Annotated in this window: 86 protein-coding genes, 2 pseudogenes and 1 riboswitch; of the genes and pseudogenes, 47 read left to right on the top strand and 41 right to left on the bottom strand. The window is 64.8% G+C overall.

Annotation, left to right across the window (positions count from 1 at the left end; translation table 11 throughout):
• Nucleotides 1-305 (top strand): hypothetical protein (locus tag A9K66_RS30765; RefSeq protein WP_197507476.1); only part of this gene is annotated, 305 nt, incomplete at its 5' end.
• On the opposite strand, the gene A9K66_RS30290 is transcribed toward A9K66_RS30765, so the two are convergent.
• On the bottom strand, nt 302-451 hold the full coding sequence (locus tag A9K66_RS30290; protein ID WP_156751072.1) for a hypothetical protein: 150 nt from the start codon (nt 449-451) through the stop codon (nt 302-304). The genes A9K66_RS30765 and A9K66_RS30290 overlap by 4 nt on opposite strands.
• 98 nt (nt 452-549) lie before the next feature.
• Nucleotides 550-708 (bottom strand): hypothetical protein, encoded by a 159-nt coding sequence (locus A9K66_RS30285; protein WP_156751071.1) that lies wholly within the window; start codon nt 706-708, stop codon nt 550-552.
• A gap of 152 nt (nt 709-860) precedes the next feature.
• On the opposite strand from A9K66_RS30285, the gene A9K66_RS15300 reads away from it, so the two are divergent.
• Complete coding sequence (locus A9K66_RS15300; RefSeq protein WP_067324886.1) at nt 861-1,745, top strand: RNA ligase family protein; 885 nt, start codon at nt 861-863, stop codon at nt 1,743-1,745.
• Between the two features lie 17 nt (nt 1,746-1,762).
• Here the strand turns inward: A9K66_RS15300 and A9K66_RS15295 are convergent, their stop codons facing one another.
• A complete protein-coding gene (locus A9K66_RS15295; RefSeq protein WP_067324884.1) occupies nt 1,763-1,960 on the bottom strand; it encodes a hypothetical protein in 198 nt (65 codons plus the stop codon).
• A 195-nt stretch (nt 1,961-2,155) separates the two neighbouring features.
• On the opposite strand from A9K66_RS15295, the gene A9K66_RS15290 reads away from it, so the two are divergent.
• Entirely contained in the window at nt 2,156-2,407 is a 252-nt protein-coding gene (locus A9K66_RS15290) for a hypothetical protein (protein ID WP_067324882.1), read from the top strand.
• An 8-nt stretch (nt 2,408-2,415) separates the two neighbouring features.
• Here A9K66_RS15290 and A9K66_RS30280 read toward each other — a convergent pair whose 3' ends face one another.
• A complete protein-coding gene (locus tag A9K66_RS30280; protein WP_156751070.1) occupies nt 2,416-2,616 on the bottom strand; it encodes a hypothetical protein in 201 nt (66 codons plus the stop codon).
• Between the two features lie 64 nt (nt 2,617-2,680).
• On the bottom strand, nt 2,681-2,980 hold the full coding sequence (locus A9K66_RS30760) for a helix-turn-helix transcriptional regulator (protein WP_245307535.1): 300 nt from the start codon (nt 2,978-2,980) through the stop codon (nt 2,681-2,683).
• Here A9K66_RS30760 and A9K66_RS15280 point away from each other — a divergent pair.
• From A9K66_RS15280 to A9K66_RS15270, 3 genes and pseudogenes are all read left to right on the top strand, one after another.
• Nucleotides 2,970-3,632 carry a hypothetical protein gene (locus A9K66_RS15280; protein WP_067324878.1) on the top strand — a complete coding sequence of 221 codons (663 nt, stop codon included), beginning with the start codon at nt 2,970-2,972 and terminating at the stop codon, nt 3,630-3,632. The genes A9K66_RS30760 and A9K66_RS15280 overlap by 11 nt on opposite strands.
• Nucleotides 3,629-4,267, top strand: a complete 639-nt coding sequence (locus A9K66_RS15275; protein ID WP_067324876.1) for a hypothetical protein — start codon at nt 3,629-3,631, stop codon at nt 4,265-4,267. The genes A9K66_RS15280 and A9K66_RS15275 overlap by 4 nt, the downstream gene beginning before the upstream one ends.
• A 450-nt stretch (nt 4,268-4,717) precedes the next feature.
• A pseudogene (locus tag A9K66_RS15270) lies at nt 4,718-5,272 on the top strand (LysE family translocator); the annotation flags it as partial.
• A gap of 25 nt (nt 5,273-5,297) precedes the next feature.
• On the opposite strand, the gene A9K66_RS15265 reads toward A9K66_RS15270, so the two are convergent.
• Both A9K66_RS15265 and A9K66_RS15260 read right to left on the bottom strand, forming a co-directional pair.
• A complete protein-coding gene (locus tag A9K66_RS15265) occupies nt 5,298-6,179 on the bottom strand; it encodes a dienelactone hydrolase family protein (RefSeq protein WP_245307533.1) in 882 nt (293 codons plus the stop codon).
• Between the two features lie 55 nt (nt 6,180-6,234).
• Complete coding sequence (locus A9K66_RS15260; RefSeq protein WP_067324874.1) at nt 6,235-7,059, bottom strand: DUF2189 domain-containing protein; 825 nt, start codon at nt 7,057-7,059, stop codon at nt 6,235-6,237.
• Nucleotides 7,060-7,227: 168 nt separating this feature from the next.
• Here A9K66_RS15260 and A9K66_RS15255 point away from each other — a divergent pair, with 168 nt between their 5' ends.
• Nucleotides 7,228-7,734, top strand: coding sequence for a CAP domain-containing protein (locus A9K66_RS15255; protein ID WP_067324910.1), 507 nt, complete (start codon nt 7,228-7,230; stop codon nt 7,732-7,734).
• Nucleotides 7,735-8,059: 325 nt separating this feature from the next.
• On the opposite strand, the gene A9K66_RS15250 is transcribed toward A9K66_RS15255, so the two are convergent.
• From A9K66_RS15250 to A9K66_RS15240, 3 genes are all read right to left on the bottom strand, one after another.
• Entirely contained in the window at nt 8,060-9,592 is a 1,533-nt protein-coding gene (locus A9K66_RS15250; protein WP_067324872.1) for a DHA2 family efflux MFS transporter permease subunit, read from the bottom strand.
• A gap of 296 nt (nt 9,593-9,888) precedes the next feature.
• Nucleotides 9,889-11,073 carry an HlyD family secretion protein gene (locus tag A9K66_RS15245; protein ID WP_067324871.1) on the bottom strand — a complete coding sequence of 395 codons (1,185 nt, stop codon included), beginning with the start codon at nt 11,071-11,073 and terminating at the stop codon, nt 9,889-9,891.
• The gene (locus A9K66_RS15240) at nt 11,070-11,549 is read right to left on the bottom strand and encodes a MarR family transcriptional regulator (protein WP_067324908.1); all 480 of its coding nucleotides are present in this window, start codon (nt 11,547-11,549) and stop codon (nt 11,070-11,072) included. Before A9K66_RS15240 ends, A9K66_RS15245 begins: the two co-directional genes overlap by 4 nt.
• A 273-nt stretch (nt 11,550-11,822) precedes the next feature.
• On the opposite strand from A9K66_RS15240, the gene A9K66_RS15235 reads away from it, so the two are divergent.
• The 11 genes from A9K66_RS15235 to A9K66_RS15185 all read left to right on the top strand — a co-directional run bounded on the left by A9K66_RS15235 (nt 11,823) and on the right by A9K66_RS15185 (nt 24,648).
• The gene (locus tag A9K66_RS15235; RefSeq protein ID WP_067324869.1) at nt 11,823-12,431 is read left to right on the top strand and encodes a CDP-alcohol phosphatidyltransferase family protein; all 609 of its coding nucleotides are present in this window, start codon (nt 11,823-11,825) and stop codon (nt 12,429-12,431) included.
• A gap of 36 nt (nt 12,432-12,467) precedes the next feature.
• The gene (locus A9K66_RS15230; RefSeq protein WP_067324867.1) at nt 12,468-14,255 is read left to right on the top strand and encodes a bifunctional alpha/beta hydrolase/class I SAM-dependent methyltransferase; all 1,788 of its coding nucleotides are present in this window, start codon (nt 12,468-12,470) and stop codon (nt 14,253-14,255) included.
• A gap of 12 nt (nt 14,256-14,267) precedes the next feature.
• On the top strand, nt 14,268-15,599 hold the full coding sequence (locus tag A9K66_RS15225) for a phosphatase PAP2/dual specificity phosphatase family protein (protein ID WP_067324865.1): 1,332 nt from the start codon (nt 14,268-14,270) through the stop codon (nt 15,597-15,599).
• On the top strand, nt 15,596-16,039 hold the full coding sequence (locus tag A9K66_RS15220; RefSeq protein WP_067324864.1) for a hypothetical protein: 444 nt from the start codon (nt 15,596-15,598) through the stop codon (nt 16,037-16,039). The genes A9K66_RS15225 and A9K66_RS15220 overlap by 4 nt, the downstream gene beginning before the upstream one ends.
• Complete coding sequence (locus tag A9K66_RS15215) at nt 16,036-16,695, top strand: lysophospholipid acyltransferase family protein (protein WP_067324862.1); 660 nt, start codon at nt 16,036-16,038, stop codon at nt 16,693-16,695. The genes A9K66_RS15220 and A9K66_RS15215 overlap by 4 nt, the downstream gene beginning before the upstream one ends.
• Nucleotides 16,695-17,630, top strand: coding sequence for a phosphatidate cytidylyltransferase (locus tag A9K66_RS15210; protein WP_066996678.1), 936 nt, complete (start codon nt 16,695-16,697; stop codon nt 17,628-17,630). The genes A9K66_RS15215 and A9K66_RS15210 overlap by 1 nt, the downstream gene beginning before the upstream one ends.
• A 218-nt stretch (nt 17,631-17,848) precedes the next feature.
• Entirely contained in the window at nt 17,849-18,985 is a 1,137-nt protein-coding gene (locus tag A9K66_RS15205; RefSeq protein WP_067324860.1) for an efflux RND transporter periplasmic adaptor subunit, read from the top strand.
• 2 nt (nt 18,986-18,987) lie between these two features.
• Entirely contained in the window at nt 18,988-20,568 is a 1,581-nt protein-coding gene (locus A9K66_RS15200) for an FAD-dependent monooxygenase (RefSeq protein WP_197507475.1), read from the top strand.
• A gap of 120 nt (nt 20,569-20,688) precedes the next feature.
• Nucleotides 20,689-23,793 (top strand): efflux RND transporter permease subunit, encoded by a 3,105-nt coding sequence (locus A9K66_RS15195; protein WP_067324857.1) that lies wholly within the window; start codon nt 20,689-20,691, stop codon nt 23,791-23,793.
• Between the two features lie 78 nt (nt 23,794-23,871).
• On the top strand, nt 23,872-24,285 hold the full coding sequence (locus A9K66_RS15190; RefSeq protein WP_067324856.1) for a hypothetical protein: 414 nt from the start codon (nt 23,872-23,874) through the stop codon (nt 24,283-24,285).
• Nucleotides 24,286-24,315: 30 nt separating this feature from the next.
• Nucleotides 24,316-24,648, top strand: a complete 333-nt coding sequence (locus tag A9K66_RS15185) for a hypothetical protein (RefSeq protein ID WP_066996527.1) — start codon at nt 24,316-24,318, stop codon at nt 24,646-24,648.
• 113 nt (nt 24,649-24,761) lie between these two features.
• Here the strand turns inward: A9K66_RS15185 and A9K66_RS15180 are convergent, their stop codons facing one another.
• The gene (locus tag A9K66_RS15180) at nt 24,762-26,255 is read right to left on the bottom strand and encodes a winged helix-turn-helix domain-containing protein (RefSeq protein ID WP_067324854.1); all 1,494 of its coding nucleotides are present in this window, start codon (nt 26,253-26,255) and stop codon (nt 24,762-24,764) included.
• A gap of 148 nt (nt 26,256-26,403) precedes the next feature.
• On the opposite strand from A9K66_RS15180, the gene A9K66_RS15175 reads away from it, so the two are divergent.
• The gene (locus A9K66_RS15175; protein ID WP_067324853.1) at nt 26,404-27,237 is read left to right on the top strand and encodes an AraC family transcriptional regulator; all 834 of its coding nucleotides are present in this window, start codon (nt 26,404-26,406) and stop codon (nt 27,235-27,237) included.
• Between the two features lie 163 nt (nt 27,238-27,400).
• Here A9K66_RS15175 and A9K66_RS15170 read toward each other — a convergent pair whose 3' ends face one another.
• The 4 genes from A9K66_RS15170 to A9K66_RS15155 form a co-directional block, all read right to left on the bottom strand.
• Nucleotides 27,401-28,336: a bifunctional helix-turn-helix transcriptional regulator/GNAT family N-acetyltransferase gene (locus A9K66_RS15170; RefSeq protein WP_067324852.1), complete on the bottom strand. Its 936-nt coding sequence runs from the start codon at nt 28,334-28,336 to the stop codon at nt 27,401-27,403.
• A gap of 117 nt (nt 28,337-28,453) precedes the next feature.
• Nucleotides 28,454-29,590, bottom strand: a complete 1,137-nt coding sequence (locus A9K66_RS15165) for an alanine racemase (RefSeq protein ID WP_067324850.1) — start codon at nt 29,588-29,590, stop codon at nt 28,454-28,456.
• Complete coding sequence (locus A9K66_RS15160) at nt 29,587-30,867, bottom strand: D-arabinono-1,4-lactone oxidase (protein ID WP_067324906.1); 1,281 nt, start codon at nt 30,865-30,867, stop codon at nt 29,587-29,589. The genes A9K66_RS15165 and A9K66_RS15160 overlap by 4 nt, the downstream gene beginning before the upstream one ends.
• Nucleotides 30,868-30,880: 13 nt before the next feature.
• On the bottom strand, nt 30,881-32,065 hold the full coding sequence (locus A9K66_RS15155) for an MFS transporter (protein ID WP_067324848.1): 1,185 nt from the start codon (nt 32,063-32,065) through the stop codon (nt 30,881-30,883).
• 111 nt (nt 32,066-32,176) lie between these two features.
• Here A9K66_RS15155 and A9K66_RS15150 point away from each other — a divergent pair, with 111 nt between their 5' ends.
• Nucleotides 32,177-32,803, top strand: a complete 627-nt coding sequence (locus A9K66_RS15150; RefSeq protein ID WP_067324846.1) for a TetR/AcrR family transcriptional regulator — start codon at nt 32,177-32,179, stop codon at nt 32,801-32,803.
• A 204-nt stretch (nt 32,804-33,007) separates the two neighbouring features.
• On the opposite strand, the gene A9K66_RS15145 is transcribed toward A9K66_RS15150, so the two are convergent.
• Nucleotides 33,008-33,907 carry a LysR family transcriptional regulator gene (locus tag A9K66_RS15145; protein WP_067324844.1) on the bottom strand — a complete coding sequence of 300 codons (900 nt, stop codon included), beginning with the start codon at nt 33,905-33,907 and terminating at the stop codon, nt 33,008-33,010.
• Between the two features lie 106 nt (nt 33,908-34,013).
• Here A9K66_RS15145 and A9K66_RS15140 point away from each other — a divergent pair, with 106 nt between their 5' ends.
• Nucleotides 34,014-34,775: an SDR family oxidoreductase gene (locus tag A9K66_RS15140; RefSeq protein WP_067324842.1), complete on the top strand. Its 762-nt coding sequence runs from the start codon at nt 34,014-34,016 to the stop codon at nt 34,773-34,775.
• On the opposite strand, the gene A9K66_RS15135 is transcribed toward A9K66_RS15140, so the two are convergent.
• Entirely contained in the window at nt 34,772-35,623 is an 852-nt protein-coding gene (locus A9K66_RS15135; RefSeq protein WP_067324840.1) for a hypothetical protein, read from the bottom strand. The two genes, A9K66_RS15140 and A9K66_RS15135, sit on opposite strands and share 4 nt — an antisense overlap.
• 73 nt (nt 35,624-35,696) lie before the next feature.
• Here A9K66_RS15135 and A9K66_RS15130 point away from each other — a divergent pair, with 73 nt between their 5' ends.
• From A9K66_RS15130 to groL, 3 genes are all read left to right on the top strand, one after another.
• On the top strand, nt 35,697-36,497 hold the full coding sequence (locus A9K66_RS15130) for a methyltransferase domain-containing protein (protein ID WP_067324838.1): 801 nt from the start codon (nt 35,697-35,699) through the stop codon (nt 36,495-36,497).
• Nucleotides 36,498-36,721: 224 nt separating this feature from the next.
• Nucleotides 36,722-37,018: a co-chaperone GroES gene (groES, locus tag A9K66_RS15125; RefSeq protein WP_010915433.1), complete on the top strand. Its 297-nt coding sequence runs from the start codon at nt 36,722-36,724 to the stop codon at nt 37,016-37,018.
• Between the two features lie 69 nt (nt 37,019-37,087).
• A complete protein-coding gene (gene groL / locus A9K66_RS15120) occupies nt 37,088-38,740 on the top strand; it encodes a chaperonin GroEL (protein WP_067324836.1) in 1,653 nt (550 codons plus the stop codon).
• Between the two features lie 479 nt (nt 38,741-39,219).
• On the opposite strand, the gene A9K66_RS15115 is transcribed toward groL, so the two are convergent.
• The 4 genes and pseudogenes from A9K66_RS15115 to A9K66_RS15100 all read right to left on the bottom strand — a co-directional run bounded on the left by A9K66_RS15115 (nt 39,220) and on the right by A9K66_RS15100 (nt 41,713).
• The gene (locus A9K66_RS15115; RefSeq protein ID WP_067324904.1) at nt 39,220-39,831 is read right to left on the bottom strand and encodes a LysE family translocator; all 612 of its coding nucleotides are present in this window, start codon (nt 39,829-39,831) and stop codon (nt 39,220-39,222) included.
• Between the two features lie 267 nt (nt 39,832-40,098).
• Nucleotides 40,099-40,416: pseudogene (locus A9K66_RS15110) on the bottom strand (YkgJ family cysteine cluster protein); the annotation flags it as partial.
• 197 nt (nt 40,417-40,613) lie between these two features.
• Nucleotides 40,614-41,396 carry an SRPBCC domain-containing protein gene (locus A9K66_RS29505; protein ID WP_245307530.1) on the bottom strand — a complete coding sequence of 261 codons (783 nt, stop codon included), beginning with the start codon at nt 41,394-41,396 and terminating at the stop codon, nt 40,614-40,616.
• The gene (locus A9K66_RS15100; protein WP_067324834.1) at nt 41,393-41,713 is read right to left on the bottom strand and encodes a metalloregulator ArsR/SmtB family transcription factor; all 321 of its coding nucleotides are present in this window, start codon (nt 41,711-41,713) and stop codon (nt 41,393-41,395) included. Before A9K66_RS15100 ends, A9K66_RS29505 begins: the two co-directional genes overlap by 4 nt.
• Before the next feature lie 141 nt (nt 41,714-41,854).
• Between A9K66_RS15100 and A9K66_RS15095 the strand changes: the two genes are divergently transcribed.
• Both A9K66_RS15095 and A9K66_RS15090 read left to right on the top strand, forming a co-directional pair.
• Nucleotides 41,855-42,034, top strand: coding sequence for a CsbD family protein (locus A9K66_RS15095; RefSeq protein ID WP_082953881.1), 180 nt, complete (start codon nt 41,855-41,857; stop codon nt 42,032-42,034).
• Between the two features lie 166 nt (nt 42,035-42,200).
• Nucleotides 42,201-42,380, top strand: a complete 180-nt coding sequence (locus tag A9K66_RS15090) for a CsbD family protein (RefSeq protein WP_082953880.1) — start codon at nt 42,201-42,203, stop codon at nt 42,378-42,380.
• 131 nt (nt 42,381-42,511) lie between these two features.
• Here A9K66_RS15090 and A9K66_RS15085 read toward each other — a convergent pair whose 3' ends face one another.
• On the bottom strand, nt 42,512-43,645 hold the full coding sequence (locus A9K66_RS15085) for a metallophosphoesterase (protein ID WP_067324832.1): 1,134 nt from the start codon (nt 43,643-43,645) through the stop codon (nt 42,512-42,514).
• Between the two features lie 145 nt (nt 43,646-43,790).
• Between A9K66_RS15085 and A9K66_RS15080 the strand changes: the two genes are divergently transcribed.
• Nucleotides 43,791-44,384, top strand: coding sequence for a hypothetical protein (locus A9K66_RS15080; protein WP_067324830.1), 594 nt, complete (start codon nt 43,791-43,793; stop codon nt 44,382-44,384).
• A 45-nt stretch (nt 44,385-44,429) separates the two neighbouring features.
• Here A9K66_RS15080 and A9K66_RS15075 read toward each other — a convergent pair whose 3' ends face one another.
• On the bottom strand, nt 44,430-45,089 hold the full coding sequence (locus A9K66_RS15075) for a TetR/AcrR family transcriptional regulator (protein ID WP_082953879.1): 660 nt from the start codon (nt 45,087-45,089) through the stop codon (nt 44,430-44,432).
• On the opposite strand from A9K66_RS15075, the gene A9K66_RS15070 reads away from it, so the two are divergent.
• Entirely contained in the window at nt 45,082-45,963 is an 882-nt protein-coding gene (locus A9K66_RS15070; protein ID WP_348626444.1) for an NIPSNAP family protein, read from the top strand. The two genes, A9K66_RS15075 and A9K66_RS15070, sit on opposite strands and share 8 nt — an antisense overlap.
• On the opposite strand, the gene A9K66_RS15065 is transcribed toward A9K66_RS15070, so the two are convergent.
• Both A9K66_RS15065 and choX read right to left on the bottom strand, forming a co-directional pair.
• Entirely contained in the window at nt 45,964-46,800 is an 837-nt protein-coding gene (locus A9K66_RS15065; RefSeq protein ID WP_067324826.1) for an alpha/beta hydrolase, read from the bottom strand. It lies immediately after the preceding gene.
• Nucleotides 46,797-47,735 carry a choline ABC transporter substrate-binding protein gene (gene choX / locus A9K66_RS15060; protein ID WP_067324824.1) on the bottom strand — a complete coding sequence of 313 codons (939 nt, stop codon included), beginning with the start codon at nt 47,733-47,735 and terminating at the stop codon, nt 46,797-46,799. The genes A9K66_RS15065 and choX overlap by 4 nt, the downstream gene beginning before the upstream one ends.
• Nucleotides 47,736-47,843: 108 nt before the next feature.
• On the opposite strand from choX, the gene betI reads away from it, so the two are divergent.
• Entirely contained in the window at nt 47,844-48,455 is a 612-nt protein-coding gene (betI, locus tag A9K66_RS15055) for a transcriptional regulator BetI (RefSeq protein ID WP_067001160.1), read from the top strand.
• Here betI and A9K66_RS15050 read toward each other — a convergent pair.
• Nucleotides 48,388-49,422 carry a LysR family transcriptional regulator gene (locus A9K66_RS15050; protein WP_082953878.1) on the bottom strand — a complete coding sequence of 345 codons (1,035 nt, stop codon included), beginning with the start codon at nt 49,420-49,422 and terminating at the stop codon, nt 48,388-48,390. The two genes, betI and A9K66_RS15050, sit on opposite strands and share 68 nt — an antisense overlap.
• A 105-nt stretch (nt 49,423-49,527) precedes the next feature.
• On the opposite strand from A9K66_RS15050, the gene A9K66_RS15045 reads away from it, so the two are divergent.
• The 4 genes from A9K66_RS15045 (at nt 49,528) to A9K66_RS15030 (ending at nt 52,967) form a co-directional block, all read left to right on the top strand.
• Complete coding sequence (locus A9K66_RS15045; protein ID WP_067324822.1) at nt 49,528-50,010, top strand: cupin domain-containing protein; 483 nt, start codon at nt 49,528-49,530, stop codon at nt 50,008-50,010.
• 132 nt (nt 50,011-50,142) lie between these two features.
• Nucleotides 50,143-51,540: a class II fumarate hydratase gene (gene fumC, locus A9K66_RS15040; protein WP_067324820.1), complete on the top strand. Its 1,398-nt coding sequence runs from the start codon at nt 50,143-50,145 to the stop codon at nt 51,538-51,540.
• 450 nt (nt 51,541-51,990) lie between these two features.
• On the top strand, nt 51,991-52,413 hold the full coding sequence (locus tag A9K66_RS15035; RefSeq protein WP_067001137.1) for a DoxX family protein: 423 nt from the start codon (nt 51,991-51,993) through the stop codon (nt 52,411-52,413).
• Nucleotides 52,414-52,544: 131 nt separating this feature from the next.
• Nucleotides 52,545-52,967, top strand: coding sequence for a DoxX family protein (locus A9K66_RS15030; RefSeq protein ID WP_067324818.1), 423 nt, complete (start codon nt 52,545-52,547; stop codon nt 52,965-52,967).
• 4 nt (nt 52,968-52,971) lie between these two features.
• On the opposite strand, the gene ppx is transcribed toward A9K66_RS15030, so the two are convergent.
• Nucleotides 52,972-54,507, bottom strand: a complete 1,536-nt coding sequence (gene ppx / locus A9K66_RS15025) for an exopolyphosphatase (protein ID WP_067324816.1) — start codon at nt 54,505-54,507, stop codon at nt 52,972-52,974.
• Nucleotides 54,504-56,699, bottom strand: coding sequence for an RNA degradosome polyphosphate kinase (locus A9K66_RS15020; RefSeq protein WP_067324814.1), 2,196 nt, complete (start codon nt 56,697-56,699; stop codon nt 54,504-54,506). The genes ppx and A9K66_RS15020 overlap by 4 nt, the downstream gene beginning before the upstream one ends.
• 238 nt (nt 56,700-56,937) lie before the next feature.
• Between A9K66_RS15020 and A9K66_RS15015 the strand changes: the two genes are divergently transcribed.
• Both A9K66_RS15015 and A9K66_RS15010 read left to right on the top strand, forming a co-directional pair.
• Nucleotides 56,938-57,183 carry a zinc-finger domain-containing protein gene (locus A9K66_RS15015; RefSeq protein ID WP_066997164.1) on the top strand — a complete coding sequence of 82 codons (246 nt, stop codon included), beginning with the start codon at nt 56,938-56,940 and terminating at the stop codon, nt 57,181-57,183.
• Nucleotides 57,184-57,209: 26 nt separating this feature from the next.
• On the top strand, nt 57,210-58,439 hold the full coding sequence (locus A9K66_RS15010) for an FAD-dependent monooxygenase (protein ID WP_067324812.1): 1,230 nt from the start codon (nt 57,210-57,212) through the stop codon (nt 58,437-58,439).
• Between the two features lie 148 nt (nt 58,440-58,587).
• On the opposite strand, the gene A9K66_RS15005 is transcribed toward A9K66_RS15010, so the two are convergent.
• The 4 genes from A9K66_RS15005 to A9K66_RS14990 all read right to left on the bottom strand — a co-directional run bounded on the left by A9K66_RS15005 (nt 58,588) and on the right by A9K66_RS14990 (nt 62,847).
• On the bottom strand, nt 58,588-59,391 hold the full coding sequence (locus A9K66_RS15005) for an amino acid ABC transporter ATP-binding protein (protein ID WP_066997155.1): 804 nt from the start codon (nt 59,389-59,391) through the stop codon (nt 58,588-58,590).
• Nucleotides 59,392-59,406: 15 nt separating this feature from the next.
• The gene (locus tag A9K66_RS15000; protein ID WP_067324810.1) at nt 59,407-60,564 is read right to left on the bottom strand and encodes an amino acid ABC transporter permease; all 1,158 of its coding nucleotides are present in this window, start codon (nt 60,562-60,564) and stop codon (nt 59,407-59,409) included.
• A gap of 4 nt (nt 60,565-60,568) precedes the next feature.
• Entirely contained in the window at nt 60,569-61,756 is a 1,188-nt protein-coding gene (locus A9K66_RS14995) for an amino acid ABC transporter permease (protein ID WP_067324808.1), read from the bottom strand.
• Nucleotides 61,757-61,818: 62 nt separating this feature from the next.
• A complete protein-coding gene (locus tag A9K66_RS14990; protein WP_066997146.1) occupies nt 61,819-62,847 on the bottom strand; it encodes an amino acid ABC transporter substrate-binding protein in 1,029 nt (342 codons plus the stop codon).
• A gap of 600 nt (nt 62,848-63,447) precedes the next feature.
• On the opposite strand from A9K66_RS14990, the gene A9K66_RS14985 reads away from it, so the two are divergent.
• The 5 genes from A9K66_RS14985 (at nt 63,448) to A9K66_RS14965 (ending at nt 67,743) form a co-directional block, all read left to right on the top strand.
• Nucleotides 63,448-64,617 (top strand): cystathionine beta-lyase, encoded by a 1,170-nt coding sequence (locus tag A9K66_RS14985; protein ID WP_067324806.1) that lies wholly within the window; start codon nt 63,448-63,450, stop codon nt 64,615-64,617.
• Nucleotides 64,618-64,850: 233 nt separating this feature from the next.
• The gene (locus A9K66_RS14980) at nt 64,851-65,936 is read left to right on the top strand and encodes an HPP family protein (protein ID WP_067324804.1); all 1,086 of its coding nucleotides are present in this window, start codon (nt 64,851-64,853) and stop codon (nt 65,934-65,936) included.
• A gap of 94 nt (nt 65,937-66,030) precedes the next feature.
• A complete protein-coding gene (locus A9K66_RS14975; RefSeq protein ID WP_067324895.1) occupies nt 66,031-66,714 on the top strand; it encodes an RNA polymerase sigma factor in 684 nt (227 codons plus the stop codon).
• A 193-nt stretch (nt 66,715-66,907) separates the two neighbouring features.
• On the top strand, nt 66,908-67,432 hold the full coding sequence (locus tag A9K66_RS14970; RefSeq protein ID WP_067324894.1) for a DUF4142 domain-containing protein: 525 nt from the start codon (nt 66,908-66,910) through the stop codon (nt 67,430-67,432).
• Entirely contained in the window at nt 67,429-67,743 is a 315-nt protein-coding gene (locus A9K66_RS14965; protein WP_067324802.1) for a cupredoxin family copper-binding protein, read from the top strand. The genes A9K66_RS14970 and A9K66_RS14965 overlap by 4 nt, the downstream gene beginning before the upstream one ends.
• Here A9K66_RS14965 and A9K66_RS14960 read toward each other — a convergent pair.
• Entirely contained in the window at nt 67,740-68,597 is an 858-nt protein-coding gene (locus A9K66_RS14960; protein WP_067324799.1) for a crotonase/enoyl-CoA hydratase family protein, read from the bottom strand. The genes A9K66_RS14965 and A9K66_RS14960 overlap by 4 nt on opposite strands.
• A gap of 141 nt (nt 68,598-68,738) precedes the next feature.
• On the opposite strand from A9K66_RS14960, the gene A9K66_RS14955 reads away from it, so the two are divergent.
• Nucleotides 68,739-69,320 carry a TetR/AcrR family transcriptional regulator gene (locus A9K66_RS14955; protein WP_067324797.1) on the top strand — a complete coding sequence of 194 codons (582 nt, stop codon included), beginning with the start codon at nt 68,739-68,741 and terminating at the stop codon, nt 69,318-69,320.
• Nucleotides 69,321-69,372: 52 nt separating this feature from the next.
• Here the strand turns inward: A9K66_RS14955 and A9K66_RS14950 are convergent, their stop codons facing one another.
• The 3 genes from A9K66_RS14950 to A9K66_RS14940 form a co-directional block, all read right to left on the bottom strand.
• Entirely contained in the window at nt 69,373-70,266 is an 894-nt protein-coding gene (locus A9K66_RS14950; RefSeq protein WP_067324892.1) for a LysR family transcriptional regulator, read from the bottom strand.
• Between the two features lie 99 nt (nt 70,267-70,365).
• Complete coding sequence (locus A9K66_RS14945) at nt 70,366-71,484, bottom strand: branched-chain amino acid ABC transporter substrate-binding protein (RefSeq protein ID WP_082953877.1); 1,119 nt, start codon at nt 71,482-71,484, stop codon at nt 70,366-70,368.
• A gap of 83 nt (nt 71,485-71,567) precedes the next feature.
• Nucleotides 71,568-72,890 carry an aminotransferase class I/II-fold pyridoxal phosphate-dependent enzyme gene (locus tag A9K66_RS14940; protein WP_067324795.1) on the bottom strand — a complete coding sequence of 441 codons (1,323 nt, stop codon included), beginning with the start codon at nt 72,888-72,890 and terminating at the stop codon, nt 71,568-71,570.
• Nucleotides 72,891-73,114: 224 nt separating this feature from the next.
• On the opposite strand from A9K66_RS14940, the gene A9K66_RS14935 reads away from it, so the two are divergent.
• From A9K66_RS14935 to A9K66_RS14920, 4 genes are all read left to right on the top strand, one after another.
• Nucleotides 73,115-73,975 (top strand): xanthine dehydrogenase family protein subunit M, encoded by an 861-nt coding sequence (locus tag A9K66_RS14935; protein ID WP_067324793.1) that lies wholly within the window; start codon nt 73,115-73,117, stop codon nt 73,973-73,975.
• Entirely contained in the window at nt 73,975-74,451 is a 477-nt protein-coding gene (locus tag A9K66_RS14930) for a (2Fe-2S)-binding protein (protein ID WP_066997187.1), read from the top strand. The genes A9K66_RS14935 and A9K66_RS14930 overlap by 1 nt, the downstream gene beginning before the upstream one ends.
• A gap of 1 nt (nt 74,452) precedes the next feature.
• Nucleotides 74,453-76,717, top strand: a complete 2,265-nt coding sequence (locus A9K66_RS14925) for a xanthine dehydrogenase family protein molybdopterin-binding subunit (protein WP_066997120.1) — start codon at nt 74,453-74,455, stop codon at nt 76,715-76,717.
• Nucleotides 76,718-76,779: 62 nt separating this feature from the next.
• On the top strand, nt 76,780-77,025 hold the full coding sequence (locus tag A9K66_RS14920; RefSeq protein ID WP_066997117.1) for a MoaD/ThiS family protein: 246 nt from the start codon (nt 76,780-76,782) through the stop codon (nt 77,023-77,025).
• A 47-nt stretch (nt 77,026-77,072) separates the two neighbouring features.
• Here A9K66_RS14920 and A9K66_RS14915 read toward each other — a convergent pair whose 3' ends face one another.
• Nucleotides 77,073-77,576 (bottom strand): group 1 truncated hemoglobin, encoded by a 504-nt coding sequence (locus tag A9K66_RS14915; protein WP_245307528.1) that lies wholly within the window; start codon nt 77,574-77,576, stop codon nt 77,073-77,075.
• A 316-nt stretch (nt 77,577-77,892) separates the two neighbouring features.
• Here A9K66_RS14915 and A9K66_RS14910 point away from each other — a divergent pair, with 316 nt between their 5' ends.
• Nucleotides 77,893-79,362 carry an HWE histidine kinase domain-containing protein gene (locus tag A9K66_RS14910; RefSeq protein ID WP_164893851.1) on the top strand — a complete coding sequence of 490 codons (1,470 nt, stop codon included), beginning with the start codon at nt 77,893-77,895 and terminating at the stop codon, nt 79,360-79,362.
• A 511-nt stretch (nt 79,363-79,873) separates the two neighbouring features.
• Here the strand turns inward: A9K66_RS14910 and A9K66_RS14905 are convergent.
• The 3 genes from A9K66_RS14905 to A9K66_RS14895 form a co-directional block, all read right to left on the bottom strand.
• Nucleotides 79,874-80,941 carry a HoxN/HupN/NixA family nickel/cobalt transporter gene (locus tag A9K66_RS14905; protein WP_067324888.1) on the bottom strand — a complete coding sequence of 356 codons (1,068 nt, stop codon included), beginning with the start codon at nt 80,939-80,941 and terminating at the stop codon, nt 79,874-79,876.
• 89 nt (nt 80,942-81,030) lie between these two features.
• A riboswitch (cobalamin riboswitch) is annotated at nt 81,031-81,222 on the bottom strand.
• Nucleotides 81,223-81,303: 81 nt separating this feature from the next.
• Nucleotides 81,304-81,711: a DOPA 4,5-dioxygenase family protein gene (locus tag A9K66_RS14900; protein WP_067324787.1), complete on the bottom strand. Its 408-nt coding sequence runs from the start codon at nt 81,709-81,711 to the stop codon at nt 81,304-81,306.
• A 238-nt stretch (nt 81,712-81,949) separates the two neighbouring features.
• Entirely contained in the window at nt 81,950-82,675 is a 726-nt protein-coding gene (locus tag A9K66_RS14895) for a hypothetical protein (RefSeq protein WP_067324785.1), read from the bottom strand.
• A 523-nt stretch (nt 82,676-83,198) separates the two neighbouring features.
• Between A9K66_RS14895 and A9K66_RS30275 the strand changes: the two genes are divergently transcribed.
• On the top strand, nt 83,199-83,342 hold the full coding sequence (locus A9K66_RS30275) for a hypothetical protein (protein WP_156751069.1): 144 nt from the start codon (nt 83,199-83,201) through the stop codon (nt 83,340-83,342).
• A gap of 30 nt (nt 83,343-83,372) precedes the next feature.
• Here the strand turns inward: A9K66_RS30275 and A9K66_RS14890 are convergent, their stop codons facing one another.
• The gene (locus tag A9K66_RS14890; RefSeq protein WP_067324783.1) at nt 83,373-84,347 is read right to left on the bottom strand and encodes a nucleoside hydrolase; all 975 of its coding nucleotides are present in this window, start codon (nt 84,345-84,347) and stop codon (nt 83,373-83,375) included.
• Between the last annotated feature and the right edge of the window lie 136 nt (nt 84,348-84,483).

Genomic DNA, 84,483 nt, shown 5'->3' with positions numbered 1-84,483 from the left:
CCTGCTTCTTCAGCAGCGGTCAATCATCGAAGGAGGTAAAATTTGACCTCGGGTCGGGCAAGATCATCACTGCATTTACCTGGCTGCAGGACACCGACAACTCGCATGGAACGTGGGTTCTCGAAGGTTCCAACGACGACTCCAGCTATACCGGCATCGGCAGCAGCTTCACGCTTGGTGGACTGTGCGTCGAGACGGTGACCTTCAGCAATTCAACGAGCTATAGGTACTACAAGCTGCGCCAGACATCCGGCACGACCAGTTCTACGCCTTGGCTGATGGAGATTGAGTTTAGGATCGCCTAGGCGCGTCGTCCGTACCACGGGCTGATTGGCTGCTCTTTGGTGAAGGCATTAGCCCTCGCCCGGTAATCGTGGATGATCGCGACGCCTAGCGCGCCGACGATGGCGCCGACCAGAAGCATGAACAGAAGTTCCCGGGTGTGGCTCATCGGCTGATGATGCCCGGGAACGGTAAAGTTTCTCCAAAGTCCGGGGAGCTAGATGTGCCAAGACACCCTGAAAGGCGCACGGCAGCCGATGGCAATTGTCAGCCCGCGACAGCGTGAACGATCGCGAAGCCAACCCCGATAGCAATGCCGGTAAAGAACTTGCCGGCAGCATCTAGGGCGATAGCGCGGGGCCTGGCCCAAACGTCGCTTTGGGGCTTCCTGAGGGCGATTGCAAGGTCATCGAAGATCGCGTCCATGGGTTGAATCCTAGATCGAAACCGCGAATCTGTGAATCCCCCTTTTGTTCTCCTCTCAAACCTCCATTAGCAATCTCTCATACAATTTGGCTAAAATACGAGGAACTCTAAGGCGTTCAACGGCTTGAGTCCCGGTTTCGGAGTTCGAGTGCATGAGTGAACATAGAGAGCGGCTGAAATTCATCCGGCCGCTTGAGCCTTTCCAGGTTGAAACGCCACCGATCAGCGACGACTGGCTGCACGAGATCAAATACGACGGCTTTCGAACCCAAATGATCCTCGATTGGGCCGGCGCCCGTGCCTTCTCCCGAAATGGGCACGATTGGTCACAGCGATACTGGCCCATTGTTCAGGCGGCCGAGAAGCTGCCAGCGAAGTCCTTCATCCTAGATGGCGAGATGATCGCGCCCGAGCCGGACGGCCGGCCGAACTTTCACCAGATGCATTCGCGGATGGTGTGGAATGCCGAACAACTCGCATTCGTCGCCTTTGACCTTCTCTACCTCGACGGCGAGCACATCCGTGTTCTCCCGCTGATCGAGCGCAAGGCGAGGCTCTGGAACCTGATCAAGCCGGCCACAGGCATCATCCAGTATTCCGACCATGTCGAGGGCAACGGCGCCGCCTTCTTCGAAGCCGTCGAGAAGATGGGCCTCGAAGGCATGGTCTCGAAGCGGCGCACCAGCAGCTATCGCAGCGGCAAGCAGGATTTCTGGGTCAAATGCAAATGTTGGGATGTCGGCGACTTCGAGCTTCTAGGCATCAGGCGCGAGCCGGGCAAACCCGCTGCGGCGATCATGGCGCGCGGTGGAAGATATGCCGGCACGGCGTTCATAACGCTGCCCCAGGGTATCAGAGAGCGATTGTGGAAGCGTGTCGAGGAGGCCAGGGCATCGAAGCCTTCCCAGCGTGTCCCCAGCGCGTTCGCCGATGATGTCGAATGGCTGAAGCCAGGCCTCACCGGCCGGGTAAGATTCCTTCGCGGCGAGCACACGCTTCGCCATGCGACACTGCTGGATTTCGAGGAGGGAACCTAAGGCAGCCCTTGAAGGCCCTAGGCGGACGCAAATTCCGACTTCACGCGGATGTGGCAGTTCGGAAACGACTCCTCGACTGCCTCACGTAGCGTCGAACCGTTGCGAATTGACAGGTTGTCAGTCGTGATCGGACCAGTCGAACCGTCCTGATAGACGACCTCAAAGTCAGTCATCATCTCGACTGCTTCCCGAAGCACTTCGCCGTACGGTCTCATCTGCTTTCTCCAGAAAGTGGCAGTCTATCACAAGGATCGGAACATTCCACCAGCCGGCAGGTTAGGTTTCACGGCGCGACTCGTTGCCGAGACCCGCGCCGTAGGGTCCACCCCCCGGAGCCCGCTCGTCCCCCCTCAAAGCGAGTGGGCTCTGCCTTTCTGGCGTTCTCTCATTTCGCTGCCTATATCGGCGACATGAGCGACTGGACACTCCAAGCGCTGATCGACGCGGGCATGTCCGTCACAGGCGGCTGCCTCGATTGCCATCGCCATCAGAAGCTCGATCTGCCGGCGCTACGCGACCGCTTTGGCGCCGATGCTCCGGCAATGGAGTGGGATCTTCGGCCGAAAATGAAATGCGCGGTGTGCGGCGGCAAGCGTATCACGCTGACCTATTCCCCAGACACCAGCCCGAAGGATCTCAACCGTAAGACGGCTGGTTCGTGATCTGGCCCTTAGTTCGCAGATCCCCGTGCCCGGTCTCGAAGCTCTTGCCACGATATAGGCTGGCCATCTTCGGAAATAGTGACGCGCTCGTCGCTTTTCATCAGCGCATCAACGGCGATCCACGCATCGCGGGCCGATTCTTTTTCGACCATTTGTGGCTGAACACCGGCAATCCGGTTCAAAGGCTCATAGGTGATTTTGAAGGACACGCCCTTTCTCCTCAGTTCCGACCGCGCCCGGCGGGGCGGGATCACTCAAAACGAAAGGCTGCCTTCATTGCTTCCTGAGCCTCACGCCAGCGCCGCCGCCGTTCTCGGGGATGAACTCCACGCCGGCCGATTCGAGGGCGGTGCGGATCGCCTCGATTGCCTCTGGCGACCCGGCAAACTTACCAGTCTCGAAATTGGAAATGGTGTTTCGGTGAACGCCAGCAGCCTTTGAGAGATCAGCCAGAGACCAGTTCAGGGCCGCCCTGGCCATTCTCACTTGTGCAGACTTCACAACTGAATTTCCTTGTGCTAATTTCACAAGTGTAAATATCACAACTGACTGGAGAAATCCAATGCCGAACACCCATGTTCCGGCAGCCGGCGAAGCTATGCCCGCTGCCATCATCACCGGACGCTTTTCCCGCCGCGCCATGCTCGTCGGCGCAGTAGCCTCTATTCCGGCCATAGCGGGCGCTGTAGCGGCGCCAGCCGTGCATCCCGATGCCTTACTCTTCCGGCTCGACGCGGAAATGGCAGAAGCCAACGCGTGGAAGGAAGCGGCCTGCAAGCTTGAAAAGGAGACTTACGACAGGTGCGCCGAACTGCATCCGCCTCATCCTGGGGAATGGAAGGACAATTCGGAAATGCCAGACGACGTACTGGCCTATATCATCGCCCATCCCTTTAACCGGCCGAAGGACGATCCTCCGGAAGTCCGCGCATACTTCGACGCGATCAAGGAGAGCAAGGCGGCCCATAACGCTTTGCGGGATGCCTGGCTCGAAGAGGTTCAGGCCATAAACCGCCGGGGCGGCTTCTGCGATGCAGAACGGGCCTACGAAGCGCGCCTCGACGAGGTATGGGAGATCGGCAAGCGAATCTTCGACACACCGGCCAACATCCTGGCCGGCATGATGATCAAGCTGCGCGCGGGCGATCGGTTGGAAGACCATGACGATGCGTTCGCCTCGGTAGCAGACGACATCAGGCGGATGGTGGAAGGCGGTGCAGCATGAACGCCCTCATCACAAGCCTGCAGCCCTTCGGTATTCCGGATGGCCTAGATCCTCGCGAATGGCGGATTGCCGTTCAGCAGCGGGTGGACGAGTTGCTGGACCAGTCCATGGCGCTGATCACCGCGCTCGACATCATGGAGGCCGACAGGGAAGACCTGGAAGACGGCGCCGACGCCGAGCCGTGGCTGGGCTGGACCGATCGCGGGCCGCAAGCCAGCAGCAACATGTTCATGGATGGACGTGGTAGCGCCTACGAAGATCGAGAGGCCGAGGACGAGCACGGCGGCGACATCAACGACGAGCCGCAGGCCGATGGTAGCGACGACGAGCACTCGCTCGGCTGGACGGAAGTCGCCTCGCAAACCGGCAACCTGGGCTGCTACGGCAGCGAAGGGGATCTAGAGGAAGACATTCAGGACATGCCTCACGATGACGACGAGCGGGAGCCGACAGGTGAAGACGATCCCATCACCTACGGTGACGGCTCCGGCCGCGCCATCGCTGAAAAGCTGCTTAAGAAGGCGCGGGCGCCCGCCGCGCCGGAGAGGCTGAAATTGCACCCGTCGTCGGTCCCGCCGCTCGATCCCGACGCAATGGACCTCCGGGCGCATTACTGGGCGGCGAAGGGGTTCTGAGCTTCTTCCACCTTGGAAGAAGCCTTAGCAATCGCGAATGTGTGATGACGCTCGAACCGGATTCCGGGCTAGAGTGCGCATCGCACTCACTTTCTCTAACTGGTCCGGTGGCTTCGGCTTCCGGACCTTTTCTTTGCCATCTATGCGGCGGCGCCGTTTTCGGCTGTCGGGATGGCAACCTCACGTTTGTGGCGCTCAACCGGATCCCAGGATACAGTTGAAATACGTCACACCTGAGCTTTCTTTGGGGCTCTCTCTTGGCCCGGCGGCCTTCTTCGGCTTCCGGGCCATTTTCATGTCGCATTCCATGTTGCATGGAGTTGCCGCAAGCGGTTTGTAATCGTTGGAAATCAACGAGATTGGCTCGCAACACGGTGCAACATGAAAACAGGGCAGATTCTCACCTACCCTATTGAAATCTCTATACTTTCCTGAAAATTGAAAGCGAGATATCTGATCTCCCGCTCGCTGTCGCAAGGGCCGAGGGCCGGGCTGATCTCGCTGGGCGGCGTGGCGCTGGGCTTCCTGTTCTATGTGGTGTCCGCGGCCTTTGGCATCACCGCGCTCATCTTCGCCGTGCCTTATGCCTATGACGCGCTGCGCTTTGCCGGCGCGCTTTATTTGCTGTGGCTCGCCTGGCAGGCGCTAAGGCCCGGCGGCCGCTCGCCATTCCAGGTGCGCGAGCTGCCGAAGGACAGGCCGCGCAAGCTGTTCGTCATGGGGCTGATGACCAACCTGCTCAATCCGAAGGTGGCGGTGCTCTATCTGTCGCTCTTGCCGCAGTTCATCAACCCGGCCACGGGCCATGTGCTGTCGCAGCTTCTGGTACTCGGCGTGACGCAGATCTCGATCAGCCTGACCGTCAACGCCATGATCGCGGTGACGGCGGGCTCGATCGCCACCTTCCTCGCCGGACGGCCGTTCTGGCTGGTCGTCCAGCGCTGGATGATGGGCACGGTGCTGACGGCGCTGGCTTTGAAGATGGCGACCGAGGCGCAGCGCTGAGATCGGATGATCAGGGCCATGGCTGTTATCCGATGAAGGCCTGCTTCAAAAACGTGTGGACGTCGCTTGCCGATTTTTCGGCCGCAGCTGCGTTGTACTCCACCCGGTGGCCGTACTGCTCGGTGCCCGTCTTGAATGACGGGGAGGCAAAGGCGTGGCGAGCGCCCTTGAAGACATCAAGCTGCACGGCGCTGCCCTTGCCGCTGCGCTCCGCCATCATTTCCCGGCAATTTTTGGCAGGGGTCCAATCGTCGAGCTCGCCGATCAGGATCAAGGTCGGCACCGCCACGTCGCCATTCGTAGCCGAACAATTCGGATAGTAAGCGACAGCCGCCTTGAACTTGCGATCCATCAGCCGCTCGGCGCCGCCAAGTTGCACGGCCTCGAGCGTTGCGATCCCACCGGCGGAGAACCCCATCAACGCTGTGCGCTGCGGGTCGACGAAACTCAATTTGGACAGGAACTCCAAGGCGCCGTAGGCGTCATAAACGCGATCAGCAAACAGGCTGCCATCAGCGAGCAGGCCGTGATCACACGTCTCGCGAATACCGCGCGTGCTGAAGCTGTCGACAACGAGTACGACGTAACCCCAGGAAGACAGCCGCTGCGACCAGGTTTTCTCTACAGTTGGGAATAGGCCCGAACATCCATGGAGAACGACGACCGCCGGGAACGGCCCCTCACCCGGCGGTCGCGTCAGATACCCATTCAATGGCGTGCCAGGAATGGCCTGGAGCGCTCGCCCGTTTTGTTGCGCAATGCGCTGCTGAAACGGCGTCGGCTTCACGGCCGCGCTTTCAAAGTGCACCAACTCGTCAGCGTTGGCACGCATAGTATCAATGCAGCCGACAGCCCAAAGCCCGGCCACGAATGCCGCCCCCTTGAGCGACCTCAAGAACATCTTCATGAACCAGGCTCGGCAAACCGCTTCGGGCCGTCTGCTTTGTTCGAGCCGGCGCGGCCTACATCGGCCGGCGGATGGGCCGGATATCCTGCGGCTCCACCACCTTGCGATAGAGATGCCAGGTCGCGTGGCCGAGGACCGGCATGACGACGGCCAGGCCGGCAAACAGCGGGATCGAGCCGATCACCAGCAGCACCGCGACCGTCAGGCCCCAGAGCGCCATCTGCAGCGGGTTGACTATTACGGCGCGCGCCGAAGTCTCGATCGCCGAGACGGCGCCGACATCGCGGTCGAGCAGCAGCGGGAAGGCAATCACGGTGGTGGCGAGCACCACGATCGCGAAGACGAGGCCGGCAGCGTTGCCGAGCATGATCAGCGTCCAGCCCTTGCCGGTCGTCAGCACGTCGCGCAGGAAGGTTCCGACGGAGGCCGGCGGCTCCGCGCCGAACAGGCTGCTGTAGATCGACTGCGCGGTGAACAGCCACAGAAGGAAGAGCGCGAAAAGCAGGACGCCGATCGCCGCGATCGAGGGCAGCGCCGGCGAACGGCGCACGTCGAGCGCGTGGTGCCAGCGGCTGCTCATGCCGAGCTCGCGCCGGCGGCTGATCTCGTAGAGGCCGATCGCCGCAAAGGGCCCGATCAATGCAAAGCCCGACATCAGCGGATAGACGAGCTGGATTGCACTCGAGCCGGAGGTCCACCGCGTCAGGATAAGGCCGACGACCGGATAGATCAGGCACAGGAACACGTAGTGCGAAGGCTTGGCCCAGAAATCCTCGGCGCCGAGCCTTAGCGCGTCCCATAGATCCGACGTGGTGATGTGGCGCACCGTGGGCTGCACATGCAGCCCTTGCGCGTCCGCCATGACATGAAAACCAGCCATAACCGTCCTCCGTATCGCTCGGGGGGCGGTCACCGCCTGGGTGGCCCGCCCGTGGCTGCCACTTCTAGAACGCCGGGATGATAACCGATCTCCCGGACGATGTCGCCGCATAACGCGATTTTCATCGGCTGCCCGGCAAAAGCCACGATCGCCGGTATCAGAGGCCGGATGACCAGCCTGACCACCGATTCCCCCCATCTCGACAGACGCACATTGCTCAAGACCGTCGGCCTTGCGGCGCTCGGCGGCATTGCCGCCTGCAACAGCGTCCAGCTGCCGACCGGCGAAGCCGCCGTCGTGTCGTCCTCCGCCACAGGCACGTTGAGGACAATCCGCACATCGGCCGGACTGCCGGCGCTCATCCCGGACACGCAGCTCGAACAGGCGGCGCTGCAGCAGGCCGGCTATATGGCGTCGCGCGCCCGTATGAGCCACACGACCGGCTGGGGCAAGGATTTCGCCTCGCGCATGAAGGGCAACGGCGTGCGCGGCGCCGCGGGCGAAAACATCGCCGAGGGACGTTTCGACCTGCAAAAGCTGTTCGACATCTGGATGCATTCGGACGGCCACCGGCGCAACATGCTCGACCCGGACTTCAGCCGCTTCGGGTTGGCTTACGTGCGCGACGGCCGCGATCCCAGCCTGCGCTACTGGGCACTGGTGCTGGGCCGTTAAACTGAAGCGCCGCCTTCGGAAAAGCCCGCGTGCTCTTTGCATCCAGGGACACTGATCCGCAGGCCGGACGTTACCCCGGCGGCTATCCATTCTGACCAGCCGGCGCGCGTCGCCGGGCGATCGTTGGCGTGGCCTCAGAGCGGCTTCACCAGGAGCGGAACGCTCCTCTGCGGACCGCAATGCATGTAGCGATTGCACACTCAGCGACAACCAGTTGCGTTCGCCGCCGCCCGCTTAGCGGTCAATTCGGCGGACATAACCGAGCTGCATTTATGGCCGCAATGTCAGCGTGATTGGGACTGGCACGGAGACCGCCACCAAAACATCAATCCATATGAGCGGCCGGCGCGCCGCCCGCGGGCGCGGCCTTCGGCTTGCGCAGCAGGATGACGAACGGGACGGCAAGCAGCGTCATCACCATCAGGAGTTTGAAGTCGTTGATGTAGGAGATCATCATCGCCTGGACGTTGACCAGCCTGTCGACTTGCGAAAGCGCCATGGGATCACCGCTCGCCGCCGCGGGCGAGGTTGCCCACAGGTTGGGGTTGTAGGGGTTGATGAACGCCCCGAGCTCGCTGTGGTTGACCTGCGTGTTCTGCACCATCAGCGCCGCAACCACCGAGACGCCGATCGATGAGCCGAGATTGCGCACAAGGCTGAACAGCGAGGTGGCGTCGGTGCGGTAGCGCGCGTCGAGCGTGGCGAAGGCCACCGCCGAGAGCGGCACGAACACCATGCCCATGCCGAGGCCCTGGATGACGCCCGAAGAGATGATCAGCCAGTTGTCCATCTGCGGCGTGAAGCTCGCCATGGTGTAAAGCGACTGCGCGGTGAGCAGGAAGCCGATCGCGACCAGAATACGCGCGTCGATCCTGTGCATGATGCGGCCGACGAACAGCATCGAAATCATCGTGCCGATACCGCGCGGGCCGAGCACGACACCGATGGTGACGGTCGGGTAGCCGAAGATGTTGGCAAGCATCGGCGGCAGCAGCGACATCGAAGCCAGGATCAGCACGCCCATGACGAAGATGAAACCGAGCCCGGTCACGAAATTGCGGTCGAGGAAGATTTTCGGATCGATGAAGGGACGTTCGGACGTCACCGTGTGGATGATGAACACCCAGAAGCCGGTGATCGACAGCGCAAGCTCGATCCAGATCTCTGTCGAGGAGAACCAGTCGACCTCGCCGCCGCGGTCGAGCATCAGCTGCAGCGCGCCGACGCCGAGCGAGATCATGGCGAAGCCGAAGAAATCGAAGCTGCGCACGCGCTTGGCGACGACAGGCAGGTAGGCGGCCATGCCGATGAAGGCGAGGATGCCGACCGGCAGGTTGATGAAGAACACCCAGCGCCAGTTGAAATTCTCGGTCAGCCAGCCGCCGAGCGTCGGGCCGAGGATCGGCCCCAGCATGATGCCGGCGCCCCAGATGGCCATGGCCTGGCCATGGCGTTCGCGGGGATTGATATCGAGCAGGAAGGTCTGCGACAGCGGCACGATCGCCGCGCCGAACACACCCTGCAGCAGGCGGAAGAGCACCATCGTCTCGAGGCTCCACGCCATGCCGCAAAGCATGGAGAAGATGGTGAAGCCGACGACGGACGCCAGGAACAGCTCCTTGCGGCCGAGGCGGTCGGCGAGCCAGCCGGTGACCGGCGTCATGATGGCGGCGGCGACGATATAGGAGGTCAGCACCCAGTTGATGTTGTCGGGCGAGGCGCCGAGGTCGCCGGTCATGGTCGGCAGCGCGACATTGGCGATCGTGGTGTCGAGCGCCTGCATGACCGTCGCCAGCATCAGCGCGACCGTGATCAGGCCGCGGTGCGGTACTTCCTTGAAGGGTTCGGGCGTGCTCATGGTGCTGAACTTCCAGCAGGTAATAAAAACGGGTACATTGGGTTTCCGGGCGGCGAGGCCTTCCTTTGAGACCCTCGTCGCGGTGGGACGCGAGGACCGATGTGGGGGTTACATCGACCGGAAGTCTCTGTTGGAGCGGATGCCTGCCGCCCGGAAACCTGAGGACCGACAGGTCGGTGTCGAAAGCTTCAACTTCGATCAAAGCCGCGACGCGGCTCGCCTCAAACGCTTGGCTTTCCCTCCAACCCTTCAGACCATTCCCTTGCGGAGGCTCATGCCTCGGGCTTCACTTTGCTTTATTGCGCGTGCTCGCCGGCCGTGGCGTGACCGAAGATCGACGGCAGGCCGCGCGCGACGCCGGTATCGACGGTGACCGTCGCGCTCATGCCGGTGCGCAGCGCCATCTTGGCGTCGGGGTCGGTCAGTTCCAGGCGCACGGGAATGCGCTGGGTGACCTTGACCCAGTTGCCGGTGGCGTTCTGGGCGGGCAGCAGCGAGAACTCGGCGCCGGTGCCGGCGCCGATCGCCTTGACGGTCGCCTCGAAGGTCCGGCCCGGATAGGTGTCGACCACGATCTCGGCCTTCTGGCCCGGCTTCATATGGGTCAGCTGGGTTTCCTTGAAATTGGCGTCGATCCAGGTGTCATCCGTCTCGACCAGCGCGAACAGCGGCGTGCCGACGGAGACATACTGGCCGACCTTGAAGGACGAGGCCTGGTAGACGATGCCATCGGACGGCGCCTTCACCGTGGTCTGCGAGAGGTTGTAGGCGGCCTTGTCGCGCGCGGCGAGCGCCGACATCACACTCGGATGCTTGTCGGTCTCGATGTCGGGGTTGCCGCCAAGCGCCGCCTTGGCGCTGATGATGCCCTGCTCGGCGACCGCAAGCTGCTGCTTGGCCTTGTCGAGGTCGTTGCGGGCCTCGTCCAGCGACGACTTGGCATTGATGCCTTTCTCAGCGAGATCGGCGGCGCGGTCATATTGCGACTGCGCATAGTCGACCTCGCTCTTGGCCGACTTCTGCTGCGCCATCGCCTGGCTGTAGGCGGCGCGCAGTTGCTCGACATTGAGCCGCGCGGCGGCGACAGCCGCGTCGGCCTGGGCCAGCGCGATCTTGTAAGGCTCGGGGTCGATGACGAAGAGAAGGTCGCCCGCGTTGACCGTCTGGTTGTCGGCAATGCCGACCTGGACGATGCGGCCGGCCGTATCCGAGGCAATCGAAATCCTGGCCTGCTGCAGGTTGGCGTTCTCGGTCTCCTGGTAGCGACCGCCGGTGACCCAGACATAGGCGCCGCCGGCGAGCAGCGCCAGCGGCAGGGCGACCATCAAAAGGAAGCGGCCGGTGCGGCGCTTCTTCCTCGGTGCTGCCGGTGCGGGCTGCGGCTCCGCTGCCGCGGAGACCGGCGCAGCCTCCGGCTTCGCCGGCGCCTCGATCTCGAGCTTGGTGACGTTGTCGTCTGCTTTCTTGGCTGCCGCGTTCATGCTGCCCGCCCTTCCGTATTCTTGATCTTTTCGAGGGACGACGTCTCGCCGTCGGTCAAATTCTGCACGATGGTGTCGAGCACCCGGATCAGGATGCGACGGTCCTCCAGCGATACGCCGGTGAGCGATTCCTCATAGACCTCGCCGGCGAGGCTTTTGACATCGGCGTAGGCCGCGTTGGCCTTTTCGGTCGGGAAGATCATGCGCACACGCCGGTCGGCCGCATCGGCGCGACGCTCGATCCAGCCGCCCTCCTCCATCCGGTCGCAGAGGCGAGAAACGCTGATCGGCTCGATCTCGAGCAGCTCGGCGAGCCGCGCCTGCGCGACACCGGCCTCCTTGGCGACGCGGACGAGAAGCCGCCACTGCGCCGAGGAAAGGCCCAACCCGCTGGCGCGCGCCTCGAAGCGCTTGCGCATGAGGCGCTGCACGTCGTGGATCAAAAATCCCAATCTGTCGATGCCGTCTGAAACCATGAGCGGCATATATAATAAGCGTGCTTACTATTCAAGTGGCATGCGTTGTTCCAGAAGCCGGCAACCGCATGCGGCCATGCCAGGGCTGCATGGTCGAAGCTCGCCAAGGCGGGCATGAGAGCGCCACAGAGCGCCGGTTCCGGCGTCGTCTTCAGGCGATGGGTGCATGGCAGGGTGCCAACTGTCTGGGATTCACAGTGTTTTAGCAGCTGTGCTGGTGCCGTTCGGCATGTTTGTGATACATCTGGCGGCGAGGATCGGGGGATCATCGCAATGCCGACGCTCTATGCGCTGAAGCCGGCTTTCCAGGACAGGCTGCGGCCGCTGGTCAACAGGCTGGCGGCGATGGGTGTGATGGCCAACGGCATAACGGTCGCGGCTGCGCTGCTGTCCATCGCAGCTGGATCGGCGATCGCGATCCTCCCCGATTGGAGCCCGCTGCTCTTCCTCATCCCCCTGGGGCTTTTCCTGCGCATGGCGCTCAACGCCATTGACGGCATGCTGGCGCGGGAACATGGCCAGGCCTCGACGCTCGGCATGTACCTCAACGAGATCTGCGATGTCGTCTCCGACCTTGCGCTGATCCTGCCGTTTGCCGCCCTCCCCCAATTCGGCGCCTGGGGCGTCGTCGCCTTTGCCATCGCCGCGGCGCTCACCGAGTTCGCCGGCGTGCTCGGCATCGCCGCCGGGATCGGGCGAAACTATGCCGGGCCGTTCGGAAAGAGCGACAGGGCGCTGGCGCTCGGCGTGGTCGCCGTGCTCGCCGCGGCCGGGCTCTGGCCGGAGGCAATCGCGCCGTTTGTGTTTCCGGCCATGGCTACGCTTTCGCTGCTGACCGCCATAAACCGGATACGCGCCGGTCTTATTGGCAGCACCGGCTGAGCACCGAGACTCGCCATGCCGCCCGGGGGAACCACCATGCTTCACGAACAGGTCGCCAGCGCGCCGGCGCAAAGCCTTGCGCGGCAGGCGCAGGAACGCACCTTCCGCAGCCATGACGGCACGCAGATCTTTTACCGCTACTGGCCGGCGATGCAGGCCACGGCCAAGGGCGCGGTCGTGCTCTTCCATCGCGGACACGAGCATGGCGGCCGCATGGCGCATCTCGTCGACGAACTCAGCCTGCCCGACTACGCCTTCTATGCCTGGGATGCGCGCGGCAACGGCCGCTCCGCCGGCGAGCGCGGCTATGCTCCGTCTTTCGCCGCGCTGGTGCGCGATATCGACTGTTTCATTCGCGAGATCGCCGCCAGGGACGGCTTTGCCGCGCAGGACATCGCGTTGATCGCGCAGTCCTTCGGCGCGGTGCTGGCGGCCGCGTGGGTGCACGACTATGCGCCCAAGCTGCGCGCCATGGTGCTCGCCTCGCCCGCCTTCTCGGTGAAACTCTATGTCCCTTTCGCCAAGGAAGGCATCGCGCTGTGGCAGAAGATCAAGGGGCGCTTCTTCGTCAATTCCTACGTCAAGGCGAACCTTCTCACTCATGACCCTGTGCGCATTGCTTCCTTCGAAAACGACAAGCTGATCACAAGGCCGATCGCCTCGAACATCCTGGTCGAGCTCTATCAGCACGCGGCGCGCATCGTTGCCGATGCGCGCGCCATCACCGTGCCGACGCAGCTTCTTCTGTCGGGCAGCGACTGGGTGGTGCGGCACGCGCCGCAGCACGAGTTCTTCGTCAATCTCGGCAGCCGCGCGAAGGAGCGCCACGTGCTGCCGGGCTTCTTCCACGATACGCTGGGCGAGCGCGACCGCGCCAAGGCGCTCGACCTGATCCGGCCGTTCCTCGAAGCGCAGTTCGCGGCACCCGCGGAAGCTGTAGACCTGAAGCAGGCGGACATCGCCGGCTACACGCGCGACGAGGCCGACCGCCTCGCCTCGCCGCTCGATCTGCTTTCGCCCAGGGGCCTCTACTGGGCGACGAGCCGCGCCTTCATCCGCATCGGCAGTTGGTTCTCGCAAGGCATGAAGGTCGGCGTTACCACCGGCTTCGATTCCGGTTCGACGCTCGACTATGTCTATGAGAACGAGCCGCGCGGCCTGGGGCCGATCGGCCGCATGGTCGACCGGACCTTCCTCGACGCCATCGGCTGGCGCGGCATCCGCCAGCGCAAGCTTCACATCGAAGAGCTGATCGGCTCGGCGCTGGCAATGCTGAAGGCCACTGGGCGGCACACCAACATCGTGGACATTGCATCTGGTCACGGCCGCTACGTCCTCGATGCGATCGACATGAGCCGGGAGCAACCGACCAGCGTTCGGCTGCGCGACTATTCCGACCTCAATGTCGAGCTCGGCCGCAAGCTGATCGCCGAGCGGCAATTGCCGGCCAGCGTGTCGTTCCAGCGCGCCGACGCCTTCGACGGCGATGGGCTCGCCGCGCTCGATCCGGCGCCGGACCTCGCCATCGTCTCCGGCCTTTACGAGCTCTTCTCCGACAATGCGCTGATTGCGCGCTCGCTCGGCGGCCTTGCCCGCGCCATGCAGCCGGGCAGCCTGCTCGTTTACACCAACCAGCCCTGGCACCCGCAGCTCGAAATGATCGCGCGCAGCCTGACCTCGCATCGCGGCGGCCAGGCCTGGGTGATGCGGCGGCGCACGCAAGGCGAGATGGATCAGCTGGTCGAGGCGGCAGGCTTCGAGAAGCTCGACCAGCGCATCGACCAATGGGGCATCTTCACCGTCTCGCTGGCAAGGCGGCTTTAGGACCACCGCCGCATGCCTTCCAGTGCCGAGCCCCCGCCACTTTCACCCAGCGCCGAGCCCTATGGGCGTGTCGTCCTGCGCGCAGCGCTGTGGCTCGCTTTCCTCGCGCCTTTCTTCTATTCGACCTACGGCTTCGCCAATTGGCTCGCCTCGACGCGCGACCATGTCGGCAGCATCGTGTTCTCCTGGGAACACCATGTTCCGTTCGTCGCCTGGACCATCGTGCCCTACTGGTCGATCAACCTGTTCTACGGACTGTCGCTCCTGCTCAACGACAGCCGCCAGGGCGTCGACCGGCTGGCCGGCCGATACCTCACCGCGCAGATCGTCGCCGTCGCCTGCTTCATCCTGTTTCCGCTGACCGCCACATTCGTGCGGCCGGAAACGAGCGGCCTGCCGGGTTTCCTGTTTGCGGTCCTCGGCGGCTTCGACAAGCCGTTCAACCAGGCGCCGTCGCTGCATATCGCGCTGTTGGTGATCATCTGGGATCATTGGCGCCAGCGCCTCGCCGGTCCTTTGCTGGGGCTCTGGCACGGCTGGTGCTTTCTGATCGGCGCCTCGGTGCTGACCACCTGGCAGCATCATTTCATCGACATCCCGACCGGCGCGCTGCTCGGCTTCTTTGCCCTGTGGCTCTTTCCGGCACGGGGCGAGCTGCCGTTCGCCGGTTTCCGCCCGGCTGCCGACGGCAGGGCATGGCGGCTTGCGCTATGCTACGCGCTGGGCGCCGCTCTGGCGCTAACGGGCGCTGTGGTCGGCGCCTTCTTCTCCGCCCTCGCCTTGTTGCTTCTATGGCCTTCGCTGGCGCTGGCCATCGTCGCCTTGGCCTATGCCGGGGCCGGCGCGAAAGTGTTCCAGAAGGCGGCGGATGGCCGTGTGTCGCTGGCGAGCCGCATCCTGCTTTGGCCTTATCGTCTAGGCGCCAGGGTCAATGTCTGGACCTGGACGCGCAAGCTGCCGCCGGTCGTGCCGGTCAGCGACGGCATCTTCCTTGGGCGGTTCCCGAACGCCGCCGAGGCTGACGGCTTCGGCACGGTGATCGATCTCGCCGCCGAGCTTGAGCGGCCGCGCGACGCGCCGGGCCGCTGGCAAAGCTTCGGCGTGCTCGATCTGCTGCCGCCGCCGGCGGACACGCTCGACCAAGCGGTGGCGGCGATCGAGCCGGCGCGCCGGCAAGGCACGGTGCTGGTCTGCTGCGCGCTCGGCTTCCAGCGCAGCGCCACCGTCATCGCCGGATGGCTCGTCGCGACCGGCCGCTCGCAAACGCCGTCCCACGCGCGCAAGCAGCTCGCCGCGTCCGGACGACCAGTGCATCTTCAGATCGGACTGGACGAGCCGGCATGACGGACGAAGCCTATCAGCAGCGGACAGCCGCCTTTGCCGCGATGCTGATCAAGCACGCCGCATGGCCGGCCGCGATCGTGCTCGTCTGCGACGGCTTCGCGCCTTTGGTGGCTTCGGCGCGCGGCGCGCTCCAGGCGCCGATCGCGGTGCTGGCGCTGCTGGTCGCCGCGGTAAGCGCCGTCGTGGTGCTTGGGTTTTCGGCGCTTCTCGCCTTCGACGCGCTGTTGTTCCGGCTGATGGCGAGCCATGACAATGAGCGTTCGGGATGCGCCGCGGTCGACGACGTGCTGGCGCGCATGCGGCTCAAGCCTGTCTCCTCGTCTCCGCGCCCGCTCGAGGACCGCATCGCCGGAACGCGCCGCCTGCTTGCCCGGCAGCGCATCGCCTTCGCGATCTTCGTCATCGCGTTCCTGACAGCCGGATTCTGGATGCCGGGATGAACAAGCTGTCGCTCCGGACCTTCACGCTGCTGCAGACGGCGACTTCGGTCGGCCTGTCGGCGCTGGCCCGGGCGGTGACCGGCGTGCGTCCGATCTGGAGCGGCTGCCAGCCATCGGACCGGCAGCGCATCTATTTCGCCAACCACACCAGCCATGGCGATTTCATCCTTTTGTCGGCCTGCCTCAGCGAAAGAGAACGCGCCACCACACATGCGATCGCCGCCGCCGAATATTGGCGAAAGTCGCGGCTGCGCCGCTTCATCGCCGAGGACATGCTGTCCTCCGTGCTGATCAGCCGGCAATGGACGAGCCCGGAAGAGAACCCGATCTCCGTCATGCTTTCCGTCCTCGACCGGGGTCATTCGTTGATCATCTTCCCGGAAGGCACGCGCAACATGAGCGACGAGCTGCTGCCGTTCCGCTCCGGGCTCTACAATCTGTCGATGGCGCGGCCGGAAGTGGAGCTGATCCCGTGCTGGATCGAGAACATGTCGCGCGTGTTGCCCAAGGGCCAGTTCCTGCCGGTGCCGCTGCTTTGCCGCGTGGTCTTCGGCGCGCCGGTGGCGGTAGCGCCGGGCGAGGAACGCCGCGCCTTCCTAGAACGCGCCCGGGCCGAACTTCTGGCGCTCAATCCCCGACCTGATCGAGACGAATGATGCGCCACGAAATCAGCATCCTGATCATCGGCCTTTTCGTGGTGCTGACCACCGCCAGCGCCACCGCCGCCGTGCTGTCGGCGCGCGCGCCGAAGCCGCTCAGCGCGACGCTCACCAACCTCACCCAGCGCATCAATGCCTGGTGGGTGATGGTGGCGCTGATGACGGTCGCCTTCTTCTTCGGCCGCTACGGCATGACTATCCTGTTCGCGCTGATCTCGTTCGCGGCGCTGCGCGAGTTCGTGACCTTGACGCACAGCCGCCGCAGCGACCATTGGGTTCTGCTCGGCATGTTCGGCATCGTCATTCCGTTCCAGTACTGGCTGGTGTGGACGGCCTGGTACGGGCTGTTCGTGATCTTCATCCCGGTCTACTGCTTCCTGCTGATGCCGGCGATCACGGCGCTGCACGGCGATACCGAGCGCTTCCTGGAGCGCGTGTCGGCGCAGCAATGGGCTATCATGATCGCGGTCTATTGCGTCAGCCACGTCCCTGCTCTGCTGACGCTGAACGTGCCCGGCTTCGAGGGCCGCAACCTGCTGCTCGTCGCCTTCCTGATCATCGTCGTGCAGGGCAGCGACGTGCTGCAGTACATCTTCGGCAAGCTGTTCGGAAAGCACCGCTTCTCGCCAAAGGTCTCGCCGTCGAAGACCTGGGAGGGGCTGATCGGCGGGCTCGTCGCCTCGAGCCTGCTCGGCGCGCTGCTCGCCTTCATCACGCCCTTCTCGCCATTGCAGGCCTCGGCCGTCGCCTTCGTCGCCTGCACGATGGGGTTCCTCGGCGGGTTGGTCGCTTCCGCCATCAAGCGCGACCAGGGCGTGAAGGATTGGGGGCATCTGATCGAGGGCCATGGCGGCATGCTCGACCGCACCGACAGCCTGGTCTTCGCCGCGCCGATCTTCTTCCACCTGGTGCGCTATTTCTGGACGGTTTGAGCGTCGGCATCGGCGTCTCCCTGCGCAATTCCAAGGCCGCCTCACCCAAACATCGGAAAATTTTCAGAAACCGTTCGGGATTTCCGGAGCCGGAAGCGCCAAAAAGATCGGGCTGGCGAAAAGACAGGCCGCAAAGCCCGATCTCCCTCTCCAGCCAACTGATTTCCCGGTCGCCGCATCCTCCCCCGCGCGGCCGCAACCTTGGTCATGGAGACAACATGATTGCACTTTTTCATAACAGGCCGCTGCGGCGCCGCCTTGTCGCCGGATCGATCGCCGTTCTTGCCTGCGGCGGCGCCATGGTCTGGCACGGCGCCAGAAGCGAGGCCTCGAACGTGAAGCCCGCCGCAGCCGAGACAAAGCTTGTCAAGGCCATCGCGGCCGTCCCGATGCTCAGCGCGGATACCCGTATCGCCATCGGCGAGATACGGCCGAGGCTCGAAAGCGACCTCAGCTTCCGCGTATCGGGCAAGCTGCTCGAACGCGTCGCCGAGATCGGTTCGACGGTGAAGAAAGGCGAGGTGCTGGCCCGCATCGAAGACCAGGACTATCGCAACCGGCTCGCCAGCGCCGAGGCCGATGTCGCGGCGGCACAGGCCGTGCTTGTCGAAGCAAAAGCTGCGGAGGCCCGGATCGGTGCGCTGCTCGGCAAGGGTTTTACCACCCGAGCCAATTATGACGCGACACTGAAGAATCTGCGTTCGGCGCAGGCCAAGCTCAAGTCGGCGAACATCGCCTTCGAGATGGCCAAGGACCAACTCGGCTATACCGAGCTGCATGCGGAATTCGACGGCATCGTCACCGCCACCGGTGCCGAAGCCGGCCAGTCCGTCAATGTCGGACAGATGGTGGTGCGGGTTGCCGATCCGGAGAGCCGCGACGCGGTGTTCTCGATCGCCGAAGCTGTCTTCGCCAACGCGCCCGATACGAAGCACCCGCCAAAAGTGACTGTCTCGCTGCTCAGCAATCCGGCGATCACCGCGGTCGGCAGCATCCGCGAGATCGCGCCTATGGCCGACGCCGCGACCCGCACCTTCCAGGTAAAGGTCTCGATCGAGAATGCGCCCAACGAGATGCGCTTCGGCGCAAGTGTTTCCGGCCGCGCCGAGATGGGCGGCGCGCCGGTCATGGTGCTGCCGGGCAGCGCGCTGTTCGACAAGGACGGCAAGCCGGCCGTGTGGGTCGTGTCCGCCTCGTCGGCGGTGGAGCTCAAGCCGGTCACGGTTGCCCGCTACGAGACCGACCGTGTCGTGGTCAGCGGCGGCCTCGCCAAGGGCGATCTGGTCGTCACCGCCGGCGTGAACCGGCTGCGGGAACGCGAAAAAGTGCGTATCGTTGAAGGAGAGGAAAAATGACCATGTCCAAGACAAAGGTCCTGATCGCCGGCGCCGGCCCGACCGGGCTGACGCTCGCTCTCTGGCTGACCAGGCTCGGGGTCCCGGTCCGCATCTTCGACAAGGCCACCGGTCCGGGCGAAACCTCGCGCGCGCTCGCCGTCCAGGCGCGCACGCTGGAGTTCCATCGCCAGATCGGCATCGTCGAGGACATCCTTGCCGAGGGCATCCGGCTGGAACGGCTTACGTTACATACGCCGGCCGGCGTCGCAGCGCGGCTGCCGCTTTCCGATTTCGGCCGCGGCATCAGCCCCTACTCCTTCGCCTTCGCGCTGCCGCAGGATATCCATGAACGCGTGCTGATCACGCATCTGGAACGCGCCGGCGTCGAGGTCGAGCGCGGTACGGAGCTCGTTGCTTTCCAGGACAAGGGTGACGCGGTCATCGCGACTCTTTCGCGGAACGGCAAGACGGAGACCGTCAGCGCAGCCTATCTCGCCGGCTGCGACGGCGCCCGCAGCACGGTACGCCATGGGCTGAACATCGGTTTCCCGGGCGGTACCTACGAGCAGGCCTTCTACGTCGCCGACGTGAAGGGCACGGGCAACGTCACCCGCAATGGCATGGACACGACCATCAGCACCTATGGCTTCGCTATCGTGATGCCCGTCCGGCAGTCGGGCTCGCTGCGCCTCATTGGCATCGTGCCGAAGGCGCATGAGGCCGACGAGACGATCAGCTTCGAGGCGATCCGCGCCGATGTCGAGCGCGACACCGGCGTCACGGTCGAGGAGGTCAACTGGTTCTCGACGTATCGCGTCCATCATCGCGTCGCCGAGCGCTTCCGCGCCGGCCGCGTGTTCCTCGTCGGCGATGCCGGACACATCCATAGCCCGGCCGGCGGCCAGGGCATGAACACCGGCATGGGCGATGCTGTGAACCTCGCCTGGAAGCTAGGCGCCGTGGTGCAGGGCCGAGCCGATCCTCGCCTGCTCGACAGCTACGAGCCGGAGCGCATCGCCTTTGCCCACAAGCTGATCGAAAGCACCGACAAGGTGTTCCGCTTCATCACCAACCGCTCGCGGCTGGTCGGCCTGTTCCGGCGTTACGTGATGCCGAAGGTCATGAACATCGGGCTCCACACATCGTTCGGGTCGCGCGCATTCTTCGGCGTGATCTCGCAGACGGCGATCGAGTACCGCGCCGGGCCGATCAGCTCGGGCATGGCGGGCAGGGTCAGCGGCGGCGACCGCCTGCCCTATGTCGCCGGCAACGTCATGGGCGCGGGCGGCGACAATTTCGAGCCGCTGCGGTCGCTCGACTGGCAGGTCCATGTCTATGGCGAGGTCAATTGCGATTTCCGGGCGATGCTCGCACCGACAGGAATTGCAGTGCATGGCTTCGCCTGGACAGACGCAGCCGGGAGGGCCGGCCTGCAGCGCGACGCAGCCTATCTGGTGAGGCCGGACGGCCATGTCGCGCTCGCCTCGCCGGTCCAGGAGGCAGCCGCCTTCCAGCGCTATCTCGCGGGCCTCGCCATCAGGCCGAGAACCGCCGAGCGCGCGCCTTACCGTGTGCCGGGCACCATGCACAGCCTGGCCTGAATTGCTATGGCGCGCCCGCCAAGCGGCGGGCGCTGACCGAACCCAAACCGTCATTTGTTTTGGCCAGCCGGCAGGCGCCGGCGGAGCGCGCTTGCGCGCGCCCTGAAAAGGAACCGCATCATGACCAGCTTCAATCTTTCCGAGTGGGCGCTGCGGCACCGCAGCTTCATCGTCTACCTGATGATCGCGGCCGCACTTGCCGGCCTCTACGCCTATGGCGGTCTCGGCCGCGAGGAGGACCCGCCCTTCACCATCAAGACCATGGTGGTGAAGACGATGTGGCCGGGCGCCAGCACCAGCGACACGGTGGAGCAGATCACCGATCGCATCGAGAAGAAGCTCGAAGAGCTGCCGGACCTCGACTACGTCAAGAGCTACACCAAGCCCGGCGAATCCGTCGTCTTCGTCAACCTCAAGGACACGGTGGCCGCCGACCAGGTGCAGCCGCTCTGGTACCAGGTGCGCAAGAAGCTCGACGACATCAAGCCGACGCTGCCGTCCGGCGTGCAGGGCCCGTTCTACAATGACGAGTTCGGCGACACCTATTCGCTCATCTACGCGCTCACCTCCGACAGCCTCAGCCATCGCGAGTTGAAGGATCTCGGCACCAGCCTGCGCGCCGGGCTGCTGACGGTGAAGGACGTCGCCAAGGTCGACCTCATCGGCCAGCAGGACGAGAAGATCTATCTCGAATTCTCGACGCAGAAGGTGGCGGCGCTCGGCCTCGATGTCGGCACGCTGTCGCAGGCGCTGCAGGCGCAGAACGCGCTGACGCCGAGCGGCACGGTCGATGCCGGTCCCGAGCGCATCGCCATCCGCGTCTCCGGCAGCTTCACCTCCGAGGAAAGCCTCAAGGAGATCAACTTCTACGCCAACGGCCATTACTTCCGGCTGGGCGACGTCGCCGAGGTCAAGCGCGCCTATTCCGACCCGCCGCAGCCGATGTTCCGCTTCAACGGCAAGCCTGCGGTCGGCATCGCCATCTCGATGACTTCGGGCGGCGACGCGCTGGCGCTGGGCGAGACCGTCAAGGAGAAGATGCATGAGATGCAGGCCGAGCTGCCGCTCGGCGCCGAGCTCGGCCTGGTCGCCGACCAGTCGCATGTGGTGGAAGAATCCGTCGGCGAGTTCACCAAGAGCCTCGGCGAGGCGATCGCCATCGTGCTCGCCGTCTCGCTGCTGGCGCTCGGCTGGCGTCCCGGCGTCGTCGTGGCGGTCGCCATCCCGCTGGTGCTGGCGATCACCTTCGTCACCATGGAGTATTTCGGCATCTCGCTGCAGCGCATCTCGCTCGGCGCGCTGATCATCGCGCTCGGCCTGCTGGTCGACGATGCCATGATCGCGGTCGAGATGATGATCTCGCGCATGGAGGAAGGCTACGACAAGATCTCGGCCGCCACTTATGCATATACCTCCACCGCCTTCCCGATGCTCACCGGCACGCTGGTGACGATCGCCGGCTTCGTGCCGGTCGGCTTCGCCAAGAGCGGCGCCGGGGAATACTGCTTCTCGCTGTTCGCTGTCGTGGCGATCGCGCTCGTCGTCTCCTGGGTGGTCGCGGTGCTGTTCACGCCGCTCACCGGCGTCTTCCTGCTGCCCGATCGCATCAAGGGGCATGGCGGCAGCCATCAGCCCTCGCGCGTCGGCCGCGGTTTCCAGGCGCTGCTCGAGATGGCGATGCGGGCGAAGTGGCTGGTGCTGTCGGCGACGGCCGGACTGTTCGCGCTCTCCGTCGTGGCGATGGGCTTCGTCGGCCAGGAGTTCTTCCCGAAGTCCGACCGGCCCGAGGTCATGCTCGACCTCACCTTGCCGCGCACCGCTTCGATCAAGTCGACGGACGCCGTGGTCGAGCGCGTCGAGAAGCTGCTCGCCGCCGATCCTGATATCGACCACTGGAGCTTCTATGTCGGCCAGGGCGCGGTGCGCTTCTACCTGCCGCTCGACGCGCAGCTCGCCAACGACTTCTTCGCCCAGGCGGTGGTCGTGACCAAGGGCCACGCCGTGCGCCAGGCGGTGATCGACCGGCTGGAGAAGCAGCTGTCGACCGGCTTCGACGACGTCATGGCCCGCGTCACGCCGCTGGAGCTCGGCCCGCCGGTCGGCTGGCCGCTGAAGTTCCGCGTCAGCGGTCCGGATCCGGACAAGACGCGGAGCCTCGCGCAGCAGTTCGCGCAGGTGCTGGGCAGCGACGCCTCGGTGCGCAACATCAACTACGACTGGAACGAGCCGGCCAAGGTCATCAAGGTCGATGTCGACCAGGACCGGGCGCGCGCGCTGGGCATCTCCTCGCAGCAGCTGTCGGAGACGATCAACGCGGTGCTCTCCGGCTCGAAGATCACGCAGATGCGCGACGACATCTACCTCGTCGACATCGTTGCCCGCGCGGTGGAAACCGAACGCGCCAGCATCGACACGCTGCGCGGCCTGACGATCAGCGCGTCCGGCGGACGGCGGGTGCCGCTGGAACAGGTGGCGAAGCTCACCTACCAGACCGAGCCGCCGCTGATCTGGCGCCGCGGCCGGCTGCCGACCGTGACCGTGCAGGCCGATGTCGCGCCCGGCGAAAATGCCACGCTGGTCACGCGGCGGCTGGAGAGCGCCATCGCCGCGTTCAAGGCGGAACTGCCGGCGCGCTACAGCGTCGAACAGGGCGGCGTGATCGAGGACAGCGCCAAGGCGCAGGCCAGCATCTTCGTGGTGTTCCCGCTGATGCTGTTCATCATGGCCACCGTGCTGATGGTGCAGCTGATGAGCTTCCAGCGCCTGGTGCTGGTGCTGCTCACCGCTCCGCTTGCGATCATCGGCGTCGCCGGCGCGCTGCTCCTCTCGGGGGCGCCGATGGGCTTCGTCGCGATCCTCGGCGTGATGTCGCTGATCGGCATGGTGATCCGCAACTCGGTGATCCTGATCGCGCAGATCGACCAGCACATCGCCGCCGGCGAGGAACCATGGGCCGCGGTGATCAGCGCCACCACGCATCGGTTGCGGCCGATCCTGCTGACGGCGGCGGCCGCCATCCTCGGCATGATCCCGATCGCGCCGACGGTGTTCTGGGGGCCGATGGCCTATGCGGTGATGGGCGGCCTCTTGGTCGCGACCGTGCTGACGCTGGTCTTCCTGCCGACGCTCTACGTCACCTGGTTCGGGATCAAGGCGCCGGCTGAGAGCACCCCCGCGGCAGAACCGACCGCGGCCGCAGCCGAGCCCCGGCCGCTGGTGGCCTGAGCGTTGCCTCCTCCCAGCAGCCACGGCGGCCAACGCCGCCGTGGCGACCTTTATCACCCAAAACGGAAAGGAACGATCATGACACCCTTCTTTGGAAATCTTCTCGTTCGCGTGAATGCCGGCTTCCTGGTCCTTGCTTCCGCAGGCGGGCTCGCCACCGACATTGCCGGCTCGTTCTTCGGGCGCGGGGCTGAAGCCGTGCTGCTCAACAACGCACCCGGCACCGGCATCGGCTTCATCGAGGCGCACGGGCTGGCCCTGATCATCGGCGTGACGCTCTGGCGCATCGCCTACTCCCGCAACTGGCACGCCGTGCTGGCTGCCGTGCATGTGCTGCTCGGAACGGCCAACCTTCTGTTCTGGCAGTTCTTCATCGCCGCCGACGTGCTTGTCGTCGGCTACGTAACAACCGCGGCGCACTGGCTGTTCGTGGTTGCTCACCTGGCGGCGCTGACGGGTTCGACCCGGCTGGCCGCTTCATCCTCCCACTAGAACTGAACACCAACCTCAGGAGAAACGAAAATGCCTGTGAAATCTTTCAGGAAAATGCGCTCGGCCGCTGCGTTGCTCGCCATCGGCCTCGCCGCCGTCGAGATTGTCGGCATGGCCGTGCCGGCCCTGTCGCTGGTCGGTACCGCCGAAGCCCGCATCGGGGCGCCCTGGACACCGCACAGCGCCGCGGGCGTCGCTCGGCGCGCCACGACATGGCGTGTGCTGAGGCACACCACCGCCTGGGTCGCCACGCTGCCGGCAGGCTGCGTTCGCACCAAGGTCAACGGCTTCGACGTCTGGCGCTGCGGCCGGACCTACTACCGGCCCTATCAAGGCCGCTACATCGTGGTCGTCGTCGATTGAGGCGGCTCGGGCACAGCCCAAAGCGCGTCGCGCTGAAACGGATTCGGGCGACGCGCTTTAAGTTTTTGTTTTGATATCCCAGAACCGCTGCACACTTCCGGGGCGACATGCATTTAGCCGAGGGCAAGCCTGACGCCTTCGCAGAGATGCTCGGCATCGGCCGGATTTTCGAACGGCACGCCGTGCAGCGCATAGTCGAGCGGCGAGAAGGACGGGCCGTCCTCGATGAGGGCGATCTGCCGCCGCGCCTTTTCCCTGTCGCCCATCTGGGCATAGCAGGCGGCCAGCCTCGTCCTGATCCAGGGCGCCGGCCGCGTCGCGAGCTCCAGCGCTTCCGCCGCCTGCCGATATTCGCCCATCATGTAGAGCGCCAGGGCGCGGTCGAACTGGTACCAGTGCGGATGCAGCGGATCGATGCGAATGCCGCGCGCCAGCCAGGTCAGCGCTTCGAGCGGCCGGCCGCGCATGGTGAGCAGCATGCCCATCTGCTCGATGCTGTCGGCGTCGTACGGGTTGAGCTGCAAGGCGATGCGCATGTGATGCTCGGCCGCCTCGTGATCGCGCATATAGAGGCGGATCAGCGACTGCACGCGGTGGCCGGTCGGCTGGTCGGGCGACAGGGCCAGCCCTTTGTCGGCAAGGTCGCGCGCATTTTCCAGGACAGCATCGCTGGCGCGCCCGAACTCGCCGTCCAGGGAGCGCGCCAAAGCGAGATAAGAATAGGCAAGCCCGTAATTCGGATCTTTTGCGATCGCCGCCTCGAACAAGGCCTCGGCGCCGCGCTGGTCGGTCTGAGCGGGATCGCGCAGCAGCGCGAAGCCGCGCAGCAGGAGCTCGTACGCGGCAAGGCTGGTCACCGGCTTGCGCGAGGCCTGCTCGAGGCCGGCGTTGGTGACCCGCGTGACCAGGCGGCTGACGATCTGCTCGACGATGTCGCGCTCGATCGCGAACAGGCCGGCGCCCTGTGACTGGTAGCGGTCGCCCCAGAGCTGGCTGGCGCTCGCGATGTCGACGAGGCTGACGGCCACTACGACATGCTCGCCCTGGCGGCGCAGCGAGCCCTCCACCAGATAATCGGCGCCGATGCGAGCGCGGATCTGCGGCCACTCCGCGCGGCCGAAAGAGGCGAAGGAAAAACTTGAATTGCGCGCCAGCACCGTCACGGTGCCAAAGCGCGCCACGCCGTTGATGAGATCCTCGGCAAAGCCGTCGACCATCGCCTCGTCGGCCGGATCGCCGCTCTCGTTGCGGAAGCGCACCACCGCCACGATCGGCTGGCTGCTGATCTCGGGCGCCGCTTCGGCTTCCGCGGCAAGCATATAGCCGCGCTTGGAGACGGTGCGCACCATGTCCTCGCCCAGCACCTTGCGGATCTCGCGCACCGACTGGGTGAGCGAATCCTCGGTGACATAGACGCCGGGCCAGACGACATCCATCAGCTCCGACTTCGGCACGACGCGGCCCATATTGCGGGCGAGATGCGAAAGCAGCGCGTAGGCTTTCGGCCGCAGGAACAGCGGCTCGTTGATGCCGCGCAGCGTTCCCTTGGCGAGGTCGAGCGTGAACCCGCCAAATCGGAACACCTGATCGGCCGTCGCCGTCGTCATCGGGACACCCCTTCGCGCGTGCCGTTAATGCCAAGTCGATTCCACTCGACCCGGCATGCGCGTCGCTATTATTGCTCACTGCGCAATTTCGATCAAACTGCCTGTCGGAGCGCCGACTAGTGTGGCCGCGCCAAATGCGAGGAGCCGTATGAACCCGACCGAGAAAGCGCTGTGGTTTGTCGAAAGCCATCTGCCGGATGCGATTTCGCTCGACGATGTCGCGGCAAGCAGCGGCGTGTCGCGCTTCCATGTGACGCGCGCCTTCGGCGCCGCCACCGGGCGGTCGGTCATGGGCTATATGCGGGCGCGGCGGCTCAGCGAAGCGGCGCGCAAGCTCGCGGGCGGCGCGAGCGATATCCTGGCGGTCGCGCTCGATGCCGGCTACGGCTCGCATGAGGCTTTCACGCGGGCCTTCCGCGACCAGTTCGGCACCACGCCGGAACTGGTGCGCGCTGGAGGCTCGACCCAAAACCTCGACCTCGTGGAGCCCATCCTCATGGACAGTTCGCTTCTCACCGCGCTCGAGCCGCCGCTCTTCGAGACCAGCCGGGCGTTTCTCATCGCCGGGCTCGGCGAGCGCTACAGCTGCGAGACCAGCGCCGGCATCCCAATGCTGTGGCAGCGCTTCGGACCCTATATCGGCAACATTCCCGGCGAGGTGCCCGGCGTCGCCTACGGCGTTTGCACCAATGCCGACGATGCCGGCAATTTCGACTATGTCGCCGGCGTCGAGGTGTCGGAGTTCTCCGATCTGCCGAAGGATTTTTGCCGGGTTCGAGTGCCGGCGCAGAAATACGCCGTGTTTGCGCATCGCGAGCACATCTCGACCATCCGACGCACGGTCAATACCATCTGGAACAGGTGGCTGCCTGCATCCGGGCATGAGATCGCCGACGCCCCGGACTTCGAGCGTTACGGCCCCGAATTCGATCCGCGCAGCGGCAATGGCGGGCTGGAGATCTGGGTGCCGATCAAAGGTTGAGACGCCTTCCTCCTTCTCCCCTTGCGGGAGAAGGTCTCGCCGAAGGCGATGGATGAGGAGTGTTCCAGCGGAGTGAGACGCCGGCGTTCCCTGGAACACCCCTCATCCGTCTCGGCGCTGCGCGCCGATCCACCTTCTCCCACAAGGGGAGAAGGAAAAGGCGCTACAGTTCCAAATTCCACGTCTGGCCGACCAAATCCTTGCCGAAGGAATGGTGGCGCTCTTCCTCGGCCAGCTTGAAGCCCGCCGCCTGGTAGATGCGGCGGGCCGAGCCAAGAATGTCGTTCGTCCACAGCGTCAGCGTCTTGTAGCCCTTGGCGCGCGAGAACGCGATGCACTCGTCTACCAGCCGTCGGCCGATGCCGAGGCCGCGCGCCGACGGCTCGACATAGAGCAGCCTGAGCTTCGCCACCTTGGGCGACTTGCGCATGACGAAAACCGAGCCGACCACCTCGCCTTCGCGCTCGGCGATCCAGCTGCTCTCCCATTGCGGAACGAAGTTCTTGACGAACTCGCCGAGGATCTCGGCAACCAGCGCCTCATAGGTTTCGTCCCAGCCATAGTCCTGCGCGTAGATGAGGCCCTGGCGATGCGTGATCCAGCCGATGTCGCCGACCTGCAGCGGCCGCAGGATATAAGGCACTTTGGGTTGGGGTTTGTCGCCGAGCAGGTCCTGCACCGTGCGCATCGCCTTGACCAGCCGCTCCTGATCGGTCGGCGCCAGGCGATCGAGCAGCGCGCGCACCTGGTCGTGCGAATCCTGGTTGAGTGGCGCGAACGCCTCCCTGCCCGCGGGCGTCAGCGCGATCGAGGACCGCCGCGCGTCGGCCTCCGTGGCGGCGCGCTCGACCAGGCCGCGCTCCTCGAATTTTTTCAGCAGCCGGCTGACATAGCCGGGGTCGAGATCGAGGTCGCGCACCAGGTCGCTGGCGACCAGCCCGTCGCGATGGGCAAGCTCGTAAAGCACGCGCGCCTCGGTCAGCGAGAACGGGCTCTTCAGGAGGCCTTCGTCGAGCAGGCCGATCTGGCGGGTGTAGAAGCGGTTGAAGGCGCGCACGGCATCGATGCGCTTGTTGCCGGGGTGATCGTGGATGGTCATGGGGAGTTCCTCCTGTCGCGGACAGGATCGACCAATTAGTTGACTTAGTCAAATAAATTTAGGCCGACGGGACAGAGGGGGCGCGAAGGATCGCGTCGAAGACAGTTGGGGCGCCCGTTACCCCCTCGGCAGTACCGGCCAGAACTCGACGATGCGCCCACCGGCAAACACCGCGAGCGAGCCGAAATGCTGCAGCACCGCCTCGCTCTGCGTCGGCCGCAGGAAGGCGTAGTCACCGGGCTTCACCTCCGCGCCCGCCGGCAGCCCCATGAATTGCTGGTTGGACGACAGCCCGATCAGGCCGTTCGGCTTCATGCCTTCGGGGAACACCGGTTCGGCCATCCACTTGCCGCCATAGAGATAGCAGGCCTTCTTCGGGAAGAGGCCGAGCGCCTGCAGCGTGCGGGAGATAGCCGCCGGGCCGGGGAGCACCGGATCGAGCGCCTTCAGAATCGGCGTCGCAATGAGAGCGGCCGGCCGGAAGCCGTCGAGGCCGGGCGTATCGAAATCGCTGGGCAGCACGAAGGCCGAGCCGATCGACACTTCGTTGGCCACGCCGCCGCCATGCAGCAGCGCCGTCTTGGAACCGCCGATGTTGAGGATGCGGCGCTGGTCCGCATCGAGGGCCGCGACGAACTCGGCAGCCTTCGCCGCGGCCTTTTTCAGCGCGCCGGCCGCGCCGCCGAACAGCCCGGGAATTTCCGGCGCATGCGCTTCATAGGCCATGATGCCTTCGCAGCGCAGGTCCTTCGGTATGGCCAGCGCCCTGATCTCGGCAGGACCGGAAAAGCCGCCGCGATGCAGGCCGACATCGACCTCGAAGGCGAAGCGGAGTTCGGTGCCGAACGCTGCGGCGAGCGCACCGTATTCGGACAGGCGCTCCGGCGTGTCGATCAGCCAGCAGACGCGCGACCACCCGCCGGCGTCGCCTCTAGCCAGCGCCGCTTTCGCCGCACCTACCGGCATCGGCTTGCCATAGAGGAGATCGCCCGCGGGAAAGGCGTCGAGCACCGCCTGCGTCACCGGCGGATGGAAGGTCATGAAGCGGCCGGTTTCGAGCGACTTGGAGATATGCGAAAGCAGCGGCAGGCAAGGCAGCGACTTGTCGACGAGGCGCACGGCAAGACCCGGCGCCAGCCTCTGCTTCACCAGCGCGATGTTGGCGTCCAGCCGGTCGCGGTCGAGCACCAGGCAGGGCCGAAAGATTTCGGCGGCCTTGAGCGCCTTCGACAGCTCGGCGAAATAGGCGCTCATTGTTGGATGCCGAACAGGCCGGCCATATAGGGCGACACGAAGCGGTTCCCAGGATCGATGTCGCGGCGCACCGCCATTGCGTCATCCCAGCGCGGATAGAGTTTCTTGAAATCCGCCGCCGTCAAGCTGTGCATCTTCCCCCAATGCGGCCGCCCGCCATATTTGCGGAAGATCGGCTCGGCCGCGCGCATGAAGGGCAGCGGATCGTTCGCCGCGTCGTGATGGATGGCGATCGAGCAGGTCAGCCTCCTGTGGAAGGGCGAGAGCCAGAATTCGTCCGGGGCGACCGAACGCACCTCCATCGGGAAATAGACTTCCGGGAAATGCTTTTCGGTCAGCGCGATGATCTCGGCCAGCGCCCGGGGACCGTCCTCGTAAGGCAGGTGGTACTCCATCTCGTTGAATTTGGTGCGACGGTCGCTGGCGTAGACGTTGAGCCAGTCCTGCACATAGTCCTCGGCCGGCACCTTCTTGACCGCACCCTTGATCAGCGCCCGGCGGAGCGCCGGCAGCCGGCGCAGCACGGTGCGCAGCTTGCGCAACGTCGCCAGGCCCTCCTCGTCATCCTCGGTCGGCCGCGACGCCGGCGTTGCGTCGCTGAGATCGCTGGCGATGAACTGCGCATAGCCGGAAAACGGGATGTAATAGAACTCTGCCGAACGGTGTGCGCCCATCATCGTCTCGAAGTCGCGCAGCATTTCGCCGATCGGCAACACCCATTTGCGGCGCCGCAGCCGGTAGGTCGGGATGTTGTTCATCGTCACTTCGGTGAGCACGCCGAAAGCGCCGAGCGCGACGCCGGTGGCATGGATCATATCCTGGTCGCCCGCCCGGCGGTATTCGCGCAGCTTGCCTTGCCCGTCGACGAACTGCACCGTCTCGAGCTGCGTATGATAGGCGCCGAGCGTCGGGCCGGAACCATGCGTCGCGGTGCCCAGCGCGCCGCCGATCGCTTGCTTGTCGATGTCGCCCATATTGGGCAGGCCCTGGCCGATGTCCTGCAGGATGTGCATCAGCGCGCCAAGCCTTGTCCCCGCCCTCAGGCGTGCCCGATTGGCTGCGGCGTCATGCGAAACCAGCCCCTCGATCTTCGCCAGCGAGATGATGGTGCCGTCGGACTGCACCAGCGGCGTGAAGGAATGGCCGGCGCCGGCGACGCGCAGCGGACCGGGCGCGGAACGCACCAGATCGGCCAGTTCGCCGACATCGGCTGGCGTGGCGATCAGCTTCGGCGCGGCGTTCACGAAACCCGACCAGTTGCTCCAGGCGTTTGCCATCGTCACCTCCCGCTCAGGCTGGAACGCGGCGGCGCGCAACCAACACGAAGACGCCGAGCAGCGCCACGCTGGCCAACGCGCTTGCCGCGGCGAATTCCGGCACCGGCCGGAAATTTTGGCCGTCGATCAGCAGCGAGGCGGCCACCGGGCCGATGGCGAGGCCGAAGAGCTGCGCCGCCGGCACAAGCAGTACCGCGTTGCGCGTCTCGTCGGCGGCGATCGCCAGCCGGATCTGGTAGGGCACGATGAAGAGCAGGATGAAGCCCATCACCAGCGCCACCGACCAGAAGACCGAAAGCCCAGGGCCGGAAGCGAGCAGCACCGAGCTGATCGTCGCGATGGCGCCGATGACGGTGATGGCGAAGCGGTAGTCGATGCGCGCTTCGAAGACGGTGGCGGTCATGGCGCCCATGACCTGCGCGGCGAGGCTTGCCGAGACCATCAGGCCGACGGTGCGGCCGTCTATGCCGAACTCGGCGCCGAGCGGCTCCAGAAATGCCCAGACGGCGCCGAAGAACATGAAGTAGCAGAAGATCGACAGCAGCGCCGTGATCGCCGGCAAGGTGAGCACATTGGCAAAATGCTCGTCCTTCGGCAGGTCGGCGTAGTCGTCCGGCACGATCCACGCGACGACGAGCGACAACAGGCAGACAACGCCAAGCGCGACGAAGCCGCCGGCCGCGCCCGCGGCAGGCACCGCATAAAGCGCGAGCAGCAGCGCCAGCGCGCATTGCGCCAAGGTCTGCAGCGTGACGAAATAGCCGCCGATGCGCTCGGCCCGGCGCGAGCGGGCGATCAATTCGGTCGCCACGGCGACCAAGCCACCCTCAGCAAGCCCGGCGAGCGTGCGCGCCCCGATCAGCGCATTGGAACTCATCGCATAGGCGGTCCGGAAATTGGCGAGCGCCAGCAGCACCAAAAGCGCGGCGCTCTTCCAGCGCATGTTGCGCGCCGGGAGGAGCATCGCCACGATCGCCGAGCCGATGGCGATCGCGATCATCTCGGCGGTGGCGACCAGTGCCAGCTCGTCACCGGTGACATGACCTTCGCTGTAGAGCGCGCCGAGCAGCACCGGCTGCAAGCCCAGGATGAGCAGGCCGACCGAGCCGATCCAGAGCGCCGCGGCGAGTTGCAGGCCGGTCGGGTTGCCGACCAGCCAGTCGCCATTTTCCGCATGCGCGGCATCGGTTGCAGTCACGAGGCGCCCTCCCTTGCAGCCCGGTGAAAAAGCTGACAAGTTGTCAGCATTCACGAAACTGATACTTGATCGGTTTCCTGTCAACCGAGAATCAACGACTGCCCGCGCGAGATGAGGCAAACTAGGCAAACGGCGACGGAACCCAGACGCAGGCCCAAGCAGGAGCGCAGCCGCGAGCGCATCGACGCGATCCTCGCTACGACCATGCGGCTGATCGGCGAGAAGGGCATAGACGCGGTCACGATGAAGGAAGTCGGCGCGCTGGCGGGCGGGCCGATCGCCACGGTCTATCATTATTTTCCAAGCAAGTCGGCGATCTTGGCGATGCTCTACGAGCGTTTCTCGGAGGAGAGCCGGGCTCGCTTCGGCGCGATCATCGCCGATATCCGGGGAGTGGATGACGTGACCGCTGCAGCCGATCGGCTGCTCGACGATTACTACGGCCGTGTCGCGGCGGATCCGGCGATCCAGGATCTGCAGAACGCGATCCAGGCCGACAAGGCGCTGCAGCATCTCGACATCGCCGAGACGCGGCATCAGGCGCAGATGTTCTGCGACCGTGTGGCGCCGATGCTGAAGCCTAAACAGCGCGAGGCGTTCGGGCGCGTGGTGTTCCTGATCTTCCAGCTCGCCGGCGGCGTCGTGCGGCTGGCGCTGACGCAGGACGAGGCGGAAGGCCGGCGCACGGTCGAGGATTACCGGTCGATCATCCACGCGCAGTTGCGGCTGTTTTTGTAGGCATGCCTAACGGTGGTCATCCTCGGGCTTGACCCGAGGATCCATGCCGCGACTCCGTCATAGAGCGCAACGGCGGAGAATTCTGCAATCCTTGCAACGCCTTAGCGTCACGGCATGGATCCTAGGGTCTGCGCGCGTCGCTTCGCTCCTTGCTCCGCCCTAGGATGACGACCGCTGGATACGATCCCCTCCGCGATTGCCAACTTACCCCGCATCCAGCTTCGGCCCCAGGATCTCCACCAGCCAATCGACAAACACCCTGACCCGTGGCGACAACTGCCGGCTCGGCGGATAGAGCACCGAGATCGGCGTGGGCGTCGGCGGAAAATCGGGAAGCACTTCGACCAGCCGGCCTGCCTCGAGGTCGTCCGCATATCGGAGCCTTGGCGCCTGGAACAGCCCGAAGCCCAGCCGGACCAGCGCAGCACTCGTGTCCGAATTGGCGACCGTGACCCGCGACGGCAGGACGATCTCGCGAACCATGCCGTCGACGGTGAATTCCAGCGGCATCACCTGCCTCGTGCGCGACGACACGAAGCCGATCATCATGTGCCCAGCCAAGTCGTCCGGCGTGCGCGGCACGCCGTGGCGTTCGAGATAGGCGGGGCTGGCCACGGTGATTTCGCGCGCGATGCCGAGACGCCGCACGATCATGTCGCTGTCGGGAAGCGTGCCGGCCCGGATGACGCAATCGACGCCTTCACGCACGAGGTCGACGAGGCGGTCGCCTTCGCCGATATGCACGGTCAGGCCCGGATATCGGGCGAGCAGCGCCGGCAGTTCCGGCAGCAGGAAGGTGCGCGCCATATGGCCGTTGACGTCGACGCTGAGGCGCCCACGCACCTCATGCGCGCCGAAGCCGCCCTCGGCATCCTCGATGTCGGCGAGGATGCCGATGCAACGCTGGTAATAGGCTTCACCGTCGAGCGTGGTGGTGACGTGGCGCGTGGTGCGACGCAGCAACTGCACGCCCAACCGCTCCTCCAACTGCTTGATCGCGGCGGTGGCGCTGGAGCGCGGCAGGCCGAGATCGGCAGCCGCCGCCGTGAAGCTGCGCCGTTCCACGACGCGGGTGAAGAGCCGCATGCTGTCGAACCTGTCCATCGCTGATTGTTCGCAAATCTTGAATAGAGCTGGCAATCCATGCCAGATTATATCGGTCATTCGCGCGAGTATATGGATCACCATCGCCAAGACGGAGATTTTCACCATGACCACTCGCGCCATTGCCCTCATCACCGGCGGCAGCCGCGGCCTCGGCCGTAACACAGCGCTCAACCTCGCCCGCAAGGGCGTCGACGTCATCCTCACCTACCGCTCGCGCGCCGACGAGGCGAAGGCGGCGATCGCCGAGATCGAGGCCGCAGGCGGCCGCGCCGCCGCGCTCGAGCTCGACGCCGGCGACGTTGCCACCTTCCCGGCTTTCGTCGCGGCATTGAGAAAGACGCTTCAGGGAACCTGGCAGCGCGACCGCTTCGATTATCTCGTCAACAATGCCGGGACCGGCCTGCGCAAGCCGATCGCCGAGACCACGGAAGAGGAATTCGACACGCTGATGAACATCCATCTCAAAGGCGTGTTCTTCCTAACCCAGGCGCTGCTGCCGCTGATCAACGATGGCGGCCGCATCGTCAACGTGTCGAGCGGGCTGGCGCGCTTCTCGGTTCCGGGCTCGGCCGCCTATGCGATGATGAAGGGCGGCATCGAGGTGTTCACGCGCTACCTCGCCAAGGAGCTCAGCCAGCGCCGGATCACCGCCAACACCGTGGCGCCCGGCGCCATCGCCACCGACTTCAACGGCGGCCATGTGCGCGACGACGCCGAGATCAACCGCGTCGTGGCTGGCATGACGGCGCTCGGCCGCGCCGGCGTCGCCGACGATATCGGGCCGATGATCGCCTCGCTGCTGTCGGAGGACAATCGCTGGGTCAACGCCCAGCGCATCGAGGTCTCGGGCGGCATGAATATCTAAGCGTGTTGGCGGATCAACCCTTCGAAGCCGTCGGCAAGATTGGCATTGCCGGCGGCGATGAAGCTCGACAGATTGCGGGCGCGTCCAGGCGTTTTGTTGGCATCGAGCAGCACCGCCCTGCCCTCATGCATGACGAAATCGAACTTTCCGTAGTCGAAGCCGAGCTTGCGCCTTAGCGCGCGAAGCTCGTCCGGCACCGGAACCGCCTCGCGACGGATCGTGTCGTCGCCCTTGACCAGGCTCTGCGGCGAGACATGGCGTGTACAGCGCTCGCGCTCACCGCAGAACAGCCAGAAACGGGCGGCAAAGCCATCCGGCTCAGGCTCGGGAATGAATCTTTCCACAATGAGGTCCTCGCGTCCGAACAGCTCCGCCGGAACGTCGGCGAGCGAGGCATGGATCTCGTATTTGTCGAAAGACTGGACGCCGGGAAACGGCATCGGCTTGCCGGCGCGCCGCGCGCGCCGATTCAGTTGCTGTTCCGGCGTTCCCCGATGGTTGAGGCTGCTCTTGACGATAACCTGCCCCTTCCAGCCGTCGTCCTTGCCGACGACGGCGCCGCTGATGCGGCGCTTGGAAATATCGGCGGCGCCGAGATTGAGGCAGAAGCGAAAGGCGCGGGCATACTCGACATAATCGGGCGACGTTACGGTCGCATCGACATGCAGCACCGCGATATCGGCGGCCGGCTTCGCCGACGTGCCGCTGAGGACCTGCACCGAATGGCCGCGGCGCTTCAGTTCCTCCAGCAGATCGAAGAGCATGTACGGGCTGTCCCGGCGCCATAGCAGCCCGCGCCGGCTTTGGAAGCGGTCGAACTCATGCGTGATGACGGCGATGCGTGCCATTGTTCCCCACTTGGACTATCAAGCGTCGTCCACTATTCGATCGGATACAACGCGCTACCGGGCTGGGGTTTGCATGACCGAGCATTGGAATGCAATTCGCAAACATTGGCAGTTGCTCGGCTCACCCCTGCGGCCGCCGGCGGAGGTTATCGAAACCTACGATCGCGAGCTCGGCCTTGCCCCGTCGGATGTCGTGATGCTCGGCGTGACACCCGAGCTCGCCGGGCTCGGCGCCACGCTGACGGCAGTCGACGAGTCCTCGGACATGATTGCCGGCATCTGGCCGGGGGACACCGATACTCGCAAGGCGGTGCAGGGCGACTGGTTCGATCTGCCGTTCGCCGATGCAAGCGTCGAGGCGCTGATCGGCGACGGATGTCTCTCGGTCATCGGCGCCGCCGGCCTCAGGCGCACCCTATTTGCGACGATCGCGCGCGCGCTCAGGTCCGACGGCCGCGCCGGCATCAGGCTTTACGCCTCTCCCGAAACACCGGACGACCCGAAGGATGTCCGCGCTCTGGCACTAAGCGGCGGCGTCTCGACTTTCCATGAGCTCAAATGGCGCGTGGCCATGACCGCGATCGGCGACGCGCCGGATTACACGATCCCGGTCAAAGCCATCCTCGAACACTTCGACAGGGCGTTTCCCGATCGCGAGGAGCTGTCGGCCCGAACCGGATGGGAACTGCCGGTCATCGGAACCATAGATGTCTACCGGGACTCGTCCGCCGTCTACAGTTTCGCCCCCGCGGCAGCGCTCATCGAGGAAGCCCGGACCTTCTTCGACGATCTCCGGCTGGCCTCTAGCGGCACATACGGTCTGGCCGAACGCTGCCCGTTGCTGGTGTTGCGCTCGCCGAAGCGCCCGGACTAAACGGGCTGGATTGCTCGCCCACGCTTCGCGCAGCGACCGCATTTCCGCCCAGGGCTCCGCCTGAGAAAAATTGCGCTGTTGCCCCTCCCCGCGCGCCTTGACTCTCGCAAGCCACCAGCCTATCTCAGCGCCACGTTAGCACTCGCCCTAAGTGAGTGCTAACTTATATCCGGCCTCGCCGGATGGAGGAACAGTTCTCACCGTTCTCATTCGAGGAAGACAACATGGCAAAGTCCAAGTTCCGCCCGCTTCATGACCGCGTGGTCGTTCGCCGGGTCGAATCCGAATCCAAGACCGCCGGCGGGATCATCATCCCGGATACGGCGAAGGAGAAGCCGCAGGAAGGCGAGATCATCGCCGTTGGCTCCGGCGCTCGCGACGAAAGCGGCAAGCTCGTGCCGCTGGACGTCAAGGCCGGCGACCGCATCCTGTTCGGCAAGTGGTCCGGCACCGAAGTCAAGCTCAATGGCGAGGACCTTCTGATCATGAAGGAATCCGACATCATGGGCATCATCGGCTGATCATCGGCCTCACCGTCAACTGAATCTTGAATCTGCGGGTTCGACCCGAACCCCTGCCAGGAGCTTACAATGGCTGCAAAAGACGTAAAGTTTTCCCGTGATGCCCGCGAGCGCATGCTGCGCGGCGTCAACATCCTCGCCGACGCGGTGAAGGTCACCCTCGGTCCGAAGGGCCGCAACGTCGTCATCGACAAGTCGTTCGGCGCCCCGCGCATCACCAAGGACGGCGTCACCGTCGCCAAGGAGATCGAGCTCGAGGACAAGTTCGAGAACATGGGCGCGCAGATGGTGCGTGAGGTCGCTTCGAAGACCAACGACATCGCCGGCGACGGCACGACCACCGCGACCGTTCTCGCCCAGGCCATCGTCCAGGAAGGCAACAAGGCCGTTGCCGCCGGCATGAACCCGATGGATCTGAAGCGCGGCATCGACCTCGCCGTCACGGAAGTCGTTACCGCTCTCGGCAAGGCTGCCAAGAAGATCAAGACCTCCGAGGAAGTCGCCCAGGTCGGCACGATCTCGGCCAATGGCGACGAGTCGGTCGGCAAGATGATCGCGGAAGCGATGCAGAAGGTCGGCAACGAAGGCGTCATCACCGTCGAGGAAGCCAAGACCGCCGAGACCGAGCTGGAAGTCGTCGAAGGCATGCAGTTCGACCGCGGCTACCTCTCGCCCTACTTCGTCACCAACGCCGACAAGATGGTCGCCGATCTGGAAGACGCCTACATCCTGCTGCACGAGAAGAAGCTCTCCAACCTGCAGGCCATGCTGCCGGTCCTGGAAGCCGTCGTTCAGACCTCGAAGCCGCTGCTCATCATCTCGGAAGACGTCGAAGGCGAGGCTCTGGCCACGCTGGTCGTCAACAAGCTGCGCGGCGGCCTGAAGATCGCCGCCGTCAAGGCTCCGGGCTTCGGCGACCGCCGCAAGGCCATGCTGGAAGACATCGCCATCCTGACCGGTGGCCAGGTCATCTCGGAAGACCTCGGCATCAAGCTCGAGAATGTCGGCCTCAACATGCTCGGCCGCGCCAAGAAGGTGTCGATCTCCAAGGAGAACACCACCATCGTCGACGGCGCCGGCAAGAAGGCCGAGATCCAGGGCCGCGTTGCCCAGATCAAGCAGCAGATCGAGGAGACCACCTCGGACTACGACAAGGAGAAGCTGCAGGAGCGTCTGGCCAAGCTCGCGGGCGGCGTCGCGGTGATCCGCGTCGGCGGCGCGACCGAGGTCGAGGTCAAGGAAAAGAAGGACCGCGTTGACGACGCTCTGAACGCGACCCGCGCGGCCGTTGAAGAAGGCATCGTCCCCGGCGGCGGCGTCGCGCTGCTGCGCGCTTCGCACGCCGTCAAGGCGACCGGCGTCAATGCTGACCAGGCCGCGGGCATCGCCATCGTTCGTCGCGCGCTGCAGGCTCCGGCCCGCCAGATCGCGGCCAACGCCGGTGCCGAGGCTTCGATCGTTGCCGGCAAGATCCTCGAGAACAAGGCTGCGACCTACGGCTTCAACGCCCAGACCGGCGAGTATGGCGACATGATTGGCATGGGCATCGTCGACCCAGTTAAGGTCGTTCGCACCGCTCTCCAGGACGCGGCCTCGGTCGCCGGCCTGCTGGTCACCACCGAAGCCATGATCGCCGAGGCTCCGAAGAAGGAAGCCGCCGGCGGTATGCCGGGCGGTATGCCTGGCGGCGGCATGGGCGGCATGGGCGGCATGGACTTCTAAGAAGTCCATAAAGCACGCCCTTGACTAACATTGCTCAAGCCCGCAAGCGGGCTTGAGTGGCGGCATGACTTCTAAAAAGTCCGGTCCCACAGAGAATATGGAAAGGGCGGCAGACATGTCGCCCTTTTTGTTTGGCATGCGGGCAGCCGGTCCAAAGGCGGGCTTCTATACTGTTGCGAACTGTTGCGATTGGCGAAGGCCCGCGCAACAGCCGATCTCCCCTCTTGAGGGGGAGATGCCCGGCAGGGCAGAGGGGGTCGCCGCGCGTAAGGCTCCGGCGACGACTCCCTTGCAACGGGAGGCGCTGGCGCTCCACGCGCGGCGATCCTCTCTGTCGCCTTCGGCGACATCTCCCCCTCAAGGAGGGAGATCAGCAGCGACAGCGCCAGCGCTCGGCCATCCCTGCGCCAACCTGATTCGCGCCGCGGACGGGCGATAGTCGAGGCGATGGGCTATGTGAAGGGATACACCAGTTCGCTTTATCTATCCGCCAGCGCCAGCTTGGCCCCCATCATGACGAAGGCGCCGGCGAAGGTGCGGCGCATCCAGGTCAGCACCATCGGCCGCGACACGACATGGCTGCGCACCGAAGCCGCGAACACGCCGTAGACGACGAAGACAAGGAAGGTCATCAGCATGAAGACGCCGGACAGTTCCAGCATCCTGGCGAAAGCGTGCGGCTCCGTGGTGCTGACGAATTGCGGCAGGAAGGCGAAGAAGAAGATCGACAGTTTTGGGTTCAAGATGTTGACCAGGATGCCGGAGGTGATCACCTTTCGGGCAGAGCGTGGCGCGGCGTTCTGATCGAGAGCAAGGCCGCCCTTCTCCTTCAGCGTGTTCCAGGCCATGTAGAGCAGATAGGCGACGCCCAGATATTTCAGAGTCTCGAAGGCGACGGCGCTTGTGTGCAGCACCGCCGCAAGGCCGGTGATGGCCGCCGCCATGTGCGGGATGATGCCCAGCGTGCAGCCGAAAGCGGCGATGATCGCGGCGCGAGCGCCGCGCGAGAGGCCGGCGCTCAGCGTGTAGAGAACGCCAGTGCCGGGCGAAGCGACGATAATCAGCGACGTCAACAGGAATTCGATGCTCACGGTTTGCTCCATGGCCTGCACGGCGCGGAAGGTATCGGGAGGTCCGAGCGTGGGCAAGCGGGGAAGAAAGTAATCTCCCCCTTGTGGTCCCCTCGCGAGGAGATGTCGCCGAAGGCGACAGAGGGGGCTCGCCTCGTGTAGAGCGCGGCCTTTTCCGCGACGCGATCACGTTGGCGATTTATGTGAGACGACCCCCTCTGACCGCTTCGCGGCCATCTCCCCCTCGAGGGGGGAGATCACGCTCTCCGCCGCCAGCCCATGGGCGGCCCTTGCCATTAGGCAGTCGTCGCCGCCGGGCATGCAGGCGCGGCAGACATGCGGGCGGGCTTCGTAAATCGCGCAGGCCGTCTGCTTGCCCACCTCGCCGCGAAGCGCGGTGCAGCGGCCGTCCTCGCAGCGCATGCCTGACAGGTCGGTCGCGACCAGCTCATCGGGGATGCGGTCGAGCTCGGCATCCTCTTCGGTCGAAAAGCGCGGCCAGTCCGCCGAATAGGCGCAGCAGGCGCCGCAGCTCTGGCAGTCGAAGGCGGCTGATGCGTCAAGCAGGGTCAGGAAGGGTCGGTCGTGCGGCAAGGCTATCCTCATGCTGCCAGTGCCCTTAGCACGGAGCCGGGAGATGCGCCGCATCCGGCCGAGCAAAAAATTTTTGTTTTGCCGGGAACCTTTTTCCTGCCTGGCAGTTTTGGGCCTGTCGTCAGCAATTCATGAGCAATCGAGAAAAACTGATGACAAAAGACGCCTCCCGCGCCCTGAAAAAGCGCGAGAGGCGTTTTCTATTGGCCTTACATGATTGTGCCCATCATCGGCAGGATTTCATAGCGGAAGCCGCGGCCGGAACGCGCCACAGGGTCGCCCTCGGTCACGGCCCTGGCCTCGGCTTCGGTGCTGACCTGCAGGATCAGAAGCCCCCACGGTCCGACTGGATCGGCGACTGGGCCGGCAATCATCATTCTGCCTTCACGAAGCAGGCCGCGCAGATAGTCGGCATGCGCATTCATCAGCGCCCTCTCCTCCTCCGTCAGGGTGAAGGCGAAATCCGGACGCGGCGGAATCAGCCGGCAATGGAAGACCGAAGGCGACCTGGCAGCCGTCTCCTTGGCAAGGAATTCGTCCAACCAGCCCAGCACGCGCTCCCAACCGGAACCGTGATCGCGGCAGGAGTCCCGTCGCGACCCGAAGCCGTCATGGCGCAGCGTCAGCCGGGTGCCGTTCTCGACGGCTTCGAGCGTATAGGTGACGGTGGTGAGGTTATCGGCGTCCCAGGGCGCCTTCCAGGTCATCACCAGACGATGCGGCGGCTCGACCTCGAGATACTCGCCGGCGACATGGAAGTCCTGCCCGTCCGCGCCCTTGCCTTCCGAGCGCCAGGCGCCGCCCGGCCGGACATCGGCCGTGTGCTTCGTCGTCCGGTACATGTTGTCGGCGCCCCACCAGAGCGGGATCTGGTCCTCAGCGGTAATGGCGCGGAAGACGCGCTCTGGCGGCACGGCGATCGTCACCGTGGCAAGGATGGTACCGGCGGAAATGTCGGCGATCGCGCGCGGCTTGTCTTGGATGGCCATCATTCATTCTCCAGGTAGGATTTGAGATTGCCGAGGCTGTGCTGCCAGAAGTCTCGGTAAGGCAGGATCCAGTCGGCGACATCCTTCAATTCCGCCGGCTCCAGCCGGTAGACTCGCTCGCGGCCCTGCCGCTGCTCGGAAACGACGTTGAGCTCGCGCAGTATCCTCAGATGCTTGGAAATGGCCGGCCGACTCTGCGAGAAGGCGGACGCCAGTTCGTTGACCGGCGCGGGGCCCTGCCGCAGCCGGTCGAGGATGGCGCGCCGCGTCGGATCGGCGATGGCGTGGAAGACGGAACGGTCGTGCTCAGCCTGCGGCATAATGCGTATCCATTTGGTTACACATTATGCCGAATTCGGTCGCCGGTCAATTATCCTCGACCGGTGTGCTTTGGCGCAACGGAACCGCGAAGCACTCCGGCCCGTTTCTCCTCGCGAATTGGATCTCCGGGAGATGCGGAGATGGTGAACATGGACCAAATAGTGGGCTTGGCGAAGCAGATCAAAGGTTCGATCCGGCAAGCCATAGGCAAGGCCACCGGCAACCGGCCGATGGAAATCAGGGGCATGGCGGACAAGTCGGCAGGCCAGGTGCAGAAGGCCTGTGGCGACATGAAAGCCATGCTCAAAAAGGCGATGTGACCACCGGGCCCCGCGGTCAGATCTCGAACGCCCGGCACGGGCTGTCCGTCATGCCGACAGCGGCGTGATGCGGCAGGCCGCACGGAACTCAAACATTGCCCGTTCGTTGTCGTGGCGGATGCGGTTGGCGCATCCCGCTCCTATTCCAGGCCCAGGAGATGCGGATATGGTGAACAGGCATCAAGTTGCCGGCATCGCCAAGCAGGTAAAAGGCAGGCTGAAGCAGGCGGCCGGCAACGCCACCGGCAGCCGGCGCCTGCAGGTGGAAGGCATGTCCGAAAGAATTGCCGGCAGGGTTCGCAAGGCCTATGGCGACGTGAAGGACAAGGCTCGCAAGGCGCTCTGACCCATAGCCGCGAGGGCAATGGCCGACCCGCGCGCCGGCCTGTTCGTCGTTTTAGCGCCGACCGCGCCAAGACCGCAGAACAGCTCGAACAACGGGCCTGGCGCAACTCTACCTGGCGGCGCTTTCTCCGTTCAGGTGGACCAGCTTTTGGCGAAGGCGTTGGTGAAGACGACCTCGCCATGGTCGCCGGCCGCCTCACCCAAGACCACGTCCATGTGGTCATCGGTCACCCGCGCCAGCGCGAAGCCGCCCATGAAAGCCGCCTTCGGCTTGACGAGATCGAGCCCGTCGCGCCGGTAGATCATCGGCACTGCGTGCTGATGGCCGTGGAAAATGGCGATCACATTATACCCCTTCAGCGTGGCGACAAGCGCCTGGCGGTCGGCGTCGCCCCACCAATGCGGGCGGCCGGCGCCGTCGTCGCCATAGGTGCGCTTCACTGGATCCCAGCGCTCGACCGAGAAGGTGTCCCAACCATAGTGCTGGAAGAGAATCACCGGACGGCCGTCGCCGGCATAGGTCGCCAGATCCTGCTTCAGCCATGGCAGGCTGCCTATCGCGTCATGGCCGGTGTCGCCGGCGAAGCGATGCGTCTGGACGAGGTGCAGGCCGCCCCAGTCCCAGGAATAGCAGTCGGTGTCGACATCGTAATTGGTCGCCGGCACCGGCGGCTTGAAGAAGACGCCGGGGCGATGGTTGACCTCGACATAGTCGCGCATCTCGCGACGGTACCAGTCGACATGGCGCTTCGGCCCATTCTGGTCGAGGTCGTGATTGCCGAGCCCGACATAGACCGGAACATGCACGCGATCGGGGCCGATGCCTTGCTGGTAGCGCTGGCTGAACTGCAGAAGCTGCGTGCCTTCGCTCGGCTCAGTGATCTGGCCGCCGCCGTCATCGGTGATGTCACCGCCGGTGACGAGGCCGAGCGGCGTGGCGATGCGTGTGCCGGCCGAGCGCAGGCCGGTGGCAGCGCCGCTGATCTCGGCCGGCCACTCTTTGTCGTCGATTGCGTTGAGCACGGCCACATTGCGCAGCAATGCCGCGTCGGTCTTGCCCTCCTGCTCGCAATGCGGGCTGAGCCCGGTCGCCATGCGGCAGGCATGGATATCGGCGATGAACAGGAAGGTGGCGTCAATCGGCTGGATAGGCTGGCCGGTCTGGGCGAAAGTGGTGTCCGGCAGGGCGCAGGTCGCGGCAAGGCCGGCCACCCGGGCCAGGAAATCGCGCCGGGACAAGAATGCTGAGGATAAGCGATTCATCATCGCGCCATTGGAACATTTTCAGCGCCGGATCGTCCAGATTGGCGGCTCTTTTCAAGCATTGGTTGAATTCGTGAAGGGCACTTTGGGTCGACAGCGCAGAGAGGGTCTGTCATTCCTTCCAGAACACATTTCCAGGAGAGAAGGCATGAAACCCGTGACGACCTGTGTGGCCCTCTCCATGCTGGCCCTCACCGGCACCGCCGAGGCGGCCGACTGCGTGGACGCCAAATCCGCCAAGGCCGGCTTCGTGCTGGAGAAGCCCGGCATCCGCAGCGAGTTCCGGCCGGCGCCGGGCGGCATGGTCGCGGTCGCCAACAACTACCAGTCGCAATCGCCGCAGACGCAATATCTCTACGCCGGGCTGATCGAGATTTTCCGCGATAGCGACACGGGCCGGCTGTCAATGATCCCGCTCGGCGACCTCAAAAAGCTCTTCCCGCTGAAGGCCGGTGCCAAGAGCAAGACCGAGTTCGTACGGCTTTCGGCGAAGAAGGCGCCGAAGGGCACCGAAACACTGGCTTTAAGCGTCAAGGGCAAGGACACCTACAAGCTGGGCGACTGCAAATACACGGTGCTGACGGTGAAAGAGACGCTGACCGGCGATTCCGGCACGGTGATCGACAGCTTCACCGCGCTCTATTCGCCCGACCTGCAAGCGGTGCTGGCGCGGCGCTACGACGAGGGGACGAGCGCGCAGAGCGAAGTGGGGTTCGAGACGATCAAGCCGCTGAGGGAGTGAAGGCTGCCTTTCAGTCAGGGACTTACGATGATCCTCATACCGGCATCAGCGGATTGCCTGCTGCCGCACCACCCTGCGGCGTCGTCTGGCGGGCGAACCGTTCTGTGATGGCGGGGGCTCGACCCGCTCCAAACCCTCCAGGCACTGCCGCAACACACCGGCATCCTGCTCGGCCTTGGCCATCGACATGGCGCCGGAGTAAGCCGCCACCGTCAGCGCGGCAAAGCGGTCGGGATCGGTCCCACCTTCCCGGCCGGCCTCCTGATCGGCGCGCACCTTGTCGGAGATCGCCCGCCGCCAACCGGCGAAGATATCGGCCAACGCAATCCGGAAATCGGGATCGGCGAGCGACAGCTCATGGGCCAGATTGTTGAGCGGGCAGCCGCGCACATAGCCCTGCTGCTCGAGCGCGGCCGCCACCGCCTCAAACACGGCGCGCACGCCCTTGCGCGCCGAAGGCGCCGCCCGCACCGGCTCGATCCAGGTCTCCTCAACCGCGGCCGCCACCCGCTCCTCGATCACCGCCAGCGCCAGCGCCTTCTTGGTCGGGAAATGATGGTGCAGCGCGCCGCCGGTGACGCCGGCCGCCGCCATCAGGTCGCCGAGGCTCGAGGCGTGATAGCCGCGCGCCTGGAAGCAATCTTCCGCCACGTCGAGCACGCGCCGCCGCATGCCCTGCGGATCGTTAGTGCGCTTCTTGCGCATCGCCACCTCCACCTTTCCCCGTGGGAGAGAAGGGGAAGAACGTAGCATATTGACAAAACAGGACAACCGGTCTGTTTATAAACAGGATGAACACCCTGTTTTCGAGATTCTAGCCATGAACAGACCTTCCCGCCTTGCGTCGCCGATCGTGGAGCTCAGGCAATACACATTGAAACCCGGCCAGCGCGAAACGCTTATCGCGCTGTTCGACCGGGAGTTCATCGAGAGCCAGGAAGCCGCGGGCATGACCATCATCGGCCAGTTCCGCAACCTCGACCGTCCCGACATGTTCGTCTGGCTGCGCGGCTTCGCCGACATGGAGGCCAGGAGGAAAGCGCTCACCGCTTTCTATGGCGGCCCGGTGTGGTCCGAGCATCGCAACGCCGCCAATGCGACGATGATCGATTCCGACGACGTGCTGTTGCTGAAGCCCGCGTGGCCGGACGCCGGCTTCGACCTGTCGAGGCGCGAGCGGTCGACCGTGAGCGAAGGCGAAAACAAAAGTGCGCAGCCTCACTTAGACGGTATTGTTGAGATTTCGATTCATCATTTGCGCCACGGCATGGAAACCGGCTTTGCCGAGCGTTTCCGGGCGGAAATGGTTCCGCAACTGACGGCCAGCGGGGGCCGGCTGCTCGGCGCCTTCGTCAGCGAGCATGCCGAAAACACTTTTTCGCGGCTGCCGGTGCGAGCCGGCGAAAATGTCTTCATCGCAGTCATCGGTTTCGACGATGGCGACGCCCATGCGAACTATCGGAACGACCTTGGCGCTTCCCCGGCATGGCAGGCGGTTCGCCAAACCATGCAGGCTGCTTCGACGAAGCCGGCAGAGATGTTGCGCCTCACGCCTACGGCCCGATCGCTGTTGCGGTAGTCACTCGGCTGGCAGCACGTCGGCTATTGCCTTGGCGACGAAGGCCGGGTCTTCCCAATGCGGGTTGTGGCCGCAGTCCTGCGCCCAGACGAGACGCGATCCGGCAAGCGCCTCGGCCAAAGCCTCCTGGTGCGCTTGGCCGAAGAGCGGATCGCAGGCGCCGGCAATGATCAACGTCCGGACCCGCACGGCCCGCGCCGCCGCGGTCAGATCCGTCCGGCGGATTTCTTCGAGAATGGCGCGCCAGCGCGCCGCCGGCATCGCCGAAGCGTCCGCCGCCAGGCCGGCAAGAAGGGCCCGCGGCACGCCGGACCCGCAGGCGTGCCACCAGTCGTAGAACGGATCAGTCGGCGAGATCGGGTCGCGCAGTTCCGCCACGCCGTCAACCAACGGATGGTCCGGCGCGAAATCTGCCTTCAGCGCCCCGGCCAGGATGACCAGCCCGCCGACCAGTTCCGGATGCCGCGCGGCCACCTGCATGGCGACCATGCCACCCAGCGAATGGCCGAGAACGACCGGCCGGGCGAGCCGCAGGTTGCGGATCAGCCCGGCGACATCGTCGGCGAAATCGGCGATGCCAAAGCCCCTGCCCGCCTGCGAGGCGCCATGGCCGCGCAGGTCCGGCATGACCAGCCGCCGCGCGGAAAGATGCGGCGCCAGCAACGAGAAACTGCGGCTGGTGTCGGTGAAGCCGTGCACCAGGACGAGCGGCGGTTCCGAGCCGGCGACCTCGACATAGGCGAGGTCGAGGCCACCGACATCGACGAATCGCTTGCGGCCGGCCCAGGCGTCCTGCTCGCCCCCCTGTCCCGACAGATCCAATGCCGCGGGCCTCACAGTCCAAGCTTTTCCTTGACCGCGGCGAGGCCCGGCTTGCCGTCGAAGGTGGTGACGCCGGCGAGCCAGGCGTCGACCCGATCCTTGTTGAGCGTGATCGACTTAAGCGCCGCTTCCTCCGGCTTCATGCCGTCATTGATGAGGTAGCCCATGCCGACACTTTCCAGATCGATGTCGAAGGCAAGGTTCTTCAGGAACTGCGCCACGTTTGGGCACTCCTGCAGGAATCCCTTGCGCACCTGCGTCGTCACGGTCGCAGCGCCGAAATTCGGGCCGAAGAACTTGTCGCCGCCGGTCAGGTACTTGAAGTCGTACATCGTGTTCATCGGATGCGGCGCCCAGCCCTGGAAGACGATGAACTGCTTCTCCTTGATCTCGTAGCCGACCTCCGAGAGCATGCCGGCTTCGCTCGATTCGACCACCTGCCAGCCGTCGAGCTGAAACTGAGGATCGGCGATGGCATCCATCATCAGCTGGTTCGAGCCGGGCTCGATGCCGTACATCTTCTTCCCGAACTTGTCGGCGAATTTGTGCAGGTCGGAGAGGTCCTTGACGCCGGCTTCCCAGACATAGGTCGGCACGGCGAAGGTGTATTTGGCGCCGACCAGATTGACCCGTACATTCTCGATCGAGCCGTCCTTCTTGTAAGGCTCGTAATAAGTGACCATGGCCGGGTCCCAGTAGCCGAGGAACAGGTCGAGGTCTTTGTTCTTCATGCCTTCGTAGATCACGTTGATGCCAAGCACGTCGCTCTGCGGCTCATAGCCGAGCGCCTGGAGCAGGACCTTGGCCACGCCGGTCGTGAAGGCGAGATCGTTCCAGCCGGGCTCGGCCATTCGCACCACCTTGCATTCCTCCACTTCGGCCGCCTGAACGGTTTGAGCGGCCACCATCAAGGCAGCGAGACAGACGCCATTCGCAAGCAAGCGCACCATTCCGGTTCTCCTCTGTTGACCATTTGGTCATGTTATTGTCCCAGTGGTCAATGATTGATCTGAGCGGGCGAAAATGTCAACATGGATTCGCAAACATGGATCGATCCGGTGAAGCTCACACGTCTCAGCGACATACGCCGCAAGGAGTTGCGGCAAGCGGCCTTTGCGGTGCTCGAGCGCGAGGGCATTGCCGGCGCCACCTTGGAAAAGGTCGCGGCCCAGGCCGGCGCCTCGAAGGGCATCGTGCTGCACTATTTCCGCAACAAGCAGGAATTGTTCGAGCACGCGATGCGCGAGGCCAATGCCGTGCTGTGCAACGCGGTGGTGGCGCGGCTCAAGCGCGCGCGAACGCCGATGGAGCGGCTGGACGCGGTGATCGAGGGCAATTTCGAGGAGCATTTGTTCCTGCCGCCGCTCTGTCACGCCTGGCTGTCGCTGTGCGCCGAGGTGCCGCGCGACGAGAAGCTGGCGCGCATCCAGCGAGTGATCCACGCGCGCATGCGCTCGAACCTGTTGTCCGGCCTGCGCGGCCTCGCATCGCCGGAGTTGGCCGCGGAGATCGTACTCGGCGTCACCGCTCTGATCGACGGGCTGTGGCTCAGGCTTGGCCTGCAGCCGGGCAGCGTGTCGCGCGCGCAGGCGGTCCGCCAGGTCAAGGACTATGTCGCGGGGCGGCTCGCGCTGCGCCAGCCCGCTGCCATCGGCCTGGCGGTCGGATAACAGAGTCTACTCCCCCGACCTCATCCTCCAAGTTGCGGAAACCGAGCGCCTCGACCTCCACCAGGATCTGCTCGCGGATCCAGCGATGCGGCGCCTCGTCGTCATGGCGGGCGTGCCAGTACATCCTGACCGCCGGCGAGGGAATCGAGATCGGCGCCCGGTAGATGCCGAGCGGCAAGGATTTCGCCGCCACCGCCGCGAACTGCATTGGAACGGCCGCCAGATAGGGTCCGCTCGCCACGGCCAGCGCGACCGCCTGGAAATGCGGCAAGGCAAGCGTGACCCGGCGCGTCCGGCCCATCTTCCCCAGCGCGTCATCGGTGAAGCCCGACATCGAGCCGTCGATGGAGCGCAGCGCGTGCGGCAGCTCGCAGAAGAGATCGAGCGGCACCTGCTCGCCTTCGGCGATGCCGGCCCGATTGAGCTCTGCATTCCCCTTCGCCGCGATGACGGCGAAGGGCGAGCCGAACAGCGGTACGCTGGAAACCCATTCGGCGACTTCCAGGGGACGCTCCAGCGCCACGTCGATTTGGTCCTCCTGCAACAGTTTCGAGACGTCGCCGATGGCGCTATCGAGGAAGCGGAATGACACTGATGGCGCCACCGCCGCGATGCGCGCGGCAAAGGGCGGCATCAGGAGCATGGAAAAGAAATCCGCGCCCATGAAGGTGAAGGTCCGCTCCAGCCTGGCCGGATCGAAGTCCTTCGCCGGCTGGAAAGGACGCTCGATCTCGCGCAGCGCGGCACGCACAGTCCCGGCCAGGCTTTCGGCGCGTGGCGTCGGCACCATGTCGTTGCCGCGCCGCACGAAGAGCTGGTCGTTGAGCGTATGCCGCAGGCGGTTGAGCGCGGCACTCACCGCAGGCTGGCTGAGGCCGATCTGCTCGCCGGCGCGCGTCACGCTTTTCTCGCGCAAAAGCGCGTCGAGCACCCTCACCAGGTTGAGATCGAGCGCGTTCAAATTCATCGCATCAATTCAGCCCATATGATCATTCGATTTCCATCGCCCACGCGTCGCTGGTTAGTTCGCCGTCGACGCCGCTTCGCCGGCCCAACACAAAGCAGAGACACCATGACAATGATCAACCGGACCATCGCAGGCAAGGAACTCCTTTGGTTCAACAACACGCTCGTCGCCATCCAGGTCTCTTCGGCCGACGGAGAGGACGGCATCTGCGTCATCGAGCATCGCCTGCCCTATGGCGATTCCCCGCCGCTGCATATGCACCGCAACGAAGACGAGGTATTTCACATCCTCGAAGGACAAATGCGTTTCCAGATCAACGGCCATGAGCGGGTCGTGGGCGCGGGCGAAACCGTCATCGCGCCGAAGGGCCTGCCGCATACATACAGGGTCGAATCTCCGCAAGGCGCGCATACGCTCACCGCCACGCGCGGCTCGGATTTCGAGACGATGGTGCGCCTGGCGAGCCGCCCCGCCGAACGGCCGGACCTGCCGCAGCCGGGGGCGCCGACGCCCGAGATGATGGCGACGCTGACGAGACTCTGCGCCGAGAACGGCATCGACATTGTTGGACCGCCGATGGAGGGCTGATCTGGCCCACAAGGGGGGGGAGATCGGCAGCCCCCTTCAACCGATTTGCACTTCCTCGGCCGCAATCTCCGCTTGAAGGGTTTTGTGCAACGCGATACGCCCTTGCGCAAATCGACAGACCGGAGATTTCCCGTGAGCGCTGAGAAGACCAGAACCGAAACCGATACATTCGGTCCCATCGAGGTCGCGGCCGACCGCTACTGGGGCGCGCAGGCGCAGCGTTCGCTCGGCAATTTCAAGATCGGTTGGGAAAAGCAGCCGGCCTCGATCGTGCGCGCGCTGGGCATCGTCAAGCGCGCCGCGGCCGAAGTGAACATGGAGATGAAACGGCTGGACCCAGCCATCGGCAAGGCAATCGTGGACGCCGCGCAGGAAGTGATCGACGGCAAGCTCGACGACCATTTCCCGCTCGTGGTCTGGCAGACCGGTTCGGGCACGCAGTCCAACATGAATGCCAATGAAGTGATCTCCAACCGGGCCATCGAGATGCTCGGCGGCGTGATGGGCTCCAAGAAGCCCGTGCACCCGAATGACCACGTCAATATGAGCCAGTCGTCAAACGACACCTATCCGACGGCCATGCATGTCGCCTGCGCCGAGCGGGTCGCGCATCACCTGATCCCAGCGCTCCACCATCTGCACAAAGCGCTCGACGCCAAGGCCCGCGCCTTCAACCACATCATCAAGATCGGCCGCACCCACACGCAGGACGCCACACCCCTTACGCTCGGCCAGGAATTCTCCGGCTACGCCGCGCAGGTCGCGTCGTCGATCAAGCGCATCGAGCAGACGCTGCCCGGCCTGCAGGAACTGGCGCAGGGCGGCACCGCGGTCGGCACCGGGCTCAACGCGCCGGTTGGCTTTGCGGAAAAGGTGGCGGACCGGATCGCCGCCATCACCGGCATCGCCTTCGTCACGGCGCCGAACAAGTTCGAGGCGCTCGCAGCACACGATTCCATGGTGTTCTCGCATGGCGCGATCAGCGCGGCGGCCGCCGCGCTGTTCAAGATCGCCAACGACATCCGCCTGCTCGGTTCAGGCCCGCGCTCGGGCCTCGGCGAGCTGTCGCTGCCGGAGAACGAGCCGGGCTCGTCGATCATGCCGGGCAAAGTCAACCCGACGCAGTGCGAGGCGCTGACGCAGGTCTGCGTGCAGGTGTTCGGCAACAATGCCGCGCTAACCTTCGCCGGCAGCCAGGGCCATTTCGAGCTCAACGTCTACAACCCGCTGATGGCCTATAATTTCCTGCAGTCGGTGCAGCTGCTTGCCGACGCTTCCGTATCCTTCACCGACAATTGCGTCGTCGGCATCGAGGCGCGGGAAGACAACATCAAGGCGGCGCTGGAGCGCTCGCTGATGCTGGTGACGGCGCTCGCCCCCACCATCGGCTACGACAACGCCGCCAAGATTGCCAAGACCGCGCACAAGAACGGCACCACGCTGCGCGAGGAAGCTCTCGCCACCGGGCTGGTCAGCGAGGCCGACTACGACCGGCTGGTGCGGCCCGAGGACATGACGCATCCGGGGTAGTTCTCGCGGCGCGGACAGTCCCAAGAGGTCGTCATTCGAGGGCGAAGCAGGAGCTAAGCTCCGTCGCGGAGACCCTAAAAACCATGCCGTAGCCTCGATCGAAGGGGCAGCGACGCAAGATCTGCACCGCAGCGGCTGTTCTGACGTCACGGAATGGAGCCTCGGGTCTGCGCGCGTCGCTTCGCTCCTTGCTCCGCCCGTACCTGACGACCCGATCGGGCGTTTCGGCTAGCCTCCGAGGTCTGCGACTGCAGCCCCACCGATGGCTTGGCTATTTTGCGGGGGCACAATTTACTCGTTAATCCCAGTCCGCCGACACGATTTTCGCGCGCATCCGCCGGTCACCGAAACATACTGCCTGTGAACAATGTGTCGCCGCATCGGCGGCTTTGGTGAACAGTCTTCGTCGTCTATCTGACTGGGCATCCAACACGATTCGGAGACTCGCCAATGTCCATCAACACTTCCGCCGCCGGTACCAGCATCGCGTCCAACAGTGCCACCACCATCCTGCTCGGCCGTATCCTGCTCGCCGTCATCTTCCTGCTTTCCGGCTTCGGCAAGCTTACCGCCATTTCCGGCACCGCCGGCTATTTCGGCGCCCTCGGCCTGCCGCTTCCGACCGTGACGGCCGTCGTGGTCGGCCTCATCGAGCTGCTCGGCGGCCTTGCCATTCTTGTCGGGTTCCAGACGCGGATCGCCGCCTGGTTGCTCGCCATCTTCACGATCGCTACCGGCCTGGTTGCTCACACCGGCTGGGCCGACCAGATGCAGATGATCCAGTTTCTCAAGAACCTCGCCATCACCGGCGGCTTCATCCTGCTCGCCTCCTCCGGCGCCGGCGCCTATTCGATCGACGCCAAGCGCGGCTGATCTCCTTCCCCTCCCAAGCTGAAACTTTGGCGGCGCGGAATTTTCCGCGCCGCTTTTTCGTTTTCTCGAGTGCAGGCGTACACTGCACCGAGAGCCGGTGCATTCCCGGGTACCGGCAAGGGAGGTGGGCCATGAACCGCAACGCGTTGCTTCTCGCCTCGCGGCTCCTGCTTGCCGCGCTGTTCGTGCCCTCGGGCTTCCAGGTGCTGACCAATATATCCGGCGCGATCAATTATTTCGCCGGCCTCGGCCTGCCGCTACCGACCCTGGCGGCCTGGGGCACCGGCCTGTTCGAGCTGATCGCCGGACTTTTGATCCTGGTCGGTTTTCAGACGCGGATCGCGGCGCTGCTGCTTGCCGCCTTCACTATCGTGGCCGGCTTCATCGGCCATTTCGGCCAGGGCGGCGAGGATGCGACCTTAGCCTTCATGCACCGGCAGATGCTGATGAAGGACATTGCCATTGCCGGGGGCTTCCTGGCGCTCGCCATGGCCGGCGCCGGCGCATGGTCGGCCGACGGCCGCCCCTTCGGCGTCGGTGCCGAGATCACCTGAGCCGTCACTTGACGGAAATGCTTGGCCCGCCTTCGACCGCCAGCACCAACCGGCGGTTGGTGATGCGCGCCAGCTGCGCCAGACGCCCGGCGGGTCGTTCGCCATAGAGGTCGGCAAGCGACGCAGGCAGCACCAGCGCAAGCGCACCGTTGCCGCGGCTTTCCCATTTCAGCCGCGGCATGACCCCGGGCATCGCCGCCGTCAGCAGGTAGACGACACGCATCATTGCCGCCAGCACGCGGGCGCGCTCGAGCATGCGCGGCGGCGCCAGGGTCTTGATCTCGGGCGCGATCGCATCGTTGAAGATGCCGTCATGGCGATAGGCGTTGGTCAGGGCCAGATAGGCGCGGCCAGGATGGTCGACGCCGATAAAGGACGCATGCGCGATGATGTTGAGCGACTGCCGGCCGCGATATTCGGGATGCGCCCGCCAGCCGATATCGGCAAGCAGGCAGGCGGCGTGGCGGTAGCGCGCCTCATCCACCGTCTCGTCGATGCCGAAGGCCTTGAAAGCCTTGTCCGTCCAGTCGACGAGGTCATGCGCGTGATGGACCGAGCGCGAGCGCAGCAGCGCCAGTTCCTCCGCCGCGGAGATCAGCGGATCGGCCTTCTGCTCGGCGGCGTCGAGCAGCGAATAGAGGAAGCCTTCGCGCACGCCCTGCGCCGAGACGACGATCTTCGAGGGCTGCATTGCCGCCATGATTTCCTGCAGCACGACCGCACCGTAAGGCAGCAGCGAGCGGCGGTTCTTGGAGACGCCTTCGATGCCCTTGACCTTTTCGACCTCGCCCTTGGCCACCTGCCTGAGGAAGTTCAGGGCGCTGTCGGCGGCGATCTCGTAATGATGCATGACGCCGAGCGGGTAGTTGGTCATTTCCATATGGAGCCGGGCGAGGTTTCGCCAGGTTCCGCCGACGGCGTAGAACACGCTGCCCTGCCCGCCCTTCAAAAGCTTCGCCCGCGCCAGTTCCTGGCGCGCGATCTTCTGCGCCTGGACGAGAGAGTTCTTCGCCATGTCCTGCAGGCGCAGGCCGCCGAGCGGCAGCGTGATACCGTCGCCGATCGCCTCGCCATTGATGTCGACGAGTTCCAGGCTGCCGCCGCCAAGGTCGCCGGCGATGCCGTTGGCCGGATAGAAGCCGGAAATGATGCCAAGCGCCGAATAATGCGCTTCCTGGCGGCCTGAAAGCACGCGGATCTCGGTCTTCAGCACATCCTCGGCGCGGTGGATGAAGTCCGGGCCGTTGACCGCCTCGCGCGCGGCCGCGGTCGCCAGCACATAGATGTTCTCGGCGCCGGCTTGATCGGAAAGCGCGCGAAAACGGCGGAACTCCTCCATCGAGCGCGTCACCGCCTCGGGATCGAGCTTGCCCGTCGAAACGATGCCGCGGCCGAGGCCGGCCAGCATCTTTTCGTTGAACAGCATCGTCGGCGAGCGGGCCAGCCCTTCATAGACGACGAGGCGGATCGAGTTCGATCCGATGTCGATGATCGACAGCGGCCGCCGGTCCTGGAGCCGGCCCTGGGAGACTGAAATCACGCGGCGGCGTTCTTCTTGCGGCGCTTAAACTGTGCAATGCGCCTTGGCGCATGCGATTTCAGCGCGTCACCCCGTCCGGAAAGACTCGGATTGGTCATGAAATATTCCTGCGCGTTGAACGGTTCCTCGCCCTCCTCGAGCGCAGCGCGCCGGGAGGTGCCGTCAGCCAATACGTCGAAACTTTGCTGATTGTCCATGATGTTGCCGAGCATGATCTGGCCAAGCACCTGTTCATGCACAGTCGGATTGGTGATCGGCACCAGGGTCTCGACGCGGCGGTCGAGATTGCGCGGCATGATATCGGCCGAGGAGATGTAGACGATCGCTTCGTCGGACGGCAGACCGTGGCCGTTGCCGAAGCAGTAGATGCGGCTGTGCTCGAGGAAGCGGCCGACAATCGACTTCACCCTGATGTTCTCGGAAAGACCCGGCACCTGCGGCCTCAGGCAGCAGATGCCGCGCACGACGAGATCGATCTCGACGCCGGCGCGGCTGGCGTTATAGAGAGCATCGATGACGGTCGGATCGACGAGCGCGTTCATCTTCATCCAGATACGGGCCGGCCTGCCTTCGAGCGCATGGGCGATCTCCTCGGCGATGTGCCTCAGGATGCGGTCGCGCAGCGTGAACGGCGACACCGCAAGACGCATCTCCTCGGCAGGCTCGGCGTAGCCGGTGATGAAGTTGAAGATCTGCGCGACATCGCGCGCGATCGTCGGGTCGGTGGTGAAGAAGGACAGGTCGGTGTAGATGCGGGCGGTGACCGGATGGTAGTTGCCGGTGCCGAGATGCACGTAATTGCGCAGCCGACCGTCCTCGCGGCGGACCACCAGCGACATCTTGGCGTGGGTCTTCAACTCCAGGAAGCCGAAGACGACCTGGACGCCGGCGCGCTCGAGGTCGCGCGCCCAGCGGATATTGGCCTCTTCATCGAAGCGCGCCTTGAGCTCGACGAGCGCCGTCACCGACTTGCCGGCCTCCGCCGCGTCGATCAACGCCCGCACGATCGGGCTGTCGTTCGAGGTTCGGTAGAGCGTCTGCTTGATGGCGACGACTTCCGGATCGGCCGCCGCCTGGCGCAGGAACTGCACCACGACGTCGAAGGATTCGTAGGGGTGGTGGACGATGATGTCCTTCTCGCGGATCGCGGCCAGGCAGTCGCCGCCATGCTCGCGGATGCGCTCGGGAAAGCGCGGGTTGTAGGGCGTGAACTTGAGGTCGTCGCGCGGGATGGCGACGATCTCGGAGATCTGGTTGAGCGCCAGCGGCCCGGTGAGCACGCTGATGCGGCTCGACGATACTCCGAGCTCGCCGGCGACGAAGTCGCGCAACTCGGCCGGCATCAGCGTGTCGAATTCGATGCGGATGACGGAGCCGCGGCGGCGGCGCTTCAGCGCCGTCTCGAACAGGCGAACGAGGTCTTCCGATTCCTCCTCCACCTCGATATCGCTGTCGCGGATGATGCGGAACGTGCCCGAGCCCTTGACCTCATATCCAGGGAAGAGCTTGCCGATATAGAGGCCGACCGCTTCTTCCAGCGGGATGAAGCGGACATGATGCTTGCGGTCGGGCAGACGGATGAAACGCCGCAGCGCCACCGGCAAGCGCAAGAGCGCGCTCATCTCCTCGCCGTTCTTGCGGTGGCGCAGCTGCAGCGCCATCGAGAAACCGAGATTGGGGATGAACGGAAACGGGTGCGCCGGGTCGATCGACAGCGGCGTCAGCACCGGGAAAACCTGATCCTGGAAATGCTCCTCCAGCCACGCCTTCTCGTCCTTGGTCAGGCCGTCGCGGGGGATGCTTTCGATGCCTTCCTTGTTGAGCAGCTCCATCAAGACCGACAGGCTCTTCTGCTGGTCTTCCTGCAGGCGCTCGACCTCGCGCAGCAATTGCTCCAACTGCTGCTCAGGCGTGCGGCCGTCCGGGCTCTTCAACGCGATGCCCTCGCGCACCTGACCGGCGAGGCCGGCGACGCGCACCATGAAGAACTCGTCGAGGTTTGCGGCCGAGATCGACAGGAAGCGGACGCGCTCGAGCAGCGGGTGATGCTCGTTCAGCGATTCCTCGAGCACCCGGCGGTTGAACTGCAGCCAGGAAAACTCGCGGTTGACGAAACGGTCTGGATTGCCGCCGTCCGGGCTCGCCGCCTCGACGGTGATGAACTCGCTCTGCACCGGCTTCAGTTCGTTCATGGTTCCTGCTCTTGGCCACAAGGTCGTTCTGAGCGCCATACGCCGCCGGACGCGCTATGCACGCTCTAACACGCTTTTATGACGCATGATGTCACGGAATCGCTTCGTTTCCGGCCTCATGCGCTTAACCGGCTCAACTTATCCTCTGCCAGCCTTTTGCGACAGTTTCATTTCATCGATCTTGCAAACCGGCCGGTTATGATCCAGATGCAAACGGGCCGAACTGAAGGAGACGACGATGGCAGGCGGTACCATTCCCCATTTCCAGAACGACGCGGGCCATCCGGCGATCGATATCGGCGTCAAGGAATTCATGTGCACCGGCGCCAACCCGCCTTTCGACCACCCGCATGTATTCCTCGACATGGGCGACGACAATGAAAAGGTCTGCCCTTACTGCTCGACGCTCTACCGCTATTCGCCGAAGCTGAAGGCGACGGAAACCGAGCCTGCCGGCTGCCTCTATATCGACCAGGCCGCCTGATCGCGGATCTGGGTGACCGCTAGACCATGGAGGAGGCGCGGTCCCGGCAGGTCGTCATCGCCGGGGCCGGTATCGCCGGACTGACGGCAGCTCTTGCCTTTGCCGAACACGGCCATGCCGTCACGGTGCTGGAACAGGCCAGCCAGCTCGAAGCGGTGGGCGCGGGCATCCAGCTTTCCCCCAACGCCACCCGTATGCTCAGTCGGCTCGGCGCGCTCGACCGGTTGCGGCTGAGCGCGATCCGCCCGGAAGCGGTGGTGCTGAAGGGCGCTGCCACCTTGCGCGAACTGGCGCGCGTGCCGCTCGGCCAGGCCGGCGAAGAGCGTTGGGGCGCGCCCTATCTGGTGGCGCACCGCGCCGACCTGCAGGCGGCGCTGACGGCGCGGATGGCGGAGCATCCTGAAATCCAACTCGTCACCGGCGCGCGGGTAACGGACGTCGCTGTTCACCCGCAAGACATCGCCGTCGCCGCCGAAACGGATGGCGGCAGCATCGAGGCCGCCGGCGGCCTGCTGATCGGCGCGGACGGCGTCTGGTCGTCGGTTCGCAGGCTGCTTGCGGGTCGAGAGCCGGCCTTCGGGAAGAACCGCTTCTCGGGCGAGCTGGCCTGGCGCGCAACGGTTGCAGCGACAAGCGTCGCCGGCCAGGCTTTTGCAGCAATCGCCGCCGGCGACTGCATCACCGCCTTCCTCCATCCCGGCTTCCATATGGTCGCGTATCCGGTGAGCAAGGGCAGCGCCTTCAACCTGGCCGCTTTCACCAGAGGCGATCGCATCGCCGAAGGCTGGTCCGGCCATGCGGACCCCGCCATCCTCGCCAGCGCCATGCGCGGTACGTCGCCCGCGCTGGCAAGGCTTGCCGGGCTTGCCGGGCCATGGACGGCGTTTCCGATCCACACCGTCGAGCAACGTCGCTGGACGATGCCGAAGGGCGTAGCCCTGATCGGAGACGCGGCGCACGCCATGACCCCGTTCGCGGCGCAGGGCGCGGCGATGGCGATCGAGGATGCCGCGATGCTCGCCGATCTGGTCGCCGAATTCGACGGCGATCCGCGGCAGAGCCTCACCACATGGGAAAATCTCAGGCGCCCGCGCATCGAGAAGGTGCTCAGACGCGGCGCGCTCAACCGCATGGCCTGGCACGCCTGGGGCCCGGTTGCAATCGCGCGCAACCTGGTGCTGGCGACGCGCCCGGCGGAGAAGCTCGCGGGAGATTTGGACTGGCTCTATGGCTGGGAGGAGCGGAACAGGCGGTGAGGCGTTCGCTGCAGCGGTGTCCTGCACGACCGCCAATGCTACCGCGCCTCGACAACTATGGAAGGCGAGACCGGCAGCGCGCTTCACCAACCGGTCGCTCAAAAGCCCGGCCGTTGGCGGCCGGGCTTCTCGAATTGGCGTCAGAAGCTCAGTGCAGGATCTGCGACAAGAACAGTTTCGTCCGCTCATGGCGCGGATTATCGAAGAACTCGGCCGGCGTGTTCTGCTCGACGATCTGGCCCTGATCCATGAAGATCACCCGGTTGGCGACCTTGCGGGCAAAGCCCATCTCGTGGGTGACGCAAAGCATGGTCATGCCTTCTTCGGCAAGGCCAACCATCGTCTCCAGCACTTCCTTGATCATTTCAGGGTCGAGCGCCGAGGTCGGCTCGTCGAACAGCATGATGCGCGGGTTCATGCAGAGCGAGCGGGCGATCGCCACGCGCTGCTGCTGGCCCCCGGAGAGCTGTCCAGGATATTTGTTGGCCTGCTCCGGGATCTTGACGCGCTTCAGGAAATGCATGGCGATTTCCTCGGCCTGCTTCTTCGGCGTCTTGCGCACCCAGATCGGCGCCAGCGTGCAATTCTCCAGAATGGTGAGATGCGGGAACAGGTTGAAGTGCTGGAACACCATGCCGACCTCGCGGCGCACCTCGTCGATCTTCTTCAGATCGTTGGTGAGTTCCTTGCCGTCGACGATGATCTTGCCCTTCTGGTGCTCTTCCAGGCGGTTGATGCAGCGGATCATGGTTGACTTGCCGGAGCCGGACGGGCCGCAGATGACAATGCGCTCGCCGCGCATCACCTTTAGGTTGATGTCTTTCAGCACATGGAACTCGCCATACCATTTGTGCATGCCGACGATGTCGATGGCGACATCTGTCGTCGAGATGTGCATCTTCTTGGCATCGACCTTGAGGTCTTCCGCGCTGACGGCGTTTTCGGTGGCCATGGCCAATTCCCCTTTTTATCGTTTGTAGCCGGTGTCCAGCCGGCGCTCGGTATACATTGAATAGCGCGACATGCCGAAGCAGAACAGCCAGAACACGAAGGCGGCGAAGATCAAGCCGGACTTCGGGGTCTGCGGCGTCGCCCAGTTGGGATCGGAGAAATTCTGCTTCACCACGCCGAGCAGGTCGAACATCGAGATGATGAGCACCAGGCTGGTGTCCTTGAACATGCCGATGAAGGTATTGACGATGCCGGGAATGACCAGCTTCAAGGCCTGCGGCAGCACGATCAGGCCCATCTTCTGCCAATAGCCGAGGCCGAGCGAATCGGCGCCCTCATACTGGCCCTTCGGGATCGCCTGCAGGCCGCCGCGTACCACTTCCGCCATATAGGCGGCGGCAAACAGCGACACGCCGATCAGCGCCCTGAGGTACTTGTCGAAGGTGACGCCCTCGGGAAGGAAAAGCGGCAGCATGACGCTGGCGAAGAACAGCACGGTGATCAGCGGAATGCCGCGCACCGTCTCGATGAAGACGACGCACAGCCATTTGACGATCGGCATTTGGGAGCGACGGCCGAGCGCCAGAGCGATGCCCAGGGGCAGCGACACGGCCATACCAACGAACGAGAGACTGAGCGTCACCAGCAGCCCACCCCAGCGCGAGGTCTCGACATGCGGCAGGCCGAACACGCCGCCGACCAAAAGGAAGTGGGCGACGACCGGCAGCACGAGGAAGAGCAGGATGGCGTTCAGCCCCTTGCGCGGCACGCGCGGGATCAGCATCGGCACCAGCAACACCACGAACAGGATGGCGACCAGGATAGGCCGCCAGCGTTCCTCGATGTGATAGGTGCCGAACATGAACTGGCCGAACTTGGCGTTGACGAAAGCCCAGCAGGCGCCGGTCCAGCCGTCGGGCTGGATACCGCCTTGCGAGACGGTGGCGCAGACCGTGCGGTCCGGCCCGGTCCACACTGCGTTTATGAAGGCCCAGTTGATGACCTGCGGCAGGATCCAGGCGACTAGGGCGATGCCAAGGATGGTCAGGATAGTGTCGCCAACCGATGCGGTCAGGTTCTTGCGCACCCAGGCATAGGCGCCGCGCTCGCCAGGAGGCGCCGGCTGCGCCAGCGTCATCTCGGTGCGCACCCAGGACATGTCGTGTTCCTGCATGGCTCTACCTCTCCACCAGCGCCATTCTGGCGTTCACCACGTTCATCACCGCAGAGGTGACGAGGCTCAGCACCAGATAGGCGATCATCATGAGGAACACGCCCTCGACCGCTTGGCCGGTCTGGTTGAGCACCGTGCCGGCGGTGGCCGTCAGATCGGGGTAGCCGATGGCGATCGCCAGCGAAGAGTTCTTGGTGAGGTTCAGATACTGGCTGGTAAGCGGCGGGATGACGATGCGCATCGCCTGCGGGATCACCACCAGGCGCAGGATCGGCCCGGAGCGTAGGCCGAGTGCAGCCGCCGCTTCGCTCTGGCCTTTGCTGACGCCCTTGATGCCGGCGCGCACGATCTCGGCGATGAAGGCGGCCGTGTAGAAGGAAAGCGCCAGCAGGAGCGACAGGAACTCAGGCTTGATCTGAAATCCGCCTGTCAGATTGAAGGTCGACTGCTTCGGGAAGTCGAACGTAAGCGGCATGCCGGCGAGCAGGAAGGCGAGCACGGGCAGCCCCGCGATCAGGCCGACCGAGGTCCAGAACACCGGAAATTGCTGGCCGGTGGCCATCTGCCGCTGGCGCGCCCGGTGCGCGACAAACCACGCCATGGCGAGCGCCACGACGAAAGCGACCAGAACCAGCCAGGAGCCGTCGCCCCAGACACCGCGCGGAAAATAGAAGCCGCGCTGGTTGAGGAAGGAGCCGAACGGCAAGTGATAGCTCTCGCGCGGCGGCGGCAGCACCGCGAGCACGCCCGAATACCAGAAGAAGATGACCAGCAGCGGCGGGATGTTGCGGAAGATCTCGACATAGACCGTGCAGATCTTACGGATCAGCCAATTTTGCGATAGCCGGCCGATGCCAATGATGAAGCCGACTATGGTGGCGAGGACGATGCCGGCGGCGGCAACGATGATTGTGTTGAGCAGGCCGACGATGAGCGCACGGCCATAGGTTGCGTCCGACGTGTAGGCAATCGGCGTGTCGGAGATATCGAAACCGGCCCTGTTCCTGAGGAACTGGAAGCCTGAGGCGATGTGAAGGCGCTGGAGGTTCTCGATGACGTTGTTGACGATCCACCAGATCGAAACGAACAGAAGAATTACGACCAGCGTCTGAAAGAACAGGGCGCGTATTTTCGGGTCATTGATGAAGGAGCCGCGACCCGGCTCCTGCCGAAGGATTTCCTGCGAAGCCATAGACGATCCCCTGAAAAGAGAAACCGGGAGGCAGACGACCTGCCTCCCGGATCACATTTCCATCAGCGAACCGGCGGACCATATTGCAGGCCGCCCTTCGTCCACAGAGCGTTGATGCCGCGCGCGATCTTGAGCGGGCTGCCCGAGCCGACATTGCGCTCGAACATTTCGCCGTAGTTGCCGACCGCCTTGATGATGTTGACAACCCAGTCGTTGGAGAGGCCGAGATCGGCGCCGTACTTGCCATCGGGCTCAGTGCCAAGGAGGCGCTGTATGTTCGGATCGGTCGACGACTTCATCTCCTCGACATTGGCCTGCGTGATGCCGGCTTCCTCGGCATTGAGCAGCGCGAAATACGTCCACCGCGCGATATGGGCCCATTGATCGTCGCCCTGGCGCACAGCCGGGCCGAGCGGTTCCTTGGAGATGATCTCGGGCAGCACGACGTGGTCGGCGGGCGAGGAGAGCGTCAGGCGGATGCCGTAGAGGCCGGACTGGTCGGTGGTGTAGGCGTCGCAGCGGCCGGAATCATAGGCGGCGTTGACCTCTTCCAGCTTCTCGAACACGACGGGGTTGTACTCCATCTTGTTCTTCTTGAAGTAGTCGGCGAGGTTGAGCTCCGTGGTGGTGCCGCTCTGCACGCAGACCGCGGCGCCCGAAAGCTGCAGCGCGGAGTTCACACCCGGCAGCTTCTTGGCGTTGATCATGAAGCCCTGGCCGTCATAATAGGTGACGCCGACAAAATCGAGGCCGAGCGCGCTGTCGCGGTTGCTCGTCCAGGTGGTGTTGCGCGAGAGGATATCGATCTCGCCCGACTGCAGGGCGGTGAAACGCTCCTTGGCGCTGAGCGGCGTGAACTTGACCTTGGAGCCGTCACCGAAGACGGCGGCCGCGACGGCGCGGCAGAAATCCGCATCGATGCCCTTCCAGTCGCCCTTGTCGTCCGGCGCCGAGAAGCCGGCGAGGCCGGTCGAGACGCCGCACTGGATGAAGCCCTTCTGCTTGACGGTGTCGAGCGTGCCGGCCGAAGCGGCGGACGCCATGAGCCCGAGCGCGGCGGCGCCAAGCATGCCCAATGCAATGTGTTTCATGACCCACAGACCCTTTTCTGTTACAGGCGCCCCTAATTGCAGGCGACGCTTGATCTTTTTTCGTTTGTGAATGCAGCTCCCACTTGGGCCCGCTCCCGGACCCGCATCGTTTCGCCGATGCACTGCCTCCCATTCACGAAACGCATCGAAGGCGATTATTCCTGTGAGGTCAAGGGAAATGACCGAATTGCGACACGTTTGAAAACCGATTGCCGCAAATCACCGAATTGCAGCCAAAAGCGCTCGCAAATTGGTCAAGAGCTGCAGCCGGGACCGGCAAGTCCGGCGCCATCGAAATTTTGGCCGTTACCTGAACTCCCGCCTCTTACTACTTGTTGGCGCCAATGGAAGGACTGGCGTGATTCGTAGCGAAGAAAGGCGCGCCGGGCTGCCTCCGGCGCATCGTCGCCGGAGGCCTGCAAAGGGCACGAAAGGTGAGCAGGCGACCTCTCATTTGGCCCATCCAAACACCATCGCTTGGCGGGTTCGCAGCGGTTGCGCGACCAGTTCCATCGCTCTATGGCTGAGCCCCTGACACACTGCGACGAGCGACGAACTATGGGCGACGAGCGACGAACTATGGGCGACGAGCGACGAACTATGGCGACAGACGGCAGCAACATCGGCATCAACACGCGGCTTGCCCATTCCGGCAACAACCCGCGCGACTATTTCGGCTTCGTCAATCCGCCGGTCGTGCATGCCTCGACGGTGCTTTACCCCGACGCCGCCTCGATGGCCTCGCGCAGCCAGAAATACACCTACGGGACGCGCGGCACGCCGACGATGGATGCGCTCACGCTCGCCGTCGATGCGCTGGAAGGGTCGGCCGGCACGATCGCCGTGCCGTCGGGACTGGCTGCGGTGACGATTCCCCTGCTCACCTTCGTCTCGGCCGGCGATCATGTTTTGATCGTCGATTCGGTCTATCACCCGACGCGGAATTTCGCCGATACGATGCTGAAGCGGCTCGGCATCGAAGTCGAATATTACGATCCGCGGATCGGCGCCGGAATTGCATCGCTGATCAAGCCCAACACCAAGGTGGTGTTCACCGAGTCGCCGGGATCGAATACCTATGAGGTGCAGGACATTCCGGCGATCGCCAAGGCGGCGCATGCGGCAAACGCCATCGTCATGATGGACAACACCTGGGCGACGCCGCTCTACTTCAAGCCGCTCGACCACGGCGTCGACATCTCGATCCATGCGGCAACCAAATACCCGGCCGGCCATTCGGACGTGCTGCTCGGCCTGGTCTCGGCCAATGAGGCTTGCTGGAAGCAGCTCTATGAAGGGTTCTGCACGCTGGGCTGCTGTTCGGGCCCGGACGACATCTATCAGACGCTGCGCGGCCTGCGCACCATGGGGGTGAGGCTGGAGCAGCACCAGAAGAGCGCGCTCGAAATCGCGCGCTGGCTGGAGGAGCAACCGGGCGTGGCGCAGGTGCTGCATCCGGCGCTGCCGAGCCATCCCGACCATGCGCTCTGGAAGCGCGATTTCTGCGGCTCGAGCGGCGTCTTTTCGATCGTTCTGAATGGCGGCGGACAGAAGGCGCAGCACGCCTTCCTCGATGCGCTGACCATCTTCGGCCTCGGCTACTCCTGGGGCGGCTATGAGAGCCTTGCGGTGCCGGTTTTCCTCGGCGACCGCACCATCGCCAAGGGCGCCTATGCCGGGCCGCTGATCCGCCTGCAGATCGGGCTCGAAGACGTCGAGGACCTCAAGGCCGACATCCAGCGCGGCCTCGCCGCCGCGACCGAGGCCTGAGCGACGGGCTAGAGCCGTTGCCAAACTGAATCCGCGGACGGCCTAAGACCTTGGCGCGATTGAGAAAGCCGAGGCCGCTGGCGGCATCTCGCAGGCGATCCGCGCTGCAATAATATTCTCTCCAGCCGCGAATATACGGATTGGTTTGGCTTCCAAATCCGTGGCTTCGGCGGCATTGCGGGCAGCGCAAATTCCACCATTCGACAGTTCAAGCCATTCGACCTGGGGCTGCCATGGCGTTCCGCCTCTTCGTTCCGATCCTTGCCGGCGCGACGCTGCGCGAGCGGCTGCTTGCCTGCATCGGCGCGACCATCGGCATCGCGCTGACCGGCGTGATCAGCGGGCTCGCCATGGGCAACGGACCGCATGTGGCGATGCTGGTGGCGCCGATGGGCGCGTCCGCCGTGCTGCTCTTTGCCGTTCCGTCGAGCCCGTTGGCGCAGCCCTGGTCGATCATCGGCGGCAACACGATCTCCGCGCTGGTCGGCGTGACGGTGGCGCATTTCGTGCACAACCCGGTGATCGCCTCCGGGCTGGCGGTGGCGCTGGCGATCGCCGCCATGTCGTTTACGCGCTCACTGCATCCGCCGGGCGGTGCGGCAGCCCTCACCGGCGTGCTTGGCGGGCCGGCCGTGATCAGCGCCGGCTTCCTGTTTCCCTTCGTGCCGGTGGCGCTGAACTCGATCATATTGGTGACGCTCGGTTTCCTGTTCCACAAGCTGTCGCGGCGCAACTATCCGCATGTGCCTCAGCCTGCCGCCAACAGCCACGGCACAGCCGACCGGCCGCCGGCGGAGCGCGTCGGCTTCCGGCCCGAGGATGTCGATGCCGCCCTGGCGGCACTCGACGAGACCTTCGACATCGACCGTGACGACATCGAAAGGCTGCTGCGCCAGGTCGAGCTGCAGGCGATGGTGCGCGCGCATCGGACGCTGCTCTGCCGGGACATCATGTCCCGCGACGTGATCTCGATGTCGGAGAACGCCACCGCCGACGAGGCGCGCAAGCAGCTTCTCGACCACAATATCCGCACCCTGCCGGTGGTCGACGCCGAGGCGAGGCTGGTCGGCGCCGTCGGCCTGCGCGAACTGACGCAAGCGACCGACACCGTGAAGGGCGTGATGTCGAAGGCCGGCACGGCCTCGCCCGAGACGCCGGCGATGAGCCTGCTGCCGCTGCTGACCGACGGGCGCAGCCATGCGGTGGTGATCGTCGACGCCGGACGGCATATTCTCGGACTCATCACCCAGACCGATCTGCTTGCTGCCGCCGCCCGCGCGCAGGCTGCAGACAGGCCGCCGCTGAAAGCTGTAGCATAGCGCGCGACTGGATCGGGAAAATCCGGGAACCTTTTGCCGGCAGGCGCGTCCAATTGCCCGGATGCAACGCCTGTTGGGAGATCGGGGCGCGATGATGAAGTCAGCAAGTCAGGCCGCCGCGGTTTCGGCGGCGGAGGCCGGCGAGATGGCGTTGGTGCACCGGGCCCTGGCACGGGATCCGGGCGCCTTTCGCTTGATCATGAAGACGCATAACCAGCGGCTCTACCGCATCGCGCGCGGCGTGGTGCGCAACGACGCCGAGGCCGAGGACATCGTGCAGGAAGCCTATATGCGCGCCTTCGCCAGCCTCGACAGCTTCCGCGGCGATGCCTCGCTCTCGACCTGGCTGTCGCGCATCGTCATCAACGAGGCGCTCGGCCGGCTGCGCAAGAGAAAACGCATCGTGTCGATGCCTAAAAACCCTGAGGCGCAGATCATCCGGTTTCCGTTGAATTCAAATGGCGACGATCCGGAGCGGACAATGGCGCAGCGGCAGATCCTCGGGCTTGTCGAGCGGGCGACCGACAGCCTTCCCGGTGTCTATCGCACGGTCTTCGTCGCCCGCGTCATCGAGGGATTGAGTATCGAGGAAACCGCCGACCTGCTCGGCATCAGGCCGGAAACGGTGAAGACAAGGCTGCATCGGGCGCGTGCCTTGGTGCGCAAGGCGTTGGACGACGAGATCGGCCCGGTGCTGCTCGACGCGTTTCCTTTCGCCGGCCGGCGCTGCGAACGGCTGACGCGGGCGGTGATGAAGAGGCTCGGCTTCGAGGGCTGAGGCGCGTTCAGATTTCGCGAAGCCCGCGTTGAGGAGAGGCATCGCGGATGAGCTTTTCGGCCAATCTCCAACATGCAATGTCCAACATGTGTGTCCCGCGACTTTTCCCGGGAACGTTTCGCCCTCTCCCGCATCCAATGGCCGTCAACCCAGAATGGAGCCCGGTGCCTCTGTGCCGGGCGAAGGAGATGCCATGTTTATCCGACCGACCGCAGCCCTCGCAGGCTTCCTCCTCCTCAGCGCAGCGCCGCTGGCTGAGGCCGCCGAGAAGCCGACCGACCCGCAGATCGCCCATATCGCCTATACAGCCGGCGTGCTCGACATCGAGGCGGCGAAGCTGGCGATCCAGAAGTCGAAAACCAAGGAGGTCGTCGACTTTGCCAAGGATATGGAGCGCGACCACGAGGCGGTGAACAAGCAGGCTCTCGACCTGGTGAAGAAGCTGAAGGTGAAGCCGGAAGACAATGCCACCAGCCAGGCGCTGACCAAGGCGGCGAAGGAAGAGCGCGCCAAGCTGGCGAAGCTCGAGGGCACTGCCTTCGACAAGGCCTATATCGAGAACGAGGTCGCGTATCACAAGCAGGTCAACGGCGCGCTCGAAACCCTGCTCATTCCTTCGGCCAGCAATGCCGAGTTGAAGAGCCTGCTCGAGACGGGGCTGAAAATCTTCCAGGGACATGAGCAGCATGCCGAGCATGTCGCCAGCACGTTGAAATGAGGGCGGGCGCGTTATCGCTGCTCGGCTCGCTGGCGCTGGCGCTTGTCGCTTCGCCGGCGCTCGCCGCCACCATCGAGGTGACGATCGACAGGCTGGTCTACTCGCCGGCGAGCGTCGAGGCCAAGGTCGGCGACACGATCGAGTGGGTGAACAAGGACGTCATCGCCCACACCGCGACAGTGAAGGGCGGCTGGGAGGTGATGATCCCGCCGAAATCGAAAGGCAGGATCACGCTCAAGCAAGCGGGAGCGGTCGACTATTTCTGCCGCTTCCATCCCAACATGAAGGGGCACCTCAACGTGGCGCCCTAGTCCGCCGCGGGATCGCGCCGAAGCGAGGCGCGCCGTGCCTCGCTGAGCCGGGTGACGTGCGTCCATGAGCCGTCATAGATGGGCTGGCGCCGCTCGATCCAGGCGCTGAGCCCTTCGCCGAGGTCGGCGGTCGGGGCCATGCGGGCGAACTGCTCGGCCTCGACCAGCAGGCCCTCGGCGATGCTAAGGTTGATGCCGCGCGCCACCGCGGTGAGAATGCCAGCCACCGCCGCCTGCGGATGGCGGATGATGCGGTTCGCAAGATCGAGCGCGGCGGGCATCAGCTCCTCATGCGGCACGACTTTGTTGACCAGCCCGAGTTCCAGCGCCCGCGCGGGCGAGAAAGGCTCGCCGGTAAGCAGCAGCTCGAGCGCGCGTTTGCGCCCGGCAAGCCTCGGCAGGCGCTGCGTGCCGCCGAAGGTCGGCGGCATGGCGAGCTTTATTTCCGGCTTGGCGAACAGGGCGCGGTCGCTGGCGACCGCCAGCGGCACCGCCTCGGTGATCTCGCAGCCACCGCCGAAGGCAAGGCCGTTGACGGCGGCGATGACCGGCTTGCGGAACGCTTCCAGCCGCGCCGTCAGCCGCTGGCCGCGCATGACGAAATCGCGCAGCGCGACATCCGTGCCTTCGGCCACGCTCAACGCGAATTCGTGGATGTCGCCGCCGGCCGAGAAGGCGCGCTCCCCTGCCCCGGTGAGGATCACGGCACGCACGGCATCGTCGGTCTCTATCCTGTCGAGGATCGCCAGCAGGCGGTCGATAAGGCCGTAATTCACGGCATTGAGCTTTTCGGGGCGGTTGAGCGTCAGCACCGCGACGCGGTCGCGGATGTCGCAAAGCACGGGCTCGGTCATAGTGTTCTCCTTAGCCGTTCGTTTTTCTCCGCAATTCCGGACGGAAGCCGCTGCGCAGTTTCCTGGAATTGCTCTGTGGAACGGCTGCAAGGGATCAGCTTTCGGCTTGTTTGTATATTCACTAGTCGGTATACTTCATGGATGATCGAGAAGCCCAATCCAACCAGGAAACGCCTCGTCGACGCGGCGGCAAAACTCTTCTATGCCGAAGGCATCGGCCGCGTCAGCGTCGATGCCGTGGCGGAAAAGGCGGGGCTGACCAAGCGCACGCTCTACTACCACTTCAAGAGCAAGGACGAGCTGATCACGGCCTATCTCGACAGCCGCGACCAGCCGAACCTCAAGCAGATGGCCGGCTGGTTCGAGGCGGCGCAAGGCGGCGCGGACAAGAAGGTCGTGGCGATCTTCACCCATCTGGCGCGCGTGGCGCGGCACGTCAAATGGAAGGGCTGCGGCTTCCTGCGCACGGCCGCCGAACTCGCCGCGATGCCCGGCCATCCGGCGGTGAAGGCGGGCTCGCGCCATAAGAGCAATTTCGAGAAATGGCTGGCGGGCGAGCTTTCTAGCCATGGCGTGCGCGAGCCGAAGATGCTGGCGCGCGAGATCGTGCTTCTGATGGACGGCGCCTTTTCCAGCATGCTGATCCATCACAATCCCGACTACATCACCGCCGCCGGCCACGCCGCCGCGACGCTGGTGCGGGCGCGGATGGCAGCGGCGTAGACCTCGCCCGGCGTCCTGACCCCGTGGACCGCGACGGGCGAGTCCGGCGGCCTCAGCCGCGCGCTGCCCCCTCCTCTGCCAGCAGCCAGTCGATCATGGCGGCGGCGGGCGCGGGCGGACGGTCGGGCGCCAAGATCGAGAGAGCGCGGCCGGTCGGCACGCGCAACTCGGGAAACGGCGCCACCAGCGAGCCGGCGGCGAGAGCGCGCGACACGAGCGCCTCATGCCCCATCAAAACGCCGGCGCCGTCGACGGCGGCCTGCACAGCCATGCTGTAGAGCGAGAATTCGGAGCCCGTCTCGATCGAAGGGCCTTTCACGCCGGCGACTTCGAACCAAAGGCTCCAATCCTCCGTCCAGGTGGTGTCCCAGAGCAGGAGCTGCGAGGAAAGTTCGGCCGGCGTCTTCAATTGCCTGGCCAGCGCCGGCGCGCAGACAGGAAAGATGACGTCGTCGCAGAGCTTGAAGGATCGGCCGGCGCCCGACCTGGTGAGGAAAATAGCGAGGTCGAAAGGCTCGCGCCGGAAGTCCGGCGGCTCTTCCAGCGCATGGATGGAGGGGCGCAGCGCCGGATGCGCCGCGCGCAAGGCCGGCAGCCGCGGCGCCAGCCAGAGCTGCGCGATCGAAGGCAATGCCGCGACGCTGACCTGCGGCCGGGGCGCCGAGATCCGCAATTCCTGAACGGCGAGCCCCAAAGCGTCGAAAGCGGTGGAAAACGAGGGTAGCGCCGAACGCCCAGCATCGGTGAGATGCAGGCCTTGCGCGTGACGCACGAAAAGCGGAGAGCCTAGCCAAGCCTCCAGCGCCTTCACCTGATGAGAGACGGCGGCGGCGGTCACGCCGAGTTCGTCCGCCGCCTTGGCAAAGCTTTCATGGCGTGCCGCCGCCTCGAAGGCCCTGAGGGCGTTGAGCGGCGGCATGCGCGGTCGCGGCGGATTGACGGCCATCTGCAGCTTTCCCAATGCCGCGCCGCCTGCCATGACGGCGCGGCAATGCTTCGAGCGAAAGAACGGCGACCGCCTGCGCTCGCCTCCAGGACCTCAAGTCTATTTGAGGGCCACCGGAACGAGCTTGCCGTCGACCTTCCGCCACTCAAATACGACGAAGCCCGGCTGCTTGATATCCCCTTTGTCGTCATAGGAGATGGTGCCAAGCACGGTCGGGATGGCCGCTCCCGAATGGAGATAGTCGGACGCCGCCTTCGGGTCGTCGACCTTGGCCTTGGCGATAGCCTCGGCGAGGATCTGGGTGGCGGCATAGGCATAGAGCGTGACGGCTTCAGTGGGCACGTTCTTCGCCTTCAGGTCGGCGACCGCGTCTTTGGCTTCGGGAAAGCTCGCCGGATCGGGGAAGGACGTCATCAGCGTGCCGGCCGCGCCATCGCCGCCGATGGCGCCGAACTCGCTGTTGGATATGCCGTCGCCGCCCATCAGGACCGTCTTGACGCCCTGGTCGTGCATCTGGCGCACGATGAGGCCGGCCTCTGTGTGCTGGCCGCCATAATAGACAAGGTCGGCGCCCGACTCCTTGATCTTGGCGACAAGCGCGCTGTAGTCCTTCTCGCCCGGGTTGATCTCCTCGCGCAGCACCTCCTTGCCGCCGCCGGAATTGTAGGCCTTGGCCATCTCGTCGGCGAGGCCCTTGCCGGCCGTCGACTTGTCGTCGACGATCGCGACCTTCTTGCCGGCAAAACGCTCGAGCACGAATTTCGCGGCGATGATGCCCTGCTGGTCGTCGCGGCCGCAGGCCCGGAACGCGTCCCATAGGCCTCGCTCAGTCACCATCGGGTTGGTGGCCGTGGGCGTGACGAAGAGCACGCCGTTTTCTGCATAAATCTCCGAGGCCGGAATGGTGACACCGGAATTGTAGTGGCCGACGACATAGTGCACGCCGTCGGCGACGAACTTGTTGGCGACCGACACGCCCTGCTTGGGGTCGGAGACATCGTCGCCAACCGAGACGCTGAGCTTTTGACCGAGCACGCCGCCATTGGCGTTTATGCGCTGGATCGCCGTCTCGACGCCGACGCGGTACTGCTCGCCATAGGCGGCGTTCGGCCCCGACATCGGGCCGGCGACGCCCAGCACGATATCCGCCCTGGCGACGCCGGCGGCGGCGGCCATCAGGGCAGCAGTCATCAATCGCAGAATCATGCGCATGGTCATTCCCCTTTGTTGAAGAAGGCGGGCTTCTCGCCCGCGGCCCTTGCTTTTGACGAAGCGGGCTCCCTGCCCGCGGGTTCAGGCGCTCAGCTGACGAAATGCAGCTTCGTGAACCGGCGCCGGAATGCACTCACATCCGCCGCGACATCCTCCACGGCATCGTTGCCACGCAGTCCCCTGGCGATGAGGGCGGCAAGCTCGGGCATGTCCTTCTCCGTCATGCCCCAGCGCACGATCTCGGGCGTGCCGAAGCGCAGGCCGTTCATGTCGCCATCGACCGCCGTGACCGGCAGGCCGATGCCGCAGGTGAGGATGTTTGCACGCCTCAGCCGCTTCGCCGCCGCCTGGCCGCCGCCGAACTCCGCCGCTTCGATGGCGAACTGGTGCGAGGCGGTGTGCCCCTTGGCGGTCGAGAACACCGGCAGGCCGCGCTCAGCCAGCGCGCTTGCCAGCGCCTTGGCGGTGCCGGCCATGGCGGCGGCATAGGCCCGGCCATGCGCCTTCCAGTCGAGCATGGTGATGGCCAGGGCGGCGGCCTTGGCGGCATCGAAATTGGCGGTCATGCCGGGAAAGGCTATGCGGTCGAGCTTTTCGGCGATCTCGGCGACGTTGGTGACGATCAGCCCGGAGGGCGGCCCGCCGAGGCTCTTATAGGTGCTCATCGTCATCAGATGGGCGCCCTCCTCCAGCGGCTGCTGCCAGGCCTGTCCGGCGATCATGCCGCAGAGATGCGCGGCATCGAACAGCACCAGCGCACCGACCTCGTCGGCGATCGCCCTGATTTCCTGGACGGGATGCGGCAGGAGATTGAGGCTGCTGCCGATGGTGATCATCTTCGGCCTGATCTTAAGGGCAAGCGCGCGGAGCCTCTCGACATCCACCGTGTAGCCGCCGGGATCAACGGGAGCAGCATGGATCTCCAGCCCGTACAGACCGGCGCAGCCCGCCATATGATGCGTGACATGGCCGCCAATGGCCGGCGGCGGCGCGATGATCGCGTCGCCCGGCCGCGCCGCGACCATGAAAGTATAGAGGTTGGCGATGGCGCCGGAAGGGACGCGGATTTCGGCGTATTTCGCGCCGAAGACTTGCGCCGCCAGCTCGGCGGCGATGACCTCGATGCGTTCGACGCCCTCCAGCCCCATCTCGTATTTGTCGCCGGGATAGCCGAGCGACGGACGCGAGCCGAGCCGGGCGGCAAGCGCGGCCTCCGCCTTCGGGTTCATCACATTGGTCGCCGGATTGAGGTTGATGCAGTCGGCCTCGTGGATTCGCCGGTTGAGCGCGATGCCGCCCTCTATCGCGGCGAGCACGGCGTCGTTCCCCTGCCCGCTTGTGGCCGTCGCCAGCGCCTGGATAAAATCCTCGCAGTGCGTGGGAACCCAGGGCCTGCGGGCAAGAGCGGTCATCGAAGCCTCCCTGTTGCCGGATGCGATGTCCGGCTCGTCAGGGCATGGTGGAGGCTTGGCCGGCCGAGCGCAAACGAGTAGTTCTAGCGGCTAGGCTTAGAAAATTTAGGGGTAGGAATTAGGGCAATGCGCCTGACTTAGGTGGTGCAATGCAGGAAGCGGATGGTCATTATAAGGAGAGTCTTTATAACGGTCGATCTGATCATGACCACCAAGGGGAGACGATGCGCTACATACGTCCGCAATCAATAGAAGAGGCCGCCGGCCTGTTGGCCAGCGCGGCCGGCCCGGCCGCGATCCTTGCCGGAGGCAGCGACCTTCTGGTGAGGATGAAGGGAGGCTTCATCGAGCCCGAGCTGATCGTCGACATCAAGGCGATCGCGGGCCTTAGCGAAATCAAGGAAACGGCAGAAGGCTTCAGCATCGGCGCCGCGGTGCCCTGCGCGGTGCTCGGCGAGAACGCGGCGCTGAAGAAGGCGTGGCCGGGCGTCGTCGAGGCGGCCAAGCTGATCGGCTCGAAGCAGGTGCAGGGACGCTGCACAATCGTCGGCAATCTCTGCAACGCCTCGCCCGCCGCCGACAGCGTGCCGGCGTTGGTGGCTGCCGGCGCCGAGGCCGTGGTTGCCGGGCCGAACGGCAGGCGCACGATCCCCGTGGAAGCCGTGCCGACCGGACCGGGCCGTACCTCGCTGGCCAAGGGCGAGATCATCGAGGCGATCCTGCTCGACAAGCGCGCGCCAAATGCGGGCGACGCCTATCAGCGCTTCATTCCGCGCACCGAGATGGACATCGCCGTGGTCAGCGCCGGCGTGAACCTGACGCTCGGCGAGGCGGGCGCGATCAAGTCGGCCCGTGTGGCGCTGGGCGCCGCGGCGCCCACGGTGCTGCTGGTCGAGGAGGCGGCCGAGGTGCTCGTCGGCTCGAAGCTGGATGAGGCGACGCTGGAGCGGCTCGCCAAGATCTGCGCGGGCGCCTGCCGACCGATCGACGACAAGCGCGGCACCATCGAATTCAGACGGAAAGTTGCGGGTGTGCTGGCGAAGCGTGTCGCCACCACCGCCTATGAGCGTGCAGGAGGCAAATGATGGCCGGTGTAGCGGTTTCAACGACAATCAACGGCGATCACGTCGAATATCTTTGCCAGCCGGACGAGACGCTGCTCGACGTGCTGCGCGACCGGCTGGGACTGACCGGCGCCAAGGAAGGCTGCGGGACCGGCGACTGCGGCGCCTGCAGCGTCATCGTCGACAACCGGCTGGTGTGCTCCTGCCTGGTGCTCGGCGCCGAGGCCGAAGGCCGCCAGATCGAGACCATCGAAGGCATGGCGCATGGCGACCAGCTGCATCCGCTGCAGCAGAAATTCCTCGAGCACGCCGCCTTGCAATGCGGCATCTGCACGCCAGGTTTTTTGATTGCGGCGAAGGATCTGCTCGAGAAGAACCCCTCCCCGACCGAGGAGGAAATCCGCTTCGGGCTCGCCGGCAATCTCTGCCGCTGCACCGGCTATGACAAGATCGTGCGCGCCGTCCAGGACGCGGCAAACGTGATGAAGGGAGCCTGAGATGAATTTCGATCCGCGCTACTCGGGACGCAGCTTCTCATCTGTCGGCACGCGCCCCCTCCGCCCCGACGGCGTCGACAAGGTGACGGGACGCGCCCGCTACGGCGCCGACTTCAACATGGCCGGGCAGCTGGTCGGCCGTGTGCTTCGCAGCCCGCACGCCCACGCGATCATCAAGAAGATCGACACCTCGAAAGCCGAAAAGCTCGCCGGCGTGAAGGCGGTGATCACGGCGAAAGACCTGCCGGACCTGACCGATGGCGATGCCGGCATGTTCGACACCCTCGACAATTGCATGGCGCGCAAGAAGGCGCTCTATGACGGCCATGCCGTGGCCGCGGTGGCGGCGATCGATGCCCGCACCGCCAGGCAGGCGCTGAAGCTGATCGAGGTCGACTATGAGGTGCTGCCGCATGTGACCGACGTCGACGAGGCGATGCAGCACCACGCCCCGCTCATCAACGATGCCATCTTCACCGAAGGGCTGGAGGAAAAGCCGGTCAAGCCGTCCAACGTCTCCAAGCGCACGCAATACGGCCATGGCGACGTCCACCAGGGTTTTGCCCAGGCCGATTTCGTCGTCGAGCGCTCCTTCAAGACCGAGCAGACGCATCAGGGCTATATCGAGCCGCATGCCTGCGTGGCGAGCGTCAATCCCGACGGCACGGCCGATCTCTGGGTTTGCACGCAAGGCCATTTCGTCTATCGCCAGCATTGCGCCCAGCTGCTCGGCCTCGAAGTCTCGAAGCTGCGCGTCACCTCTTCCGAGATCGGCGGCGGCTTCGGCGGCAAGACCCATGTCTGGGCCGAGCCGGTGGCGCTGGCCCTGTCGCGCAAGGCCGGCCGCCCGGTGAAGCTGGTGATGACCCGCGACGAGGTGTTCCGCGCCTCGGGGCCAACCAGCGCCACCTCGATCGACGTCAAGATCGGCGCGCGGAAGGACGGCACGATCACCGCCGCCGAAGCGACGCTGCGCTACACCTGCGGCCCCTATGCCGGCATGTGGGCGGAGATCGGCGCCATGACGGCCTTCGCCTGCTACAAGCTGGAGAACGTCAAGACCGTCGGCTACGAGGTGCTGGTCAACCGGCCGAAGACCGCGGCCTATCGCGCGCCCTCGGCGCCGATGGCGGCGTTCGCGGTGGAAAGCGCTGTCGACGAGCTCGCCAAGGAGATCGGCATCGATCCGGTCGAGTTCCGCATCAAGAATGCGGCGCAGGAAGGCACCCGCGCCTCCTACGGCCCGGTCTACGGCCCGATCGGCATCGGACCGACGCTCGAGGCGGTCAAGGAGCACCCGCATATGCGCGCGCCGCTGGCTCAGAACCAGGGCCGCGGCATGGCGTGCGGCTTCTGGTTCAACTTCGGCGGCCAGACCTGCACCGACTTGAACATCGGCATGGACGGCACGGTGTCGCTCGCCGTCGGCACGGTCGACGTCGGCGGTTCGCGCGCGTCGCTGTCGCTGGTGGCGGCGGAGGAGCTCGGCATCGACTACAGCCAGGTGAAGGCGATCGTCGCCGACACTTCCAGCCTCGGTTACAACGACATGACCGACGGCAGCCGCGGCACCTTCTCCTCCTCGATGGCGACCATCTCGGCCGCCCGCAACGCCATCAAGGTGCTGCGCGAGCGCGCCGCGCAGATGTGGGACATCTCGGTCGACGACGTTGCCTGGGAAAAGGGCCACGCGGTCGCCAAGGGCGAGAAGCACGGCAATCTCGGCAAGCTGTCGCTGAAGGAGATCGCCGCACAGTCCGGCAAGACCGGCGGGCCGATCGCCGGCCATAGCGAGCTCGTCGCCGACGGCGCCGGCGTCTCCTTCGCCACCCATATCTGCGACGTCGAGGTCGATCCCGAGACCGGCTCGACCAGGGTGATCCGCTACACGGTGGTGCAGGATGCCGGCAAGGCGGTGCACCCGACCTATGTCGAGGGCCAGTACCAGGGCGGTGCCGCGCAAGGCATCGGCTGGGCGCTCAACGAGGAGTATATCTACGGCAAGGACGGCCGCCTGCAGAACCCGGGCTTCCTCGACTACCGCATCCCGGTGTGCTCCGACCTGCCGATGATCGACACGCAGATCCTGGAAATCCCCAACCCCAACCACCCCTACGGGGTGCGCGGCGTCGGCGAGACCTCGATCGTGCCGCCGCTGGCGGCGATCGCCAACGCGGTGTCGAACGCGGTGGGCGTGCGCATGAGCCACATCCCGATGTCGCCGCCGCGGATTCTTGCAGCGCTCGAGGCCGAACGGGAAGGCTAGCATGCTGAAAAGCGCGAAGCGGTTTTCAGCTCACGTCACGGTCCAATGAGGATCAGGCGATAATGGTCCAAGTCACGCTCTGGGGCTCGCTCAGCGCCGCCGCCGGAGGCAAGGACAAGCTCGACATCGAGGCCAAGGACATCAGGGAGCTGTTCCGCAAGCTTGCGGAACAGCATCCCGCCTTCGAACCCCTGCTCGATCGCGGCATCGCGGTCGCGATCGACGGGACGATCTATCGCGACACGTGGTCGAAGGAACTGCCGCCGGGGGCGGAGATTTTCCTGCTGCCGCGGCTGGCGGGTGGATAGGCGGAGCTGCGACCGCCCTCGCCTGTTCGCCGGATTCGCGCTGAGCCTCACCCCTTTTTGACAGAGCCGGCAGTGACCTCATCCTTGTGCGCGGCAAAGGCTTCCAGGACCTCGGTCTTTTCGGCTTTCGGAACCTTGAAGCGGTCGAGCGTCCGGCCGAGTTCCGCTGCGACCTCGTCGAACTCGGCGGGAGAAATCTTCAGGTCCTTGTGGGCCTCCTCGAGGCCGAGCGGCGTCGCGCCCGGCTCGGTGGCCACGAACTTGAAGGGGCCGCCGGAAACATCGCACACCCACAGCGTACGCATGAACTTGAGGCCCGGCAGCCGTTCGAGGTTCTTGGTGTGCCATTTGCGCAGTTGCGGGTTCTTGGACTTCTTGCCGACGATGGGGTTTTTCACGACGGCGTCGCTGAAGTGATCGACCACGGCTGCGATGGCGAACACGCCTCCCAGCCGATCGTATAGACTCTTGTCCGGCGCGGTCTGCTTGGTCTGCGCCAGCGCATCGCCAGCGGGCAACATGGCGGTCGACGCGGCCGCCGCCGCCAGCACGGCGACGGCGCTTCGTCTCGAAAGAGAGGTCGAAACAGCCGTTTTCATCTCCGGTACCTCCGTTGGGCCAGAGCCGGCCGCTCTGGCGGCTTCAATGCGTGATTGCGGGACATATGCACTTTGCCTCAAACGGCATCGTATGAGGAACTAACGAAACTGCGCCCGAAATATTCCTCCGGCGGACCGCCAGCCTGGGGTCTATTCACGATGGCTAAAATTTTGCGTGACGGAGACGGATACATAAACGGCGTCGCGCGTTAATGCGCCTATGGCTGACGGGCTCTTCCATGAATCGTGGCCTCGCGGAAACGGCGAGATGGCGCGATTCATTCGCGAATATCCCTGGTCGGAAAGCCCGCTCGGGCCGATCGAGACATGGACGCTCAGCCTGAGGACGACGGTCGACCTGATGCTCGCCGCCGAAGCGCAGATCGTGCTTTTCTGCGGGCCGGAGTTTGTCGCGCTCTACAATGACGCCTACGCGCCGACCATCGGCGACAAGCATCCGCGCGCGCTCGGCCGTCCCGCCGAGGAAAACTGGTCCGAGCTCTGGACCGACCTCGAGCCGCTGCTGCGCGGAGTTCTCGAAACCGGCGAAACCTTCTCGGCCAGGGACCGGCCTTTCTACATCGAACGATCCGGCCTGGTCGGCGAGACGGTCTATTTCGACATCTCCTATTCCGCGGTGCGGGCGCAGGACGGCACGGTCGAAGCCGTGCTCTGCATCGTTTCGGAGACCACGGCCCGGGTGCTGGCGGCAGCAAAGGTGCGCGAAAGCGAGCAGCGATTTCGCGCGCTGGTCAATGCCAGCTCCGACGTGGTTTACCGGATGAGCCCGGACTGGCAGGAAATGCATGAGCTGGACGGCCGCGGCTTCCTGTCGAGCGCCCAGGGGCCGGCGATCCGCTGGCGCGACGAATACCTGTTCCCGGAAGACCAGGCGAGCATCCAGGCGGCGATCGAGCGCGCCATCATGGAGCGCGGCGTGTTCGAGCTCGAGCACAGGGTGCGGCGCGCCGACGGGTCCGCCGGCTGGACCACCTCACGGGCAATCCCGATCGTCGATGACACCGGCAGCATCCTGGAATGGTTCGGCATGGCGGCCGACATCACCGAAAAACGGGCGAGCGAACAGCAGATCCAACTCTTGATGCGCGAGGTGAACCACCGCGTCAAAAACCAATACGCCGTGATCCTTTCCATGATCCGCGAGACGAGCAAGCGCGCGACCGACCCGCGCGCGTTCGAACACCAGATCCGCGAACGCATCATGGCGCTGTCGCGCTCGCACGACCTCTTGGTGCTCAACGACTGGCGCGGCGCAGGCATGGCCGACCTTGTGCGCGAACATCTGCGGCCGTTCGGACACGAAGAGCGAATCTCGCCTTGCGGGCCGGACGTGACGTTGCGGCTGAACGCGGTGCAGAACATCGGCATGGCGCTGCATGAGCTGGGCACCAACGCGACGAAATACGGCGCCCTGGCCGGCGACGCCGGAACCGTGCGAATGGACTGGCGGGTAGCCCCGGCCCCCGAAGGCAGCGATTTCGAGCTGGTCTGGGAGGAACATTTTTCCGAACCTGCCGCGGCCGCCGATGCCAAGCCGCACAAAGGCTTCGGCAGCGTCGTTCTCCAGCGCGTCGTCCCCACCAGCCTCTCCGGCAGCGCCTCCATGGAACGGCTGCCCGGCCTCGTTCGCTGGACGCTCTCGGCGCCGCTCGCCAACGTGGTCGTCGCCGGCGGGGCGGAGCTCGACCCCGATGAGCAGATCGCCGGGCTGACGTGAGGCCGGTTGCATCCTGGGAGACCGAACAGGGCGGCTCGCCGCCACGTCGGAAGCTCGCTGGCGCCGCCGAGCCCTCGCCGTAGCGCCGTACGCCGAATGGCTTGCGCTGCTCCCATTTTTGCTTTCCCCTTCCCCGCTTTTTTAGAACAGAAAAGCGCCAGCTTTTCTGTTCTGGACTCTGGATATTTGGACTGGATACTGGCTTATGGATTATGGGACTTATCCCAGGCCTTAACCCCTGGCTTATCCAAGCGCAGAATTCCGTCACACTTCCAAAGGCTTGGGCTACGGGTCCTCAGCATGCCTTTGAAGCGCGTGCGCACGGGCCGGCTATCTCCTGTTGCTGTCTGGCCAACAGTGAACAAAATAGGAACAAAAATGTCAAGGCGAGCACCGCTGCCGTCATCGGCTTCCCGATGCCGAGGCATTCAAGGAGGCAGGCTGGCAGCCCGCCGGCGTCTGATGGCAGAGAGATGCGGCTGGTCTGCTGCAGCCAGCCGCAGCCGGCGGTTTATGAATTCTTTGCTGCGGATGCGCTCTCCACATCATCCAGCCCCTTGGCCTTGTAGACGAGGTAGGAGATCGCCCAGGCGGCGATGAAGATGCCGATAATGGCGAAGCCCAGATTGTTGAAATTGTCGTTGAGCGTGCCGACGCCGTTCCAGAAGCCGCCCGACAGACCGAGCTTGCCACCGATCAGGCCGAGCGCCTCGATGCCGCCGATCAGTACTGCGACAAGGACCGACACCAGGGTGATCGTCATGTTGTAGTACAGTTTGCGGATCGGCTTGACAAAGGCCCACTCATAGGCGCCGAGCATCATCACACCATCGGTCGTGTCGACCAGTGACATACCGGCCGCGAAAAGCACCGGGAAGACCAGAATGGCTTCGAACGGCACGCCCTTGGCCGCTTGTGCCGCGGACACGCCGAACATGGCGACTTCGGTCGCGGTGTCGAAGCCAAGGCCGAAGAGGAAACCAAGTGGGAACATGTGCCAGCTCTGCGACACCAGCCGGAACATCGGGCGGAAGACGCGGGCCAGGAAGCCGCGATTGTTGAGCAGCAGGTCCAGATCCTCCTCGACAAACGCCCCACTGGCCCGCACCCGCCGATAGCTTCTGTAGATCGACAAGAAGATGACGATGTTCATCGCCGCGATGGCGAGCAGGAAGAGTGCGGAAATGCCGGTACTGATCGTGCCGCCAATCTCCTGAAGGCTCTGGAAACGGCCGAGCAGGGACGTTGCCGCCGCGATAGCCGCAGCGACGATGACGACGATCGTCGAATGGCCGAGTGCGAAAAAGAAACCGACGGAGACCGGCCGTTTGCCGTTCTGCATCAGCTTGCGCGTGACATTGTCGATGGCCGCTATGTGGTCGGCATCGACGGCATGGCGCAAGCCGAGGCCATAAATGACGAGAGCGACGCCAAGCAATGTCGGCTTGTCGTGGAAGGCGACGAAAGCCCACAGCCACGCCCCGACGTTGAGAATGGCGAGCGCCCCGTAGATTGTAATCAGCCTGGCCTTCAGGTCCGGCGCGGTTTTGTTCAGCATTTTCGATAGTTGGATCAGCATGGTTCTGCCTTTGACGTTGCCTGTCATCGCAGGGAACTCGCCCCGCCCTCCGGCCAGGCGCGCACACCGGATCACCCCGTCCGATGTTCTGCTTTGACGTCCATGATGGCAGGTCTCCTGGCTCGCGGATTCCCGCCGCTTTCGCCTTCCCGGCCCATGCAGCCAGTGGCATCGTGAAACCGGCACGCCGCTTACAGTTGCGGGGGCAGCCACGGCTTTGGATTTCTCCGCACCGCGTTCCCTTTTGATCCCCGAAGGGAACCATCGGCGCGAATTCGCCACACCGCGATTGGCCAGTCAATTAACAACTCCGACGGCCAGCGGCCTCTCACGCCATCGTGACGAGAGGGCTGCGCCCCCCCTCACACCCCCAGCGTCGGCTCGGTATTCACCTCCAGCGCCTCTTCCGCCTCGTCCTCTTCGCCAAGCACGTCGCCCTTCACCGGCAGCGCCTGGCCGATCCAGATCGGGTCGATAAGGTGGTCGCGCTTGGGGTTGGTGGTGTTCGGATGGATGAGGATGCTTAGGCCGCCATGGTTCAGCATCAGCCAGGGAACCAGCGTGGCAAAGATCTCGGTGGCGAAGGAGACCTGGTACATGGCTTGCTTGTGCGGGCCGACTGGCTCGTCGCGCCAATTGCCCAGGCGCACGCGGAAACGCTCTGCGATGCGCTGGCGAAGCCATTCGGCGTGCTGCCGCTCGGCCTCCCCGCCGTAGTAGATATGGGCGTGATAGCTGGCGATCTCGGCGATTGGCCTGACTTCGTTCATCGCGATGCTCCCCTTCGATGATTTTTTTGCGCCCGGCGGAACTCTAGCCGAAGCGCGGGCGCCTTGTCTGCAGCCGGCTGAGGTCCGCGCCTGCGGTCGGCAGGGTTATCGGATATGGCGCTCCCCCGCTCCGCCTCGGCTGCGCCGAGCCACCTCTTCCCCACCTTGTGGGGCGGGAAATGCCAACCGCCGAGGTTGCAACCGGCAGGAAGGATGGCAACGGCCGTTGTGCCTTTGCCTAAATCACCGCGGTGACCGCGCCCTTCGCATTTAGGCGACAGCCGACTTTCGCCTGCCTCACTTCGATGCCGCCTCGCCCGTCATAGTCTATGCGCACCTCGATCGGCGCGTTGAGCCCGCTTCGGCGTTGACGCAAGGGGCCGGCGCTGACCGTGTAAACACGCACGGCGCCGAGGGGCTTGGCGGCCGCCGCGATCGCGGCGCGACAGGCGCGCACTACGGCGGCCGGCGTGCCGGATATCGCCTTCGGAGGTGACAGCGGCGCGATGCGATAGCCTTTGGTGACCCGCCGGAGGTCGCCGCCGGCGGATCTGGAGGGCCTCAGCACTGGAGGCAGCACAATGGTCTGCGTCGCGCTTTTGGCCAAAGCAGGGGCTGTCGGCACCGCGGCCGGGTTCTGCGCAGAGGCAGCCGATCCGCTGACGGCGGAAGGATCGTCGCCCGCGGCGGCGGCGCCCACGCTTGTCGACACGCCTGTACTGGTGCTGCCCAGATTGCCGCCGGCATTGACGCCGAGCGATCCGCCGCCGGTCGATGCGCCGACGTTTGCGCCGCCGACACCGTCGGCACTGGCGCCCACGCCCGCCGACACGCCTTGCGAACCGGCGCCCAATCCGGCGCCCACGCCGATGCCGCCGACCTTGCCGCCGACGCCGACGTCAAGCGCCGAAGCAGGCCCGATCGGGATGGCGATCGCCAGCGCGGCTGCTAGGTATTTTTTCATGGCCAGACCTTTGTTCCAAGGCCAACCTTGTGTGGCTCCTCATCGAGCGTCCGCTCGACAGCGGTCTGCGAAGCCTTCGTCGCGCGAATGCGCCGAGCGATGGCTACTTCTCGCCCTGCCAGGCATCGGCCTCGGTGACAGGCGCGGCTGGAGGCCGCTCGAAAGACGAATGATAGAAAAGCGGTCTCGGCAACGCCAAGCACTGAAAAAGGCTTAGGACTTCTCCTTTCAACTTAGCTGTCGACAGCAGGGCAAGTTTGAGCTCGCCTACGCGCTGCTAACGGGTAACTTTCAAATTAGTTTCAACTAAAATGCAACAGAACAAGGACACCACCGTGCCAGCGCCGGTTGCTGATGCCGACGCCGGGCTCTCGTCGAAATGGCCGTCTCGGCTTCGCCGGGCCAATTCTCCCCCACTTCCTGGCGTGCGGGCCTGGAGGCTTGAGAGTCGCCCAGGGCGGCAAGGCGCCCGCGCTACCGGCTCGAAGCCGCAACGCTCGTCGCGCTGGCCGACAACGACGCGGTGCTGGTCGGCCAGGCCGACCTGTTGCGATCGACGGTCGAGGGTGCGGCCGGCGATGCGATCCTGGCCAACAAGCGCGAGATCGAGACCGGCATCGCCGCCATGAGCGCCACATTGCGCGACAGGCAATCGTTCCTGCTGTGAGGGCCGGCTAGGCCTTGACGCCGGAGCGCCTCACGCCTTTTGCCTGGTGAGGCGCTCGAGCGCATCGACGATAAGGTCGCAGAATTTCGTATGGTCGAGCTTCATCGCCACGGTGTGGCGGAAATCGACCTGCTCGCTCGCCGTGCCGCCGAAATGGCGCATGCCGCCCAGCTTCTCGAAATTGCAGACCGTCATGCCCTTGGTCCAGCGTCCGGCAAGCTCGACGCGGATGTCGGCCTTCTCGGTGGTGAAGACGCCTGCATCGATCATCGCCGCCACACAGCAGGCGTCATGGACGGCGGGATAGGCTATCTGCAGCAGGCCGCCATGCGTGGTCGCGATGAACTCCCAGATATCGAGAATGAATTTGGCGATCGGGCCGCCGACAGCGCGCACCCTGTCCTGCAGGTCGGGGGTGGCCAAGGCCTGGTGCGTGAGGTCAAGCCCCACCATGGTGACGTCCCAAGCGGCGCGGAACACCACGTCTGCGGCCTCCGGGTCGGCATAGACGTTGAACTCGGCCGCCGGCGTGATGTTGCCGCGCGTGAAACTTCCGCCCATCGCGACGACCCGCTTAACCCGCTCGACGATGCGCGGCTCCTTGCGCACGGCCAGAGCGATGTTGGTGTGGGGCCCGACCGGCACCAGCGTGACGGTTTTCGGCTCATGCGCCATGACCGTCTCGATGATGAAGTCGACGGCATGGCGCTTGTCGAGCTCGAACGAGGCGGGCGGCAGCTCCGGGCCATCGAGCCCGGTCTCGCCGTGGATCTCGACGGCCAGCACCTGGTCGATGATCAGCGGGCCGGGAGAGCCTTTCGCCACCGGCACCTTTATGCCGTAGGCCGTGCATACGGAGAGCGCATTGCGCGTGGTGTTCTCGACATTGTGGTTGCCCGAAACCGTGGTGATGCCGAGAAGGTCGACGTTCGGGTTGCCGGCCGCAAGCAGGATGGCGATGGCATCGTCGTGCCCCGGATCGCAGTCGAGGATGATCTTTTCCATGGGGGTCGCCTCTCCCTGGCCTGCGGCGATTACAGACCGGGGCCTCTGGTGACGTCAAGGTTGCCATCCGGCCGAAGCGCGATCACCACAACGGACGCTCTTGCCGCCCCGCCCTTAATGCCGCCCTCAGCGCGCC

The sequence above is a fragment of the Mesorhizobium sp. AA23 genome (assembly GCF_001672435.1).
GTDB lineage: Bacteria > Pseudomonadota > Alphaproteobacteria > Rhizobiales > Rhizobiaceae > Mesorhizobium.
The sequence above is the reverse complement of the archived record's forward strand: the minus strand, read 5'-3'. Positions and strand labels throughout refer to the sequence as shown.

Excerpts from the sequence above, each read along its gene's own strand:
- A9K66_RS15265 (WP_245307533.1), bottom strand. The coding sequence starts at position 6,179 with ATGAAGATGTTCTTGAGGTCGCTCAAGGGGGCGGCATTCGTGGCCGGG.
- A9K66_RS15085 (WP_067324832.1), bottom strand. The coding sequence starts at position 43,645 with ATGATGAATCGCTTATCCTCAGCATTCTTGTCCCGGCGCGATTTCCTG.
- A9K66_RS15010 (WP_067324812.1), top strand. The coding sequence starts at position 57,210 with ATGGAGGAGGCGCGGTCCCGGCAGGTCGTCATCGCCGGGGCCGGTATC.
- A9K66_RS15175 (WP_067324853.1), top strand. The coding sequence starts at position 26,404 with ATGAACCCGACCGAGAAAGCGCTGTGGTTTGTCGAAAGCCATCTGCCG.
- A9K66_RS15015 (WP_066997164.1), top strand. The coding sequence starts at position 56,938 with ATGGCAGGCGGTACCATTCCCCATTTCCAGAACGACGCGGGCCATCCG.
- A9K66_RS15300 (WP_067324886.1), top strand. The coding sequence starts at position 861 with ATGAGTGAACATAGAGAGCGGCTGAAATTCATCCGGCCGCTTGAGCCT.
- A9K66_RS14970 (WP_067324894.1), top strand. The coding sequence starts at position 66,908 with ATGTTTATCCGACCGACCGCAGCCCTCGCAGGCTTCCTCCTCCTCAGC.
- A9K66_RS15205 (WP_067324860.1), top strand. The coding sequence starts at position 17,849 with ATGATTGCACTTTTTCATAACAGGCCGCTGCGGCGCCGCCTTGTCGCC.
- A9K66_RS15005 (WP_066997155.1), bottom strand. The coding sequence starts at position 59,391 with ATGGCCACCGAAAACGCCGTCAGCGCGGAAGACCTCAAGGTCGATGCC.
- A9K66_RS15235 (WP_067324869.1), top strand. The coding sequence starts at position 11,823 with ATGCCGACGCTCTATGCGCTGAAGCCGGCTTTCCAGGACAGGCTGCGG.
- A9K66_RS14975 (WP_067324895.1), top strand. The coding sequence starts at position 66,031 with ATGAAGTCAGCAAGTCAGGCCGCCGCGGTTTCGGCGGCGGAGGCCGGC.
- A9K66_RS14945 (WP_082953877.1), bottom strand. The coding sequence starts at position 71,484 with ATGACCATGCGCATGATTCTGCGATTGATGACTGCTGCCCTGATGGCC.
- A9K66_RS15035 (WP_067001137.1), top strand. The coding sequence starts at position 51,991 with ATGTCCATCAACACTTCCGCCGCCGGTACCAGCATCGCGTCCAACAGT.
- A9K66_RS15150 (WP_067324846.1), top strand. The coding sequence starts at position 32,177 with ATGAGGCAAACTAGGCAAACGGCGACGGAACCCAGACGCAGGCCCAAG.
- A9K66_RS15030 (WP_067324818.1), top strand. The coding sequence starts at position 52,545 with ATGAACCGCAACGCGTTGCTTCTCGCCTCGCGGCTCCTGCTTGCCGCG.
- choX (WP_067324824.1), bottom strand. The coding sequence starts at position 47,735 with ATGGTGCGCTTGCTTGCGAATGGCGTCTGTCTCGCTGCCTTGATGGTG.
- A9K66_RS15000 (WP_067324810.1), bottom strand. The coding sequence starts at position 60,564 with ATGCAGGAACACGACATGTCCTGGGTGCGCACCGAGATGACGCTGGCG.
- A9K66_RS15250 (WP_067324872.1), bottom strand. The coding sequence starts at position 9,592 with ATGAGCACGCCCGAACCCTTCAAGGAAGTACCGCACCGCGGCCTGATC.
- A9K66_RS15245 (WP_067324871.1), bottom strand. The coding sequence starts at position 11,073 with ATGAACGCGGCAGCCAAGAAAGCAGACGACAACGTCACCAAGCTCGAG.
- A9K66_RS15165 (WP_067324850.1), bottom strand. The coding sequence starts at position 29,590 with ATGAGCGCCTATTTCGCCGAGCTGTCGAAGGCGCTCAAGGCCGCCGAA.
- A9K66_RS15280 (WP_067324878.1), top strand. The coding sequence starts at position 2,970 with ATGCCGAACACCCATGTTCCGGCAGCCGGCGAAGCTATGCCCGCTGCC.
- A9K66_RS14950 (WP_067324892.1), bottom strand. The coding sequence starts at position 70,266 with ATGGCCGTCAATCCGCCGCGACCGCGCATGCCGCCGCTCAACGCCCTC.
- A9K66_RS15080 (WP_067324830.1), top strand. The coding sequence starts at position 43,791 with ATGAAACCCGTGACGACCTGTGTGGCCCTCTCCATGCTGGCCCTCACC.
- A9K66_RS14955 (WP_067324797.1), top strand. The coding sequence starts at position 68,739 with ATGATCGAGAAGCCCAATCCAACCAGGAAACGCCTCGTCGACGCGGCG.
- A9K66_RS15215 (WP_067324862.1), top strand. The coding sequence starts at position 16,036 with ATGAACAAGCTGTCGCTCCGGACCTTCACGCTGCTGCAGACGGCGACT.
- A9K66_RS15130 (WP_067324838.1), top strand. The coding sequence starts at position 35,697 with ATGACCGAGCATTGGAATGCAATTCGCAAACATTGGCAGTTGCTCGGC.
- A9K66_RS15185 (WP_066996527.1), top strand. The coding sequence starts at position 24,316 with ATGCCTGTGAAATCTTTCAGGAAAATGCGCTCGGCCGCTGCGTTGCTC.
- A9K66_RS14930 (WP_066997187.1), top strand. The coding sequence starts at position 73,975 with ATGGCCGGTGTAGCGGTTTCAACGACAATCAACGGCGATCACGTCGAA.
- A9K66_RS14960 (WP_067324799.1), bottom strand. The coding sequence starts at position 68,597 with ATGACCGAGCCCGTGCTTTGCGACATCCGCGACCGCGTCGCGGTGCTG.
- A9K66_RS14900 (WP_067324787.1), bottom strand. The coding sequence starts at position 81,711 with ATGAACGAAGTCAGGCCAATCGCCGAGATCGCCAGCTATCACGCCCAT.
- A9K66_RS15255 (WP_067324910.1), top strand. The coding sequence starts at position 7,228 with ATGACCAGCCTGACCACCGATTCCCCCCATCTCGACAGACGCACATTG.
- A9K66_RS29505 (WP_245307530.1), bottom strand. The coding sequence starts at position 41,396 with ATGATGGCCATCCAAGACAAGCCGCGCGCGATCGCCGACATTTCCGCC.
- A9K66_RS30285 (WP_156751071.1), bottom strand. The coding sequence starts at position 708 with ATGGACGCGATCTTCGATGACCTTGCAATCGCCCTCAGGAAGCCCCAA.
- A9K66_RS15190 (WP_067324856.1), top strand. The coding sequence starts at position 23,872 with ATGACACCCTTCTTTGGAAATCTTCTCGTTCGCGTGAATGCCGGCTTC.
- A9K66_RS15090 (WP_082953880.1), top strand. The coding sequence starts at position 42,201 with ATGGTGAACAGGCATCAAGTTGCCGGCATCGCCAAGCAGGTAAAAGGC.
- A9K66_RS14925 (WP_066997120.1), top strand. The coding sequence starts at position 74,453 with ATGAATTTCGATCCGCGCTACTCGGGACGCAGCTTCTCATCTGTCGGC.
- A9K66_RS15145 (WP_067324844.1), bottom strand. The coding sequence starts at position 33,907 with ATGGACAGGTTCGACAGCATGCGGCTCTTCACCCGCGTCGTGGAACGG.
- A9K66_RS14895 (WP_067324785.1), bottom strand. The coding sequence starts at position 82,675 with ATGAAAAAATACCTAGCAGCCGCGCTGGCGATCGCCATCCCGATCGGG.
- A9K66_RS14980 (WP_067324804.1), top strand. The coding sequence starts at position 64,851 with ATGGCGTTCCGCCTCTTCGTTCCGATCCTTGCCGGCGCGACGCTGCGC.
- A9K66_RS14985 (WP_067324806.1), top strand. The coding sequence starts at position 63,448 with ATGGCGACAGACGGCAGCAACATCGGCATCAACACGCGGCTTGCCCAT.
- A9K66_RS15210 (WP_066996678.1), top strand. The coding sequence starts at position 16,695 with ATGCGCCACGAAATCAGCATCCTGATCATCGGCCTTTTCGTGGTGCTG.
- A9K66_RS15075 (WP_082953879.1), bottom strand. The coding sequence starts at position 45,089 with ATGCGCAAGAAGCGCACTAACGATCCGCAGGGCATGCGGCGGCGCGTG.
- groES (WP_010915433.1), top strand. The coding sequence starts at position 36,722 with ATGGCAAAGTCCAAGTTCCGCCCGCTTCATGACCGCGTGGTCGTTCGC.
- A9K66_RS14995 (WP_067324808.1), bottom strand. The coding sequence starts at position 61,756 with ATGGCTTCGCAGGAAATCCTTCGGCAGGAGCCGGGTCGCGGCTCCTTC.
- A9K66_RS15290 (WP_067324882.1), top strand. The coding sequence starts at position 2,156 with ATGAGCGACTGGACACTCCAAGCGCTGATCGACGCGGGCATGTCCGTC.
- A9K66_RS15135 (WP_067324840.1), bottom strand. The coding sequence starts at position 35,623 with ATGGCACGCATCGCCGTCATCACGCATGAGTTCGACCGCTTCCAAAGC.
- A9K66_RS15160 (WP_067324906.1), bottom strand. The coding sequence starts at position 30,867 with ATGGCAAACGCCTGGAGCAACTGGTCGGGTTTCGTGAACGCCGCGCCG.
- A9K66_RS14910 (WP_164893851.1), top strand. The coding sequence starts at position 77,893 with ATGGCGCGATTCATTCGCGAATATCCCTGGTCGGAAAGCCCGCTCGGG.
- A9K66_RS14965 (WP_067324802.1), top strand. The coding sequence starts at position 67,429 with ATGAGGGCGGGCGCGTTATCGCTGCTCGGCTCGCTGGCGCTGGCGCTT.
- groL (WP_067324836.1), top strand. The coding sequence starts at position 37,088 with ATGGCTGCAAAAGACGTAAAGTTTTCCCGTGATGCCCGCGAGCGCATG.
- A9K66_RS15045 (WP_067324822.1), top strand. The coding sequence starts at position 49,528 with ATGACAATGATCAACCGGACCATCGCAGGCAAGGAACTCCTTTGGTTC.
- A9K66_RS15170 (WP_067324852.1), bottom strand. The coding sequence starts at position 28,336 with ATGACCATCCACGATCACCCCGGCAACAAGCGCATCGATGCCGTGCGC.
- A9K66_RS15200 (WP_197507475.1), top strand. The coding sequence starts at position 18,988 with ATGTCCAAGACAAAGGTCCTGATCGCCGGCGCCGGCCCGACCGGGCTG.
- A9K66_RS15195 (WP_067324857.1), top strand. The coding sequence starts at position 20,689 with ATGACCAGCTTCAATCTTTCCGAGTGGGCGCTGCGGCACCGCAGCTTC.
- A9K66_RS15095 (WP_082953881.1), top strand. The coding sequence starts at position 41,855 with ATGGTGAACATGGACCAAATAGTGGGCTTGGCGAAGCAGATCAAAGGT.
- A9K66_RS14905 (WP_067324888.1), bottom strand. The coding sequence starts at position 80,941 with ATGCTGATCCAACTATCGAAAATGCTGAACAAAACCGCGCCGGACCTG.
- A9K66_RS14935 (WP_067324793.1), top strand. The coding sequence starts at position 73,115 with ATGCGCTACATACGTCCGCAATCAATAGAAGAGGCCGCCGGCCTGTTG.
- A9K66_RS14890 (WP_067324783.1), bottom strand. The coding sequence starts at position 84,347 with ATGGAAAAGATCATCCTCGACTGCGATCCGGGGCACGACGATGCCATC.
- A9K66_RS15050 (WP_082953878.1), bottom strand. The coding sequence starts at position 49,422 with ATGAATTTGAACGCGCTCGATCTCAACCTGGTGAGGGTGCTCGACGCG.
- A9K66_RS30290 (WP_156751072.1), bottom strand. The coding sequence starts at position 451 with ATGAGCCACACCCGGGAACTTCTGTTCATGCTTCTGGTCGGCGCCATC.
- A9K66_RS15260 (WP_067324874.1), bottom strand. The coding sequence starts at position 7,059 with ATGGCTGGTTTTCATGTCATGGCGGACGCGCAAGGGCTGCATGTGCAG.
- A9K66_RS14940 (WP_067324795.1), bottom strand. The coding sequence starts at position 72,890 with ATGACCGCTCTTGCCCGCAGGCCCTGGGTTCCCACGCACTGCGAGGAT.
- A9K66_RS15275 (WP_067324876.1), top strand. The coding sequence starts at position 3,629 with ATGAACGCCCTCATCACAAGCCTGCAGCCCTTCGGTATTCCGGATGGC.
- A9K66_RS15225 (WP_067324865.1), top strand. The coding sequence starts at position 14,268 with ATGCCTTCCAGTGCCGAGCCCCCGCCACTTTCACCCAGCGCCGAGCCC.
- A9K66_RS15100 (WP_067324834.1), bottom strand. The coding sequence starts at position 41,713 with ATGCCGCAGGCTGAGCACGACCGTTCCGTCTTCCACGCCATCGCCGAT.
- A9K66_RS15295 (WP_067324884.1), bottom strand. The coding sequence starts at position 1,960 with ATGAGACCGTACGGCGAAGTGCTTCGGGAAGCAGTCGAGATGATGACT.
- A9K66_RS15230 (WP_067324867.1), top strand. The coding sequence starts at position 12,468 with ATGCTTCACGAACAGGTCGCCAGCGCGCCGGCGCAAAGCCTTGCGCGG.
- A9K66_RS15180 (WP_067324854.1), bottom strand. The coding sequence starts at position 26,255 with ATGACGACGGCGACGGCCGATCAGGTGTTCCGATTTGGCGGGTTCACG.
- A9K66_RS15140 (WP_067324842.1), top strand. The coding sequence starts at position 34,014 with ATGACCACTCGCGCCATTGCCCTCATCACCGGCGGCAGCCGCGGCCTC.
- A9K66_RS15220 (WP_067324864.1), top strand. The coding sequence starts at position 15,596 with ATGACGGACGAAGCCTATCAGCAGCGGACAGCCGCCTTTGCCGCGATG.
- A9K66_RS14990 (WP_066997146.1), bottom strand. The coding sequence starts at position 62,847 with ATGAAACACATTGCATTGGGCATGCTTGGCGCCGCCGCGCTCGGGCTC.
- A9K66_RS14920 (WP_066997117.1), top strand. The coding sequence starts at position 76,780 with ATGGTCCAAGTCACGCTCTGGGGCTCGCTCAGCGCCGCCGCCGGAGGC.
- A9K66_RS15020 (WP_067324814.1), bottom strand. The coding sequence starts at position 56,699 with ATGAACGAACTGAAGCCGGTGCAGAGCGAGTTCATCACCGTCGAGGCG.
- A9K66_RS15240 (WP_067324908.1), bottom strand. The coding sequence starts at position 11,549 with ATGGTTTCAGACGGCATCGACAGATTGGGATTTTTGATCCACGACGTG.